Source organism: Pseudomonas fluorescens (assembly GCF_004683905.1).
GTDB lineage: Bacteria > Pseudomonadota > Gammaproteobacteria > Pseudomonadales > Pseudomonadaceae > Aquipseudomonas > Aquipseudomonas putida_A.
The window spans coordinates 2,237,784-2,350,644 of sequence record NZ_CP038438.1; the positions used below are offsets into that span (position 1 = coordinate 2,237,784).

General features: G+C 60.4%; 103 protein-coding genes, 4 tRNA genes and 1 pseudogene (2 of these 108 only partly in view). 60 read left to right on the forward strand and 48 right to left on the reverse strand.

Annotated elements, in window-relative coordinates; genetic code table 11:
- Positions 1-372, forward strand: the 3' end of a protein-coding gene (locus E4T63_RS09980) for a DNA polymerase II (protein WP_167797069.1). It extends 1,989 nt beyond the left edge of the window; 372 of the gene's 2,361 nt are visible here — the last part of the coding sequence; its start codon lies beyond the left edge, outside the window; it ends in the stop codon at positions 370-372.
- Here the strand turns inward: E4T63_RS09980 and E4T63_RS09985 are convergent.
- The 3 genes from E4T63_RS09985 to E4T63_RS09995 all read right to left on the reverse strand — a co-directional run bounded on the left by E4T63_RS09985 (position 337) and on the right by E4T63_RS09995 (position 2,984).
- Positions 337-807, reverse strand: coding sequence for a DUF1810 domain-containing protein (locus tag E4T63_RS09985; protein WP_135295379.1), 471 nt, complete (start codon positions 805-807; stop codon positions 337-339). The genes E4T63_RS09980 and E4T63_RS09985 overlap by 36 nt on opposite strands.
- A 28-nt stretch (positions 808-835) precedes the next feature.
- Positions 836-1,657, reverse strand: coding sequence for an aldo/keto reductase (locus E4T63_RS09990; RefSeq protein ID WP_135295380.1), 822 nt, complete (start codon positions 1,655-1,657; stop codon positions 836-838).
- A gap of 178 nt (positions 1,658-1,835) precedes the next feature.
- The gene (locus tag E4T63_RS09995) at positions 1,836-2,984 is read right to left on the reverse strand and encodes an aldose epimerase family protein (protein WP_135295381.1); all 1,149 of its coding nucleotides are present in this window, start codon (positions 2,982-2,984) and stop codon (positions 1,836-1,838) included.
- Positions 2,985-3,218: 234 nt separating this feature from the next.
- Here E4T63_RS09995 and E4T63_RS10000 point away from each other — a divergent pair, with 234 nt between their 5' ends.
- The 3 genes from E4T63_RS10000 (at position 3,219) to E4T63_RS10010 (ending at position 6,359) form a co-directional block, all read left to right on the forward strand.
- Positions 3,219-3,968, forward strand: a complete 750-nt coding sequence (locus E4T63_RS10000) for a hypothetical protein (protein ID WP_027613880.1) — start codon at positions 3,219-3,221, stop codon at positions 3,966-3,968.
- Positions 3,969-4,144: 176 nt separating this feature from the next.
- The gene (locus tag E4T63_RS10005; protein WP_135295382.1) at positions 4,145-5,362 is read left to right on the forward strand and encodes an MFS transporter; all 1,218 of its coding nucleotides are present in this window, start codon (positions 4,145-4,147) and stop codon (positions 5,360-5,362) included.
- Between the two features lie 211 nt (positions 5,363-5,573).
- Complete coding sequence (locus E4T63_RS10010; RefSeq protein ID WP_064586898.1) at positions 5,574-6,359, forward strand: sulfite exporter TauE/SafE family protein; 786 nt, start codon at positions 5,574-5,576, stop codon at positions 6,357-6,359.
- An 80-nt stretch (positions 6,360-6,439) separates the two neighbouring features.
- On the opposite strand, the gene E4T63_RS10020 is transcribed toward E4T63_RS10010, so the two are convergent.
- Positions 6,440-6,913, reverse strand: coding sequence for a GNAT family N-acetyltransferase (locus tag E4T63_RS10020; RefSeq protein ID WP_135295383.1), 474 nt, complete (start codon positions 6,911-6,913; stop codon positions 6,440-6,442).
- A gap of 209 nt (positions 6,914-7,122) precedes the next feature.
- Between E4T63_RS10020 and E4T63_RS10025 the strand changes: the two genes are divergently transcribed.
- Complete coding sequence (locus tag E4T63_RS10025; protein WP_047291537.1) at positions 7,123-7,695, forward strand: DUF4174 domain-containing protein; 573 nt, start codon at positions 7,123-7,125, stop codon at positions 7,693-7,695.
- Positions 7,696-7,782: 87 nt separating this feature from the next.
- Here the strand turns inward: E4T63_RS10025 and E4T63_RS10030 are convergent, their stop codons facing one another.
- From E4T63_RS10030 to E4T63_RS10040, 3 genes are all read right to left on the reverse strand, one after another.
- Positions 7,783-8,403: a retron system putative HNH endonuclease gene (locus E4T63_RS10030; protein ID WP_135295384.1), complete on the reverse strand. Its 621-nt coding sequence runs from the start codon at positions 8,401-8,403 to the stop codon at positions 7,783-7,785.
- Positions 8,396-9,763 (reverse strand): AAA family ATPase, encoded by a 1,368-nt coding sequence (locus E4T63_RS10035; protein WP_134785941.1) that lies wholly within the window; start codon positions 9,761-9,763, stop codon positions 8,396-8,398. Before E4T63_RS10035 ends, E4T63_RS10030 begins: the two co-directional genes overlap by 8 nt.
- 97 nt (positions 9,764-9,860) lie before the next feature.
- The gene (locus E4T63_RS10040; RefSeq protein ID WP_135295385.1) at positions 9,861-10,055 is read right to left on the reverse strand and encodes a hypothetical protein; all 195 of its coding nucleotides are present in this window, start codon (positions 10,053-10,055) and stop codon (positions 9,861-9,863) included.
- A gap of 196 nt (positions 10,056-10,251) precedes the next feature.
- Between E4T63_RS10040 and E4T63_RS10045 the strand changes: the two genes are divergently transcribed.
- On the forward strand, positions 10,252-10,560 hold the full coding sequence (locus tag E4T63_RS10045) for a hypothetical protein (RefSeq protein ID WP_135295386.1): 309 nt from the start codon (positions 10,252-10,254) through the stop codon (positions 10,558-10,560).
- 62 nt (positions 10,561-10,622) lie between these two features.
- On the opposite strand, the gene ampC is transcribed toward E4T63_RS10045, so the two are convergent.
- Positions 10,623-11,789, reverse strand: coding sequence for a class C beta-lactamase (gene ampC / locus E4T63_RS10050; protein WP_135295387.1), 1,167 nt, complete (start codon positions 11,787-11,789; stop codon positions 10,623-10,625).
- 160 nt (positions 11,790-11,949) lie between these two features.
- Between ampC and E4T63_RS10055 the strand changes: the two genes are divergently transcribed.
- The gene (locus E4T63_RS10055; protein ID WP_134785945.1) at positions 11,950-12,822 is read left to right on the forward strand and encodes a LysR family transcriptional regulator; all 873 of its coding nucleotides are present in this window, start codon (positions 11,950-11,952) and stop codon (positions 12,820-12,822) included.
- A 132-nt stretch (positions 12,823-12,954) separates the two neighbouring features.
- Here the strand turns inward: E4T63_RS10055 and gudD are convergent, their stop codons facing one another.
- Together gudD and E4T63_RS10065 are read right to left on the reverse strand one after the other, a co-directional pair.
- Positions 12,955-14,298 (reverse strand): glucarate dehydratase, encoded by a 1,344-nt coding sequence (gene gudD / locus E4T63_RS10060; protein ID WP_135295388.1) that lies wholly within the window; start codon positions 14,296-14,298, stop codon positions 12,955-12,957.
- Between the two features lie 34 nt (positions 14,299-14,332).
- Entirely contained in the window at positions 14,333-15,679 is a 1,347-nt protein-coding gene (locus E4T63_RS10065) for an MFS transporter (RefSeq protein ID WP_134785947.1), read from the reverse strand.
- Positions 15,680-16,045: 366 nt separating this feature from the next.
- On the opposite strand from E4T63_RS10065, the gene E4T63_RS10070 reads away from it, so the two are divergent.
- Positions 16,046-16,759, forward strand: coding sequence for a FadR/GntR family transcriptional regulator (locus E4T63_RS10070; protein ID WP_134785948.1), 714 nt, complete (start codon positions 16,046-16,048; stop codon positions 16,757-16,759).
- 92 nt (positions 16,760-16,851) lie between these two features.
- A complete protein-coding gene (locus E4T63_RS10075) occupies positions 16,852-17,082 on the forward strand; it encodes a hypothetical protein (RefSeq protein WP_007965409.1) in 231 nt (76 codons plus the stop codon).
- A 135-nt stretch (positions 17,083-17,217) separates the two neighbouring features.
- Here the strand turns inward: E4T63_RS10075 and E4T63_RS10080 are convergent, their stop codons facing one another.
- On the reverse strand, positions 17,218-18,111 hold the full coding sequence (locus E4T63_RS10080) for a DMT family transporter (RefSeq protein WP_135295389.1): 894 nt from the start codon (positions 18,109-18,111) through the stop codon (positions 17,218-17,220).
- Between the two features lie 101 nt (positions 18,112-18,212).
- Here E4T63_RS10080 and E4T63_RS10085 point away from each other — a divergent pair, with 101 nt between their 5' ends.
- Complete coding sequence (locus tag E4T63_RS10085) at positions 18,213-19,076, forward strand: LysR family transcriptional regulator (protein ID WP_135296914.1); 864 nt, start codon at positions 18,213-18,215, stop codon at positions 19,074-19,076.
- 121 nt (positions 19,077-19,197) lie between these two features.
- Here the strand turns inward: E4T63_RS10085 and yegQ are convergent, their stop codons facing one another.
- A complete protein-coding gene (gene yegQ, locus E4T63_RS10095) occupies positions 19,198-20,532 on the reverse strand; it encodes a tRNA 5-hydroxyuridine modification protein YegQ (protein WP_135295390.1) in 1,335 nt (444 codons plus the stop codon).
- A 192-nt stretch (positions 20,533-20,724) separates the two neighbouring features.
- Between yegQ and E4T63_RS10100 the strand changes: the two genes are divergently transcribed.
- Together E4T63_RS10100 and E4T63_RS10105 are read left to right on the forward strand one after the other, a co-directional pair.
- A complete protein-coding gene (locus E4T63_RS10100; protein WP_135295391.1) occupies positions 20,725-21,411 on the forward strand; it encodes a cysteine hydrolase family protein in 687 nt (228 codons plus the stop codon).
- A gap of 117 nt (positions 21,412-21,528) precedes the next feature.
- Positions 21,529-22,590, forward strand: coding sequence for an AI-2E family transporter (locus E4T63_RS10105; protein ID WP_135295392.1), 1,062 nt, complete (start codon positions 21,529-21,531; stop codon positions 22,588-22,590).
- On the opposite strand, the gene E4T63_RS10110 is transcribed toward E4T63_RS10105, so the two are convergent.
- The 3 genes from E4T63_RS10110 to E4T63_RS10120 all read right to left on the reverse strand — a co-directional run bounded on the left by E4T63_RS10110 (position 22,587) and on the right by E4T63_RS10120 (position 23,646).
- Positions 22,587-22,769, reverse strand: coding sequence for a hypothetical protein (locus E4T63_RS10110; protein WP_135295393.1), 183 nt, complete (start codon positions 22,767-22,769; stop codon positions 22,587-22,589). The genes E4T63_RS10105 and E4T63_RS10110 overlap by 4 nt on opposite strands.
- 102 nt (positions 22,770-22,871) lie before the next feature.
- Entirely contained in the window at positions 22,872-23,066 is a 195-nt protein-coding gene (locus E4T63_RS10115; RefSeq protein WP_025108897.1) for a hypothetical protein, read from the reverse strand.
- A gap of 229 nt (positions 23,067-23,295) precedes the next feature.
- A complete protein-coding gene (locus E4T63_RS10120) occupies positions 23,296-23,646 on the reverse strand; it encodes a hypothetical protein (RefSeq protein WP_007965394.1) in 351 nt (116 codons plus the stop codon).
- A 257-nt stretch (positions 23,647-23,903) separates the two neighbouring features.
- Between E4T63_RS10120 and E4T63_RS10125 the strand changes: the two genes are divergently transcribed.
- A complete protein-coding gene (locus tag E4T63_RS10125) occupies positions 23,904-24,722 on the forward strand; it encodes a shikimate 5-dehydrogenase (protein ID WP_135295394.1) in 819 nt (272 codons plus the stop codon).
- Between the two features lie 212 nt (positions 24,723-24,934).
- On the forward strand, positions 24,935-25,453 hold the full coding sequence (locus E4T63_RS10130; RefSeq protein ID WP_134785952.1) for a cupin domain-containing protein: 519 nt from the start codon (positions 24,935-24,937) through the stop codon (positions 25,451-25,453).
- Positions 25,454-25,569: 116 nt separating this feature from the next.
- Here the strand turns inward: E4T63_RS10130 and E4T63_RS10135 are convergent, their stop codons facing one another.
- Positions 25,570-26,214 carry a YceH family protein gene (locus tag E4T63_RS10135; protein WP_135295395.1) on the reverse strand — a complete coding sequence of 215 codons (645 nt, stop codon included), beginning with the start codon at positions 26,212-26,214 and terminating at the stop codon, positions 25,570-25,572.
- A gap of 125 nt (positions 26,215-26,339) precedes the next feature.
- On the opposite strand from E4T63_RS10135, the gene E4T63_RS10140 reads away from it, so the two are divergent.
- Positions 26,340-26,849: a DUF1993 domain-containing protein gene (locus E4T63_RS10140; protein ID WP_007965386.1), complete on the forward strand. Its 510-nt coding sequence runs from the start codon at positions 26,340-26,342 to the stop codon at positions 26,847-26,849.
- Between the two features lie 240 nt (positions 26,850-27,089).
- On the opposite strand, the gene sstT is transcribed toward E4T63_RS10140, so the two are convergent.
- Positions 27,090-28,322 carry a serine/threonine transporter SstT gene (sstT, locus tag E4T63_RS10145; protein ID WP_135295396.1) on the reverse strand — a complete coding sequence of 411 codons (1,233 nt, stop codon included), beginning with the start codon at positions 28,320-28,322 and terminating at the stop codon, positions 27,090-27,092.
- Between the two features lie 337 nt (positions 28,323-28,659).
- Here sstT and E4T63_RS10150 point away from each other — a divergent pair, with 337 nt between their 5' ends.
- On the forward strand, positions 28,660-29,823 hold the full coding sequence (locus E4T63_RS10150; protein WP_135295397.1) for an MFS transporter: 1,164 nt from the start codon (positions 28,660-28,662) through the stop codon (positions 29,821-29,823).
- On the opposite strand, the gene nhaR is transcribed toward E4T63_RS10150, so the two are convergent.
- The gene (gene nhaR / locus E4T63_RS10155; RefSeq protein ID WP_134785956.1) at positions 29,818-30,717 is read right to left on the reverse strand and encodes a transcriptional activator NhaR; all 900 of its coding nucleotides are present in this window, start codon (positions 30,715-30,717) and stop codon (positions 29,818-29,820) included. The genes E4T63_RS10150 and nhaR overlap by 6 nt on opposite strands.
- Positions 30,718-30,870: 153 nt before the next feature.
- Between nhaR and E4T63_RS10160 the strand changes: the two genes are divergently transcribed.
- Entirely contained in the window at positions 30,871-31,113 is a 243-nt protein-coding gene (locus E4T63_RS10160) for a hypothetical protein (protein WP_007965379.1), read from the forward strand.
- A gap of 29 nt (positions 31,114-31,142) precedes the next feature.
- Positions 31,143-31,892, forward strand: coding sequence for a TerC family protein (locus E4T63_RS10165; protein ID WP_027613902.1), 750 nt, complete (start codon positions 31,143-31,145; stop codon positions 31,890-31,892).
- A 73-nt stretch (positions 31,893-31,965) separates the two neighbouring features.
- Here the strand turns inward: E4T63_RS10165 and E4T63_RS28505 are convergent, their stop codons facing one another.
- Positions 31,966-32,121 (reverse strand): hypothetical protein, encoded by a 156-nt coding sequence (locus E4T63_RS28505; protein WP_167797053.1) that lies wholly within the window; start codon positions 32,119-32,121, stop codon positions 31,966-31,968.
- A 244-nt stretch (positions 32,122-32,365) separates the two neighbouring features.
- On the opposite strand from E4T63_RS28505, the gene E4T63_RS10170 reads away from it, so the two are divergent.
- The 3 genes from E4T63_RS10170 (at position 32,366) to E4T63_RS10180 (ending at position 33,540) form a co-directional block, all read left to right on the forward strand.
- Positions 32,366-33,037, forward strand: a complete 672-nt coding sequence (locus E4T63_RS10170) for a peptidase C39 family protein (RefSeq protein ID WP_135295398.1) — start codon at positions 32,366-32,368, stop codon at positions 33,035-33,037.
- An 89-nt stretch (positions 33,038-33,126) separates the two neighbouring features.
- Positions 33,127-33,333: a DUF6021 family protein gene (locus E4T63_RS10175; protein WP_047597456.1), complete on the forward strand. Its 207-nt coding sequence runs from the start codon at positions 33,127-33,129 to the stop codon at positions 33,331-33,333.
- 12 nt (positions 33,334-33,345) lie between these two features.
- The gene (locus tag E4T63_RS10180) at positions 33,346-33,540 is read left to right on the forward strand and encodes a hypothetical protein (protein ID WP_047291581.1); all 195 of its coding nucleotides are present in this window, start codon (positions 33,346-33,348) and stop codon (positions 33,538-33,540) included.
- Positions 33,541-33,690: 150 nt separating this feature from the next.
- Here the strand turns inward: E4T63_RS10180 and pbpG are convergent, their stop codons facing one another.
- From pbpG to folD, 5 genes and pseudogenes are all read right to left on the reverse strand, one after another.
- Positions 33,691-34,629, reverse strand: a complete 939-nt coding sequence (gene pbpG / locus E4T63_RS10185) for a D-alanyl-D-alanine endopeptidase (RefSeq protein WP_047597458.1) — start codon at positions 34,627-34,629, stop codon at positions 33,691-33,693.
- Positions 34,630-34,858: 229 nt separating this feature from the next.
- Positions 34,859-34,957, reverse strand: a pseudogene (locus E4T63_RS10190) (bifunctional methylenetetrahydrofolate dehydrogenase/methenyltetrahydrofolate cyclohydrolase); the annotation flags it as partial.
- A 113-nt stretch (positions 34,958-35,070) separates the two neighbouring features.
- Positions 35,071-35,973: a hypothetical protein gene (locus E4T63_RS10195; RefSeq protein ID WP_098968092.1), complete on the reverse strand. Its 903-nt coding sequence runs from the start codon at positions 35,971-35,973 to the stop codon at positions 35,071-35,073.
- Complete coding sequence (locus E4T63_RS28935) at positions 35,960-36,628, reverse strand: DUF6932 family protein (RefSeq protein ID WP_415752804.1); 669 nt, start codon at positions 36,626-36,628, stop codon at positions 35,960-35,962. Before E4T63_RS28935 ends, E4T63_RS10195 begins: the two co-directional genes overlap by 14 nt.
- A 164-nt stretch (positions 36,629-36,792) precedes the next feature.
- Positions 36,793-37,647: a bifunctional methylenetetrahydrofolate dehydrogenase/methenyltetrahydrofolate cyclohydrolase FolD gene (folD, locus tag E4T63_RS10205; RefSeq protein ID WP_003223627.1), complete on the reverse strand. Its 855-nt coding sequence runs from the start codon at positions 37,645-37,647 to the stop codon at positions 36,793-36,795.
- Between the two features lie 275 nt (positions 37,648-37,922).
- Between folD and E4T63_RS10210 the strand changes: the two genes are divergently transcribed.
- From E4T63_RS10210 to E4T63_RS10255, 10 genes are all read left to right on the forward strand, one after another.
- Positions 37,923-37,999: transfer RNA gene (locus E4T63_RS10210), tRNA-Arg, on the forward strand.
- A gap of 32 nt (positions 38,000-38,031) precedes the next feature.
- Positions 38,032-38,107, forward strand: a tRNA-His gene (locus E4T63_RS10215).
- A 58-nt stretch (positions 38,108-38,165) separates the two neighbouring features.
- Positions 38,166-38,250 (forward strand) — tRNA-Leu (locus E4T63_RS10220).
- Positions 38,251-38,326: 76 nt separating this feature from the next.
- Positions 38,327-38,402 (forward strand) — tRNA-His (locus E4T63_RS10225).
- A 398-nt stretch (positions 38,403-38,800) separates the two neighbouring features.
- Positions 38,801-40,111 (forward strand): trigger factor, encoded by a 1,311-nt coding sequence (gene tig / locus E4T63_RS10230; protein WP_027614582.1) that lies wholly within the window; start codon positions 38,801-38,803, stop codon positions 40,109-40,111.
- A 92-nt stretch (positions 40,112-40,203) separates the two neighbouring features.
- Positions 40,204-40,839, forward strand: coding sequence for an ATP-dependent Clp endopeptidase proteolytic subunit ClpP (gene clpP, locus E4T63_RS10235; protein WP_007951559.1), 636 nt, complete (start codon positions 40,204-40,206; stop codon positions 40,837-40,839).
- A gap of 112 nt (positions 40,840-40,951) precedes the next feature.
- Positions 40,952-42,235: an ATP-dependent Clp protease ATP-binding subunit ClpX gene (clpX, locus tag E4T63_RS10240; protein WP_003223632.1), complete on the forward strand. Its 1,284-nt coding sequence runs from the start codon at positions 40,952-40,954 to the stop codon at positions 42,233-42,235.
- Between the two features lie 163 nt (positions 42,236-42,398).
- Complete coding sequence (gene lon, locus E4T63_RS10245; RefSeq protein WP_003223634.1) at positions 42,399-44,795, forward strand: endopeptidase La; 2,397 nt, start codon at positions 42,399-42,401, stop codon at positions 44,793-44,795.
- Between the two features lie 148 nt (positions 44,796-44,943).
- Entirely contained in the window at positions 44,944-45,216 is a 273-nt protein-coding gene (locus E4T63_RS10250) for an HU family DNA-binding protein (RefSeq protein WP_008077714.1), read from the forward strand.
- A 236-nt stretch (positions 45,217-45,452) separates the two neighbouring features.
- Positions 45,453-47,324: a SurA N-terminal domain-containing protein gene (locus E4T63_RS10255; protein ID WP_098968094.1), complete on the forward strand. Its 1,872-nt coding sequence runs from the start codon at positions 45,453-45,455 to the stop codon at positions 47,322-47,324.
- 558 nt (positions 47,325-47,882) lie between these two features.
- Here E4T63_RS10255 and E4T63_RS10260 read toward each other — a convergent pair.
- Entirely contained in the window at positions 47,883-49,076 is a 1,194-nt protein-coding gene (locus E4T63_RS10260; protein WP_135295399.1) for an MFS transporter, read from the reverse strand.
- 120 nt (positions 49,077-49,196) lie between these two features.
- On the opposite strand from E4T63_RS10260, the gene E4T63_RS10265 reads away from it, so the two are divergent.
- From E4T63_RS10265 to E4T63_RS28815, 3 genes are all read left to right on the forward strand, one after another.
- The gene (locus tag E4T63_RS10265) at positions 49,197-50,096 is read left to right on the forward strand and encodes a LysR family transcriptional regulator (RefSeq protein WP_134785960.1); all 900 of its coding nucleotides are present in this window, start codon (positions 49,197-49,199) and stop codon (positions 50,094-50,096) included.
- Between the two features lie 91 nt (positions 50,097-50,187).
- On the forward strand, positions 50,188-51,075 hold the full coding sequence (locus E4T63_RS10270) for a DUF2242 domain-containing protein (RefSeq protein WP_098968097.1): 888 nt from the start codon (positions 50,188-50,190) through the stop codon (positions 51,073-51,075).
- Between the two features lie 251 nt (positions 51,076-51,326).
- Positions 51,327-51,455: a hypothetical protein gene (locus E4T63_RS28815; protein ID WP_256662080.1), complete on the forward strand. Its 129-nt coding sequence runs from the start codon at positions 51,327-51,329 to the stop codon at positions 51,453-51,455.
- A gap of 4 nt (positions 51,456-51,459) precedes the next feature.
- On the opposite strand, the gene E4T63_RS10275 is transcribed toward E4T63_RS28815, so the two are convergent.
- Positions 51,460-52,500: an AraC family transcriptional regulator gene (locus E4T63_RS10275; RefSeq protein WP_134785962.1), complete on the reverse strand. Its 1,041-nt coding sequence runs from the start codon at positions 52,498-52,500 to the stop codon at positions 51,460-51,462.
- A 3-nt stretch (positions 52,501-52,503) separates the two neighbouring features.
- Positions 52,504-53,634, reverse strand: coding sequence for a carbon-nitrogen hydrolase family protein (locus tag E4T63_RS10280; protein WP_103369259.1), 1,131 nt, complete (start codon positions 53,632-53,634; stop codon positions 52,504-52,506).
- A gap of 206 nt (positions 53,635-53,840) precedes the next feature.
- Between E4T63_RS10280 and E4T63_RS10285 the strand changes: the two genes are divergently transcribed.
- Both E4T63_RS10285 and E4T63_RS10295 read left to right on the forward strand, forming a co-directional pair.
- Positions 53,841-55,880 carry an FAD-dependent oxidoreductase gene (locus E4T63_RS10285; RefSeq protein ID WP_098968100.1) on the forward strand — a complete coding sequence of 680 codons (2,040 nt, stop codon included), beginning with the start codon at positions 53,841-53,843 and terminating at the stop codon, positions 55,878-55,880.
- A 227-nt stretch (positions 55,881-56,107) separates the two neighbouring features.
- Positions 56,108-57,031, forward strand: a complete 924-nt coding sequence (locus E4T63_RS10295; RefSeq protein ID WP_135295400.1) for a 1-aminocyclopropane-1-carboxylate deaminase/D-cysteine desulfhydrase — start codon at positions 56,108-56,110, stop codon at positions 57,029-57,031.
- Positions 57,032-57,157: 126 nt separating this feature from the next.
- Here the strand turns inward: E4T63_RS10295 and E4T63_RS10300 are convergent, their stop codons facing one another.
- The 3 genes from E4T63_RS10300 to E4T63_RS10315 all read right to left on the reverse strand — a co-directional run bounded on the left by E4T63_RS10300 (position 57,158) and on the right by E4T63_RS10315 (position 59,987).
- Positions 57,158-57,712 carry a cytochrome b gene (locus tag E4T63_RS10300; RefSeq protein ID WP_098968102.1) on the reverse strand — a complete coding sequence of 185 codons (555 nt, stop codon included), beginning with the start codon at positions 57,710-57,712 and terminating at the stop codon, positions 57,158-57,160.
- A gap of 194 nt (positions 57,713-57,906) precedes the next feature.
- A complete protein-coding gene (gene phnX / locus E4T63_RS10305; RefSeq protein WP_007961173.1) occupies positions 57,907-58,734 on the reverse strand; it encodes a phosphonoacetaldehyde hydrolase in 828 nt (275 codons plus the stop codon).
- Between the two features lie 143 nt (positions 58,735-58,877).
- Positions 58,878-59,987: a 2-aminoethylphosphonate--pyruvate transaminase gene (locus E4T63_RS10315; RefSeq protein ID WP_135295401.1), complete on the reverse strand. Its 1,110-nt coding sequence runs from the start codon at positions 59,985-59,987 to the stop codon at positions 58,878-58,880.
- 113 nt (positions 59,988-60,100) lie between these two features.
- On the opposite strand from E4T63_RS10315, the gene E4T63_RS10320 reads away from it, so the two are divergent.
- Positions 60,101-60,961, forward strand: coding sequence for a LysR substrate-binding domain-containing protein (locus tag E4T63_RS10320; RefSeq protein ID WP_135295402.1), 861 nt, complete (start codon positions 60,101-60,103; stop codon positions 60,959-60,961).
- Positions 60,962-61,083: 122 nt separating this feature from the next.
- On the opposite strand, the gene E4T63_RS10325 is transcribed toward E4T63_RS10320, so the two are convergent.
- Positions 61,084-61,956: a LysR family transcriptional regulator gene (locus E4T63_RS10325; protein WP_135295403.1), complete on the reverse strand. Its 873-nt coding sequence runs from the start codon at positions 61,954-61,956 to the stop codon at positions 61,084-61,086.
- A 269-nt stretch (positions 61,957-62,225) separates the two neighbouring features.
- Between E4T63_RS10325 and E4T63_RS10330 the strand changes: the two genes are divergently transcribed.
- Together E4T63_RS10330 and E4T63_RS10335 are read left to right on the forward strand one after the other, a co-directional pair.
- Positions 62,226-63,551 carry an MFS transporter gene (locus tag E4T63_RS10330; protein WP_027614598.1) on the forward strand — a complete coding sequence of 442 codons (1,326 nt, stop codon included), beginning with the start codon at positions 62,226-62,228 and terminating at the stop codon, positions 63,549-63,551.
- Positions 63,552-63,622: 71 nt separating this feature from the next.
- Complete coding sequence (locus E4T63_RS10335; protein WP_098968105.1) at positions 63,623-65,014, forward strand: FAD-dependent oxidoreductase; 1,392 nt, start codon at positions 63,623-63,625, stop codon at positions 65,012-65,014.
- Between the two features lie 1,023 nt (positions 65,015-66,037).
- Here E4T63_RS10335 and E4T63_RS10340 read toward each other — a convergent pair.
- On the reverse strand, positions 66,038-67,423 hold the full coding sequence (locus E4T63_RS10340) for a type VI secretion system Vgr family protein (protein WP_135295404.1): 1,386 nt from the start codon (positions 67,421-67,423) through the stop codon (positions 66,038-66,040).
- Positions 67,424-67,642: 219 nt separating this feature from the next.
- Between E4T63_RS10340 and E4T63_RS10345 the strand changes: the two genes are divergently transcribed.
- Positions 67,643-68,347, forward strand: a complete 705-nt coding sequence (locus E4T63_RS10345) for a YebC/PmpR family DNA-binding transcriptional regulator (RefSeq protein WP_027614601.1) — start codon at positions 67,643-67,645, stop codon at positions 68,345-68,347.
- A 124-nt stretch (positions 68,348-68,471) separates the two neighbouring features.
- Here the strand turns inward: E4T63_RS10345 and E4T63_RS10355 are convergent, their stop codons facing one another.
- A complete protein-coding gene (locus tag E4T63_RS10355) occupies positions 68,472-69,785 on the reverse strand; it encodes a leucine-rich repeat-containing protein kinase family protein (RefSeq protein ID WP_135295405.1) in 1,314 nt (437 codons plus the stop codon).
- A 202-nt stretch (positions 69,786-69,987) separates the two neighbouring features.
- Positions 69,988-71,109 (reverse strand): cell division protein ZapE, encoded by a 1,122-nt coding sequence (gene zapE, locus E4T63_RS10360; RefSeq protein ID WP_135295406.1) that lies wholly within the window; start codon positions 71,107-71,109, stop codon positions 69,988-69,990.
- Between the two features lie 287 nt (positions 71,110-71,396).
- Here zapE and E4T63_RS10365 point away from each other — a divergent pair, with 287 nt between their 5' ends.
- From E4T63_RS10365 to E4T63_RS10395, 7 genes are all read left to right on the forward strand, one after another.
- Positions 71,397-71,918 (forward strand): Csu type fimbrial protein, encoded by a 522-nt coding sequence (locus tag E4T63_RS10365; protein ID WP_097088184.1) that lies wholly within the window; start codon positions 71,397-71,399, stop codon positions 71,916-71,918.
- Positions 71,919-72,022: 104 nt separating this feature from the next.
- Positions 72,023-72,556, forward strand: a complete 534-nt coding sequence (locus tag E4T63_RS10370; RefSeq protein ID WP_096795681.1) for a Csu type fimbrial protein — start codon at positions 72,023-72,025, stop codon at positions 72,554-72,556.
- A 20-nt stretch (positions 72,557-72,576) separates the two neighbouring features.
- On the forward strand, positions 72,577-73,113 hold the full coding sequence (locus E4T63_RS10375) for a Csu type fimbrial protein (protein ID WP_098968110.1): 537 nt from the start codon (positions 72,577-72,579) through the stop codon (positions 73,111-73,113).
- A 4-nt stretch (positions 73,114-73,117) separates the two neighbouring features.
- Positions 73,118-73,618, forward strand: a complete 501-nt coding sequence (locus E4T63_RS10380; RefSeq protein WP_095138831.1) for a Csu type fimbrial protein — start codon at positions 73,118-73,120, stop codon at positions 73,616-73,618.
- A gap of 34 nt (positions 73,619-73,652) precedes the next feature.
- On the forward strand, positions 73,653-74,441 hold the full coding sequence (locus tag E4T63_RS10385; protein WP_135295407.1) for a fimbrial biogenesis chaperone: 789 nt from the start codon (positions 73,653-73,655) through the stop codon (positions 74,439-74,441).
- A gap of 244 nt (positions 74,442-74,685) precedes the next feature.
- A complete protein-coding gene (locus E4T63_RS10390; protein WP_135295408.1) occupies positions 74,686-77,043 on the forward strand; it encodes a fimbria/pilus outer membrane usher protein in 2,358 nt (785 codons plus the stop codon).
- Positions 77,040-78,011 (forward strand): Csu type fimbrial protein, encoded by a 972-nt coding sequence (locus tag E4T63_RS10395; protein ID WP_098968113.1) that lies wholly within the window; start codon positions 77,040-77,042, stop codon positions 78,009-78,011. The genes E4T63_RS10390 and E4T63_RS10395 overlap by 4 nt, the downstream gene beginning before the upstream one ends.
- A gap of 124 nt (positions 78,012-78,135) precedes the next feature.
- Here the strand turns inward: E4T63_RS10395 and E4T63_RS10405 are convergent, their stop codons facing one another.
- Positions 78,136-78,891: an anti-sigma factor family protein gene (locus tag E4T63_RS10405; protein WP_135295409.1), complete on the reverse strand. Its 756-nt coding sequence runs from the start codon at positions 78,889-78,891 to the stop codon at positions 78,136-78,138.
- Positions 78,888-79,394, reverse strand: coding sequence for an RNA polymerase sigma factor (locus E4T63_RS10410; protein WP_135295410.1), 507 nt, complete (start codon positions 79,392-79,394; stop codon positions 78,888-78,890). The genes E4T63_RS10405 and E4T63_RS10410 overlap by 4 nt, the downstream gene beginning before the upstream one ends.
- 157 nt (positions 79,395-79,551) lie before the next feature.
- On the opposite strand from E4T63_RS10410, the gene E4T63_RS10415 reads away from it, so the two are divergent.
- Together E4T63_RS10415 and E4T63_RS10420 are read left to right on the forward strand one after the other, a co-directional pair.
- The gene (locus E4T63_RS10415) at positions 79,552-80,646 is read left to right on the forward strand and encodes a catalase family peroxidase (RefSeq protein ID WP_096795675.1); all 1,095 of its coding nucleotides are present in this window, start codon (positions 79,552-79,554) and stop codon (positions 80,644-80,646) included.
- The gene (locus tag E4T63_RS10420; protein WP_135295411.1) at positions 80,643-81,188 is read left to right on the forward strand and encodes a cytochrome b; all 546 of its coding nucleotides are present in this window, start codon (positions 80,643-80,645) and stop codon (positions 81,186-81,188) included. The genes E4T63_RS10415 and E4T63_RS10420 overlap by 4 nt, the downstream gene beginning before the upstream one ends.
- On the opposite strand, the gene E4T63_RS10425 is transcribed toward E4T63_RS10420, so the two are convergent.
- The 3 genes from E4T63_RS10425 to E4T63_RS10435 form a co-directional block, all read right to left on the reverse strand.
- Positions 81,185-82,384, reverse strand: coding sequence for an MFS transporter (locus E4T63_RS10425; protein ID WP_135295412.1), 1,200 nt, complete (start codon positions 82,382-82,384; stop codon positions 81,185-81,187). The two genes, E4T63_RS10420 and E4T63_RS10425, sit on opposite strands and share 4 nt — an antisense overlap.
- Before the next feature lie 149 nt (positions 82,385-82,533).
- The gene (locus E4T63_RS10430; protein ID WP_134785978.1) at positions 82,534-83,685 is read right to left on the reverse strand and encodes a M14 family metallopeptidase; all 1,152 of its coding nucleotides are present in this window, start codon (positions 83,683-83,685) and stop codon (positions 82,534-82,536) included.
- 481 nt (positions 83,686-84,166) lie between these two features.
- Complete coding sequence (locus tag E4T63_RS10435) at positions 84,167-84,505, reverse strand: DUF6124 family protein (protein WP_003223691.1); 339 nt, start codon at positions 84,503-84,505, stop codon at positions 84,167-84,169.
- Between the two features lie 131 nt (positions 84,506-84,636).
- On the opposite strand from E4T63_RS10435, the gene E4T63_RS10440 reads away from it, so the two are divergent.
- The gene (locus tag E4T63_RS10440) at positions 84,637-85,296 is read left to right on the forward strand and encodes a LexA family protein (RefSeq protein WP_027614618.1); all 660 of its coding nucleotides are present in this window, start codon (positions 84,637-84,639) and stop codon (positions 85,294-85,296) included.
- 39 nt (positions 85,297-85,335) lie between these two features.
- On the opposite strand, the gene E4T63_RS10445 is transcribed toward E4T63_RS10440, so the two are convergent.
- From E4T63_RS10445 to E4T63_RS10460, 4 genes are all read right to left on the reverse strand, one after another.
- Entirely contained in the window at positions 85,336-87,285 is a 1,950-nt protein-coding gene (locus E4T63_RS10445) for an acetyl/propionyl/methylcrotonyl-CoA carboxylase subunit alpha (protein WP_135295413.1), read from the reverse strand.
- Positions 87,285-88,100 carry a gamma-carboxygeranoyl-CoA hydratase gene (locus E4T63_RS10450; RefSeq protein WP_135295414.1) on the reverse strand — a complete coding sequence of 272 codons (816 nt, stop codon included), beginning with the start codon at positions 88,098-88,100 and terminating at the stop codon, positions 87,285-87,287. The genes E4T63_RS10445 and E4T63_RS10450 overlap by 1 nt, the downstream gene beginning before the upstream one ends.
- Positions 88,101-88,219: 119 nt before the next feature.
- Entirely contained in the window at positions 88,220-89,827 is a 1,608-nt protein-coding gene (locus E4T63_RS10455) for a carboxyl transferase domain-containing protein (protein ID WP_135295415.1), read from the reverse strand.
- Positions 89,828-89,839: 12 nt separating this feature from the next.
- Positions 89,840-91,003, reverse strand: a complete 1,164-nt coding sequence (locus E4T63_RS10460; RefSeq protein ID WP_007961115.1) for an isovaleryl-CoA dehydrogenase — start codon at positions 91,001-91,003, stop codon at positions 89,840-89,842.
- Positions 91,004-91,362: 359 nt separating this feature from the next.
- Here E4T63_RS10460 and E4T63_RS10465 point away from each other — a divergent pair, with 359 nt between their 5' ends.
- On the forward strand, positions 91,363-93,057 hold the full coding sequence (locus tag E4T63_RS10465; RefSeq protein WP_135295416.1) for an AMP-binding protein: 1,695 nt from the start codon (positions 91,363-91,365) through the stop codon (positions 93,055-93,057).
- 629 nt (positions 93,058-93,686) lie between these two features.
- Here the strand turns inward: E4T63_RS10465 and E4T63_RS10470 are convergent.
- From E4T63_RS10470 to E4T63_RS10485, 3 genes are all read right to left on the reverse strand, one after another.
- Positions 93,687-94,586 (reverse strand): hydroxymethylglutaryl-CoA lyase, encoded by a 900-nt coding sequence (locus E4T63_RS10470; RefSeq protein ID WP_135295417.1) that lies wholly within the window; start codon positions 94,584-94,586, stop codon positions 93,687-93,689.
- Between the two features lie 143 nt (positions 94,587-94,729).
- Positions 94,730-95,128: a MerR family transcriptional regulator gene (locus E4T63_RS10480; protein ID WP_098968123.1), complete on the reverse strand. Its 399-nt coding sequence runs from the start codon at positions 95,126-95,128 to the stop codon at positions 94,730-94,732.
- Positions 95,129-95,325: 197 nt separating this feature from the next.
- A complete protein-coding gene (locus E4T63_RS10485) occupies positions 95,326-96,255 on the reverse strand; it encodes a LysR family transcriptional regulator (RefSeq protein WP_135295418.1) in 930 nt (309 codons plus the stop codon).
- A 157-nt stretch (positions 96,256-96,412) separates the two neighbouring features.
- Between E4T63_RS10485 and E4T63_RS10490 the strand changes: the two genes are divergently transcribed.
- On the forward strand, positions 96,413-97,642 hold the full coding sequence (locus E4T63_RS10490; protein ID WP_135295419.1) for an acyl-CoA dehydrogenase: 1,230 nt from the start codon (positions 96,413-96,415) through the stop codon (positions 97,640-97,642).
- Between the two features lie 131 nt (positions 97,643-97,773).
- On the opposite strand, the gene E4T63_RS10495 is transcribed toward E4T63_RS10490, so the two are convergent.
- Positions 97,774-99,108, reverse strand: coding sequence for a substrate-binding domain-containing protein (locus tag E4T63_RS10495; RefSeq protein WP_135295420.1), 1,335 nt, complete (start codon positions 99,106-99,108; stop codon positions 97,774-97,776).
- Between the two features lie 240 nt (positions 99,109-99,348).
- Positions 99,349-100,161, reverse strand: coding sequence for an exodeoxyribonuclease III (gene xthA, locus E4T63_RS10500; protein ID WP_135295421.1), 813 nt, complete (start codon positions 100,159-100,161; stop codon positions 99,349-99,351).
- A gap of 305 nt (positions 100,162-100,466) precedes the next feature.
- On the opposite strand from xthA, the gene E4T63_RS10505 reads away from it, so the two are divergent.
- The 8 genes from E4T63_RS10505 to E4T63_RS10540 all read left to right on the forward strand — a co-directional run.
- Positions 100,467-101,117 carry a GNAT family N-acetyltransferase gene (locus E4T63_RS10505; protein WP_135295422.1) on the forward strand — a complete coding sequence of 217 codons (651 nt, stop codon included), beginning with the start codon at positions 100,467-100,469 and terminating at the stop codon, positions 101,115-101,117.
- 66 nt (positions 101,118-101,183) lie between these two features.
- Complete coding sequence (locus E4T63_RS10510; RefSeq protein WP_135295423.1) at positions 101,184-102,911, forward strand: autotransporter assembly complex protein TamA; 1,728 nt, start codon at positions 101,184-101,186, stop codon at positions 102,909-102,911.
- On the forward strand, positions 102,908-106,582 hold the full coding sequence (locus E4T63_RS10515; RefSeq protein ID WP_135295424.1) for a translocation/assembly module TamB domain-containing protein: 3,675 nt from the start codon (positions 102,908-102,910) through the stop codon (positions 106,580-106,582). The genes E4T63_RS10510 and E4T63_RS10515 overlap by 4 nt, the downstream gene beginning before the upstream one ends.
- Positions 106,583-106,676: 94 nt before the next feature.
- The gene (locus E4T63_RS10520; RefSeq protein ID WP_135295425.1) at positions 106,677-107,996 is read left to right on the forward strand and encodes a DUF308 domain-containing protein; all 1,320 of its coding nucleotides are present in this window, start codon (positions 106,677-106,679) and stop codon (positions 107,994-107,996) included.
- A gap of 237 nt (positions 107,997-108,233) precedes the next feature.
- The gene (locus tag E4T63_RS10525) at positions 108,234-108,716 is read left to right on the forward strand and encodes a MarR family winged helix-turn-helix transcriptional regulator (protein ID WP_135295426.1); all 483 of its coding nucleotides are present in this window, start codon (positions 108,234-108,236) and stop codon (positions 108,714-108,716) included.
- Positions 108,706-110,175, forward strand: a complete 1,470-nt coding sequence (locus E4T63_RS10530; protein WP_135295427.1) for an efflux transporter outer membrane subunit — start codon at positions 108,706-108,708, stop codon at positions 110,173-110,175. Before E4T63_RS10525 ends, E4T63_RS10530 begins: the two co-directional genes overlap by 11 nt.
- A gap of 14 nt (positions 110,176-110,189) precedes the next feature.
- On the forward strand, positions 110,190-111,392 hold the full coding sequence (locus tag E4T63_RS10535) for an efflux RND transporter periplasmic adaptor subunit (RefSeq protein WP_134785989.1): 1,203 nt from the start codon (positions 110,190-110,192) through the stop codon (positions 111,390-111,392).
- Positions 111,393-111,631: 239 nt separating this feature from the next.
- Positions 111,632-112,861 carry the 5' portion of a DHA2 family efflux MFS transporter permease subunit gene (locus E4T63_RS10540; RefSeq protein WP_047597558.1) on the forward strand. 300 nt of this gene lie beyond the right edge of the window, so 1,230 of the gene's 1,530 nt are visible here — the first part of the coding sequence; the start codon lies at positions 111,632-111,634; its stop codon lies off the right edge, out of view.

Sequence of the window (112,861 nt, forward strand, 5' to 3'; positions counted from 1 at the left end):
CCGTATCAGGATTACGTGCGCGATTACGTACGCAAGACCCTGGCCGGCGAATTCGATGAACGACTGGTCTACCGCAAACGCCTGCGCCGCACCCTCGATGACTACGAACGCAACGTGCCGCCGCATGTGCGTGCAGCGCGGCTGGCCGACGATTACAACGCGCAGCAGGGTCGCCCGCGGCAGTACCAGAACGGCGGCTGGATCAGTTACGTGATCACCCTGGCCGGGCCGGAACCGCTGGAAGTACGCCGCGCCGCGATCGACTACGACCACTACATCACCCGCCAGCTGCAACCGGTGGCGGACGCGATTCTGCCGTTTGTCGACGACGATTTCTCAACCCTGATCGGGGGGCAACTGGGCCTTTTTTGAGTCCAGCAGTTGCAGGGTCCATTCATCGAGGATGCCGTGGAAGTAGCGCTCCAGCGCCTGAGCGAACGGGCAATCTTCGGCGCTGAACTGCGCAAACAGCGTCATTGAGGAGTGAAACTTCAGGTCATCGGGGTGGCCGAAAATCTCGGCAATCGAGCGCTGGCGGATGTTCAGTACCAACTGCGTGCAGATGCGCAGCCGCGCACCGAGCAGGTCGTGGGTCAGATAGGCCCGCGCTTCTTCGGCGGATTGAATGGCGTAACGCCGGGACATCTCGCTGCCGCCCAGCCCGGCGAACTGCGGGAACACAAACCACATCCAGTGGCTGCGCTTGCGCCCCTCACCGAGTTCACGCTGAACCCGTTCGAACACCGGGTCCTGCGCCTGGACGAAACGCTGCAGGTTGAACGGGTCATGCTGATCAGTGCTTCTCATGACGAAGCCCTCGCCAGCGCCCAGCGACTCAGACCATCGCCAGCCGCTGCTTGCGTTGTGGCGCTTTGAATACTTGGTCCAGCGCCGCCAGATCCCCGGCATCCAGTTGCAACTGCGCCGCTTGTGCATTGAGTTGCACATGTTCCGGTCGCACAGCCTTGGGAATCGCAATTACCCCATCCTGACGCAGAATCCACGCCAGCGAAACCTGCGCCGGGGTCACGTTGTGACGAGCGGCAATCTGCTGTAGCGCTGGTTCGGCGAGCATCGCGCCGCCCTGGCCGATCGGGCAGTACGCCATCAACGGCATGCGCTGTTGCTGGCACCAGGGCAGCAAGTCGAATTCGACGCCGCGCTCTTCCAGGTTGTACAGCACCTGATTGGTCGCGCAGGCCGGATTGGCCAGTTCTTCGAGATCATCGACGTCGAAATTCGACACGCCCCAACGGCCGATCTTGCCGTCCTCGCGCAGGCGTTCGAAGGCTTCGACGGTTTCTTCCAGCGGATACTGGCCGCGCCAATGCAGCAGATAGAGGTCGATGTAATCGGTGTCGAGCCGGCGCAGACTGCGCTCGCAGGCTTGCGGGATGCCTGTGCGGCTGGCGTTGTGCGGGTAGACCTTGCTCACCAGAAACACTTGGTCGCGCAGACCGGCGATGGCTTCGCCGACCACGCTTTCGGCACCGCCCTCGGCGTACATTTCTGCGGTGTCGATAAGGGACATGCCCAACTCGATACCTTGTCGCAGCGCGGACACTTCACGCTTGTGCGCCGAGCGATCTTCGCCCATGCGCCAGGTGCCCTGGCCGATCACTGGAACCTGCACGCCTGCCAGTTCAAGGGTACGCATTCAAACCTCCTGTGCTGATGGTCATACCTTAGTGGGCAGCAGGATAGCGCAGGGGTTCCAATGGAGGTCGATGAACCTGTGGCGAGGGGATTTATCCCCGATGGGCACGCAGCGCCCCCAAGAAGCAGGGTTGCTGCGCAACCCATCGGGGATAAATCCCCTCACCACAAGGCAAGTGTTATTTCGCAGAGAACTTCAACAACACGCTGTGGCTGTAAGTCTGCCCCGGATCGAGACGCGTGCTCGGGAAGTCCGGCTGATTCGGCGCATCCGGATAGTGCTGCGTTTCCAGGGTAAACGCACCCCAGTGCGGATAGACCTTGCCACCCTTGCCCTTGACCGTGCCGTCGAGGAAGTTACTGGTATAGAACTGCACACCCGGCTCGCTGGTGAACAGCTGCAAATGCCGCCCTGACTGCGGATCGCTGACCTCGGCGGCGACTTTGTTCACATCACCTTTGCTATCCAGCACCCAGTTGAAATCGAAGCCACCCTGTTTCGGCTCGGCGAATTTCAGCTGTGGGTGATCGGCCTTGATGTGCGTACCAATGGCGGTGGGTTTGGTGAAGTCCATTGGTGTGCCGGCCACTGGCGCCAGTTCGCCGGTCGGGATCAGTTTGCCGGTGACCGGGGTGTAATGGCTGGCGTGCAAGGTGGCCACCTGCTTGAGAATGTCGCCATTGCCGGCGCCGGCGAGGTTGAAGTAGCTGTGGTTGGTCAGGTTGAGCACCGTCGGTTTATCGGTGCTGGCCTTATAGTCGATGCGCAACTCGTTGCTGTCGGTCAGGCGATAGGTCACTTGCGTGGTGAGATTGCCGGGGAAACCCATTTCACCGTCTGCCGACAGATAGGTGAGGGTCACGCCGACGGAATCCTTGTCCTTGGTTTCCTGCGCTTTCCAGACCTTCTTGTCGAAACCCTGAGTACCGCCATGCAAGGCGTTGGACTTGTCGTTCTGCGGCACCTGATAGCGCTTGCCGTCGAGTTCGAACGCGCCGTCCGCGAGGCGATTGCCGAAACGGCCGATGGTCGCACCGAAATACGCCGTGCCTTTCTGGTAGCCCTGGACATCGTCGAAACCCAGCACCACGTCAGCGGCTTTGCCGTGTTTGTCCGGCACCAGCAGTGATTGCAGGGTGGCGCCGTAGGTGATGACGGTCGCCTGCATGCCGTGGCTGTTGCGCAGGATGTATTGCTCGACAGGCGTGCCGTCATTGGTTTTGCCAAAGGCTTTGTGCTCGGCGCTGAGGCCGGCCGCGTTGGCGGAGAGGGTGGCGATCATCAGGGACAGTCCGAGGCCGGAGAGCAGGTGACGTGATTGAAGCATGGTTGACCTTCCTTTTTGTTGTTGTTTTCAAAACAGGGTAATAGTCATGCTAATTGTGGGTTGAGTCAGAATTTATAGCCGGTTAAAGGTTTAGTGCAAATATAAAGTCATACTAAATAGTTGCCGAAGGTCGGGAAATCGTGCCAGCGCTGCACTTTTCCGGATTCGGCGGCTCTATCCATGGCCAGGATGCGGCGACGCCCGCCGCACAGGAATGTGCCCGTTCGAGAATTCATGCCGAGAGTTTTTCACCCGATCGCCCGATTTTTTCGCCGCCCGTGCCTGTTGCTGGCCTGTCTGTCATCGCTGTTTGTCAGCGGTTGCACGCACCAGACGGGCAACGGTTTCATCGCTCAGATGCGTGACGGTCAACCGCAGGAATTCCTGCAGACCAGCGTCGACCGTATGGCCACGTTGGCGATGCGCGACAACCTCAACAGTCTTTATCGGTTGATGGGCAAGCTGTATTTGCGCAACCCGGAAGAGCTGCGCAAATCGGGATTCCTCGACATCAACACCGCGGTGAAACAGGTGCGCCTGGCCGTCGAGCAGCAGCAACCGTTACCGGTGTTGGGCGGGCGCAAAGATCTGGCGGCGCTCAGCTATGCGATGAGTCCGGAGTTTCTCGGGGATCGGGTCGGCGCCTTCATCTATGCCATCGGCAGCATGCTGGTCACCGCCCACGGCAATCGCATCGAGTTCTACATGACCGATGCAATCAACCCGACCTTCGTCCACAACGCCGCGCGCAATATCGAGAAAGCCACGTGGATTCTGGCCCAGCGCCAGAACAAGGAAGGCCAGCCGCTGCTGTTCTCCAATGAAATCTCGGAGGAGGGCAGCAACCTGAGTTTCGCCACCGAGTTCGGCAAGATCGTCGCGCGGCTCGACCTGCTGGCGCAGATGCTTGATGAGCGCTACCGGCGCATCGGCCTGAACTACGCGCAGAGCCTGCTGTTCCTGAATTTCCTTCCGGTGCAGTAAGTGCGGAGATCCAATGTGGGAGCGAGCCTGCTCGCGAAAGCGATCTACCAGGCGCTGAATCTCTGATAGATCCACCGCATTCGCGAGCAGGCTCGCTCCCACATTGATCAAATTGTGCGTGGGATTTTTGTATACAATCCATCGCTACTATTGATCCAAAGGGAGCTGCACCTGTCATGACCGACTCCGCAAGCACCGACTTCAACCGTATCGACCGCGCTACCCGCACAGAAAAACTGCCCTATGCCGCGTTACTGGCGTTCGCCATGACCGGCTTCATCGCCATCCTCACCGAGACCCTGCCGGCCGGGCTGCTGCCGCAGATCGGCGCCGGGCTTGGGGTCAGCGAAGTGCTCGCCGGGCAACTGGTGACGCTGTATGCGCTGGGCTCGATTGTCGCGGCGATTCCGCTGACCGTCGCCACCCGGGGCTGGCCACGGCGGCGGGTACTGCTGATGACGGTCGGTGGCTTCCTGGTGTTCAACACCGTGACTACGTTTTCCAGCCATTACGGCTTGACCTTGGCGTCGCGGTTCCTGGCCGGGATGGCGGCAGGCCTGTCGTGGGGAATCATGGCCGGCTACGCCCGTGGCATCGTGCCGGTGCACCAGCAGGGACGGGCGTTGGCAATCGCCATGCTCGGCACCCCGGTGGCGCTGTCGCTGGGCACCCCGGCGGGAACCTGGCTGGGCAACCTGATCGGTTGGCGCGCTTCGTTCGGGATCATGTCGGCGCTGGCGTTGGTGCTGGCGGCGTGGATTGTGCTGGCGGTGCCGGACCGTCCGGGCCAGGCCAGCGCCGAACGCCTGCCGTTGCTGCAATCGCTGCGTCTGCCGGGCGTACGGCCGGTGCTGTTCGTGGTGCTGACCTGGATGCTTGGGCACAACATTCTCTACACCTACATCGCGCCATTCCTGATGCAGGCCGGGCTGGCCGAGCGCGTCGATCTGGTGCTGCTGGTGTTCGGCCTGTGTTCGCTGATCGGGATCTGGATCATCGGCCTGCTGGTGGACCGCTGGTTGCGCTGGCTGACGCTGATCAGCCTCGTGCTGTTTGCCGTGACCGCACTGGTGCTGGCGCTGATATCCCCGTCGCCGTGGCTGATCTACACCTGCATGGCCGTGTGGGGCCTGTCGTTTGGTGGCTCGGCGACGTTGCTGCTGACCGCTGCGGCGGATTCGGCCGGCGAGCATGTGGACGTGGTGCAAGCGATGCTCACCACCTCCTGGAATGTGGCGATTGCCGGCGGCGGCCTGTTTGGCGGGTTGCTGCTGGATCGGGCGGGGGCGATGTCGTTTCCATGGGCATTGTTGATCCTGTCGCTGATCGCGCTGGCGACGGTGTGGATCAACCGGCATCACAGTTTCAAACCGGGCCGGCGCGTCACCGCATGACTTTGTAGGAGTGAGCCTGCTCGCGATAGCGTTTTATCAGACACGAATGATTTGTCTGCGGAGGCGCTATCGCGAGCAGGCTCACTCCTACAGTAGAGATGATGTGGATTTGAACAAAGGCATAACGATAGACCGCATCGATATATGTGGTTATATGAAAAATCGCTATGCTGCGGGCCAGATTTTTCCTGTCGTTTTTCTGGACGTCTTAATGGAATTGGCAAATTTCGGCCTGGTGATTGCCGGGCTGGTGGTGGGTTTTATTGTCGGCATGACCGGTGTCGGCGGCGGTTCGTTGATGACGCCGATCCTGCTGTGGTTCGGCATCAACCCGGCAACAGCGGTGGGCACCGACCTGTTGTACGCGGCCATTACCAAATCCAGTGGCGTGCTGGTGCACAAGAAGAACAACAACATCGACTGGGCGATCACTGGCTGGCTGACTCTCGGCAGCGTGCCGGCAGTCGCCATGACCCTGTGGTTTCTCAGCACCCTGCACACCGCGCCCGAGGCGATGAACGCGATCATCAAACAGGCCTTGGGCTTCGTGCTGTTCGCCACGGCGCTGGCGATTCTGTTCAAGAAGCGCCTGCTCGAATTCGCCCACAAACGCGCGGGCGGCAACTACAACCCGAGCGGCGCGCGCCTGAATGTGATGACAGTGATCACCGGGCTGATCCTCGGCACCATGGTCGCCCTGACCTCGATCGGCGCCGGCGCCCTCGGCACGGTCGCGTTGTTCATCCTCTATCCGCTGCTGCCGACCCGGCGTCTGGTCGGCACCGAAATCGCCCACGCCGTGCCGCTGACCCTGGTTGCCGGTCTGGGCCACGCGAGCATGGGCAACATGGACTGGGGCGTGCTGGGCTTTCTGCTGATGGGTTCGTTGCCAGGCATCTGGCTCGGCAGCCACCTGACCGGGCGCATTTCCGATGAATTGCTGCGCCCGTGCCTGGCGACCATGCTGCTGCTGATTGGCTACAAACTGGCGTTCTGATGTAGGAGCTGCCGCAGGCTGCGATCTTTTGATCTTCGTTTTTACAATCAAGATCAAAAGATCGCAGCCTGCGGCAGCTCCTACGCTGCGGTATGAAGGATGTTGAATTTCATGACGGTCACCGGCAAATCCTCGTAGACCAGATCCTCGACCACCTCCCAACCCAACCCCGCATACAGCGATTGCGCAGCGTCGGTGTACAGATACAACTCAGTCACTCCCAGCGTCGCCGCCTCGGCGACGATCCTGTTGACCAGTTGCGAAGCAATTCCGCGTCCGCGTTCTTCGGCTTTCACGTAGACGCCCGCCAGCCACGGCGTCAGTTGCGGGCGGATCTTCATGTCGCTGTCGATCAGCAGCGCGCCACCGAGCAATCTGTCGTCTTCAATGGCCACCACCACGCTGGGAACCGCACCCTTGCCGCAGGCCGCGCGCATCCGCTCGGTGCGGGCTTCAAGGGTATCGCCGTCACGGAATTCGCCCCATTCCTTGAAATTGAGTTCGGCGAGTTCCTCAATCAAATGCGGGTGATCGCACAGGTAGTCGATGTGCATGGGTTGAACTCCATTTCGTGGGCAGAATGACCACCCTAATGCGCTCACAAAAGGTAATCAAATCCGCGTTACGATTACGCCGATGCAGTTGCGCAATGACGCGGCTGACCTAAGCTTCTGACAAGGCGAAACATATTTGCCGGGCACGACCCCGGAACAATCGCCGCGATGCGCAATCATTAGAGCGTGGATATCAAAAGGAGATGCGCATGCTCATCAGGTCACTGACCCTGACACTCTTGCTGGCGATTGCCGGCCCCTTGTTCGCCGCTGACAATGACTCGCCCATAGCCGGGGATATGGGACGGGCCCGACCGTTGATCGTGATCGCCCAAAGCACCGTCGACCCGGTGTGGGTGGGGTTGAAAAAGTCGCTGGAAGATCCGGCGAACAAGAAGGGCGTCACCGACCGCAACATCAAGGTCTACACCATCCTCAATATGGCCGGACAACTCGATGGCAAGGATCTCGGCCAGCAAGACACCATGGCTTTGCTGCGGTCGCTGAAACTCGGTGCCGGCGCGTATCCTAAAGTGTTCCTGCTGGGCAAGGACGGCGAGACCAAACTGTCGGCCTCGGGCGATGAAGCGAAATCGGTGGACCTGAAGAAAATCTTCGACACGGTTGACGCGCTGCCGGCGAGCGAGAAAGAAATCAGCGCACCAACGGTCGCCGAAACCAAGGCCACCGCCGCCGAACCGGCAGCCAAGAAAGGCGAGAAGGGCGCCAAGGCGAGCAAACCGGCGAAACCGAGCAAGCCACCGGAAATGCCGGATGATTGATTGAGGCAGGCTCTGAATAAAAAATGGCGAACGTCTTAAACGATCGCCATTTTTTTGTCCGCGGGAATGGCCACGATACTTTGAACATCAGGGCAGGAGCTGACGGATGACATTGACCAGAATCGGAGAAAAAGCCGCAAGCTGGCCATTCTTGGAAGTCAGCATGTCATCAAGGAGAATGCCCAGAAGCTCTTCATCTTCAAGGTCACCGGGTTGCATGCCTCCTGTAAAGATCAACTGATCAACCAGTTGTTTCCGTGCCCCTATGAGTCCGCGATTGCTTTCTTCGGTATGACCGAGATTCAAAATTTCCAGAGCCGAATTTGCGCGTTCAGTTTTGCCGGTCACTCTACCGGACAGATAAAACTTCAATTCCGACTCGCATTCCTCCATCAAGGGCGTCAGATCTAGTGGGCGCGTGCCTCGATGATGTCCACATTGATTCTGGCGCTGGCAACTGGCGACGATGTTGGTGAACTCCAAGGTGCGATTGGGAGCTTTATCCTGGGCCTCAACGTGCTCGTTATGTGAGTTGTCGCCTGCAATGGACTGGCAGCAATAGGCGCAAAGGCTGAACTGTTCCGCTATACAGGCCGTGCGCACGCTCACGCGTTCTTCGCCGGGCAGGTCCCGGTAACGTAATGTTGTGTTGGCGCGTTTCCATCTGATGAGTTGTTCCGGCTCGGCTCCCTTGGTGATCTTACGCACGGCGCAACTCCAGTTTGCGCAGCAACAGCGCGGCTTTCGCCAGTTCGATATGACCGTCCGGAAGTTCTTCTGCCAGTTCGGCGAATAGCTTCTGGGCAGTTTCCAGATCACCGTCCTGCAGGCGTTCGAGCAGCGCGTTCAAGCGTTTTTGAACGTCACTGTTGCGGATATCGGTGTCCATGACTTCCAGCAGCACCTGATTGGCATCAAGTCCGTACAGGCCGTTGTGTTCGTGGAGTTCACCGTCATTGAGCACGTAAACCAGCACATCCTTGGCGTCGCTGATGACCAGTGGCGAGTGGGTGGTCAGTACGAACTGGCAGTTGGGAAAGGTTTCGCTCAGTTGGCGGATCAGACTGCGTTGCCATTTCGGGTGCAGGTGCAGATCCACTTCGTCGATCAGCACGATGCCGTCCCCGTGGAGCGGGTTGTCCAGCGACTGGTTCATCATTGCCAGGCGGCGGGCGATATCACCGACCAGCGCCATCATCGACTTCTCGCCTTGCGAGAGTTGGGCGACGTTGAGGGTGACGCCGTCCTTGTCGATAGCCATGTGTAGACGCGGCTTGCGTTGCACGCGCAGGTTGGTGAAGCCGGGCATGAAAGCGGCGATGGCGGAGCGGACGGCGGTCAGTTGGCGGTCGCGGGAAGAAGCTTTCAGTTTGGATAGAGTTTTCCAAACGTCGCTGTCAGTACCGAACTTTTTGGAGATTTCCAACAATGCGCTTGTGGATACTCCAGTCTCGTTTTCACTATCTTCACGTTCACGAAACCATTCGAAAAAGCGCCGGAAGTCGACGCCTCGATTCAAAGAGTTGTCGTACCCATCCAACTGATCAAAGGTGTGTTTGGTTTTTATTTTAAGTGGTATTTCCAAAACCGAACGCTCGACGGGGTAGTAAGCGATCAGTGGAAGAGACGCCTTATCATTGGCAGTCAGTTGATTGCGATAGTGGTCTGCCAAGCGAGTTGCATCCGCTAACGTGCTGTGCATGGAGTGTTTTCTACCCTGCCTCCCGCGGCCAATACCCCAAACAAAAAGGCTATTGTCACCATCGGAGTCCGAAGGGAGGGGCGTTGTAGACGATTCGTCAATTACAGAGACCAACACTAATGCTGCGTTAGCTCCATTCTGAATGTCTTCCTCAGCCAGATGATTGCCATTGCCTTTCTCGTTACGAACTCTTGCGACCAGCCAACTCAGCGAGTTTGCTAAGGATTTAAGAAGAGTGGTTTTCCCGGCGCCATTGTTCCCAACCAGTACGGTTACGTTAGAAGGGTGTTCTTGGGTAGGCGCCAGTCGAACGTTAACATCGGCGAACCGACCGACATTCGTGAGCCTCAATCTGTAGATTTCCATTACAACGCCCTTCGAGGGTCAGTCGGTTAAAAAGCTTTGGCGCGCATTATGTCATCCCCGGCCACGGATTGATTCGATGGAGTGTAGATACTCCATTTCACCCGGTCACCCATGAAAATAGTTGCCGCATATTCCCACCAGAATGAGCTGCGCAACACCCTTCAAATTCCTCGGATATTTCCTTCAACGCGCGGCGGCGTTGGTGAACTGGTGGCTTGGGTCGAACGCCGATAACCTCTTCGGGCCGCTGCAAAATCAGCGGCCGGATGTGGAAGTCCGTTTGCAGACTCATTCACCAAGCTCCGTTATGCGCATGGCGACATCTTTTATGTCAACATCGCGACCTTACGGTGGCTGTACGCGGGAGCGCTTTTGAGTGCGCCGGGTTAGGGTGATTGGCTCGGTCTTCCACACCTGCGTGCAGCTGCCACCCTCATGTGGAAGTGAGATGGGTAGCGTTTTCAGCAATCCCCATTGGAGTTTCACCCATGAAGAAAACGGATGTCGAATCACCTGAAATTTCCACCAGTTCAAGCAAACCCCGCTATATCCCCATCACCGGCATCGACTGCCCGATCCCCTGTCTCCTGATCGACCGCGAAGCCCCGGTAGACGTACTCCACGGCACCGCCGCCTACCGATTACGAAGCGTGACTCAACTGCTGGAAACCCTCTCGCTCGGCGACGGCATCGGCCACGATGCCTTGTTGCTGCAGGATTTCGCCCGGGTGCTGGCAATCCCTCTGCGCGACAGCTGCGACCTGATGGATGTATTGGGCTGGAAGCTACAGGCGTAGTTTTCAATCCCCTCAAATAAAAATGGGCGACCTTCACAGGTCGCCCATTTTTCATGGTCCGATTACCGGGTGAGCTCACCCAGAATCTTGTGCGCAATCTTCACCCGCTCCGCATTCGGGTAGTTCCGGTTCGCCAGAATCACGATCCCGACTTTCTTCGACGGCACGAACGCGACGTAGGCGCCGTAGCCTGCAGTGGATCCGGTCTTGTTCAGCAACACGTTCGCCGGCTCAGGTTGTGGCGGATTCAGCCATTTGACCTTGTGCGCTTCCATGGCCATCGGCGTCGAGTTGCCGTCCAGCAGGCGGTCGAGGCTGATCGGGTAGGTGTAGCGTTCCCAGCCCAGGCCCTGGGTCATGTCGCCGACGGTGTAGTAGCCGGTGTGGGTGAGGGCGATGGCTTTTTGCAGGGGTGTTTCGAGTTTGGCGGTGTCGAGGTTGGCCTGGACGAATTGCAGCAGATCAGCGGCGCTGGTTTTTACGCCGTAGGCTTCGGAGTCGAGGGCGCCGGGGCTGACTCGAATCGGTTTGTTGTTCTTGTCATAGCCTTGGGCGTAGAGCTTTTGTTCAGACGCCGGCACCGACAGGAAGGTGTGCTTGAGCCCGAGTTTCGGCAGCAGGGTTTCAGTCATGACCTGATTGAACGGTTGGCCAAGGCTTTTCGCCGCCAGATAGCCGAACAGGCCGATGCTCGGGTTGGAATACAGGCGATGGCTGCCGACCGGAAAAGTCGATTTCCACTGTTGGTAATAGCCGAGCATCTTGTCGGAAGAATCCGCAGCATCCGGGAATTGCAATGGCAGGCCGCCGGCGCTGTAAGTGCCCAGTTGCAGCAGGCTGATGTGGTCAAAAGCGCTGCCTTTCAGCTCGGGCCAGTGCTGGCTGGCCTTGTCGGAGAATTCCAGTTTGCCGCTGGCCTGGGCGTAGGCGGCGAGGGTTGCGGTGAAGGTTTTGCTCACCGAGCCGATTTCGAACAGGGTGTTTTCACTCACCGGTTGCCCGGTGCTTTTGTCGGCGATGCCGTAGTTAAAGTAATGCGCCTTGCCATCGACGGTCACGGCCACGGCCAGCCCCGCGATGTTCTGTTGCTGCATGACCGGGGTCACGGTGGTCTTGACCAGCGCCTGCAACTGGTCGTCGGTTTGCTGGGCGGCCATGCACGCGGTGGCGCCGAAAAACAGGCCGAAAGCGCTGCAGGAAATGAATTTGCTCGGGGTGATGAAGGACATGAGTGAACCACTCTCCATGAGTGTTGAGGGTGATATCCCGCTACACTGCGGGCAATTGCAATGTTGGGCAGCTGATCAGCGCCGACAATTTAGGCAGTCTGGCACTCGTCGACAAACGATGATATTTCGGATGAGCCATTAGAAAAATTTGGGACTTGGCATGATTCGACCTCTACTGCCGCTCAATGCACTGCGCGCGTTCGAAGCCTCGGCGCGTCATCTGAGCTTTACCCGTGCCGCCGTGGAGTTATGCGTGACTCAGGCGGCGGTGAGCCATCAGGTGAAAAGCCTCGAAGCGCAACTCAACGTCACCCTGTTCAAACGCCTGCCCCGCGGGCTGATGCTGACCAGTGAAGGCGAGACCCTGTTGCCGGTTTTGACCACGTCGTTCGATCATATCGCGCAGATGCTCGAGCGGCTGGCCGGCGGTCAGTATCGGGAAATGTTGACCGTGGGTGCCGTCGGAACCTTTGCGGTCGGTTGGTTGCTGCCACGGCTGCCAGACTTCCAGGCGAAACATCCGCTCATAGATTTGCGGCTGTCGACTCACAACAACCGGGTCGACGTCGCCGCCGAGGGGCTGGATTACGCGATTCGTTTTGGCGCCGGAGCGTGGCACGGCATCGAGGCAACGCGTCTGCTGGATGCGCCACTGTCGGTGTTGTGCGTGCCGGAAATTGCCCGGCAGTTGCATACCCCGGGCGATCTGCTGCAACAGCGCTTGCTGCGTTCCTATCGCACCGATGAATGGCCGGAGTGGTTTCACGCCGCCGGCCTGGCGACCCACGCGGCGCCGCCGCAAAGCATTGTGTTCGATTCGTCTCTGGCGATGATGGAAGCGGCGCTGCAGGGCAGCGGGGTGGCCTTGGCGCCACCGCTGATGTTCGCCCGGCAACTGGCGGCGGACGTGATTCGTCAGCCGTTTGCGATTGAAATCACCACCGGCAGTTATTGGCTGACGCGCTTGCAGTCAAGGCCGGAGACGGCGGCGATGACGGCGTTCAAGCAGTGGCTGGTACAAAACTCTGCCTGACACAAATCCCCTCCTGTGGGAGCGGGCTTGCTCGCGAAGGCGGTGTGTCAGTCAACTCAAATATTGACTGATGCACCGCCTTCGCGAGCAAGCCCGCTCCCACAGGGACGGCAGTGGACTGCAGATCAGAATTCAGCGCACCAGACACGGCCGCTTGTTATCGAACGTCCACCCCGGTATCAAAAACTGCATCGCCACGCTGTCATCCCGCGCGCCGAGACCCATGCCTTTGTACAGTTCGTGGGCCTTGGCCAGCTGATCCATGTCCAGCTCCACCCCCAGCCCAGGTTTCTGCGGCACTTGCACGCAACCGTCGACAATTTGCAGCGGTGCCTTGGTCAGGCGCTGGCCGTCCTGCCAGATCCAGTGCGTGTCGATGGCGGTGATGTCGCCCGGTGCCGCCGCCGCGACATGGGTGAACATCGCCAGCGAGATATCGAAGTGATTGTTGGAGTGTGAGCCCCAGGTCAGGCCCCACTCATGGCACAACTGCGCGACACGTACCGAGCCTTGCATGGTCCAGAAGTGCGGGTCGGCCAACGGAATGTCCACCGACTGCAGCTGAATGGCGTGGCCCATCTCGCGCCAGTCGGTGGCGATCATGTTGGTCGCCGTCTTCAGTCCGGTTGCGCGGCGGAACTCGGCCATGACTTCGCGCCCCGAGTAACCGTTTTCCGCACCGCACGGGTCTTCGGCGTAAGCCAGCACCTTATGTTGATCGCGGCACAGGCGGATCGCTTCTTTCAGTGACCAGGCGCCGTTCGGATCAAGCGTGATACGCGCCTCGGGAAAGCGTTCGGCCAGTGCCGTCACGGCTTCGATTTCCGCGTCGCCGCTAAGCACGCCGCCTTTGAGTTTGAAGTCCTGGAAACCGTATTTCGCCTGGGCCGCTTCAGCCAGGCGCACCACCGCTTCGGCGCTCATGGCCTTCTCGTGACGCACGCGGAACCAGTCGTTATCGGCGTCCGGTTCGCTGCGGTAGGCGAGGTTGGTCTCGCGTTGATCGCCGACATAAAACAGATAACCGAGCATCTTCACTTGATCGCGTTGCTGGCCTTCGCCGAGCAGCGCCGCGACCGGTACGTCGAGGTGTTGCCCGAGCAAGTCGAGGAGGGCAGCTTCGAGTCCGGTGACCGCGTGGATGGTGATGCGCAGGTCGAACGTCTGCAGGCCACGGCCGCCGGCATCACGCTCGGCGAAGGTCTGGCGCACCTGATTGAGGATCTTCTGATAGTTGCCGATTGTGCTGCCGAGCACCAGGCTGCGGGCGTCCTCCAGCGTCTGCCGGATGCGCTCGCCACCGGGCACTTCACCGACGCCAGTGTGGCCGGCGTTGTCCTTGAGAATGACGATATTGCGGGTGAAAAACGGCCCGTGGGCGCCGCTCAGGTTGAGCAGCATGCCGTCGTGGCCGGCCACGGGAATCACCTGCATGTCAGTGATGATTGGCGCTTTGGCAGTGTCGTGTGCGGTCATGTTTTTATCCTTGTCAGCATCTTTAAAAAGGAAGTCATGCGTGCTTTGGCGCGGCCTCGGCCACGGCGAGGTCAGCAGCGGGTTTCGGGGTGGTACGTGCAGCGAAGACGATGATCGCGGCGATGATCGAAGTCGCGGCCAGGCCATAGAGGCCGCCCTGAATCGAACCAGTGTGTTCTTCGAGCAGGCCGAAGGTGGTCGGCGCGACGAAGCCGCCGAGGTTGCCCACCGAGTTGATCAGTGCGATCACTGCCGCGGCGATCCGTGCATCCAGATAGGCCTGCGGAATCGGCCAAAACAACGATGAGGCGGACTTGAAGCCCAGCGCGGCAAAACAGATCGCGACAAAGGCGAAGATCGGCCCGCCGGTGGTGGACATGAACATCCCCGCCGCGGCGATCAACAACGCGGTGGCGACCCAGGCCTGCTGGTGCTTCCACTTGGCCGAGAAGGCGGCGAAGGCGTACATGCCGACGATCGACAGCAACCATGGAATCGAGTTGAACAGCCCGACCTGGAAGTCACTCATCTCGCCCATTTTCTTGATGATGCTCGGCAGCCAGAACGTCGCGGCGTAGATCGTCAGCTGGATAAAAAAGTAGATCAGGCAAAACAGGATGATCTGCCGGTCCTTGAGCAGTTTGCCCATCGACGGGCGGATCGGCGTCGCGGCTTCGCGGGCCTTCTGTTCATCATCGATGGCGCTGACCAGTGCGTCCTGTTCGGCGCGGGTCAGCCATTTTGCGTCGTGGGGTTTGGCGTCGAGCCAGAACCACACGAACACACACAGCCCCACGGAAAACATCCCCTCGATGAAGTACATCCATTGCCAGCCGTGCAGGCCCAGGCCATTGATCTGCAAAAGCAGGCCGGACAACGGGCCGGAGATCAGCGAGGCGACCGCTGAGCCGCTGAGGAAAATCGCGATTGCCTTGCCGCGTTCGGCGCCGGGTAGCCAGCGCGTGAAGTAGTAGATCACCCCGGGAAAGAACCCGGCTTCGGCCACGCCGAGCAGAAAGCGCAGGATGTAAAAGTGCGTTTCGTTCTGGATGAACGCCATGCCGGCGGCGACCAGGCCCCAGGTGAGCATGATGCGGGTGAGCCAGATACGCGCGCCGACTTTCTGCAAAAGCATGTTGGATGGCACTTCGAACAGCGCGTAACCGATGAAGAACAGCCCGGCGCCGAAGCCGTAGGCGGCAGCCCCGATGCCCAGATCCTGTTCCATGTGAGTGCGGACGAAACCGATGTTCACCCGGTCAATGTAATTGACAATGAACATGATCACGAAGAGCGGCAGGACGTGGCGTTTCACTTTCGAGATGGCGGACGCGAGTGTCGAATCGACGCCCTCGTTCATCCCGGAGACGGAGGTTTTCACTTGGTTTTCTCCCACTGATTATTTTTATGCGGGGTAGGGCTGGATGCTGCGTTGTTGATAGACATCATACAACTGGGATTTTTTGTCCTACAAGTGGGGTGGAGCGATTAAATTTGTCTGGTGAACAGATTTTTTATTTCTTTTTGGGATTTGTCCCCGTTTTCATTGGTTCAAATCGCACCCATCAGACGTGCATTTCGGTTCGCGATCCAAATTTTCAAACAGGGCGTAGGGCTTGGTTGTTGCGGTTTTTTTCGTTTTATTGAATGTTGTCATACAAGTTGCTGGCTGTTTCAGCGCTAAAATCGATCTCGTCAGCCACCGCGCAGTGCTACGATCGACAAGCCCCGATGACCGGAACCGATCATGCAAGAAGACCTCGACGCCCCTGCGCCCAAACGTGCACACAACCTCGCACACGATCTGGTGGAGAAACTCACCCAGAGCATCCTGCTTGGCCAGTTGTCGCCCGGCGACAAGCTGCCGTCGGAGAACGCCATCGTTCAGGAGCACGGCGTCAGTCGCACGGTGGTGCGCGAAGCGATTTCCAAGTTGCAGGCCTCGGGCCTGGTCGAGACGCGGCACGGCATCGGCAGTTTTGTCATCGAGCGCGCTGCCGAGCAGGGCTTGCGCCTGAATGTCGACACCGCTCTCGGGGTGCGCAGCATTCTGGAATTGCGCATGGGCCTGGAGACGCAGGCTGCGGCGTTGGCCGCGTCACGTCGCAGCGAGCAGCAATTGCTGCAAATGCGTCAGGCGCTGGATGACTATCAGCGTTTGCTGGACAGCAATGACAGTTGTGTCGAGGCTGATCGACGTTTTCATCTGCTTATTGCCGAAGCCACCGGCAACGTCTGCTTCAGCGAAATCATGCAGCACCTGGGCAGCGCGATGATTCCACGTCAGCGGCTCAATGCCGCCGAGCGTGGCGCGGCGGATCTGAGCAAGCTGGGGCAGTTGGCCCATCTGGAGCACGAAGCGATCCTGAATGCGATCAAGCGGCAGGATCCGGACGCGGCGCGCGCGGCCATGTGGCTGCACCTGACCAACAGCCGCGACCGTTTCAGTTCTCAAGGCTGATTGCCGTTGGTCTGCTCGATAGCACCGCCTGCAGATGCACGCTTCCAAGCTGTATGGCCCGGGTTCTCCGGACCTCCTTGGTGAGGTGTGTCATGGCTAATGATTTGCTGTTTCAGGGTGGTGTGCTGCCGACCGATCCAACCCGTCCGGTGCCCGGCACGGATGAGCCGACACTGGCCGATCACGATGCGCCGCCGGGCATGAGCCCGGGACGTGATCCGTTGAGTGATGCTGATCGGCCGGAAGACTGGAAGGACCCGGCGGCTGACGATGATGTGCCGCCAGCGGATGAGCCGACGCCGTTGTCGGATGACAGGCGCTGAGGCTAACCCGGCACGAGATATTTATAGTCTGCGCCGGCCCGTTCGCGAGCAAGCTCGCTCCCACAGGTAGAACGCATCCCCCTGTAGGAGTGAGCCTGCTCGCGATGGGGTCATCAGCCTCAGTAAAAACCTCGATCAGACCTCAATCGGTCGACCCTCCACCCGCCGCTCCAGATTCAACGCCAGCACACTGATCAGCACCACCGCCGACCCCACCAGCACCATCAGCGTCGGTCGCTCGCCCAATCCCAGTGAAGCAATCCCCATCGCCGTCGGTGGTATCAGGTACAACGTCATCGTCGCCCGGCTCAAGTCCACATGCTTGAGCACAAAGCCCCAGGCCAGATAGGCCAGTGCACTGGGAAACACCCCCAACGCCAGAACTGCCCACTGCACTTGCAGCGGCGCTTTCACCACCGCCGCACCCAGCCCCGGCAGATAAATCAGCAACAGCAGTGTCCCCGACCACACCGCGTAACAAGCCAGACTGAAGCCGTCATAACGCCGGGCGTGATGTTTTTGCAGGGCGAAGTAAATGCTCCATGACAGCGCTGCCAGCAGGATCAGCAAGCCATGCGCGTCGATCTGCCCCAGGCCCCGATCGGCGCTGACCACGATCACCACGCCGACCAGTCCCAGCAAGACGCAGCCCCATCGCCAGACACTGACCTGATCCTTGAACACGTAACGCGCCAGCAGCGTACTGAACAGCGGGCTCGACTGCGCCAGTACGCTGGAGGCGCCGGCACTGACGCTTTGCTGGCCGATGTTCAGCGCCACGTGATGCAGGCTGACGGCAAAAAATCCCAGGGCGAACAACAGCGGCACATCGCGCGGTTGCGGCAGGCGAATGCCCTTGAACGCCGCGATCACGGCCATGAACAACGACGCCAGCAGAAACCGCAGCAACGCCAGATGCCCGGGGTCGTAGGCTTGCAGGCCGATGTGAATGCCGGTCGGCGAATAGGCCCAGCAACCGACCACGAAGGCCGTGGCCAGAATGATTTTCAAGGGAGAAGGAGACGGCATGATCGGCGCACCGCAAGGGTTGATGCGCCGAGTATCCGGGCGGCGAACAAGTCTCCACAACTGACTTATACTGCGCTGAATGTTCACTTTGAGTGATGAGTATGGAGCTGGCGCAGGTCCGCATGTTCAAGACCGTGGCTGACGAGGGCAGCATTGCCCGGGCCGCTGAAAAGCTGTTTTGTGTACCGTCGAACATCACCGCACGGATCAAGGCGTTGGAAGCGGAACTCGGTGTGGCGCTGTTTCTGCGCGAGGGGCGCGGGCTGCGGATCAGCCCGGCGGGGCAGACGTTCCTGGCGTATGCCGAGCGGATTCTGGCGCTGACCGCCGAAGCCAAGCGCGCGGTGGATCCCGCCGCCGAACCGTCCGGCCCGCTGCGTATCGGCGCGATCGAGTCCTCGGCCACCGGGCGTTTGCCCCGACTGTTGGCCAAGTTTCACCAGCGCTATCCGCAGGTGGCGCTGGAGTTGACCACTGGCACCTGGGGTCAGTTGCTCGACGACACCGTCAGCCATCGCCTCGACGGTGCGATCGTCGCGGTGGACGTCGAGCGCTCGCAACTGAAACGCACGCCGATGTACCGCGAAGAATTGCTACTGATTGCCTCGACGTCATTCGGCCCCGTGCGCGACATCCACGATCTGCAGGACAAAACCGTGTTCATGTGGCCGCAGGGTTGCCCGTATCGGGCGGCGCTGGAGCATTGGCTGTTGCGTCAGGGGCAGGCGCTGCCGATTGTCAGTCTGGCGAGTTACGGGGCGATTGTCGGTTGCGTGAGTGCTGGCGCCGGGGTGGCATTAGTACCTAAAGGCGTGTTCGAGCAATACGCCAAGGGCGCTGGATGCGTGGGGTATGAGTTTCCCGAGCTGACGGCGATCGACAACCTGTTTTACTGGCACGAAAACGCCGGCGTGCACCCGGCGCGTGAGGCGTTCGTGGCGATGTTGCGTGAAGAATTCCTCTGATCACATCCAACGCGCACCTGTAGGAGCTGCCGCAGGCTGCGATCTTTTGATCTGGTTTTTCAAAAATAAAGTCAAAAGATCGCAGCCTGCGGCAGCTCCTACAGGGGAGGAATTCAGGGGGTCAAGGAGTCAGGTCGCGCATCAGCAGGCCAAAGCGCAAGTCCACCGCATCCGGAATCGGCAGGTACACCGTGTGCCCATCCCCCGGCGCAACCTCGATCGCCTCACCCTTGGCACTCTGCAACTGGTGCAGATCGAAGTGGAAATTGCCCTTGGGCGTCATCAATTCCAGATGATCGCCCAAGGCAAAACGGTTCTTCACTTTAACCTCGGCCAACCGGTCGCGGCGCTCGCCGGTCAGTTCGCCGACGAACTGCTGACGCTCTGACACCGAGCTGCCGTTCTGATAATTCTGGTATTCGTCGTGCACATGGCGGCGCAGGAAACCTTCGGTGTAGCCGCGCTGGGCCAGTGATTCCAGATCGGTCATCAGACTGCGGTCGAACTCGCGCCCGGCCATCGCATCGTCGATTGCCCGGCGATAGACCTGAGTGGTGCGCGCGCAATAGAAGTGCGATTTGGTCCGGCCCTCGATCTTCAACGAATGCACGCCCATGCGCGTCAGGCGTTCGACGTGTTGCACCGCGCGCAGATCCTTGGCGTTCATGATGTAGGTGCCGTGCTCGTCTTCAAAAGCGGGCATCAACTCCTCGGGGCGATTGGCTTCCTGCAGCAGAAACACCTGATCGGTCGGCGCGCCGATGCCCAGGGTCGGCTCCGGCTGGAAGGTCTGCACGATCTCGCCGAGCTGGTTTTCCGTGGCTTGCTGCGCCGAATACTTCCAGCGGCAGGCGTTGGTGCAGGTGCCCTGATTCGCGTCGCGCTTGTTCATGTAGCCCGACAGCAGGCAGCGCCCGGAGTAGGCCATGCACAGTGCGCCATGGACGAACACTTCCAGTTCCATGCCTGGTACCTGTTCACGGATTTCACCGATTTCTTCCAGCGACAGCTCCCGCGACAGGATGATCCGGCTCAGGCCTTGTTGCTGCCAGAATTCGACGCTCGCCCAGTTCACCGTGTTGGCCTGCACCGAAAGGTGGATCGGCATCTGCGGGAAATGCCGGCGCACCAGCATGATCAGGCCCGGGTCGGACATGATCAGCGCGTCCGGCGCCATCTCGATCACTGGCGCCAGATCCTTGAGGAAGGTCTTCAGTTTGGCGTTGTGCGGGGCGATGTTGACCACCACGTAGAAGCGCTTGCCCTGTGCCTGCGCTTCGCGAATGCCGAGGGCGAGGTTGGCGTGGTCGAACTCGTTATTGCGCACCCGCAGGCTGTAACGCGGCTGGCCGGCGTAGACCGCATCGGCACCGTAGGCGAAGGCATAGCGCATGTTCTTCAGGGTGCCGGCAGGGGCGAGCAATTCCGGGGCGGTGAGGGGGAGGTCTGGCTTCATGGCGGCATCGGTCGCAAAAGCGCGGCAGGGTAGTGCAGTGGCAAGTGCGGTTTATTGATCTGGATCTACGTTTGAGTGCGTGGACTTTATCTGTGCAGAAAGGGCACAGATCATGTGTCGGTTTCACTGTGTTCGGTTTGACGTTGGCTTCGTAACCTTGGCGCATCCACTCAACCGCAAGAGAAACTTCCCATGCAGAACTTTACTCGTCGTTTTCTCACCGCTTGTGCATTTTCCGGTGTAATGGCCAGCAGCGCAGCGATGGCCGACAACCACCCGACCATTCGGGCAATGTCCGGCGCGACACCGGCTGATCATTTGCCAGCGGGCAAATCCGCACTGGTGGTGATCGATTTCCAGAATGAATATTTCAGCGGCCGGATGCCGATCCCGGACGGTGCCGCTGCCCTGGCGAAAACCCGTGAGCTGATCACCTTTGCCGACAGTCACAAGATCCCGGTGTATCACGTGCAGCACGTTGCCCCGGCCGCCTCGCCAGTGTTTGCCATCGATGGCCAGACCGTCAAATTTCACCCGGACATGCAGCCGCGCCCGCAAGACGTGGTGCTGCAAAAGAGCACCGTCAGCGTGTTCGCCAGCACCGACCTTGACCAGCAATTGAAAAAGGCCGGCATCCAGACCCTGATCATTTCCGGCCTGATGACCCACGCCTGCGTGGCGGGTGCCGCACGGGACGCCGCGCCTTTGGGCTACAACGTGATTGTCGCGTCCGATGCCTCAGCGACCCGCGCCATCACCCGCGCCAACGGCGTGTCTATCGACAAGGATTCGCTGCACAAGGCCGCGCTGGCGGAAGTCGAAGACACCTTCGGCGATGTGTTGAGCACTGCGCAGATCGTTAAACTGCCGGTGCGCTGATTAGCCGGGCTGCATCGTCCAGGCAATCTATGCTCCATGAACAAAGATGGCACTCGCGCGCGCCCCGGCTGACTAAGGTTCGGGGCGTGCGAGACGCCTGACTGACATGGATCGGACATGAACGAAAAAACCCTGCAATTCAAATCCCTCACCGTGCTGTTGCTGTTGGTGACGGTCGCTTTCATCTGGATTCTGCTGCCGTTCTACGGCGCGGTGTTCTGGGCGGTGATTCTCGGCATTCTGTTTGCGCCGATGCAGCGCAAGTTACAGCTCAAATTCGGCTGGCGGCGCAACCTGACAGCGCTTTGTACTCTGGGCATCTGCCTGGTGATCGCGATCTTGCCGGTGATCATCCTCAGCATCCTGTTGGTCCAGGAAGGCGCGACGGTTTACAACAGCATCGAAAGCGGCCAACTGGACATCGGTGCCTATCTGGCGCAGTTCAAACACAGTTTGCCCCCGTATTTTCAGCATTTGCTCGATCGCTTCGGCATGGGCGAGTTGAACGGTTTGCGCGAGAAAATCGTCAAGGCGTCGATGCAGGGCAGTCAGGTGCTGGCCAGTCAGGCGTTCAGTTTCGGTCAAGGCACATTCGAGTTCGTGGTCAGCTTCGGCATCATGCTGTACCTGCTGTTTTTCTTTCTGCGCGATGGCGCCGAGCTGGTGCGCAAGGTACGAACCGCGGTGCCGTTGGAAGAGAGCCACAAACGCCGTTTGCAGTTGAAGTTCAATCGGGTGGTACGCGCGACGGTCAAGGGCAACCTGGTGGTGGCGGTCACTCAAGGGGCATTGGGTGGGGCGATTTTCTGGTTTCTCGACATTCCCAGCGCGTTGCTGTGGGCGGTGCTGATGGGCTTTCTGTCGCTGTTGCCGGCGGTGGGTGCGGGGATCGTCTGGGCGCCGGTGGCGGTGTACTTCCTGCTCAGCGGGATGATCTGGCAGGGCGTGGTGCTGGGGCTGTTCGGGGTGTTTGTGATTGGCTTGGTGGACAACGTGCTGCGCCCGATCCTGGTCGGCAAGGACACGCGCATGCCCGATTACATGATCCTCATCTCGACCCTCGGCGGCCTCGCGGTGTTTGGCCTCAACGGTTTCGTGATCGGGCCGCTGATCGCAGCGCTGTTCATGTCCAGTTGGGCGCTGTTCATCGAGACCAAACCGAAAGTCCAGTTGCCTTAAGCGTGGAATGGGCCGCTGACGATTTTCTGTGACAGGGCCTGCGCCGCGGGCAGCGAAGTGAGCGGGCCGCTGATCGGCTCGCCATCGCGCACCAGATACCAGCAGGCGAGCAATCCCGACGCTCTGAGCGATGCGGGAACAGCGCTGCCGATTACCGACATGATTTGAACCTGAGCCATGACAAGTACCTCCATCAATCTGTGGAGCTACCTTAGGGATTCGCTGCGCTCAGGGACAATCAACGCTTTCGATAGTGGTCATTGATAACAGTGAGGGCTGTTTCAATCGACAACCTGGTCGAGCATGTGCACCACTTCGCGCTCATTGAGCAGGCCCTTGTGCACGAGATTCTCCGCCAGCAGCGAAAGAAACTTGGCGCAGCGGTGGCCTTCCAGGTGTTTCAGTTCAGTCAGCGCGCTGTACACCTTGCTTGAAGTGCACAGGCCGACGATGCGGTGCGGATTTTGAGTAGGCATGGGTCGTCCTTGTTTTTATCAACCTGTTGTTTACGGACGGATTCAGATTGCGGTTCCGTCATGACAAATAGATGACCGTTCTGTGTTTTGCCCCCGACGGTCAAGTCCATCATGCCGACTTTAGCTGCCGGGACTGTCCTCACAGCGACCTTGGCGAGATTTTTTCAGACTTGGCCCGACCGACGGTCATAAAAAAGCCCCGCTATAAAGCGGGGCTTGTTGGTTGCGATTACCAGCGCGGGCCACCGTAGTAGCCGTGTGGCCGGCCGTAATAGCCGCGTGGTGGGCCGTAGTAGACCGGGCCAGGCACGTAGACCGGTTGTTGCACATAGACCGGGGCCGGCTGGTAGTAGACCGGTGGCGGCGGCTGTTGCACATAAACCGGTGCCGGTTGAGCGTAAACAGGCTGTTGCACGTAGACCGGCCGGTCCTGGTTGATCAAGGCGGAGCCGATGATGGCCGAGCCGACGATCGCACCAAACACTGCCGGACCCTGCCAGCCACCGCCGTGGGCTTCTGCCTGACCTGTGATAGCGAATGCACCAATCAACAAGGCCACGATGGGGAGTTTACGAATCATGATAATTCCTCGGTTCTTCGACCCGGCGTCCGGGCCTGCACCAGGCCCAAAGTTGTCGCGGGGATACTTCTATGACAGCGAAATTCTGAAAATCAGCACAGCCGCTGGGTAAATTTTGTGTAAGGTCTGTACCGGCTTCTTTACCGGTCGGTCAAAGGGGCTCGCAGCCCGTTGCAGACAGGCGCCTATGATCGTCCAGAACCCGATGGAATGGCTAACTCCGTCCATCCGAAAGTCCGTTTTCAAGGAGAAGTTTCATGCAGATGAATCCCAACAAAGACACCCAGCTGTGCATGTCCCTGTCAGGGCGCCCCGGGAACTTCGGTCTGCGGTTTCATAACCATTTGTATGAGCAGTTGGGCCTGAACTTCTATTACAAGGCGTTCAGCAGTCAGGACCTGCCGGGGGCCGTCGGCGGCATTCGTGCGCTGGGGATTCGTGGTTGCGGGGTGTCGATGCCGTTCAAGGAAGCCTGCATCGCGCTGGTCGATGAGCTGGATGCGTCGGCAGCGGCGATCCAGTCGATCAACACCATCGTCAACACCCACGGCCATCTCAAGGCTTACAACACCGATTACATCGCCATCGCGCAATTGCTGGAAACCCACGCGGTACCGCAAGACACGACGTTCGCCCTGCGCGGCAGCGGCGGCATGGCCAAAGCGGTGGCCAGTGCCTTGCGCGATGGTGGCTACAAGAATGGCTTGATCGTTGCGCGTAACGAGCGCGCCGGACGGGCACTGGCGGACTCGCTGGGCTATCGCTGGCAGGCGGATTTGGGCGAAGAGCGGCCGCAGATGCTGATCAACGTCACCCCGGTGGGCATGGACGGCGGGCCGGAGGCCGGGCAACTGGCGTTCGAGCCTGAAGTGATCCAGGCCGCCGACACGGTATTCGATGTGGTAGCGATTCCGTCCGAGACGCCGCTGATCGTGCGTGGGCGGGCTGAGGGCAAGAAGGTGATTACCGGGCTGGAAGTGATTGCGATCCAGGCGCTGGAGCAGTTTGTGCTGTACACCGGGGTGCGGCCGAGTGAGGAGCAGTTTGCGGCGGCGGTGGCATTTGCTCGCAGCTGATCATTGAGTTTTGCGCTGATCCATCGGGCCTCTTCGCGAGCAAGCCCGCTCCCACAGGTATCAGGTTGCAACACAACCAGGTGAGCAACCACAAATCCTGTGGGAGCGGGCTTGCTCGCGAAGGCCGCGACTCGGTTGTTAGTCGGTTGCCTATACTGCGGCCTCAGCAAGCCCAGACTTGCCCCTCATAAAAAACCTGATCGAGGCTCCCCATGCATCCGCCCATCCTCAACCTGCACCAGGTCGAACTCGAATCCCTGCCCGAAGCCCTTGCTCCGGAGGGCGAAACCGCTGGTCGCTATCAACAACGCATGGCGCGCATCGGCCAGCAGCTCGGCGCGCAGAAACTCGGCTATCGGTTGTACGCCTTGCCGCCAGGCATGCGCGGCAGTCCGTTTCACAGCCATCGGGTCAATGAAGAGATGTTCTATGTGGTGGCCGGGAAGGGCGAAGTGCGGCTGGGGGCCGAACGCTTTCCGATTCGCGCGGGCGACGTGATCGCCTGCCCGCCGGGCGGCCCGGAAACGGCGCATCAGATCATCAACACCAGCGACGCGGAACTGCGTTACCTGGCGGTCAGCACCCAGCAGCAACCGGATATCTGTGAATACCCGGACTCCAACAAATACGCGGTGATGGACAACTTCAAAGTCGATGACCAAGGCAATGCGTCAGGCTTCGTTGCCGTGGCGCGGCAGGCGGATGGTGTGGATTACTGGGATGGTGAATAACCCGTAGATCTCATGTAGGAGTGAGCCTGCTCGCGATGGCGGTCTGTCAGGCAATGAAATTCTGAATGAACCAGCGCAATCGCGAGCAGGCTCACTCCTACAAGGTATTGTGGTGATTATTCGAGACGCGCCAGGCGCTCTTCCAGTGCGGCAATCCGTGCTTCCAGCTCTTCGATTCTCTCCACGGAAACGCCGCTGGTCGCGCGTTCCCCAGGATTCTGCCGCGCCGCCAGGATCGCCTCGATATCTACCGGATCGCCCAGCGCATGGGTGTAGCGGTCTTCGCGCTGACCGGCCTGACGCGGAATCAACACCGCCAGTCCGCGCGCGATCAGGCGCTCGAGCTGATGCAACACTTGCTCGGCATCTTCGAAATCGTGCATCCGGCCGCTGCGGGTCAGCAGCTCATTCACTGTCTGCGGGCCACGCAGGAACATCAAGCCAGTGAGAATCACTTGGGCCGGCACCAGCTCCAGCGCCTTGTCGAGCTTGTGCTCCCAGCGATCGGCGCGACTGCCCATGACCAGTTTGGCGTAACCGTGGCTTTCCAGCGCACGCAGGCTCTGGCCGACCTGGCCCTGGGTCAGGTTCATCACCGGCTCGCGGCTGGTTTTCTGGTTGCAGGCCAGCACCAGTGCGTTGAGCGTCAGCGGGTAGGTTTCCGGGCTAGTGGCCTGTTTCTCGATCAAAGAACCCAGAATGCGGATTTCCGTGGCGTTGAGCCGTGGTTCGTCGGTGATGCTTTCAAGTTCGGTGGTCATCGCGCGTTCCCTCTGCAGTCGAAGGCGCCTAGCCTAATCCTTGGCTAACAAAAGGCAAGCCGTGTGGTCATCAACCATGGCTATAATCGCCTCCACGTTCCACCCAGCCACTACACGAGACTGCCATGACCATTTCCCTGTACGCCGCATCCGTCCCGGTTTTTCAACAAATGCTCAACGCCCTGAGCGATGTCCTGAAAAAGGCTGAAGCCCACGCCACCGAGAAAAACATCGACCCGAACGCCTTCCTGCAAGCGCGCCTGTACCCGGACATGTTCCCGCTGGTGCGTCAGGTGCAGATCGCCGTCGACTTCGCCAAGGGCGTTTCCTCGCGTCTGGCCGAAGTCGAAATCCCGAAATATGACGACACCGAAACCACCTTCGCCGAGCTGCAGGCGCTGATCGCCAAGGTTCTGGCCTACATCGGCGAGATCAAGCCGGAGCAGATCAACGGCAAGGAAGGCATCGAGATCGTGACCCGTCCGGGCACGCCGAAGGAGAAGCGCTTCAGCGGCCAGGCTTACCTGCTGAGCTACGGTCTGCCGCAGTTCTTCTTCCACGTCACCACCACCTACGCGCTGCTGCGCCACAACGGTGTTGAAGTGGGTAAACGCGATTACATGGGCGCGTACTAAATCGTTAGAAGCCCTCACCCTAGCCCTCTCCCAGTGGGAGAGGGGACTGATCGCGTTGTTTGTTCGAGATACGCCGACTTGATCTATCGAGTCGAACTCAAGACTTGAATCCGACAAAGATCGGCTCCCTTTCCCCCTCACCCCTTGGGGGGAGAGGGTTGGGGTGAGGGGGGAAAGATCTCGGCCACAAAAAAGCCCGCCTGGGTTCACACCTTGGCGGGCTTTTCATTGCAGCAATTGTTACGCAGTGCGCTGGGCTTTCGCCTCTTCACCCAGGCACGCCGCGGCGGTAAACAGCACATCGGTGGACGAATTCAACGCCGTCTCCGCCGAGTCCTGCAACACCCCAATGATGAAACCGACTGCCACCACCTGCATGGCAATCTCGCTCGGGATACCGAACAGGCTGCACGCCAGCGGAATCAGCAGCAGCGAGCCGCCGGCCACGCCCGAGGCGCCACAGGCGCAGATCGCCGCGACGACGCTGAGCAGAATCGCGGTTGGAATGTCCACGGCAATCCCCAGCGTGTGCACCGCGGCCAGGGTCAATACGGTGATGGTGATCGCCGCGCCGGCCATGTTGATGGTTGCCCCCAGCGGGATCGATACCGAGTAGGTGTCTTCGTGCAGGCCCAGGCGCTTGCTCAGTTCCAGGTTGACCGGAATGTTCGCCGCCGAGCTGCGGGTGAAGAACGCGGTGATGCCGCTTTCGCGCAGGCACTTGAGGGTCAGCGGGTACGGGTTGCGACGGAGTTTCCCGAACACGATCAGCGGGTTCATCACCAGCGCGACGAACAGCATGCAGCCCAGCAGCACGCCCAGTAGATGCGCGTAACCGATCAGTGCGCCGAAGCCCGAGGTCGCGAGCGTCGAGGCCACCAGACCGAAAATGCCCAGGGGGGCGAAACGAATCACCACGCGCACGATCAGCGTCACGCCGTTGGACAGATCGCCGAGCACTTCGCGGGTGGTGTCACCGGCGTGGCGAATGGCAACGCCCATGCCGATCGCCCAGGCGAGAATGCCGATGAAGTTGGCGTTCATCAGGGCGCTGACCGGATTATCGACCACGCTCAACAGCAGACTTTGCAGCACCTCGGCGATGCCGCCTGGCGCGGTGACTGACACGTTGTCGGTGGATAACACCAGATGCGAGGGAAACGCCATGCTGGCGACAACCGCCACCACCGCCGCAGCGAATGTGCCGAGCAGATAAAGAAACAGGATCGGCCGGATATGGGTTTCCTGACCGTGCTTGTGGTTGGCGATCGACGCCATCACCAGCACGAACACCAGAATCGGGGCCACGGCTTTCAGTGCCGAGACGAACACTTTGCCGATGAACGCCGAGCCTTTCGCCGCTTCCGGGGCGAACAGCGCCAGAGCGATACCGGCAATCAGGCCGATCAGGATCTGCGTGACCAGGCTGAGGTTTTTCAGGCGTTGCAATAGAGAAGGGGATGAAGCGGTCATAACGGCATCTCTGATTTTTTATAGGGTGCAAGGTTGCGTGAAACCGGTGATACATCGGGGGGCAGGTCACCGGCACGAACCGAAAGGGCTGACGCGCCATCAACGCTGTTAAACAGGCCGCTGAATAGGGTGTACGTTTTTCAGGGCGCGGACTTTATCACAGCGTAGGCGTTATCCTTCAGGCCTGTGACGATCTGCCACCGGATTGATCGGCAAGTCGGCAGGTTTGTGCAAGTCAGCCCGGAAACACTCTGTTAAGATTCGCCATCCTCATTTTCATAGTCTGCCAGCGGGCCTCTTGGTCATCGCTGGTGTCGTCGTTTTGCTGGAGTTGCTCATGCTGTTGCCCATTCTTCTGTTGTCCGCCGCCGGATTCACGGTGCTGACCACGGAATTCGTCATCGTCGGCCTGTTGCCGGCCATTGCCCGCGACCTGGCGGTAACCATTCCGCAGGCCGGTTTGCTGGTGACTCTATTCGCTTTCACGGTGGCGATGTTCGGTCCATTTTTGACCGCGTATTTCGCCCGGTTCGAGCGGCGCAAGTTGTTCATCACGATTTTGATCATGTTCGGCCTGGCCAACACCGTTGCGGCGCTGGCGCCGAACATCTGGGTCATGGCCATCGCCCGGTTGATCCCGGCGCTCGGCCTGCCGGTGTTCTGGGCCTTGGCCAGTGAGACGGCGGTGGACATCGTCGGCCCGGATCATGCCGGCCGCGCGATTGCCAAGATCGGCTTCGGCATTGTTTGCGCGACGGTGTTCGGCATTCCGGTGGGCACGTTGATTTCCGATGCGTTCGGCTGGCGCAGTGCGTTTGCGATTCTGGCGGTGATCGCTTTCGCCAAGGCCTTGCTGCTGTTTGTTTACCTGCCGAAAACCAGTCTGCACCAGCATCAGGTCAGCTTCGCCTCGCAGTTCAAGATCCTGCGCAACCCGCTGATGATCGGCCATGTGCTGTTGTCGATTCTGGTATTCAGCGGCATGTTCACCGCTTATACCTATCTGGCCGACATTCTTGAGCGTCTGGCCGGGTTCAACGGCACGGTGGTTGGCTGGTGCCTGATGGGCTTCGGTGCGGTCGGGCTGATCGGCAACTCACTGGGCGGTCGCGCGGTGGATCGTCATCCACTGGGCGCCTCGGTGTTGTTCTGCGCGTTCATGATTGCCGGCATGGTCTCGCTGGTGCCGAACATTCACTCGACGGTGGGTCTGGCGGTAGCCATGGGCATCTGGGGCATCACCCAGGCTGCGTTGTTCCTGGTCAGCCATGTACGCCTGATGAAGGCCGCACCGGAAGCGCCAGCCTTTGCCGCCTCGCTGAATATCGCCGGGGCCAACCTCGGGATCGGCCTCGGAGCGATGATCGGCGGGCGGGTGATCGACAGTGCCGGCCTGGGTTTTCTGGGGTTCGCCGCTGCCGGGTTCATTCTGTTGTCGGTGTTCCTCGCCATGGTGCTGATGACGCTCAAACCGCGCGAAGCGTGCGCCCAGGCGTCATAACGCGGTAAACAGCTCGCGTCGGGCACCTTCGGTAATCGCAACGATGCCGGGGTGCTTGACCTTGCGCTCCACCGAAATGGCATAGAACGACTCGGTCACCGCATCGGTCTGGCCAATCACTTCGACGCCGTACTGGCGTTTGACTTCATCGGCAATCACGCTCGGACCGATGAAGATCCCGCTGCCCGATTGGCCGAAGGCCTGCATCAGGGCGCTGTCATCGAACTCCCCGACGATTCGCGGCTGGATCTGTTGCTCGGCAAACCAGCGCTGCAAACGGCTGCGCACCACGGTTTCCGCGCCGGGGATCAACAGCGGTGCGCCGTTGAGGCTGCGCGGGAAATCCTGCCCGTATTGCGCTGCCAACTTCGTGGTGGCGAAGAAACTGATCCCGCATTCGCCAAGCTTCTGGCTATAGCCCTTGATGTCGAGGTGCGACGGCATCGGGCTGTCGGAAATCACCAGGTCCAGGCGCTGGATCGCCAGATCCGCCAGCAGGCGTTCGAGTTTGTCTTCGCGGCAGGTGATGCGTAGCGGCTCGTGCAACTCCATGGTCGGCGCAATCAGGCGATAGACGATGGACTTGGGCACCACGTCCGCCACGCCGACGCGGAACAGTATCTGCTGCTCGTTGGGCTGGGCGCGCAGCATCAGCTCCAGTTCGCCGCCTAACTGAAACATCTGCTCGGCGTAGGGCAGGGCCTGACGTCCAGCTTCGGTCAGCTCCAGCTGACGGCCGACCCGTTGAAACAGTTCGATGCCGTATGTTTGTTCGAGCAGCGAAATCTGCCCGCTGATGGTTTGTGGCGTGAGGTTCAGCTGTTCGCAGGCACGCACGATGCTGCCGGTCTTGGCGACCACCCAGAAGTAATGCAGTTGTCGGTAGTTGAGCATCGAGCAATGGCCTCTGACTGGATTGCGCAGTGTTCGTTAAAACCGAAGTATAGCCGCTAAAAATACGAATTTTCCTGAAGTGTTTGTCTCCTTAGAATGCCCAGCCATCGACGGGCGGTCTGAGACCCTGTCTGTTCATTCGAAGGAAGTCCCATGAAATACACAATTCCAGCGTTGATGTTTACGTCTTTACTGCTTATGGCCGGTTGCGATCAGGCCGAGAAAAGCGCCCAGCAGTTGATGGGCAAGGCCGCCGAAAGCGCCAAACAGGCGATCGACGACACGCACAAGGCTGCTGAACAAGCACTCAGCGACGCCACCGGCGGCCTGATCGAGAAAAAAGAAACACCGGAAAAAGACGCGGAAAAATCCGAATCTTCCTCCAAGACCATCTAAACCGTCTTACACAGAGTCAGGACTGACCCATGGAATATCTGTTAGAACTCGCCGCCAGCCCCGCCGCCTGGGTTGCTTTGGCCACACTGGTGGTGATGGAGATCGTACTCGGCATCGATAACCTGATCTTTATTTCGATCCTGACCAACAAACTGCCCGTGCAGCATCGTCAGAAGGCGCGTCGAATCGGTATCGGCATGGCGCTGATTCTGCGTCTGGCTCTGTTGAGCACCATCGCCTTCATCGTGCAGTTGACTGCCCCTGTGATCGAAATCATGGGCCAGGCGTTCTCTTGGAAGGACATGATCCTGATTGCCGGTGGTCTGTTCCTGGTGTGGAAAGCCACAACCGAGATCCATCACAGCATGGACCCGGCGCCGGAAGACCCGAAAAGCGCAACATCGACCGTGACCCTGGGCTTCGCTGCCGCGATCGGTCAGATCCTGATGCTGGACATGGTGTTCTCCATCGACAGCATCATTACTGCGGTGGGCATGACTGAGCACTTGCCGATCATGGTGATCGCAGTGGTGGTCTCGGTAATGGTGATGCTGTTTGCGGCTGAACCGCTGGCCAAGTTCATCAACGACAACCCGACGGTGGTGATGCTGGCGCTGGGCTTCCTGATCATGATCGGCATGACGCTGATCGCCGAAGGCTTCGGCGCCCACGTACCGAAAGGTTATGTGTACGCGGCCATGGCGTTCTCGGCAGCGATTGAGGTGCTGAACATGATGTCGCGTCGGGCTAAGCAGAAGAAGCTGGCTCAGCAGGCGTAAGCGCTGACCAGCCAAAAGCCCCCTGAGCGCCAAGCGTTCAGGGGGCTTTTTTATGGGCGGAACGTTTACAGAATCAATGTGCGGTCGCGTGCCGTGCGTTGTGCTTTTGCGGTTTTTCGACCGCCACAGGTGGCTGCAGGTGATGGTGGCGCCGCGAAATCCGCAGCACGCCCCACAACATGGCAGTGGCCACGGCCAGCCAGCCGGCGATCAGCATTACGATAGTCATGGTCAGGCTCATCAGTGCCTCCTCTTTGCCCTGCGTCGGGCACTCACTTTTTCAATTCGCTCTGTTTCAGTGACAGTCTAGACAATGGGGTGTTTCAGACTATTGACCAAAGGTCGGTAATGACCAATCAGTTCGCTCTATGCAAACGATCAGTCTGCGGTTTAAGGCTATACCGCAGGCGTGCGTCGCCCTATGATCGCAGGCGTTGCCGGAACACGATGACCGGCGTCTGACGAGAGTGATGATGGTGCAGGTATTTTCTCGATTGCGAGGGGCGTTGCTGGTGGCCGGTTGCGCGGCGGCGTTGGCAGGGTGTGCGGGCAGTGTCGCGCCGCAGGTCAAGCGTCTGCCGGAACGGGTCGAACTCAGCGGCACGTTCTATCGCGGCGAAGCCAATCAAAGTGGTCCGCAAGTGCTGGCCAGCCTGTTGTCGCAGCAGGGCATCATGATCACCCCGGGCCTGCTGGAAAAACCGTTGCATCTGCCGGGGGCACAGGATCAGTTGCAGCAGAATCTGCAGAACCTGGCCCGTGATTACGGCATGGTGGTCTACCCGCTGGACAAGAACCTGCCTGCCTTGTTGACTCAGGTGGCGGCCGGTTATCCGGTGATGGTGCGCTTTAGTGAAGGCTCGGCGTTCTGGGCTGAACCGCGTTACGCGATCCTTTCCGGTTATGACCGGCTGAAACAGAAGGTGCTGTTGCGCGCCGGGATGAATCGCCGCGAACTGATGAGTTTCAGTTCCTTTGAATCCGCCTTCGAAAAATCCGGCGGCTGGGCAGTACTGATCCAGAAACCGTCGCAGATTCCTGCCGAAGTCGACCGCCAGCGCTGGCTCAAGGCCGCGGACGAGCTGGCGCAGGCCGGCCAGGAACGTGAAGCGGCGCAAGCCAGAAAGGCCTTGGCCGCACATTAAGGCTCCGTTCGTCATTTGCCGGGCACCCTCACGCCCGGCAGGCCTCTCACTGATAGAGCCCGAATGTGCGGGTGAATCAGGAGGCGAGCATGGCAGATTCCCCATCCCCGAAAGGCCCACACTCAAGCGAGCATTCTTCCGGTCATGATCTGGGTTTCGATCCGGATTCGCCGGATCTCGACGATCCGCAGGTTGATCCGGTCGGCCCCGCCAAGGCGCCGCGAGACGTGCAACCCGACGACGACAGCCAGCGACCGGCCAAGCCCTATGATCCGTTGGCCGATCTGAAACCATGAAGTGAGGTGCGTATGAGTACCGATTCCAGCTTCGACGATAAAAAACCGGACAGCGTGCCGACCACGCCTGAGGACGACGTGGATCCTGTGCTGGATCCGGACAGCCCGCTGCGCGATCCGCTGGCGCGACCTAATGTGCTGACGCCAGATCCGAGCGCTGGTGACGGCATTCCGGACGACGACAAAATGCCGTTACCCAATGATTGAATAACGGGTATTTAACCGCTGGCTGAATACCTCTGTGGCGAGGGAGCTTGCTCCCGCTGGACTGCGCAGCAGGCCTTTTCTGTTAAAAAAGAAGGTCCTCTACGTGCCCCAGCGGGAGCAAGCTCCCTCGCCACAGTTGGATATTTCTAATTACTTGGAGGCTTCGACCACGCCGCTCTGGCGCGACTTGAGGTTTTTCTCGGCCTTGTATTGCTGCGCAACTGCCGGGACGCTGGCGCTACGACCGGTTTCCATCCAGCTGCGGATACGGCTGGCATCGGCAAAATGCGTGTACTTGCCGAACGCATCGAGAATCACCAGGGCAACCGGGCGGTTGCTCATTCGCGTCACCAGCACCAGGCAATGACCCGCCGGGTTGGTGAAGCCGGTTTTGGTGATCTTGATGTCCCAGTCAGCCTTGTTCACCAGGTGATCGGTGTTGCGGAAACCCAGGGTGTAATTGGGCTTGCGGAACGCTACGGTTTTTTCCTTGGTGGTGGTCAGCTCGCTGAGGATCGGATGCTTGCTCGCGGCGACCAGCAGTTTGCTCAGGTCGCGGGCGGTGGACACGTTGCGTTCCGACAACCCGGTCGGCTCGACATAGTGCGTATTGGTCATTCCCAGCGCTTTGGCCTTGGCGTTCATTGCGGCGATGAACGCGGCGTAACCGCCTGGATAGTGATGCGCGAGGCTGGCGGCAGCACGGTTCTCCGAGGACATCAGGGCAATCAGCAGCATCTCGCGACGCGGCAGTTCGCTCTTCAGTTTGACTCGGGAGAACACGCCTTTCATTTCCGGCGTATGGCTGATGTCGACGTCGATCCATTCGTCCATGTTCTGGTGCGCTTCAACCACCACCAGTCCGGTCATCAGTTTGCTCACCGAAGCGATCGGCACGATCACATCCGGGTTGCTCGAATAGATGACTTTATTGGTCTGCAAATCCATAAGCAGGGCGCTGCCGGAGGCGATCTTCAGTTGTGAAGCGTCGCGTGGCGCGGCGGTGGTTTCTGCGGCGTTGACCGTTGGCGTGACGAATGTGCCTGAAAAAGCAAAAACCAGGCTCAGGATCGAAAGACGAATTTTCACGCGGGCGAACTCATAAAGGTTGGATATTCCGTTAGTTTGTAACGGGTTATTTCTTCAAAGCGTCGCATTCTAGGAGTATGGCTGAAGATCTGTCGATGGTTGTTTGAATGACCTGAAAATCTCGTGAAAAGGCCTGTAAAAAGAGGGGTTTCCGGCGAACGGTTAGTGTTTTTTCTCAGATACGAAAAACCCCGCACAAGGCGGGGTTCTTTTACTGCGCAAAAACGTCTCAGGCGTGCAGGGTTTCTGCCGCGTAGAGGGTGTTTTCCAGCAGGCAGGCACGGGTCATCGGGCCAACGCCGCCGGGGACCGTGATCCAGCCGGTGCGGGGCAAAAGATCCAGTGTGATCGTTTGATGTTGGTATGTTAGACGCGAATCCAGTCCATTTTTGCATGAAGAAGGCAGGCAGGCCCGGCGCTAGGCCGGGCTTGTATCCAGGCTTAAGTCCAAGGTAGCGCTTTGAGCATGTACCTAGGATTGCTCGAGCCTATTCTTCTCGCGGTAACCTGGATGGTCACTTGAGTATAGAGATGCCCATTTATGTCATTGGGGCTGGCTATTTCGCTAGCAATTCTCCCGTAAATCACTTCGCCTCCAACAGTTTTGAATTCGAAAACCCTTTTATCGGGCAGTACTCCTACGAATGTACCAGTAAAGGTTTCATCATCCTCTTTAATGTTGTCCCGGCTTAGACGCGCCTTACTGCGGCGAACCTGTTCAACGTCAGAGAATTGGAACCTGCGTGTGTTCGTTGTCAGTGCGCAAGACGCATCATTCTCCGAAAGCTCACTGAGGAAATCTGAAACGGCGGCTATCGCTCTATCGGCCAAACGAGAGACTGGCTCAGACAGTTCTTCATCGCTTTTTGTTGTGGCCTCAAGCAGTTCGGTAAGAATATCGATTGCTTGTGATACAGGCGTAGTGCCCTCTATATCAAGCTGTTTATCAGCAGGTATTTCTTCAAGCTCAAACCCGAAGGAACCCCGGGCTGGTCCAGTAATCAAGAGCTGGTTGCTTAGCCGGTTAGGTATAGGCCCTTTGTCCGCGAGTGATCCTGAAACCGAAGCTGCGATCGCTGTTATCGCGACGCTGAAAGCTTTAGTCGCTGTGGCGCCGAACTCAGCGAGCACGCCATGCGTGCCCCAAACAGGGACGCCACGATAGGTTAATCGGACCTTCGCTGGTCGATAAGCATGCTTGCCGTTGTCCTCAAGAAAGGCTCGAGCCTGTTCGATTCTTGCTTGTATCGACATAAGGGTAAGCTTACTTATGCCTGGCGCTGTCGCTTGCTTTTCAAGGAAGTCGAGTTCCGCGGCCTTGTGGGTGTATTCAGATCTGTTCATGTTCAAGCTCCTGCCGACGTACCGCTAGCAAGCTTTCTGCATCTATATCCTGAGCAGGAGAAAGGTCAACTTTCAAAAACCCTTTCCACTGTCCGGTACGTCTGTGAGACCACATGCTGTACCAATAGGTGGTCATGGCTACCAACGACTCGGCTGGATCAGCCAGTGATTGGATATAGAAGTCGATCTTGAACTCTTGCTTTAGATTAGCCCGGTCGCCACCAAGAAGGTTGATATCGTAATCTCCAAGCGAATCGAAAAACGCATCGCTAACCGGTGCGAAGGTCACGACGTCAATATCTCGCGGAGGGCGATGTTCCAACATCTCAATGTCTTCAGTAAAGCTGCCATCCAGCCACTGAAAGCCGCTATGTATGCCCATCCTATGCAACTCTGCTCGATGAGCGAGATATCCAGCCAAAATATCACACCGTTCCGGACTGGTAGCGAACCTATCGACCACCTGCCCAAGGCTCACCTCGTAAGGTGCTCGGTCAAACCCTGTTGGGTCATCCTCGTTAATGGGAGGTAACACCCCCTCAGCGTTCCATTCTGGTATCAATCCAGCCTCCGTGCATTTCGTAGGTCCAGTAAGCCATCTCGCAATGAAAAAACCTGACACGCCACGATACGCCCAATTGCTATGTTCTCGCATTGCAGAAGTGCTTCAGCACATTAAATCCAGCGCGACGATGCCGCTTTTTCAGTCATCGAGGTAGCAATTAGGTAGCAGACCTTTGATGTAAAAAGAAGCGTAGCGATTTGAAGTATTAAAAAACCCCGCACAAGGCGGGGTTTTTTTCTTGCTGAAATTACGCCTCAGGCGTGCAGGGTTTCTGCCGCGTAGAGGGTGTTTTCCAGCAGGCAGGCACGGGTCATCGGGCCAACGCCGCCGGGAACCGGAGTGATCCAGCCGGCGCGGGGCAGGGCGGTTTCATACACCACGTCACCGACCAGCTTGCCGTCGTCCTGACGGTTGATGCCGACGTCGATCACGATCGCGCCTTCCTTGATCCACTCACCCTTGACCAGTCCCGGCTTGCCGGCGGCGACCACCACCAGGTCAGCGCGACCGACGTGGCCGGCCAGGTCCTTGGTGAAGCGGTGGGTGACGGTCACGGTGCAACCGGCCAGCAGCAGTTCCATCGCCATCGGACGACCGACGATGTTCGACGCACCCACCACCACCGCATCCAGACCATAAAGGTCCACGCCGGTGCTTTCCAGCAAGGTCATGATGCCTTTTGGGGTGCACGGACGCAGCAACGGAATGCGCTGGGCCAGGCGACCGACGTTATAAGGATGGAAGCCATCGACGTCTTTGTCCGGGCGAATGCGCTCCAGCAGTTTGGAGGCGTCCAGGTGCTCGGGCAGCGGCAGTTGCAGCAGCACGCCGTCGATGGCCGGGTCGTCGTTGAGGCGATCGATCAGATCGGTCAGCGCTTCTTGAGTGGTTTCGGAAGGCAGGTCGTAGGCTTGAGAGAGGAAGCCGACCTCTTCACAGTCTTTACGCTTGTGCGAGACATAAACCTGAGAGGCAGGATCGCTGCCGACCAGGATCACCGCGAGGCCGGGAGTGCGCAGGCCTTGCTGGCGACGCTCGGCAACTCGTTGGGCGATCTGCTGGCGCAGGCTGGCGGCGATCGATTTGCCGTCGATTAGTTGTGCAGTCATTGCGCGTGATTAACCATCGAGAGGGGAAAAAAAGAGAACGCATTCTCGCATGTCAGGCGGTGAGGGCAAAGGCGCTTGGTCAGCAAATTCCCCTAACTCCTTTAATTAAATGAATTTTTTTCAAAAAGGATTTGACGACCTTGGGAGCGCTCTATACTATTCGTCGCACTTGTCGGGCACAGCCTAGCACTGGTTAAGAAGGTTGAGCGGAATTAGCGTTCTGCGAAGCTGGAAAGCATTTAGTTTGTAGTCCTCCAAGAGTACAGATTAATAAGGCGCCCGTAGCTCAGCTGGATAGAGCATCCGCCTTCTAAGCGGATGGTCGCAGGTTCGAGTCCTGCCGGGTGCGCCATTAGGCAGCTTTGGCACAAGTAGCGCGATATGGTGGGCGTAGCTCAGTTGGTAGAGCACGGGATTGTGACTCCCGTTGTCGTGGGTTCGATCCCCATCGTCCACCCCATATTTCGAAAGGCGTCAGATGTAACAGTCTGGCGCCTTTGCTTTAAAAAGCTTCATCTGCGGATGTGGTGGAATTGGTAGACACACTGGATTTAGGTTCCAGCGCCGCGAGGCGTAAGAGTTCGAGTCTCTTCATCCGCACCAATTAAAGCTTCATTCATGCCGCAGGTCTGATGAAGTTCAGCAAAGAAGTTGAATGGCTTTTTTGTGACGCAATATGGTGGGCGTAGCTCAGTTGGTAGAGCACGGGATTGTGACTCCCGTTGTCGTGGGTTCGATCCCCATCGTCCACCCCATATTTCGAAAGGCGCCAGATTTAACAGTCTGGCGCCTTTTTTGTTTTACGGCTGGTGGTTTGTCGCGCAGCGTTTCGGGTCGAAGGGCAGGGCGTTTCGTCGTGTTCAGGGGCTTGCTGTCAGTGTGCCGACCGCCGGCCATGTTCGCGGGATCAGCCGTCAGGGAGATGGCTCGCAGTCTCTTCTATATATAGAAGCGGTTGAAGCAGAGCCTTGGCGTGATGGTCTTTATTCGTCTTCGAGGTGGAGTGCATTGCTGCATTCACACCTATAAATGGCCTGCTGTTTTTTTACCCGTTTTCAGTAGGGTGACTTCTTGAGTTTGACCCACTAGAATGCATGCCCTTGATTCTGGGGTCGGAAACGGCCGGCTAACGTCTGTGCAACGAGGAATATCCATGCAAGTTTCTGTTGAAAATACTACTGCTCTTGAGCGCCGCATGAGCGTCACCGTGCCGGCTGAGCGCATTGAGAGCCAGGTCAACAAGCGTCTGCAGCAGACTGCCCAAAAGGCCAAGATTGCTGGCTTCCGTCCAGGCAAAGTGCCAATGAGCGAAATCAAGCGCCGTTTCGGTGCTGACGCTCGTCAGGAAGCTGTTGGTGATGTCATCCAGTCCTCCTTCTACGAAGCCGTGGTTGAGCAGAAGCTGAACCCTGCCGGTTCGCCTTCGATCGAGCCGAAGTCGCTGGAAGCTGGCAAAGACCTGGAATACGTTGCCGTATTCGAAGTGTTCCCTGAGTTCACCGTTGCCGGTTTCGACGGCATCACTGTCGAGCGCCTGAGCGCTGAAGTGGCTGACGCCGATCTGGACAAGATGCTGGACATCCTGCGCAAGCAGAACACCCGTTTTGAAGTGGCCGATCGTGCCGCTCAGAACGAAGACCAGCTGAACATTGATTTCGTTGGCAAGGTTGACGGCGAAGCCTTCGCTGGCGGCTCGGCCAAAGGCACTCAACTGGTGCTGGGTTCCGGTCGCATGATCCCGGGCTTCGAAGAAGGCCTGGTGGGCGCTAAAGCGGGCGAAGAGCGCGTTCTGAACCTGACCTTCCCTGAGGACTATCAGAACCTGGACCTGGCCGGCAAAACCGCCGAGTTCACCGTGACTGTAAACACCGTGTCCGAGCCGAAGCTGCCAGAGCTGAACGAAGAGTTCTTCGCTCAATTCGGCATCAAGGAAAGCGGCATCGACGGTTTCCGCACCGAAGTTCGCAAGAACATGGAGCGTGAGCTGCGTCAGGCCATCAAGTCCAAGGTAAAAAATCAGGTAATGGACGGTCTGCTGGCCACCAACCCGATCGAAGTGCCGAAGGCTCTGCTGTCCAACGAAGTTGACCGTCTGCGTGTGCAGGCTGTTCAGCAGTTCGGTGGCAACATCAAGCCTGACCAACTGCCGGCCGAGCTGTTCGAAGAGCAAGCCAAGCGCCGTGTAGTGCTGGGTCTGATCGTGGCCGAAGTGGTCAAGCAATTCGACCTGAAGCCTGACGAAGCCCGCGTTCGCGAAATGATTCAGGAAATGGCTTCGGCTTACCAGGAACCTGAGCAGGTCGTGTCCTGGTACTACAAGAACGAGCAGCAACTGAACGAAGTTCGTTCGGTTGTGCTGGAAGAACAAGTTGTGGATACTGTTCTGCAGAAAGCTAGCGTGACCGACAAATCGGTCTCTTACGAAGAAGCGGTCAAGCCGGTAGAAGCTCCAAAAGCCGACTGATTGTTTTTGCGTTAAGAAGTACACACATAAGCCAGCCTTCGAGCTGGCTTATGCGTATTCAAGACATAACTATTTGGGAGTGACTGCAGAGCATGTTCCGTAATTCGTATATTCAGCAGAACTCTGATATCCAGGCCGCTGGCGGCCTGGTCCCGATGGTTGTCGAGCAATCTGCTCGTGGCGAGCGCGCCTATGACATCTACTCGCGCCTTCTGAAGGAGCGCGTCATTTTTCTGGTGGGTCCTGTAGAGGACTACATGGCCAACCTGATCTGTGCGCAATTGCTGTTCCTTGAAGCGGAAAACCCGGACAAGGACATCCATCTCTATATCAACTCCCCGGGCGGTTCGGTGACAGCGGGCATGTCGATCTACGACACCATGCAGTTCATCAAGCCAAACGTCTCGACGACGTGCATTGGTCAGGCGTGCAGCATGGGTGCATTCCTGCTGACGGCCGGTGCTCCTGGCAAGCGTTTCTGCCTGCCGAACTCGCGTGTGATGATTCACCAGCCACTGGGCGGTTTCCAGGGCCAGGCCTCGGATATCGAAATCCATGCCAAGGAAATCCTCTTCATTCGCGAGCGTCTGAACACGCTGATGGCCAAGCACAGCGGTCGTACGCTTGAAGAAATCGAGCGTGACACCAACCGCGACAACTTCATGAGTGCAGAAGCTGCGAAGGAATACGGCCTGATCGACGAAGTCATCAACCAGCGTCCTGCGTAAAATAAGCAGCTCAAAATAAGGTGGGTCGGCAGGTCCGACCACCAGCGGGCTTGAAAAAGCCCGCAATAGCCTTCATCTTGTGTTGCAAGCCTATCGGATTTGGATCGAACGAATGACTGACACCCGCAACGGCGAGGACAACGGCAAGCTGCTCTATTGCTCCTTCTGTGGCAAAAGCCAGCATGAAGTGCGCAAATTGATTGCCGGCCCCTCGGTCTTTATCTGCGACGAGTGCGTCGACCTGTGCAATGACATCATCCGCGAGGAGGTGCAGGAAGCACAGGCCGAAAGCAGCGCGCATAAATTGCCTTCGCCTAAAGAAATCAGCGGCATCCTTGACCAGTATGTAATCGGTCAGGAGCGTGCGAAAAAGGTTCTGGCCGTAGCGGTGTACAACCACTACAAGCGCCTGAACCAGCGTGACAAGAAGGCTGACGACGTCGAACTCGGCAAGAGCAACATCCTGCTGATCGGCCCGACAGGCTCCGGTAAAACCCTGCTGGCCGAAACACTGGCCCGCCTGCTGAACGTTCCGTTCACCATCGCTGACGCAACCACCCTCACCGAGGCCGGTTACGTAGGTGAAGATGTCGAGAACATCATTCAGAAATTGCTGCAAAAGTGCGATTACGACGTGGAAAAGGCCCAGATGGGCATTGTCTATATCGACGAAATCGACAAGATTTCCCGCAAGTCCGACAACCCGTCGATCACCCGCGATGTTTCCGGTGAAGGCGTGCAGCAGGCCTTGCTCAAGTTGATCGAAGGCACGGTCGCTTCCGTTCCACCGCAAGGTGGTCGCAAGCATCCGCAGCAGGAATTCCTGCAGGTCGACACCCGTAACATCCTGTTCATCTGCGGTGGTGCGTTCTCTGGTCTGGAAAAGGTTATCCAAAACCGTTCCACCAAAGGCGGCATCGGTTTCAACGCAGAAGTGCGCAGCAAGGAAGAAGGCAAGAAAGTCGGTGAATCCCTGCGTGAAGTCGAGCCTGACGATCTGGTCAAGTTCGGTCTGATCCCGGAATTTGTCGGTCGTCTGCCGGTTCTTGCGACGCTGGACGAGCTCGACGAGGCTGCGTTGATGCAGATCCTCACCGAGCCGAAAAATGCTCTGACCAAACAGTATGCCAAGCTGTTCGAGATGGAAGGCGTGGATCTGGAGTTCCGGACCGACGCACTGAAATCGGTCGCCAAACGTGCTCTGGAACGTAAAACCGGTGCCCGTGGCCTGCGTTCGATTCTCGAAGGTGTGCTGCTCGACACGATGTACGAAATCCCTTCGCAGTCCGAGGTGAGCAAAGTCGTCATCGATGAAAGCGTGATTGAAGGCAAGTCCAAGCCACTGTATATCTACGAAAACAGTGAGCCGACGGCCAAGGCAGCGCCGGACGCGTAAGCGTCCACACTGCCGGAACAAAGAAGGGGCCTTCGGGCCTCTTTTTTTTTATGTCGTTTTTTACATCCGCTTTGCGCTTGTTTTTTTTCAAGGCAGCCCCCATCTTGGTTTCAAGTTTAATTCCATCTGATTACGGCCATATGGCCGCCGTAGAGGCGAAATCATGAAGACAACCATCGAATTGCCTCTCCTGCCATTGCGTGATGTCGTGGTTTATCCGCACATGGTTATCCCGCTGTTCGTGGGGCGCGAGAAATCCATCGAAGCCCTCGAGGCCGCGATGACGGGCGACAAGCAGATCCTGCTGCTGGCCCAGAGAAACCCGGCTGACGATGATCCCGGTGAAGACGCTCTCTATCGCGTAGGTACTATCGCCACTGTGTTGCAGCTGCTGAAGCTGCCGGACGGCACCGTCAAGGTTCTGGTCGAAGGTGAGCAGCGCGGTGCTGTAGAGCGCTTCAGCGAAGTCGACGGGCATTGCCGCGCCGAAGTCTCGCTGATCGACGAAGTCGACGCCGCCGAGCGCGAATCCGAAGTGTTCGTGCGCAGCCTGCTGTCGCAGTTCGAACAATACGTGCAGTTGGGCAAGAAGGTCCCGGCTGAGGTCCTGTCGTCGCTCAACAGCATTGATGAGCCTGGTCGCCTGGTTGACACCATGGCCGCGCACATGGCGCTGAAGATCGAGCAGAAGCAGGAAATCCTCGAAATCATCGATCTGTCGGCCCGGGTCGAGCACGTGCTCGCCTTGCTGGATGCCGAAATCGATCTGCTGCAAGTTGAAAAACGCATTCGCGGCCGCGTCAAAAAGCAAATGGAGCGCAGCCAGCGCGAGTACTACTTGAATGAGCAGATGAAGGCCATTCAGAAAGAGCTGGGCGACGGTGACGAAGGTCACAATGAAATCGAAGAGCTGAAAAAGCGCATCGATGCTGCCGGCCTGCCGAAAGATGCCTTGGCCAAAGCCACCGCCGAGCTGAACAAGCTCAAGCAAATGTCGCCGATGTCCGCTGAAGCCACCGTGGTGCGCTCCTACATCGACTGGCTGGTGCAGGTGCCGTGGAAGGCGCAAAGCAAGGTACGCCTCGACCTGGCGCGTGCTGAAGACATTCTCGACGCCGATCACTACGGTCTCGAAGAGGTCAAGGAGCGCATCCTTGAATACCTCGCCGTGCAGAAGCGCGTGAAGAAGATCCGTGGTCCGGTGTTGTGCCTGGTAGGTCCGCCTGGCGTGGGTAAGACCTCGCTGGCAGAGTCGATTGCCCACGCCACCAACCGTAAATTTGTGCGTATGGCCCTCGGTGGCGTGCGTGATGAAGCGGAAATTCGTGGTCATCGTCGGACTTACATTGGTTCGATGCCAGGAAGATTGATTCAAAAGATGACAAAGGTGGGCGTACGCAACCCGCTGTTCCTGCTCGATGAAATCGACAAAATGGGCAGCGACATGCGTGGCGACCCGGCGTCGGCGTTGCTGGAAGTGCTCGATCCGGAGCAGAACCACAACTTCAACGATCACTATCTGGAAGTCGATTACGACCTGTCCGATGTGATGTTCCTGTGCACCTCGAACTCGATGAACATCCCGCCGGCATTGCTGGACCGGATGGAAGTCATTCGTCTGCCGGGCTACACCGAAGACGAAAAGATCAACATCGCCGTAAAGTACCTGTCGCCCAAGCAGATTGCCGCTAATGGTCTGAAGAAGGGTGAGCTGGAATTCGACGAGGAAGCGATCCGCGACATCATCCGTTACTACACCCGTGAAGCCGGTGTGCGTGGCCTCGAACGTCAGATCGCCAAAGTCTGCCGCAAGGCCGTGAAAGAACATGCGCTGGAAAAACGTTTCTCGGTAAAAGTGACAGCTGACCTGCTGGAGCATTTCCTCGGCGTGCGTAAATTCCGCTACGGTCTGGCAGAGCAACAGGATCAGATCGGTCAGGTGACTGGCTTGGCGTGGACGCAGGTGGGCGGTGAATTGCTGACCATCGAAGCGGCTGTGGTGCCGGGTAAAGGTCAGCTGATCAAGACCGGTTCGCTGGGCGATGTAATGGTCGAATCGATCACTGCGGCGCTGACCGTTGTGCGCAGCCGTGCCAAAAGCCTGGGCATTCCGCTGGACTTCCATGAGAAGCGCGACACGCACATTCACATGCCGGAGGGGGCGACCCCGAAGGACGGTCCTAGCGCGGGTGTGGGCATGTGCACGGCACTGGTGTCAGCCTTGACCGGGATTCCGGTGCGCGCCGATGTCGCCATGACCGGCGAAATTACCCTGCGTGGCCAAGTGTTGGCGATTGGTGGTCTGAAGGAAAAACTGCTCGCGGCTCACCGTGGCGGAATCAAGATTGTGATTATTCCGGAAGAGAACGTGCGCGATCTGAAGGAGATTCCTGACAATATCAAGCAGGATCTGCAGATTAAACCGGTTAAATGGATTGACGAGGTCCTGCAAATTGCGCTGCAATACGCGCCGGAGCCCTTGCCGGATGTGGCTCCGGAGATAGTTTCCAAGGACGAAAAACGTGAGTCTGATTCAAAGGAAAGAATTAGCACGCATTAATACGTTTTTGCCTGGGGGGCTTCCTTGACAGCTTTTTAGAGCCCTTGTTATAAAGCGGCTCTTAAGTGTCTGTAGGCCATTCAGCACTCGTTTTTGCTTTCACCAAAAAACTTAGAATCATCTCAAAATAGATATAAGGGGACTTAGAGTGAACAAGTCGGAACTGATTGATGCTATCGCTGCATCCGCTGATATCCCGAAAGCTGCTGCTGGCCGTGCGCTGGACGCTGTAATCGAATCCGTCACTGGCGCTCTCAAGGCTGGCGACTCCGTTGTTCTGGTTGGTTTCGGCACTTTCTCCGTGACTGATCGTCCAGCTCGCGTTGGTCGTAACCCACAGACCGGCAAGACGCTGCAAATCGCTGCTGCTAAAAAGCCAGGTTTCAAAGCCGGTAAAGCACTGAAAGAAGCTGTTAACTAAGTTAGTTTGTTTCAGGTTTTTACCCATCCGGGTCGGGGTCATGCCTGACTTGGCAGCGGAGCGGTAGAGCAGGTCGCTGGAACAGCCGCCTGTAACGCCGGGATCGAGGGTTCGAGCCCTGTCCGCTCCGCCAGTTACGAGAAGGCGCATCCTCGGATGCGCCTTTCTTCTATCCGGATTCTACCCACGCTCCACGGTTGCCTAATTTTTGAAGTTCAACCGTTTCTGGGGGACGCATGCTGCAGAATATCAGGGACAATTCACAAGGCTGGATTGCCAAGACCATTATCGGGGTCATCGTTGCACTGATGGCTCTGACCGGTTTCGATGCCATTTTCAAGGCCACGACGCACACCAACGATGCGGCCAAGGTCAATGGTGAAGAAATCAGCCAGAACGAGCTGAGCCAGGCCGTTGACATGCAACGCCGTCAGCTGATGCAACAACTGGGCAAGGACTTCGATGCTTCCTTGCTTGACGAAAAAATGCTCCGCGAATCGGCCCTCAAGGGCCTGATCGATCGCAAGCTGCTGCTGCAAGGCGCAGAACAATCGAAATTCGCTTTCTCCGAAGGTGCACTGGATCAGGTGATCCTGCAGACCCCTGAATTCCAGGTGGACGGCAAGTTCAGCTCCGAGCGCTTCGACCAGGTGATTCGTCAACTGGGCTACACCCGCATGCAATTCCGCCAGATGCTGGCTCAGGAAATGCTGATCGGTCAGTTGCGCGCCGGTGTTGCCGGTAGCGGCTTCGTCACCGACGCCGAAGTGCTGGCATTTGCCCGTCTGGAAAAACAGACCCGCGATTTTGCTTCGCTGAACGTCAAGGCCGACCCGGCCGCGGTCAAGCTGACCGACGATGAGGTCAAGGCTTACTACGACGAGCACGCCAAGGAGTTCATGACCCCTGAGCAAGTGGTCGTCGATTATGTCGAGCTGAAGAAGTCTTCGTTCTTCGACCAGGTTGCGGTCAAGGATGAAGACCTGCAGGCGGCGTATCAGAAAGAGATCGCCAACCTGTCGGAACAGCGTCGTGCGGCGCACATCCTGATCGAAGTCAACGACAAGACCACCGACGCTCAGGCCAAGGCGAAGATCGAAGAAGTCCAGGCGCGTCTGGCCAAGGGCGAGAAATTCGAAGCGCTGGCCAAGGAGTTCTCGCAGGATCCGGGCTCGGCCAACAATGGCGGTGACCTCGGTTTTGCCGGTCCTGGCGTCTATGATCCAGCTTTCGAAAAAGCCCTGTACTCGCTGAACAAGGACCAGGTGTCCGAGCCGGTGCGTACCGACTTCGGTTACCACCTGATCAAGCTGCTGGGTGTTGAAGCGCCGGAAGTTCCGACCCTGGCCAGCCTGAAAGACAAGTTGACCCGCGAGCTGAAGACTCAACAGGTCGAGCAGCGTTTTGTCGAGGCGACCAAGCAACTGGAAGACTCGGCGTTCGAAGCGTCTGACCTGGCCCAGCCTGCGGCAGATCTGAAACTGACTGTGCACACCTCCAAGCCGTTCGGCCGTGAAGGTGGCGAAGGCATCGCCGCCAACCGCGCGGTGGTGACGGCTGCGTTCAGTCAGGAAGTGCTGGAAGAAAACGCCAACAGCACCGGTATCGAGCTGGACCCGGAAACCGTGGTCGTGCTGCGCGCCAAGGAACATCTGAAGCCTGAGCAGTTGCCACTCGAAGCGGTGAACACGGCGATCCGTGCCCAACTGACCAAAGAGCACGCCAGCGCTGCGGCCAAGACCAAGGCTGACCAGTTGATTGCTGGTCTGCGCGATGGCAAGACTGCACTGGACAAGGCGGTTGACGGCCAGAACTGGAAGGTTGTGACGGCGGCGACCCGTGCTCAGGAAGGGGTTGACCCGACTGTGCTGCAGGCGTTGTTCCGCATGCCGAAACCGGCAGCCAAGGGCAAGCCGACGTTCAGCAGCGTGACCTTGCAGGACGGTAGTCTGATGATTGTGCGTCTGGACGGTGTGAATGAAGCAGTAGCGCCGACTGATGAAGAGAAGGCGCAGTACCGTCGTTTCCTGGCTTCGCGTGAAGGTCAGCAGGATTTTGCGGCGTTCCGTAAGCAGTTGGAGAGTCAGGCGGACATCAAGCGGTATTGATGGTTGACTGAGTGGTAACAGGAAAGCCCCGATCTTATGGTCGGGGCTTTTTTATGGTTGAGATTTGGGTGTATATCCGTTGCTTCGGGTGCTGCCGCTGGCGGTTTCGCTCTTACAGCGAGTCACCTTTTCCAGACGCCGAAAAGGTAACCCAAAAGGCTTGGCCCCGGCGTTCGGCCCTCGCCGTGGCTCGGGTTCCTTCGTTACGGGATTCATCCGGGGGCATCGCCTCCGGTTTGCTTCGCTGCACCTCCTCTCGATGTGTTTGGCTTCGCCAAACGTCGCTGCGCTCCTTCCCCCGGATAAACCCCTTCACTCAGCCTGCCGATGGGGCCGGCACGGCAAGATCAAGAGCTTTCGGCGAGCTGACACTCCGCCATTTGAGTGGTGAAGAGCATGCGTTCGGCTTTTGCGCTACTGTGGGAGCTGGCCTGCCGGCGATGGCGGCCTACGAGCCGGCCTGTCTCTAACTGACTATCCGCAGATCAATTGTGGGAGCTGGCTTGCCAGCGAAGACGGCCGACTAGCCGCCCGGCCCCTCACAGACAAACATCCCAATCACACAAACCCATAGCCCCTCGCCCTCAGCACCGCACTCAAGGTCAAAACCAGCAACCCCACAACAATCCACGGAAAACCCCCAACCCCCAGACTCCCCAGCAGCAAACCACCCGCCAAACCACCCCCGGCAATTCCGACATTCCACAGGGTCACCAGCATCGATTGCGCCGTATCGGCAGCCTCTCCAGCGGTTTTCGCCGAGGCAGTCTGCAGCAGCGAAGGCATCGCACCAAACGCCAGTCCCCACACGGCGACGGCGAGGTAGACCACGGTCGCCGATTCTCGCCACAGGCCCAAGGCGATGGCGGAGAGCATGAACAGCAGCGTGCTGATCAGCATCAGTTCGCGCAGCCAGTGATCGATCAGGCTGCCGACGATCCACAGGCTCAGCACTGAGGCCAGGCCGAACACCAGCAGCACCCGGTCGATATCGCTGGCCAGTCCCGACGGTTGCAGGAATGGCGCGATGTAGGTGTACAGCAGGTTGTGGGCGATCACGTAGGTCAAGGTCACGAACAACACCGAGCGTACGCCGGGCAGGGTGAAGACCTGATGTAGGGGCAGGCGTTTTCCTGCGTGTTCTCCGGCAAAGTCCGGCACTTGCCAGCGCACCCAGATCACCAGCAACAGCGTCAGCGCAGTCATGATGGCGAAGCTCAGGCGCCAGCCGACCAGCGTGCCGAGCAGTGTTCCCGCCGGGATGCCCAGCGAGAGTGCCAGTGGCGCGCCAAGCATGGCGACGGTGATTGCCCGGCCTTGCAGGTGTGGGGCAACCATGCGGCTGGCGTAGCCTGCCAGCAACGCCCACAGCAGCCCGGCAAATATCCCGGCGAGCAAGCGTGCGGTCAAAGTCAGCCAGTACCATTCCGACAGGGCGGTGATGCTGTTGGCGATGGCGAAGCCGCCGATGGCTGACAGCAGCAATGGCCGACGACGCCAGCTGCGGGTGACGATGGTCAGCGGGATGGCGGCGAGCATCGAGCCAATCGCGTACAGGGTGACCAGTTGCCCGATCAGTGCCTGGGAGACATTCAGCCCCGCGCTCATTTGTGGCAGCAGGCCGGCGGGCATGGCTTCGGTCAGCACCGTGATGAAGCCGGCGGTAGCCAGCGCCAGCAGGGCGCCGAGGGGTAATCGGTCGCGGGTGTCGACTGGCTGGGTGAGGACCGAGGTCAGTTGTGCGTCGTTCATGAGTCAGCGTCCATGTGCCGAAGTGGGTGAAGGCCATAGGCTAGGGCGCTGCGCATTGGAAAAAAATGGGTTACGGTTCCGAACATATCGGACATGGATGTCGTGAATCGGAGGTGTGGAATGGACAGTCTGGGCAGTATTTCGGTGTTTGTTCAAGTCGCCGAGACCCGCAGTTTTACCGAGGCTGGGCGGCTGCAGGGCGTGTCGTCTTCAGCGGTGGGCAAAAGTATCGCCCGGCTGGAGGCGCGATTGGGCGTGCGGCTGTTTCATCGCACTACCCGCAGCATCACCCTGACCAGCGAGGGCGCGCTGTTCCTCGCACGCTGTCGCAAAATTCTTGCCGAGGTGGAAGCCGCCGAGTTCGAACTTTGCGATTCCGCCTCCCAGCCCCATGGCAAACTGCGCATCAGCCTGCCGCAGGTGCACGGCCTGGTAATGCCGGTGATGAATGAGTTCATGGCGCTGTACCCGCAGATCGAGCTGGATCTGGACCTGACTGATCGCATGGTCGACGTGGTTGAGGAGGGCTTTGATGCGGTGATTCGTACCGGTCAACCACGTGATTCACGGCTGATGGCGCGGCCCTTGGGCGAGTTTCACATGGTGCTGGTGGCGAGCCCGTTGTATCTGCGGGAGCACGGCGTGCCGCAAATTCCCGCCGATCTGGCGGAGCACGCCTGCTTGCGGCACACCTTTCATGCCACTGGCAAGCTGGAGCCATGGCCATTGATTGGCGAGGAGGGCGCGCCGGAGCCGAGCTTGCCGACGCGGCTGGTCACTACCTCCATCGAAGCCGTCCATCATGCGGCGCTGGCAGGGATGGGTATCGCCTGCCTGCCGGATTTCATGACCCATGAGGATGTGGCGCAGGGGCGCTTGCAGCGAGTGCTGGATGCCTATATGCAGCACACCGGTCAGTTCTGGGTATTGTGGCCCTCCAGTCGCCATGCCACCGCCAAATTGCGCGTCTTCATCGATCACTTGTCGCTGCGACTTTTTCCGGCAATCAAGGGTCAATAGGGTTGTAACGGCTTTAAGACACAATCCATGCGCCGCAGGGCCACGTTCTGTTGCACAATACGCCCCGGACTGTTTTTCCTCAGGATGTTCAATGTTGATTTCAACTCCCATGCGTGTCGTTGGGTTGGCGCTGTTGTTGACCGCTGTTGCTGGCTGTTCGAAGGACAAGCCGATCTATGAGCATGAGAACTTCGATGATTCCGGCACGTTCTCGCGCAATTATCCGGTGGCCGACACCGCGAGTTGCGAGGCGGCCCGTCGTGCGTTGCTCAGCCAGGGCTACATCATCACCAGCAGTGACCCGAAACTGATCAGTGGCCACAAAAGCTTCCAGCAAACCGGTGAAACCCACATGGAGATCAGCTTCAATGTGGTGTGTACCGAAGATGGCAGCTCCAAGCACCATGCCACGGTGTTCGCCAATGCCCTGCAGGATCGCTATGCGCTGAAGAAGACCAACAACTCCGCCAGTCTCGGGGTTGGCGTATTGGGTTCGGTGTCGATGCCGATCGGCTCATCCGACGATTCGATGGTCAAGGTGGCCAGTGAGACCGTGACCTCGCAGAAGTTCTACGAGCGGTTCTTCACGCTGGTTGAGTTGTTCCTGCCAGCCGATGCGAAGAAAGCCGCGCACATCGAAGAAAAACCCAAGACCGATCTCGGTGTGCCTGAGCCCAAGCCTGCCGCTGTAGCGCCGGTTACACCTGCACCGGCGGTAGAGGCAACGCCTGCACCGCCGCCAGCCGGGATTGTCGAGCCTGCCCAAAACATGACGCCGGCAGCCCCGGCAGCGACCCCGGCCCCCGCTCCGGTTGCGCCGACGCCAACGGGTTCTGAGCCAGTGGTGCCGCCGGCCGAGTCAGCGCCGATCACCCCGGCACCGAGTGCAGAGCCTGCACCGGCTACCGAAACGATCACGCCGCCGGCCAACCCGACCAATATCCCGCCGCCATCGGAGCCGATTCCGGCGATGCAGTAACACACACACATCCCATGTGGGAGCGGGCTTGCTCGCGAAAGCGGAGTATCAGTCAATGTATATGTTGATTGACACTGCGCTTTCGCGAGCAAGCCCGCTCCCACATTTGTTTTGTGGTGTACTCAAATCTCGTTACATTCCCCCGACAAAAATCCTGCGATAAATTCCTGACCACCTGCTACGTTTTATTCATGAAGGCGGGATGTCACTTTTCCTTCATACGGGCACGATAGGCTCGAGGCACTGGTCAGTTGATCGGGCTATTTTCAAACGGGCAGCAGGGGGATCACACGATGGACGACTATCAAGAAGAACTGCTCGAATACCAGGCGTATGAACTGGATCAGCCAGAGCCGGCCGAAGACGCCACCGAGTTGTAAGGTGTCAGGCGGTTTTGCGGTGACTGCGGCGAAACTCGCCGGGGGTCTGGCCGCTCCAGCGCTTGAAGGCGCGTTGAAACGCCTCGGCTGAAGCAAAGCCCAGCAGGTAGGCGATCTCGCCGAACGCCAGTTCGGTGTCGCGGATGTAGGTCATCGCCAGATCACGGCGGGTGTCATTGAGGATCGCGCGAAACTGCGTGCCTTCCTCGGCCAGTTTGCGCCGCAAGGTCCAGGTCGGCAGCTTCAGGCGCGCCGCCACTTCTTCCAGGTCGGGTTCCCGGCCACCATTGAGCAACGGCCCCAGCAGTTGAGTGATGCGTTCACGCAGGCTGCGGGTGCGGGTCAATTGCTCCAGTTCCCGTTCACACAATTGCAGCAGATGCCGCCAGGTACTCGGACAGTGCTCGGGATTACGCTGTGCGAGGCTGTTCAGGTTCAGGCGCAATTGATTGCGCTCAGCGCCGAACTGGATCGGGCAGTCGCCCAGCGCGTTGTAGGCGTCGCGGTAGTCCGGCGCGTCAAATTCGATCTCGATGCGCTCGGCGCGCAGTGGCTCGCGACCGACGCTGGACAGTTGATGCAACCAGCCGGCGATAATCGAATCCACTACAAAACGGTTATAGGCGTTGTACGGGCTGATCGAATAGAAGCGCAGCCACGCGCCATGAGCGTCTTCGTGAAAACTCGACTGCCCGCGATAGTTGGAGCCGTACAGCGGCTCGAAGCGGATCAGACAACGGGCGGCCTCGCGCACGGTCGGCGCCTGCGCGGCAGTGACCCCGGCGAGTCCGGCCTGACTCAAGCGGCTGAGCTGACCCATGCGCAAGCCCAGTGCCGGATCGCCGGTCAACTGAATCGCGCTGTGCCCCAGACGCATGTAGCGCGGAATCGACAACCGCGCGCCGGCCTCGGCCAGTCGCGCAGCATCCAGCCCATATTGTTCGAGCAGCGGTTGCGGATCGGCACCTTGGCTGCGCACGGCATCAGCGAGGCTGTGCACGAAACCTACCGACAGATCCCCCAGACGCATCGGCAGCGGCTTCATGGCTTACAACCAGATGTTCAGCAGACGCGCGCCACGGGCTTCGCCATCGGCGAATTGCTGGCCGTTGCTGCTGAGGAAGCTTTGCCCCGAACCGGGCTTGTCCCAGAACTGGCCGCGCAGGAACACGCTCATGCCGGCGATCGCACGGCTGCTCGGTGGCTGTGCGGTCAGTGTCAGGCGATGCCAGGCCTGACCTTCACTGATTTCTCCGGGCTTGAGGCTGACCGACCCCGGTGTACTCGAACCCTTATAGCCGGCCCACGGCTGATTCCAGGCGTCGTGGCCGACGACGAAGGCCGGCACCGCCACCAGTTGCGCGCCTTGCTCGTCGAGTCGGCGATAGTTGTCGGGGTACCAGCTGTCGCTGCCGATCAGCACACCCAGACGCCCGGCCGGGGTCTCGATCACGTTGATTGCATGCTCGTCTTCGCTATTGATCACGTCGCGCTGTTCGAAGATCGGGTGCATCTGCCGCTGGGGCTGGCCCAACGGCACACCATCACGGCCGAACACCACGCTGCTGTTGAACAGCGCGCCGCTGCCGGGCTTGAGCTGGCCGTCGCGGATGCTCGGTTCGGGCAGGACGATGGAACCGGCCACCAGTGTGACGTGGAATTCCTTGGCCAGACCACCGAATAACGTCTGGTAATCCTTGGCCATGGCTTTGGACTTCATGCGCAGGTGCGCGTCGTCGAGGCGATTTTCGCCCTTGGCAGTGAGCCAGGCGCGGGCGAACAGCAACGGATTGCTCGCCGCCAGCCAGTTCATCGCTTCGACGAGGGTCGGCGCCTGGTAGAGCTCGTCTTTCTCGCCGCTGATCATCAGCCAGGTGCCGACATGCTCGGGCAGTACCACCACGGTTTTTTCGTTGAGCAGCCCCTGATCCTGTGCCTGCTGCAGATAGGCCGCGAGTTTGCGGTGCAGGCGCTCGGGGCTTTGGTAGTCGGTGGGAAACAGTTCCGGCTGGATGCCCAGCAGATTGCCACGGTCGGCGGGCGTGCCCTGATCGACCGCCAGTTTGATGCGCAGGTCCGACAGGTAATGCCCCGCCGGCCGGTCCGCCGCCCACATGGCGTAGGTGGTCAGGGCGGCAACGATGGCCATGGAGAAAAACAGATACAGAAGTTTGCGCATGAAAACCAACAACAGCCGGGTACAGGGTGTGGCGACTAGGGTAGGGCGCATACCTGCGCTTGCCAAGGGGCGCTGCGCATTTGGATCAATAAGTTGTCAGTTTCGGTCATTGAGTGACAGCAGTGCGACTCTTAGTCTGTCGAACATGACTGACGGGGGACGCAGAGCTCCCGCAATTTCCGTGATCGCACGTTGTGGAGTTACCGATGACCGCCGCTCATTACCCGCACCTGTTGGCCCCGCTGGACCTGGGATTCACCACGCTGCGCAACCGCACCCTGATGGGCTCGATGCACACCGGCCTTGAAGAGAAACCGGGTGGCTTCGAACGCATGGCGGCGTACTTCGCCGAGCGTGCCCGTGGCGGTGTCGGCCTGATGGTCACTGGCGGTATCGGCCCGAACGACGAGGGCGGCGTGTACTCCGGCGCAGCCAAACTGACCACCGAGGAAGAAGCGCTCAAGCACCGCATCGTCACTCGCGCAGTGCATGAGGCGGGCGGCAAGATCTGCATGCAGATCCTCCACGCCGGGCGTTATGCCTACAGCCCGAAACAGGTCGCGCCGAGTGCGATTCAGGCGCCGATCAACCCGTTCAAGCCCAAAGAGCTGGACGAGGAGGGCATCGAGAAACAGATCAGCGATTTCGTCACCTGCTCGGTACTGGCGCAGAGCGCCGAGTATGACGGTGTGGAAATCATGGGCTCTGAAGGTTATTTCATTAACCAGTTCCTCGCTGCGCACACCAACCACCGCACCGACCGCTGGGGCGGCAGCTATGAAAACCGTATGCGCCTGCCGGTGGAAATCGTCCGCCGCGTGCGCGAAGCAGTCGGCCCGAACTTCATCATCATTTTCCGTTTGTCGATGCTTGATCTGGTCGAGGGCGGCAGCAGCTGGGAAGAGATCGTGACCCTGGCCAAAGCCATCGAGCAGGCCGGCGCGACCATCATCAACACTGGCATCGGCTGGCACGAAGCGCGGATCCCGACCATCGCCACCAAGGTGCCGCGCGCGGCGTTCAGCAAGGTCACCGCCAAATTGCGTGGTTCGGTGAACATTCCGCTGATCACCACCAACCGCATCAACACCCCGGAAATCGCCGAGCAGATTCTCGCTGAAGGCGATGCCGACATGGTCTCGATGGCACGGCCGTTCCTCGCCGATCCGGACTTCGTCAACAAAGCTGCAGAAGGCCGCGCTGACGAAATCAACACCTGCATCGGTTGCAACCAGGCGTGCCTCGATCACACCTTCGGCGGCAAGCTCACCAGTTGCCTGGTCAACCCGCGTGCCTGCCATGAAACCGAGCTCAACTATCTGCCGGTGCAACAGATCAAGAAGATCGCCGTGGTCGGTGCCGGCCCTGCCGGTCTGTCCGCTGCGACCGTGGCCGCCGAGCGCGGGCATCAGGTGACCTTGTTCGATTCCGCCAGCGAAATTGGCGGCCAGTTCAACATCGCCAAGCGTGTGCCGGGCAAGGAAGAATTCTTCGAAACCCTGCGCTACTTCAAGCGCAAGCTGCAGACCACGAATGTCGAGGTGTGCCTGAACACCCGTGTCGACGTGGCGAAGCTGGTCGAGGGCGGTTACGACGAAATCATCCTCGCCACCGGCATCGCGCCGCGTGTGCCGGCGATTCCGGGCGTGGAGAATGCCAAGGTGCTGAGCTACCTGGACGTGATCCTCGAGCGCAAACCGGTGGGCAAGCGCGTCGCGGTGATTGGCGCGGGCGGCATCGGTTTCGATGTCTCGGAATTCCTTGTGCACGAAGGCGTGGCCACCAGTCTGGATCGCACCGCGTTCTGGAAAGAGTGGGGCATCGACACCCATCTGGAAGCCCGTGGTGGCGTGGCCGGGATCAAAGCAGCGCCGCACGCGCCGGCTCGCGAAGTGTTCCTGTTGCAGCGCAAGAAAACCAAGGTCGGTGATGGTCTGGGCAAGACCACTGGCTGGATTCACCGCACCGGTCTGAAGAACAAGCAGGTACAGATGCTCAACAGCGTCGAATACCTGAAAATCGACGACGAAGGCCTGCACATCCGCATCGGCGAAACCGGCGAGCCGCAAGTGCTGGCGGTGGACAACATCGTGATCTGCGCCGGCCAGGATCCACTGCGCGATCTGCAGGAAGGTCTGGTCGCGGCGGGGCAGAATGTGCACTTGATCGGCGGCGCCGATGTGGCGGCGGAGCTGGATGCCAAGCGCGCGATCAACCAGGGTTCGCGTCTGGCTGCTGAACTCTAAGCCCCACAAATCTCCAATGTGGGAGCGGGCTTGCTCGCGAAGGCGTCGTGTCAGTTGACCTATGCAATGACTGACAGACCGCATTCGCGAGCAAGCCCGCTCCCACAGTAGATTTGTGGTGTTCGCAGAATTTATGCATGCCGCGGATCCTGTAGGAGTGAGCCTGCTCGCGATGGCGTCCTGTGAGCGACTAGAATGCCGGCTCTGCCTCGAATGATCAGTCGCCCATGCTTCTTCCTCCCGCCAACTGGCTACCCCAAGCCCCCCTCGAATTGCTTCAACTCGACTGGCTCACCAACGCCGGAATCGAGGTCGCCATCCTGCGTCTGGACCAGATCGACCCGCTGATCAGTGGCAACAAGTGGTTCAAACTCGTTGAGCACCTCAAGGCCGCCGATCGCGCCGGGGCGCGAGGCATCATCAGCCTTGGTGGCGCGCATTCCAATCATCTGCATGCGCTGGCGGCGGCTGGCAAGCGTCTGGGTTTCGAAACCGTTGGGCTGTTGCGTGGCCATCCACAGCAGACGCCCACGGTTGAGGACCTGCAGGCGTTCGGCATGCAACTGCACTGGCTCGGTTACGGTGGCTATCGGGCGCGGCATGAGCCCGGATTCTGGGAGCCTTGGCAGGCGCAGTTCCCGAATCTGCACGCAGTGCCAGAGGGTGGCGGCGGATTGGCCGGTGCCTTGGGCTGCAAAGCGCTCAAGGAGCAGGTGATCACGCAACTGAACAATCTGGGCTGGAGCGATTTCCACGGCTGGTGGCTGGCCTGCGGCACCGGGACGACCCTGGCAGGGCTGGTGCTCGCCGAGGCGGGTGCACATCCGGTGTACGGTGCGCTGGCGGTGCCGGAGGATCATGGCGTGGCACCGCAGGTTGAGGCGATTGTTCGGGAGTCGGGGCTTGCTGTGGCGGACTACGCGTTGTTCGACGCGAGCCGCGGTGGGTTCGCCAAGGTCGATCCGGTGTTGCTTGAGTTCATCGAGAGCACTGAGCGCAGTAGCGGCGTTCCGCTGGAGCCGCTGTACACCGGCAAGGCGTTATTGGCGCTGAAGCAGCAGGTTGAAGCGGGCAGGTTCGAGCACGGCACGCGGCTGATCTTCTTGCATACCGGAGGCTTGCAGGGGCGCCGCGGATTCACCAGGATTTAGCGTGAATGGTTTTGTAGCGAGGGGATTCATCCCCGATGGGCGGCGCAGCAGCCCTTTCTTTCAGGGCCGCTACGCGCCCCATCGGGGATGAATCCCCTCACCACAAGGCATGGACAAAACTGGGCCTCAGCGTTCCGCGCGCTTGGGCATCATCCGCAGCAAGGTGTTATCGCCCACCACATAATGGTGATAAAGCCCCGCCAGCGCATGCAGGCCGATCAGCCAGTAGCCGATATTGCCGATCAACACGTGCCAGTGCTCAACCTGCTTGGCGAAGGCCTTGTCTTCATGAACCAGCAATGGCAGATCGAAACCGTAGAACATCACCTGATGCCCCTCGGCGCTGGTAATCAGCCAGCCAAGAATCGGCATGCTGATCATGAACAGGTACAACAACCAGTGCATCACCCGCGCCAGCAGGGTTTGCCACTGCGGCGAGGCCGGGAAGATTTTCGGTGCCGGGCCGATGCTGCGCGCTACGAGGCGAAACCACACCAGCACGAACACGGTCAGGCCGAGCATGTAGTGCACTTCGCGGATCAGCGTGCGACCGCCACTGCCTTTGGGAAAGATCCCGCGTAGCTCCATGCTGGCGTATACCAGCACCAACAGGACCAGCATCAGCCAGTGCAACAGCACGGACACGGTGCTGTAGCGGGATTCGGAACTTGTCCACGGCATACGGTGTTTCCTCACAGATCAGGGTCGCCACGTGCCGTTCTTGTGCGACGGCATGCTTTAACTGTAATCCGCTTTGGCGGATTTGCCTGAGGCTGATCGGAGTTTCACTGCGCTGACTCAAGGCTTCAGCCATAAAAAAAACGCCAGCGTCGCGAAGACCCTGGCGTTTTTTGTTGTTTTGACAAAAGAAGCAATCAGCTCGATTGCGGCATCTCACCGTTGGCCAGACGCTTGTTGATGTCGGCAATCACTTCCGGCAGGTCGCTGATGGTGTCGATCATGTAATGCGGGCGCGAATCGGCGAACAGCGCGTGGATGCGTTTACGTTCGCTGGCCAGTTCGTCGCTGCCCAGCGCCCGGTAGCCGGCGTAATCCAGGCCCAGCGCGTTGCCCGAGCAGATCAGCGCCACGGTCCACATCCCGGCGCGACGGCCTTCGAGGATGCCCGGCACGGTGTCGTCGATCTTCACGCAGGCCGCGACATCATCGATGCCCAACGCAATCACGTTGGCCAGAGCCTGGGCCGGCCATGGGCGACCGTTCGGCACTTCGTCGGTGGCGACCACGTGGTCGGCAACGTAGCCGTTAGTGGCAGCGAGGGCCACAACCTTGTCCATCACCTGTTTCGGGTAGCCGGAGCAGGAACCGATCTTGATCCCTTGCTGACGCAGGTTGGCAATGGTTTCCAGCGCGCCGGGAATCAGCGCCGAGTGCTCGGCGATCTTCTCGATCTGCAGCGGCATGAAGCGGTTGTAGATCGCGGTCACGTCGTCGTCGGTCGGGGTGCGGCCGAACGCTTTGCGATAACGCTCGGCGACCTGCGGCTGATCGCACAGGGTACGAATGTGATCCCACTTGCCCATGCCCATCGGGCCACGGGCTTCTTCGATGGACACCTGAACGTCGAACTCGGCGAAGGCTTCGACGAAGATCTGCGTCGGTGCGAACGAGCCGAAATCGACCACGGTGCCGGCCCAGTCGAGGATCGCGGCTTGCAGCTTGCTTGGGTTGGTGTAGTTCATGGCAATCAATTCCTGAGTTGGCAATACGGTTCAAAACTGTGGGAGCGGGCTTGCTCGCGAATGCGGCGGCACATTCAACATTGATGGCGGCTGACACTCCGCCTTCGCGAGCAAGCCCGCTCCCACAGGGGATTAGTGGTGTTTCAGATATCGAGGACTTCCATCTCGCGCAGCACTTCACCCACTGCTGCCACGGCCTGGCGCATTTCGTCCGGGTTGACGTGGCCGATGCAGCCGACGCGGAAGGTTTCGACCTGGGTCAGTTTGCCGGGGTAGAGGATGTAACCCTTGGCCTTGACCCGTTCGTAGAAGTCCTTGAACTGGTAACGCGGGTCTTGCGGGGCATGGAAGGTGGCGATGATCGGGGCCTGGATCGCTGCCGGCAGGAAGCTGCGCAGGCCGAGCTTGCCCATCTCTTCCATCAGCGCCTGACAGTTGGCGGCGTAGCGCGCATGGCGAGCGGGCAGGCCACCTTCTTCGTTGTATTGCAACAACGCTTCGTGCAGCGCCGCGACCACGTGGGTCGGCGGGGTGAAGCGCCACTGGCCGGTCTTCTGCATATACGTGTGCTGGTCATACAGGTCCATCGCCAGCGAATGCGAGTTGCCGGCCGCTGCTGCCAGTGATTCCTTGCGAGCGAAGACAAAACCCATCCCCGGCACGCCTTCCAGACACTTGCCCGAGGCGGCGATCAGCGCATCGAACGGGACTTTTTGCGCGTCCACTGGCAACGCGCCGAACGAGCTCATGGCATCGATGATCAGGCGCTTGCCGTGTTGCGCGACGACCTCGGCGATTTCCGGCAACGGGTTGAGGATGCCGGTGCTGGTTTCGCAGTGGATCAGCGCGACATGGGTGATGTCGCCATCGGCGCGCAGCAGGCGGTCGACGTCGGCAGCGGTGGTCGGTTCGTCTTCGGCGGTTTCGAAGGTGCTGAACGAGCGGCCGAGCACTTCGCAGATCTTCGCCAGACGCTTGCCGTAGGCACCGTTGATCAGCACCAGCACCTTGCCGTCACGCGGCACCAGCGTGCCGATGGCCGCTTCGACAGCGAAGGTGCCGCTGCCCTGCAATGGCACGCAGTGGTGAGTGGCGGCGCCATTGAGGATCGCCAGCAATTGCTCGCAGAGGCTGGCGGTCAGTTGGTTGAAGCGGTCATCCCATGACCCCCAGTCGATCATCATTGCCTGGCGGGTGCGGGCCGACGTGGTCAACGGGCCGGGAGTGAGCAGGATGGGTGCGGCAGTACTCATTCGTGTGTCCTCGCGATAGCGCTGTGGGATGAAGCTACGGGGCATACGTTGCAATTCGGCGGTCTATCAATCAAATTGTTTGTTGTTATGCCAGCCATCAGTGAGGGTTATCCATGAATCTGTTCCAGCTGCGCGCCTTCGACGCCGTGGCCCGGGAAGGCAGCTTTACCCGCGCCGCGGCGCGCCTGTTCATCAGTCAGCCGGCGGTCACCGGACACATCAAGGCGCTGGAGGAGCACTACCAGATCACCTTGTTGCGTCGCACCGCACGCCGGGTGGAACTGACCGAGGAGGGCACCAAACTGGCGGCGATTACCCGCGCGATGTTCGGTTTGGCCGAAGAAGCGCAAACCCTGCTCGAAGCCAATCGTCAGTTGCTCACCGGGCGCCTCGAAGTGGCGGCGGACGGTCCGCACATGGTCATGCCGATGCTCGCCAGCCTGCGTGCGCGCTATCCTGGAATCACGGTGAACCTGCGTCTGGGCAATGCGCAGGAAACCCTCGCCGCGCTGTTGTCCGAGCATGCCGACGTGGCGGTGCTGACCGAGGTCGAACCGCGCAAGGGCCTGCATCTGCAAGCGTTGAGCGAATCGCGGATCTGCGCGCTGGTGCCGGCGGCGCATGCGTGGGCGCAGCGTGCCGGCGAAGTGAAGCTCAAGGAGCTGGATCAGGTGATCATGGTGCTGCGCGAGCCGAGTTCGATCACCCGGCGCACCTTTGATCAGGCCTGCAATCAGGCGGCGGTGCATCCGCGAGTGTTGCTGGAGCTGGACAGCCGTGAGGCGGTGACCGAAGCGGTGGCGGCGGAGCTGGGGGTGGGTGTGGTGTCGTCGGTGGAGGTCAGCCATGACCCGAGGGTGGTGGCGATTCCGATTGTCGGCGACGGGTTGGTCAATCGGCACATGATTGGCTGCATGGAGCGGCGGCGGGAGTTGCGCTTGATTCAGGCGTTCTTTGGTCTGGCGCCGGCCTGATACACCGTGTTGCTCCAATCGCGAGCAGGCTCACTCCTACAAGTGTTGTGGGGAGCACACAATGTTTGACCGACATAGATCCTCTGTAGGAGTGAGCCTGCTCGCGATGAGGCTAGGCCTGTTTACACCAGGCTCTCGCGCACCATATCGAGAAATGTCGCCACCACCCGCCGCGAACTCTGCTCGCGCAAGCACACCAGCGTCTCGGTCAATCGTCGGGTGCAATCGGTAATCGGCAACGCGCAGACTCGCGAATCCGCGCCAAACTCCGCCGCCGACACCACCCCCACACCGATCCCCACCACCACCGCCTCGCGCGCGGCTTCCCGGCCCTCGACCTGGATTGCCGGACGAATGCGAAAACCGGCGCGGGCCATTTCTTCTTCCAGAGTCTGGCGGGTTACCGAGCCGTGCTCGCGCAGCACCAGCGGCGTGTCATCGAGATCGGCCAGACAGATCGACTCGCGCTCGGCCCACGGGTGATGGCGCGAGACGAACGCCACCATCGGGTCGTTGCGTAGCGGCACGCACAGCAGACGTTCATCAGTGACATCGCGCCCGAGCAGCGCCAGATCGGCCTGATAGTTGAACAGGCGAAACAGCGATTCATCGGTGTTACCGGTCTCGATCTTCACGCTGATCCCCGGATACCGCTCGCAGAACCGCGCGATCTGCGGCAGCACGTGTATCGGTGCGTCCACTGCGAGAATCAGGCTGCCAGTCTGCAACGCCTGGGATTCCTGCAGCAGTTCCTGGGCTTCAGCCTCGATCACAAACAGCCGCTGAGTAATCGCCAGCAGCCGCTCACCGAGATCGGTCAGGCGCACCGAACGCTTGTTGCGATGGAACAGCAACACACCAAAGCGCTCTTCGAGTTTGCGCACCTGGTCGGAAATTGCCGGTTGCGTGAGAAAAAGCCGTTCGGCGGCTTTGGTAAAGCTTCCATGGACGGCCACGGCGTGGAAGGCTTTGAGCTGGGCGTGGGACACCGACATGCAGCCTCCAGTAACAAGCTGAGCTTATGTGTGAAATACGATAAATCGATTTTATTTATTAAACAGTAATTGCTTTGATCCGCTCACGCCAGCGCTGACTGTCCGCTCGGACAGCAGCGTCGGCGATGAGCCTGTGCGTGCAACAACAGGACTCATCTGACCGCTATCGCCATCAGGGATGGGGCGCTGGCGCAGTGCTCAACAATAAAAACACAGGCGTTTACTAAACGATTCTGCCGGCACACTCACACCCTGAGGTCAGAACCACAATGAACAAGCACATCGGCACCATTGCGCGTTGGCGCATGCAGATTTTCGCTGTCACCTGGCTCGCGTACGCCGCTTTCTATTTCACCCGCAAAGCATTTTCGGTGGCCAAACTGGGCATCGCCGAAGACCCGACCTTCATGCTCGACAAGATGGCCATGGCCAACCTCGATGCGATCTATCTGGCGGCCTACGCCATCGGCCAATTCACTTGGGGCATGCTTGCCGACCGTTTCGGCCCGAGGGTCGTGGTGCTTGGCGGGCTGCTGATTTCCGCTGGTGCGGCATTGGTGATGGGCAGTTTCGCGACCTTGCCGATCTTCGCCACTTGCATGCTGATCCAGGGGCTGGCGCAGTCCACCGGCTGGTCGGGATTGTGTAAAAACCTTGGGAGTTTCTTCCCGGCGCAGCAGCGTGGGCGGGTGCTCGGATTGTGGAGCTCCTGCTATGCGTTTGGCGGTCTGGTGGCCTCGCCGTTCGCCGGCTGGTGGGCGTATACGCTGATGGGCACCTGGCACGCGGCGTTCATTTCCAGCGCGGCCGTGGTCGCGGTGGTGGCGCTGTTGTTCTTCATTTTTCAGCGCAACAAACCGGAAGACGTCGGCCTGCCGGCGGTGGAGCCGGAGCCGGAACTCAGTGCCGCGGAAACCGAAGCCAACAGCAAGCTCAGCGTCTGGGAGCCGTTGAAGGAAATCCTGCGCAACCGCACGGTGCTGGTGCTGGGCCTGGCGTATTTCATGTTGAAACCGGCGCGTTACGCGATTCTGTTGTGGGGCCCGGTGATCGTCTTTGAGCAGATGCCGAGTGTCGGCAAGGTCGGCGCGGCGATCATTCCCACCTCGTTCGAACTGGCCGGGTTGCTCGGGCCGATCATGATCGGTCTGGCCTCGGACAAACTGTTCGGCGCCCGGCGCATGCCGGCCTGCGTCCTCAGTCTGCTGGCACTGACCGTAACGTTGGCGCTGTTCATGGGCGCGTTGCACACCGGCAGCGTGATGCTGGTGGTGGCGTTGCTGTTTGTCATGGGCCTGACCCTGTACGGGCCGGATTCGATGATCAGCGGCGCGGCCGCCATTGACTTCGGCAAGGCCAAGGCCGGCGCCACGGCGGCCGGCTTCGTCAACGGCTGCGGCTCGGTCGGCGCAGTGCTCGGCGGATTGCTGCCAGGTTACTTCGATTCGGTGACGGTGTTCATCGTCTTCGCCGGCTGCGCATTGTTCTCGGCGCTGGTGCTGATTCCGCACTGGAACAGCCGCCCGGTCGGGGTGATGGAACCGCGCGCGGCCATTCCCAATTGCCCACTGACCATCAAACCCCTGCGTAACTGAAAACCCTTGCCCTGCGGCCTGCTGCGGCGCTCGCGGCAGGCTGTGTCGTGGCCATCTGACTGGAGAATCCCATGCGACCGTTTTGGCTCGAACAGGCCTTGCAGGCCGATCCATCCGCGACGTGTCCGTCGCTGCAAGGCGAAGTGCGCAGCGACGTGTGCATCGTCGGCGGCGGCTACACCGGGTTGTGGACGGCGATCATGCTCAAGCAGCAGAACCCGGAACTCGACGTATTGCTGATCGAAGCCGACATCTGCGGCGCCGGTGCCAGTGGGCGCAACGGTGGGTGTGCGTTGTCGTGGTCGGCCAAGTATTTCACCCTCGAGCGGCTGTTCGGCGTCGAGGAGGCGGTGCGCCTGGTCAAGGAATCCGAGCGCAGCATCCACGCCATCGGCGCGTTCTGCGAACAGTTCGGCGTCGATGCCGATTACCGCCTCGACGGCACGCTGTACACCGCCACCAACCAGGCGCAGGTCGGTTCGACCGACGCCGTGATCACGGCGCTTGAGCGCAACGGCATCAACTCGTTCACCCAGCGTCCGCTGGCCGATGTGCAGCGCATGGCCGGTTCCAGCAAGCATCTGGAAGGCTGGTTCTCGCCAGCGGCAGCCAGTGTGCAGCCGGGCAAACTGGTGCGCGGGCTGCGTCGGGTGGCGTTACAACTGGGCGTGAAGATCCACGAGAACACGGCGATGACCGGCCTGGAGGAGGGCCGTCCGGCGCGCATTCACACCGCTGGCGGCTGCGTGATAGCCGACCGTGTGGTACTGGCGATGAATGCGTGGATGGCCCGGGCGTTTCCACAGTTCGAACGTAGCGTGGCGATTGTCTCCAGTGACATGCTGATCACCGAGCCGCGCCCGGATCTGCTGCAGGACATCGGTTTGACCAGCGGTGTCACGGTGCTCGATTCGCGGATTTTCGTGCACTACTACCACAACACGCCGGACGGCCGGATCATGCTTGGCAAGGGTGGTAACACGTTTGCGTATGGTGGGCGAATGTTGCCGGTGTTCGATCAGCCATCGCCCTATGCGGATTTGCTCAAGCGCAGTCTCGGCGACTTCTTCCCGGCGTTTGCCGATGTAAAGATCGACGCGACGTGGAACGGGCCGTCGGATCGCTCGGTTACCGGGTTGCCGTTTTTCGGGCAGATGAGTGCCAGTGGCAATGTGTTTTATGGTTTTGGTTATTCCGGCAGTGGCGTCGGGCCGTGTCACATGGGCGGGCAGATTCTTGCCTCGTTGGTGCAGGGGCTCGATAACCCCTGGACTCGTTCGCCGTTGGTGAACGGGCCGCTGGGGTATTTTCCGCCGGAGCCGATTCGGTATCTGGGGTCGTTGATGGTGCGTAATGCGATTCGGCGCAAGGAGCGGGCTGAGGATCATGGGCGGCGGCCGCGGCATCTGGATGTGCGGTTGGCGAGGTTTGCGGCGGCGGCGGGGAAGGCTGACAAGGGGTGATTGGGGGCTTTGATTTATGGGGGCATATCCGTTGCTGCGGTAACGGCTGCTTAGGGTTCCGCCCTTACGGCGGGTCACTTTTGCAGACGCCCAAAAGTAACCAAAAGGCTGGGCCCCGGCGTACGGCCCTCGCTTAGGCTCGGGTTCCTTCGCTCCGGGGTTCATCCGGGGGCATCGCCTCCGGTTTGCTTCGCTGCACCTCCTCTCGCTGTGTTTGGCTGCGCCAAACGGTCGCTGCGCTCCCACCCCCGGATAAACCCCTCCACTCAGCCTGCCGATGGGGCCGGCACGGCAAGATCAAGAGCTTTCGGCGAGCTCACACTCGGCCATTTGAGTGGTGAAAAGCATGCGCTTGGCTTTAGCTCCCTGTGGGAGCTGGCCTGCCAGCGAAGGCGGCCTACGAGCCGACCAGCCTCCAACTGCCCGCACCCAATCCAACTGTGAGAGCTGGCTTGCCAGCGATAGCAATCTCCCAGCCGACCAATCTCCAACAGCCCACACCCAATCCAACTGTGGGAGCTGGCTTGCCAGCGATAGCAATCTCCCAGCCGACCAATCTCCAACAGCTCACACCCAATCCACTGTGGGAGCGGGCTTGCTCGCGAAGGCGGCCTGCGAGCCGACCCACCTCCAACAGCCCACACCCAATCCAACTGTGAGAGCTGGCTTGCCAGCGATAGCAATCTCCCAGCCGACCAATCTCCAACAACCCACACCCAATCCACTGTGGGAGCGAGCTTGCTCGCGAAGGCGGCCTCCCAGCCGACCCAGCTCCAACAGCCCGCACCCAATCCAACTGTGAGAGCTGGCTTGCCAGCGATAGCAATCTCCCAGCCGACCAATCTCCAACAGCTCACACCCAATCCACTGTGGGAGCGGGCTTGCTCGCGAAGGCGGCCTGCGAGCCGACCCACCTCCAACAGCCCGCACCCAATCCAACTGTGGGAGCTGGCTTGCCAGCGATAGCGACCTCACAACCACCCAGTTTCTTCCAGGTGTACTCAATGCCAATGTCTGCGGCGCTTAGGGATCGGCACCGTGCAGCAGCCAATCGAGCAACAGGCTGCTGTCGCGCGGTGGTGGTGTTTCACTCGGTGGCGCAGGGCGTGGGTTGGCGAGGCACAGAATCGGTCGATCCGGGTCGCTGTCGAGGAAGCTGACCCACACCTCACTGCCGGCGCGGGGCAACTGGTGGGTGGCGAGCCGGCCGGCGCCGGTCAGTGCGATTGGCAGCCACAGGCATGCAGACTCAGTTGTCTGCGCCGGCCAGAGGTTGACGCCGATGCGCCCGCGATCATCCAGTTGCGCGGGCTGGCCGGGCGATCCCAGCACTTGTGCCAGATGGTAGCCGCCGATGTTCGGGCGCGGCTGTGCCAATGGCGGGCGAAAATCGCTTGACCAGGGCAGGGCAGTGAAGTCGTTTCGATAGCGATGCACATCAGTGGTCGGGTCGAGGATCGAGGGGTGCTGGCCCTGGTGATGCAGTTCGGTGATCAGCCATTGTTCATTGAAGGTATTGATCGGATGCTCGCTGATCTGTAACAGATGCCCGCTGCGCAACGCGCTGCAATCGCAGTTGCCCCGGATCGAGCGCGACTGACAGCGCTGGCGCTGCAGATGGCGACGGCTGCGTTGTTCGGCGTGACGCTGTTCGCCCGACAGGTTCTGCGGTGCGAGTGCGGGCAAGGGATGGTTGGCCGCGTCGGTGGCGATGGCCTCCTGCCCGCGGTTGCGAATGCCGTGCGCAGCCATCACCGGTGGCGCGTCATGGCGCTGAAACAGCGTGCTGACGCGCGGTGATGGTGTGTCGACGGTGATGCCAAACGGCACCGGCAACGGTTCCTGCGGCAGGCTGAGGTTGTCATCGGCAAACACCAGCACATGCCCGTTCGGGTGATGCTCGAAGTGATAGTGGATGCCTTCCTCCTCACACAGCCGTTGCACGAAGGCCAGGTCACTTTCTTCGTACTGGATGCAAAAGGGCCGCGGCGGGTATTGGCCGACGCTCATTTCGATCCGGTAACTGTCCGCCGGCAACTCATGCTCGCCGAGCAATTGCGCGAGGATCGTCGGCACGCTCGTTTGCACGAAGACCCGGCGCCGGGGCGGCTGGTCCAGACTCAGCAGCAGCGGGACGAGGATCAGCCGGTAGCCGATGCGGTGGCTGGCGCGATGCTCGCAACTGACGCTGTGGATCAGACCGTGGATCCCGTGATCGGCGCCCAGGCGCAGGAACGCCGGTTGGCGCAGCAGACTGCCTGGGGGCAACGCCGGTGCCAGACCGATCATTTCAATCTCGAAGCGAAACGGCTGATTGAGTGCTTCCTTGCCACTGAAACGCAAGACCGGCAGGCACAGCGGGCCGTCGGTCAGGGTCAGGGTGAACGGGCTTTCCTTATCATTGAGCATTCGTACGGGCTCTGTGGGCAATACGGACGGCAGAGGGTACGAAAACGCGAGCACGAATGGTCATGGCTGGTGGGCTTTTCAGAATCGCCCTACAAGTCGTGGTGACGATGTCGATTCAACAATGATTTTTTTGGTCGATTGCCGACTTTAGGCCGTATAAACTTGGCGCCACGCGTCGGCCAATAGATGTCTCGGCGCCACAGATCAAGAGAGTGAGTAATGGGCGCACAGTGGAAGGTTAAACACAAAGAAGCGGCAGCCAACGCCAAGGGCAAGATCTTCGGCAAACTGGTGAAAGAAATCACCATCGCTGCCCGCAACGGTGCCGATACCGCCACCAACGCACACCTGCGTCTGGTGGTCGAGCAGGCCAAGAAAGCTTCGATGCCCAAGGAAACCCTGGACCGCGCCATCAAGAAAGGCGCCGGCCTGCTGGGCGAAACCGTGCAGTACCACCGCGTGACGTACGAAGGTTTCGCGCCGCATCAGGTTCCGTTGATCGTCGAGTGCGTCACCGACAACATCAACCGCACCGTCGCGGAAATCCGGGTGGCGTTCCGCAAGGGTCAACTGGGCGCTTCCGGTTCGGTGGCCTGGGACTTCAACCACGTCGGCATGATCGAAGCGTCGCCGGACACCCCGGACGCCGATCCGGAAATGGCCGCGATCGAGGCCGGAGCCCAGGACTTCGAGCCGGGCGAAGAGGGCGCGACCCTGTTCCTGACCGATCCGACCGACCTCGACGCCGTGCAGAAAGCCCTGCCTGAGCAAGGCTTCACGGTTCTGTCGGCCAAACTCGGCTACCAGCCGAAGAACCCGGTCAGCGGCCTGAGCGCCGAGCAGATGGCTGAAGTTGAAGCGTTCCTCGAAGGCCTGGACAACCACGACGACGTGCAGGACATGTTTGTCGGTCTGGCGGGCTGATTTGCTGCAAAGATAAACTGTGGCGAGGGAGCTTGCTCCCGCTCGGCTGCGCAGCAGTCGTTGTTTTTGGGACGGCTTTGCCGTCCAGCGGGAGCAAGCTCCCTCGCCACAGGATTTGCGTCAGTTAAAGCGTTTCCAGGACCTCGATCACTTCGCTGAACCCCGGCCGCGCCAGCACATCCGTCTGACAGCAACGCTGTTCCAGCGCCTCCAGCACCTCGCGTTGTTCATCGCTCAACCCCGAGTCGACGCGCGCCAGCAATTCCCCGAGCAGAACCCCGAACGCCCGCACTTCGATGCGTTGCAGTGCCCGGGTTTCCAGGTTGTCGGTGGTGGCATGGAACGACGCCGCGCCGAAATCCCCGAGCAAGCAATCGCCCTGATCGTTCAGCAGAATGTTGTGGCCGTAGAGGTCGCCGTGGGTGATGCCCTGTTGATGCAAGTGCTCGGCCGCCGAAGCGATGCCCTTGGCAATGTTCAGCGCCACTTCGGCACTGAAGCGGCAGTCCTCGGCATACACATCCCGCGAGCAGCTCGCCAGGCTCGGCAATGCCGCCAGGTTGCGAAAGCTTGGGTCGATCAGTTGCATCACCAGCCCCTGCTGGCCATCGGGATGCCCGTGAATACGGCCTTCCACGCGGATCAGGTTCGGGTGCAGGCCGGCGGTGATGCAGGCGTTCATCTCGTGCAGCGGCGAACCGTCGCTGGTCATTTCACCTTTATAGAGCTTCACCGCGACCGGCACCTGCGAGCCGTCGGCGCGCTGCCACTGCGCCCGGGAAATCACCCCCGAGGCGCCTTCGCCCAGGCGCTGTTCCAGACGCAGCGCCGACCAGTCGATCAGCGGCGTGGCTTCCAGCGCGGCGGCATCGGCTTCGGTTTCCAGCGGATTGCCGGCATACGCCAGCCAGGTCAGGCTCGGCAGGGTCAGCAGCCACTGCGGCAGTTCACGCATCTGGTTGGCGGCGATGCGGATCAGCTCCAGGCGATGGCACTGGCTCATTGAGGCGGGCAGCGCTTGCAGGCGATTGCCGGCCAGCAGCAGTTTTTGCAGATACGGGCGCTCACCCAGTTCGACGGGCAGGCTTTCGATGCAGTTGTCGGTCAGGATCAACCAGCGCAGCAGCGGCGGCAGTGCTGCGCCCGGCACGTGGCTGATGCGGTTGGCCTTGAAGCCGATCATCGTCAGCGCCGCGCATTTTCCGACGCATTCCGGCACCTCGGTGAAGTGGTTGTCCGAGCAAAACAGAATGCGCATCCTGGTCAGGCGATGCAGATCATCGGGCAGACTGCTCAAGGCGTTGCCGCTGAGGTTGAGCACCTCCAGCGTATCGGCCAGTTCGAAAATCTCCCGGGGGAACTCGGTCAGGCCGCAAGACAGATCCAGCCGGGTAATGCCCGACAACTCGCCGGCGCGCAATTGAGCAAGGGTGTGCATGGGGATGTTCACTATCAAAGGAAAGAAGCGCCGGGCGCTCGGAATGGGCGACATGATAACGGCAAAGCCGGGATTTGCACTGAAGAACACTCTGATCCACTGTGGGAGCGAGCTTGCTCGCGAAGGCGTTCTGTCAGTCAGCGATTCGTCACTGACACTCCGCTTTCGCGAGCAAGCCCGCTCCCACAGGGGATCCGAGTTGTCAGTGGGTTTCCTGCAACTGCCCCAGGCGACTGCGGGTGCGCGCCAGATCGATGGCATTCCCGCCAAGGGCCTCGCGCAGTGGCAAGCGGCTGAGCAGGGTCAGGTGCTTGTCCTGGTCGTAGAGCACGTCGATCAGGTTGATGAAGCGCTGTTGTGCGGCGATCGAGCACTCACCGAGTTCCGGCAGGTCGTCGATGATCCACTGGTCGAAACGCCGACACAGCTCCAGATAATCCATCACCGCTGTCGGTTGCTCGCACACGTCGCTGAAGGTGAAAGCGACCCGGCTGCCATCGCACAGGCGCGCCTGAACGTGTCGGCTGCCCACCGGCAACGCAATGGCCGGGGCACCTTCGGGCGGCAGGTTCAGCGCCTGGCGCTGGGTTGCGGTGGCTGGCCACACATAGTGGCCCTGCGTGAAAACCTGATGCGCATGGTTGCTCGCCTGGCTGCGGTAATCGTGCGGGCCGCCGACCTCCATCACTTGCATTCGGGCGTTGATCAATTCGATCACCGGTTTGAAGCGCGCGTGATAGAGCGGGTTGGGCAGCAAGCCTTCCGGCGGATAGTTGGAAGTCACCAGCAGCAGAATCCCGCGCTGGAACAAGGCCTTGAACAGGCGGGTGATGAGCATCGCATCGCCGATGTCATGCACATGAAATTCGTCGAAACACAGTACCTGGCAATCGGCTAACAGCTCGTCGAGGGTAACGCCGAGAGCGTCGTCCTGTTCGCGATGGTTGAACATGCCCTGATGCAACCGGGCAAAGAATTCATGGAAATGCACGCGCTGTTTCTGCGCGGTCGGCAGTGCCTGGAAAAAACCGTCGAGCAGCCAGCTCTTGCCGCGTCCGACCGCGCCATGCAGGTACAGGCTCGGCGGCATTTGCGGCTTGGCGCCGAACAACAGGCTGGCCTGCTGCGCCATGCAATCGATCACCCGCTGCTGGCTGTGGCTGAGGGTGTAACCCTGACTATGGGCCTTGTGCCGGAAATAGTCGCGGATCGACTGGGCATTCGCGTCATGCCCGGCATGCGCTGGCCGGCCCTTGGCGAACCAGCGGCGCAGCGCCGACCAGCGTAGGGTCAGTGGCGATCGTTTGGGCGCTCGAGAGGGCACAGTGCAGTCACTCCGTGTTCATCAGACCCGCGCCCGGGAGCGCGGCGCCGTAGTGTAACCAGAGGCTGCGCCCGGCTTCCATCGCGGCTCGTCGACTGTGGGCGATCACTGAACAGATTTGTGCGGGACGTACAGCTATTTTCAGCGATGTAATTCGCCGTGTTGCCAAACTTTCGAAACATATCCCGGCAGGACCATGGATCCAATCGACTGGCGGATTCGTCGTCCATTGCTACCCTGAAACACAGTAACGTCATCCAGGATGTTCCCTCACAAGGAATGGGACAGTGATTGTACGTGTGGTGATGGGCCTGCTCGGGGTGCTTGGGGCCTCGGTGCATGCGGCGGATCTTCAGGTCGAAGTCCGCGTTGACGTGCAGCGTGGCTGCCAGTTGATCGGCCAGCAGCGCGAGGCGGGTATCGAACAATTGGGCGTGCTGGATTTCGGCAGTATTGCGCGTCTCGACGACCCGGCCGGGCCACTGGGTGCGGCGCTGACCAACCAACGGTTGCCACGTCTGGAATGCAACCCTGACACGCCGTATCAACTGCGGGTCGACGGTGGCCTGCATGGTGGCGTTGGCGAGGTTCGCTACATGGCGGGGGCGGCGGGGAGCCAGCCGATTCCATATCGGCTGTATCAGGACGCGGCGCGCCGGGTGCCGCTGGTGGTGAACGTGCCAGTCAGCGGCCGGGTGCCGGACACCGGCACGGTGGAGTTGCCGCTTTACGCGCGGATCGAGCGTCTGGCGCAGGTGCCGCAGGTCAGCCGCTATTCGGATCTGGTGAAAGTCACCGTGACCTGGTGAGTGCAGGATTTCAGGCAATCCGCTGGAGGCGGATTGCGCAGGGAAGGGGCGTTCAATGCAGAACGCAAGGTACGCAGGCATCCTGAAGGAGTAGGACGGACGCTATGACAGGCAAGCACTGGATGGTTATCGCCACGGGTACGTTGCTGTTGCTCGCTGACGACGCACAGGCGGCGATCAGTGGGCAGATCAATGCGCGGCTGATCCTGATCGCCGGGTGCGAAGTCACCAACAGCGCCACCCCGGCGATCCCGGTGAGCAATCTGGGCACCCTCGATTTCGGTCAGCAGGGGCCGACCTGGAACGCGCCGATCAAGGCCAGTCTCGACGGCGACAGCAGCGGCAAGCTGAACGTCGCCTGCAATCCCTCGGTCACCGGTTTCACCGTCACCATCGACGGCGGCAGCCACGGCGACGGCACCACCCGCCGCCTGAGCAACGGGCGCCAGACCCTGCCTTATCAACTCTTTCTGGATGCCTCCGGTAGCCAGCGCTACAGCATCGGTCAACAACACAATTTCGCTGTCACCAGCGGTGCGCAGATACCGATTCCGGTGTTTGGCACGGTGGTGGCGAATACCCGCGCGGTTCCGGCAGGTGTCTACACCGACACGCTGACGGTGACGCTCGACTGGTAACCCCGTAGAGGACGGACACCATGCGCAAGTTTGCATCAAGGATAGGTTTGTCGTTGCTCGGCCTGACGCTGGTTTCCAGTGCCAACGCCGCCACCACGGTCACCGGCCAGATCACCGCCAGCCTGACCCTGATCAGCAGCTGTCAGGTCAACGGTGCCGGCGGCTCCACCGGGCTGAACTTCGGTGCCTTGAACTTCGGCACCGCCAACAGCCTGTTCACCACCGCCAGCGGGCAGGTTCTGGGCGGTGGCGGCGGGGCGCTGTCGATTCTCTGCTCCAGCGGCACGACCCCGGTGGTCAAAGTGCGCGCCGGTGCTCACGATGGGCAGTCGCCGGGCGGCGCTCGTGCGTTGTATGACGGTGTCGCCAACTACGTGCCGTACGACTTCTACACCGATGCCGGGCATTCGCAGCTGCTGCCGATCGACGGGACGATCAACCTGGCGACCAGCACTGGCGTGGCGCAGACGGTGAATATCTACGGTCAGGCGGTGGGCAAGGCCGGGTTACCGGCGGGGACGTACACCGACACCGTCGCTGTTGAACTGACGTTCTGATGCCATGCGCCGCCAAGGCTGTGCCGCGCTGCTCCTGCTCTGTGCGGGCAGTGTGCCGCTGCCGCTGGGGGCGGCGACCAGCCAGAGCTTTCAGGTCAGCGCGACCATCACGCCGGGATGCCTGGTGGTGGGCGGGGTGTCGAATTACGGCGGACTGAATTTCGGTTCGAGTTCGGCCCTCGCGACCGGCACGGTGCAAGTGGCATTGACCGGCGGCGTGCAGTTGCAATGCACGCCGGGGGTGGCACTGAACATGACGGTCGATGGCGGCCAGTACAACAGCAGCGGTCGCCACATGCAGATCAACAGCGGCAGTGCGCGGGTGGCGTATGCGCTGTTCCGCGATGCGGCTTACAGCCAGAGCCTGGGCATCGGCCAGAGCGTGGCGGTGGCCTATAGCGATGCGAACAACATCAGCCTGCCGATTTACGGTCAGGTGCAATTGCCGGGCAATCAGCCCGGGGGGACGTACAGCGACGTGTTGCAGGTGCAGCTGTCGTGGTAAAGCGACATTTGAATGGCCGACAAGGAGCAGGTTCATGGGGGCAGTTACGTCTGGGCATTCGTTGTTGCAGGGCGCGTTGCTGGCACTGGTCATGCTCGGGGCCGGCCATGCGCAGGCCACCAGCTCGGTGCTGATCTGGCCGATCGATCCGGTGCTGGAGGCCGATCAACAGGCCAGTGCGCTATGGCTGGAGAACCGTGGCACGGAAACCGCCAACCTGCAGATCCGTGTGTTCGGCTGGAGCCAGAGCGGCTTTGCAGAGCAATACCAGAACCAGCGCGACGTGATCGGCAGCCCGCCAGTGGCGAAGATCGAACCGGGGCAGAAGCAACTGGTGCGCCTGACCCGGACCAAGGATGTGCCACCGGGGCAGGAACTGGCCTACCGGATCATCATCGACGAAATCCCTTCCGCCCAGCCGCCGGCTGCCGAGGGCGGCAAAACCGCGGCCGCGATCCGCTTTCAGATGCGCTATTCGGTGCCGTTGTTTGCCTACGGCGCGGGGCTGTGGAGCAAGGAAGACAGCACCCGCCCGCGTGACCCCAAAGGTATCGGTGTGCCGCAGCTGAGCTGGCGCACGGTGGCGGTGGACGGTCGACCGTATATCGAAGTGCGCAATCAGGGCGCGGTGCATGCGCGGCTGACCGACGTGGCGATCAAACAGGGTGGACAGAGCAAGCCATTAGCCGAGGGGTTGCTGGGTTATGTGCTGCCGGGCGCGGTGATGCGCTGGCCGGCACCTGGGGCGTTGGCGAGTGAGTCGGCGTTGCAAGTGCGAGTCAATGGCGGGGTCCAGGTGCAGAGCATTGCGCCGGGACGCTGAAAAGGGAGCCATGCCGAGTGGACTTTTGTGGCGAGGGAGCTTGCTCCCGCTGGGTTGCGAAGCCGCCCCAAGCCATGTCAGGCAGTCCGCTTAAACAATTCTGACGACGGCTGCGCCGCCGAGCGGGAGCAAGCTCCCTCGCCACAATGAATGCATCGTGTCGTCAAAATTCCAGAGAAAGATAACTGGCTTTGGCAAGAGTGGCATCAGGAGGATCGAGTCCATTGACGGACGTAAAGCGTGTATGAGCCCGGGATGGGGTCGACGTATTCAGCGTCCGTTGTGGCTCATGACTGGCGCGTGTTGCCTGATGTTCGTGCAACCATCCGAGGCCGGCGAACTGCCGCCACCGCCCAGCGGCATGGAGGCCGTGAGTGATGCACAGTTGTTTCTGGAGTTGGTGGTCAATCAGATGAACACCGGGCGGGTGGTGGCGGTGCAGCAGCGTGACGGGCATCTGTTTTTGCCGGCCAGCGTATTGGCTGAAACCGGGATGAAACTGCCGGGCAATCCTGGTGCTGAAGTTGATCTCGACGGCCTGCCTGGACTGCACAGCGAATACGACAGTGTCGGCCAGCGCCTGCTGCTGGTGGTGCCACCGCAGTGGCTGCCGGATCAGTTCATCGGTAATCGCGAGAACTATTCGCGCACCCCGGCGCTGAGCAGTTTCGGCGCGTTGTTCAACTATGACCTGTACCTCAACGACACCGACGATGCCGGCACTTATCTGGCGGCGTGGAACGAGGTGCGGCTGTTCGATAGCTGGGGCACGTTGTCCAGCACCGGGCAGTACCGGCGCACCTTGTCCGGCGATTCGGTCAGCACACTGGACAACGGCTACCTGCGCTACGACACCACCTGGCGTTACTCCGACGACGAGCGAATGCTCACCTACGAGGGCGGGGACGTGATCAGTGGCGCCTTGCCGTGGAGCAACTCGGTGCGTCTGGGCGGTGTGCAGTTCTCACGGGACTTTGCCGTGCGTCCGGATCTGGTCACCTATCCGTTGCCGCAGTTCGCCGGTGAGGCCGCTGTGCCGTCGTCGGTGGATCTGTTCATCAACGGCTACAAGTCGAGCAGCACCGACCTGCAACCGGGTCCGTATACCCTGACCAACATTCCTTTCATCAACGGTGCCGGGGAGGCCGTGGTGGTGACCACCGATGCGCTGGGGCGGCAGGTATCGACCACGGTGCCGTTCTATGTCACCAGCAGTCTGCTGCAAAAAGGCCTGAGTGATTTTTCGGTGGCGGCCGGTACGTTGCGCCGCGATTACGGATTGAAGGACTTCAGCTATGGCCCTGGCGTGACTTCCGGCAGCCTGCGCTACGGTGTCAGCGACAGCTTCACCGTGGAAAGCCACGCCGAAGCGGCTGACTCGCTGACCCTCGGCGGCATCGGCGGCAATTGGCGTCTGGGAAATTTCGGCGTGCTCAACAGCGCCATCAGTCAGAGCCGATTCGACGGCGACGGCGGCGAGCAGTTGAGTCTTGGTTATCAGTACAGCAGCCAGCGCTACAGTTTTTCCTGGCAGCGCTTGCAACGCCGCGATCAGTACGCCGACCTCAGCGTGATCGACAGCCCTTATATCAGCCTCAGCCGGCGCAGCGAGCAGGCGACCCTGAGCGTCAACCTCGAGCGCTGGGGCAGCCTCGGTGCCGGTTATTTCGATGTGCGCGCGGCGGACGATTCGCGCACGCGTCTGCTCAACCTGAGCTGGAGCAAACCGCTGTGGCGCAACAGCAGCTTCTATCTGTCGGCCAACCGCGAGATCGGCGACAGCAACTGGGCGGTGCAGGCGCAACTGGTGATCCCGTTCGATCTGCGCGGTAGCCTGGCGATCAGCAGCGAGCGCAGCAAGACCGGGCAGAGTCAGCAGCGGGTCAATTACAGTCGTTCGGTGCCGACCGAGGGCGGGGTCGGTTTCAATCTGGGATATGCCAAGGGTGACGGTCCCGACTATCGCCAGGCCGACGTGACCTGGCGTCTGCAATCGGTGCAGTTGCAGGCCGGGGTCTACGGCACGTCCGACGCCGAGACCCGTTGGGCCGATGCCAGTGGCTCGCTGGTGTGGATGGACCGCCAGGTGTTCGCCGCCAATCGCATCGACGACGCGTTTGTGGTGGTCAGCACCGAGGGTTTCGCCGATATTCCGGTGCGCTACGAAAACCAGCAGGTCGGTCAGACCGATAAAAACGGCCACTTGCTGGTGCCGTGGAGCAGCGCGTACTACCGCGGCAAATACGAAATCGATCCGCTGAATCTGCCGGCCAACGTGCGCAGCCCCAACGTCGAACAACGCATCGCCGTGCGCCGTGGCAGCGGCTATTTGCTGGAGTTTCCTCTGACCCGGGTGATCGCCGCGAGCATCGTGCTGGTAGATGCGCAGCAACGCGAACTGCCATTGGGCGCCGGCGTGCTGCACGAGCAGAGTGGGGCGCGCACGGTGGTCGGCTGGGACGGGCTGGTCTATCTGGAAAACCTGCAGGCGCAGAACTCGTTGCAGGTGACGCTGGCCGACGGCAAAACCTGCAAGACGCAATTCGAAGTGGATATGCGGCAAAGCCAGGTGCCGCTGATCGGCCCGTTGGTGTGCCAATGAGCGCGGCGCGGATCTGCCTGTGTCTGGCGTTGCTGCTGCCGGGGATGGCGCAGGCCTTGTGTTCGGTGGTCAGCACCACGCCGGCGGCGTTCGGTTCGATCAGCTCGATTGCCGTGCGCACCACGACGCAGCCCAGTTCCACGCTCAATGCCGGGTTGAGTTGTACCGGTTCGCTGTTGTCATTGCTGACCAGCAACGACCATTTCTACGCCACCATTACCTCGACCCAGAGCGGCTTGCTCGGGCCGACCGGTGACGTCATCGGCTACACGATCTACGCCAACAACAGCACCAGCTACCCGGTCACCCGTGGCACCGCCTTCGACTTCGCCCGCAACGGCATCATCGATGCTTTGGGGCTGCTCAACGGCACCACCCCGAAAACCGTGCCGCTGTACTTGGGCACGACCATTGGCAGTAACGTCGCCGCCGGGGTTTATACGGAAACCCTGAGCATTTTCTGGAACTGGAATTACTGCTCCGGGATCGGTATCGGCAGTGTTTGTCTGGGGCGCGACATCAATAGCGGTACCGCGACGTTGACGGTGAACCTGACCGTGTCCAACGACTGCACGATTACTGCGCCGAACATTGCCTTTGGCAGTGCACCGGTAATCAGTGCCTTTACCCCGGTGACCGGGCAGACCATCAATCTGGCCTGCACCAAGGGCAGTGCTTACACCGTCGGTTTGAGCGACGGACAGAACCCGGTCAGTGTCGGCGGTCGGCGGCGGATGATTTCCGGAAGTAATTATCTGGCCTACGACATCTTCAAAAGCGCTGGCACCACTCGTTGGGGCAGTGTCGGCAGCGCACGCCGGTCGAGCACTGACGCCGAGGTCAATCCAGGAAATGGTCTGGGCACCGGGAGCCAGATCTTCAATTACAACGCGAAGATCTACACCGATCAGACCACACCGCCGGCGGGGACGTACCTGGACAATGTGGTGCTCGATGTAGGGTTCTGACTCATACGATGACCCCTGTGGGAGCGGGCTTGCTCGCGAATACGGTGTGTCATTCAGCAATGATGGTGGCTGATCTACCGCTTTCGCGAGCAAGCCCGCTCCCACAGGGGGATTGGCGCAGTTTTCACAATGGCAGTGACTGCCTCAATTGCTGCACCGCCGGCGAATCCGTCGGGCTGACCATCGCATAGTTGTACCCGCCACCGGACCAGTAATCGGCCTGCAGATCGCCGTCGCTGCGACTGCCGCGTGGCAGGAAGGTGTTCTTCGGCCCCGGTGGCCGCACGTAGAAACTGACCTTGTGGCCGCTGCGATCCTCATACACCACCATCGCCGCCGGGCCTTCATCGGTGCTGAGCAGGCGGCCACTGACCGGTTCGAAACCGGCGGATTTCAGATCCGGCAAGCGACTGGCCTGGGTGAAATAACGGTCGAGCCAACGCTGCATATCGCCGTCAGCGTCGACCTTGTAGTCCGCCGGTAATATCCCTTGCTGGGCGATCAAACGATAGGCCTGCAAGGCGTCGGTCATCGGTAGTGTGGTTGAGCGCACCAGGGTCATTTCCCGCGCCTGCCAGCCACTGAAACCGCCGATGCCGACCGCGATCAGCAACACCGCCGCGCTGGCCAGGTGACGACGCGACTGACGCTTGAGGCGCTGGCGAATCAGCGTGGGATCGAGTTCCGGATTGGCCGGTTGCTGCAAGGCACCGCCCAAGGCTGCGCGCAACAACTGGGCGTCGTGCTGCCAGGCGCGCACCTGCGCGGCGGCTTCCGGGTGAGTGGTCAGCCAGGTGTCGACCAGACGCCGGTCGGCCTCGTTGAGTTGATGGTCGACGTACGCGTGCAGGTCACGCTCACTGGGAGGCATGCTGATCATTTGAGTATCCGCAAAGAAGGGCTGCTGATTTCGCCGTCGCTGAGCTGGCGCAAGGCCTGGCGGGCGCGGGACAGGCGCGACATCACCGTGCCTGTGGGGATGTCGAGGATTTCGGCGACTTCCTTGTAGCTCAGGCCTTCGACCGAGACCATCAGCAACAGCGCGCGTTGTTCAGTGGGCAGGCGATCGAAGGCTTGCAGGGTCGATTGGGCGATCACGGTGCGCTCGACCGAGGGTTCGGCGTCGTCGCGACCGGTGAAGAATTCGAGCATCCGCGCATAACGACGCGAGCGCCGATGGGCGTCGAGAAATTGCCGATAGAGAATCGCGAACAGCCACGCGCGCACATCACCCTCGGCGCGTTTCGCGCCCCAGCCGGACAGGGCCCGCTCGAGGCTGGCCTGCACCAGATCGTCGGCGCTGCTGCTGTTGCGGGTCAGTGACACGGCAAAGCGGCGCAATCTGGGAATGATTTCTCTCAACTGTTCGTCGAATTCGCTCATGAATTTCTGCTAGTCACTACGCTGTGGACTAGGGAGACGTCTGCCGTTCGAGGTTATTCCACGTTCGGAAAAATAAATACCGGGCCATGGAATAAATCCCGCTGGGGCGCGTCTTGCTGATTCTTCCTACTTGTGGCCGATGGCCCTGGAGTTATTCATGGTTGATCGCACTTCACCGCCGGGCAGGCCGTCGCGCCCGCCCTTGAGTGCCGCGAGCACAGTGTTGCGCCTGACGGCGATTGCCGTGGTGGTTGCCGCAGTGGCCGGGGCGTTTGCCTACGTGCACGGTAACCTTGACCCACAACGTCTGACGCCCAAGGCGCTGGTCGATGTGCTGGAGAAAAACAACGGCGTGCATCCCGGGTTCCGGCGCAACCACGCCAAGGGCGTGTGCGTGATCGGGCATTTCGAGAGCAGTGGCGAGGCGCGGGCGTTTTCTTCGGCGCAGGTATTCAACGAGGCGCAAACCCCGGTGGTCGGGCGTTTCGCATTGCCGGCGGGGAATCCCTACGCCCCGGACAGCAGCGTGCCGATCCGCAGCCTGGCGCTGCGTTTCACCCAGGCCAACGGTCAGCAATGGCGCACCGGGATGAACAGCATGCCGGTGTTCCCGGTTGGCACCCCCGAGGCGTTCTATCAGTTGCAGCAGGCGCAGTCGCCGGATCCGGCCACGGGTAAACCGGATCCGTCGAAAGTGCCGGCATTCTTTGCCGCGCACCCGGAAGCCGTGCCGTTTCTGACGTGGGTGAAGACCGCCAAACCGTCGGCCAGCTATGCCACTGAAACCTACAACAGCGTGAATGCGTTCTATCTGGTCAACGCCAGTGGGCAGAAGCAGGCGGTGCGCTGGAGTGTCACGCCACTGGCGCGCGATGCCGCCGGAGCCTCGGCGCCGGAGGGGGCGGATTTTCTCGAGAAGGATCTGGTGCAGCGCCTGGCCGAGGGACCGTTGCGCTGGCAGTTGAATATCACCCTGGCCAACCCCGGTGATCCGGTGAACGATGCCAGCAAAACCTGGCCCGAGGGTCGCAAGGTGATCAACGCCGGCACGCTGGTGCTGGAGAAGACTCAGCCGCAGCTCAGCGGCGAATGCCGCGACATCAACTACGATCCGCTGGTGCTGCCAGCCGGGATCGAGGGCTCCGACGACCCGCTGCTCGCGGCGCGTTCCGCCGGTTACGCCGATTCTTATCTGCGGCGCACCAGTGAAGTCAGCCAATTGCCCGCCGCCCGTCAGGAGGCTCGCCCATGAGCACGCAACCGACTCATTTCGCGCTGTTGGCGCGGCTGCTGCACTGGCTGATGGCGCTGATGATCATCGCCATGTTGTTCATTGGCGCCGGCATGGTCACTTCGGTTTCACAGCGGCATGAATGGCTGATTCATCTGCACAAACCGCTGGGGATTGCGATTCTGCTGCTGGTGGTCGTGCGTCTGTTGGTGCGGTTTTCCACTCGACAGCCGCCGCTGCCGGCGGATCTGCCGGGCTGGCAGGTGATGGCGGCCAAGGCTTCGCATGTGTTGTTGTACGCCTTGATGCTGGTGCTGCCGCTGCTCGGTTGGGCGATGATCAGTGCCTCGGGGGAGCCGGTGATGCTCAGCAATACCTTGCAGTTGCCATCGATTTTGCCAGCCGACGCGCAAGTATTTGCCCTGCTGCGCAAGGCGCATGGCTATCTGGCGTACCTGTTGTTCCTGACTGTGCTGTTGCACCTGGCGGCGGCGCTGTACCACGGTTGGGTGCGCCGCGACGAGGTGCTCGACAGCATGTTGCGCGGTCGCGATCGCGATTAACCCGCTTGTGTGGCGCACCGCTGCGGTGCGCCACTTCTCAGGGTCAGCCACCAATAACCCAGCGCCACTGCGTTGATAACGGCGCCAAGCAGACACACGCCGGTCCAGCCGGCCCAGGCGTACATCGCCGTCGAGGTAATCGAACCCAATGCACTGCCGATCGAATAGAACAGCATGTAGCCGGCGGTGAGGCGGCTTTGCGCTTCAGGGCGCACGCTGTAGATCATGCTCTGGCTGGTGACGTGCACGGCCTGCAAGCCCAGATCGAGGGTGATCACGCCGAGCAACAGCGCCCACAGCGAGGACTGGGTGAGGGCGATCGGCAGCCACGAGGCGAGCATCAGCAGCAGCGACAGACCGCTGACCCATTGGCCCAGGCCGCGATCAGCCAGATGCCCGGCGCGCGCGGCGGCAAGTGCACCGGCGGCGCCGGCCAACCCGAACAGGCCGATTTCACTGTGCGACAGCGACAGTGGCGGGGCGGCCAGCGGCAGCACCATCGGCGTCCACAGCACCATGGCGCTGGCGAAGGTCAGCAACGCGAGGATTGCCCGTTGGCGCAGCACCGGCTCTTGCCGGAACAGACTGAACACCGAAGCGATCAGCGCGCCGTAACGGCTCGCCGGCTGCGAGACTTCATCCTTGGGCAATACGCGCAACAGCAGCAGCGCCATCAGCAGCGTCAGCCCCGCCGACAGCAGATAGATCGCCCGCCAACCGGCCAGATCAGCCATGGCCCCGGCAATGGTGCGCGCGAGCAGAATGCCGACGACGATGCCGCTGGTGACGACGCCGACCACCCGACCGCGTTGCGCCGGGACGGCTAATGTCGCGGCGTACGCCACCAGCACTTGCGTCACCACGGCGAGCAAACCGGTCAGCGTCATGCCGAGCAGCAACCACACACTGTTGGGCGCCAGCGCGATCATCAACAGTGTGGCGGCCGAGAGCAGGGTCTGGGTGACGATCAGTCGCCGTCGGTTGAGCAGGTCGCCGAGTGGCACCAGCAATACCAGACCGATGCCATAGCCGATCTGCGTCAGGGTAATGACGATGCCGATGGTTGCCGGTGACATGGCGAAGGCATCGGCCATGGCGTCCAGCAGCGGCTGCGCGTAATACACGTTGCCCACCGCCAGTCCACAGGCAATGGCGAACAGCAGCACCACACTGCTTTTGAGGGGTTGAGATTGCATGCCCTGATTCCTTTTTGGGTTTTAAATTAAAACCAGAATCAAAGTAGATAGTTTGGTTTTAATTTGCAACCTGATTGGAGGTGGCATTTTATTGCGCAAAAAAAAGATCGCAGCCACAGCTGCGATCTTTGGGTGGAGCGGGGGAGGGATCAACGCAGAGTGTCGACCATGTCTGCGATGGTGGTCAGCACGTCCTTGCCCAACTGTTTCGAGCGCTTGCCCGACCAGCCCGTTTTTTTGTCCGGATGGTCGTCGTGATCCTTGAACGGCATTTCCAGGGTCAGCGCCAGGCAGTCGTATTGCTGCCCGACCGCGTTGCAGGCCAAGGTCATGTTGGCCTGGCCCGGTTCGTCGCGGGTGTAGCCGTATTTGGTCTGGAAGTCTTTGGTGGTGTGCTTGAGGTGCGTGCGGAAATGCTCTTCGAGCTTCTCGATGCGCGGCGTGTAACCCGGGTTGCCTTCACAACCGGCGGTGAACACGTGGGGAATTTCTTCATCACCGTGTACGTCGAGGAACAGATCGACGCCGTACTTTTCCATCTGCTGCTGTACGAAAAGTACCTCGGGGCTGACTTCCTGACTGGCGCTCTGCCAGGCGCGGTTCAGGTCCTGGCCCATGGCGTTGGTACGCAGATGGCCGTGGAAGGCGCCGTCCGGGTTCATGTTCGGCACCAGATACAGATCCGCGCTGGCCAGCAGCTTGTTCAACACCGGGTCGTCGTGGCGTTCCAGGCGTTCGATCACACCCTCCATGAACCATTCGGCCATGTGCTCACCCGGGTGCTGTTGCGCGATGATCCAGATTTTGCGCTGGCCTTCGGCGCCCCTGCCCTTGCGCAGCAGTTGAATGTCACGACCTTCGACGCTTTTGCCGGTAGCCAGCAACTCGGTGCCGGCCTTGCTCAGCGCCTGCTCAATCAGCCAGTCGTGACGACCGCGGCTGTAGGGTTCGAAGTAGGCGAACCAAGCGTGAGTCTGCTCGGCTTCGAGGCAAAAGCGCAGGCTGTCGCCTTCGAAACTGGTAGGAATACGAAACCAATTCACATGGTCGTAGGACGCAACAGCCTGATAGCCAGTCCAGGCCTTGTTGTAAGAGGATTGACTGGCGTTGACCAGGCGAAACCAGTGTTCCTGATGAACATGCAGGCCGCTGGCCTTGAAGTGGAACCACTGGAAGTGAGCGCTCCGGGTATCCGGGCGAATGGCCAGAACCGGGTTGAGCGGATTGGAAATATCGATGACTTGAATGTTGCCGCTGTCGAAGTTGGCGCTGATGTCGAACGAAGATTTGGCCACGGTCATAATCGGTTCCTGAATATGATTTTTATGGCGGCTACTTTACACGCAAGACTGGGGTGAAACCGAGGGAAATTGCGGGTTGCGGTGGGGGGCGTCTTCCGTGACGCGCAAGCAGCTTAGAGACTGTGCGATTGATTCTCAAGTGCTAATTGTCATTAGTTTGCCCCAATCTGGCCGGGCTTTGCTTGCCAAGCGATATTCTTTTGATATTATCCGCGCCATCGAATTTGCAGCACCCAAAGACTTCATTAGCCTGAAGCCATAAGCCCGAAAAGCGGGCAAAAAAAGACCCGGCAAAAAGCCGGGTCAAAAACCGTGATTAGCCTGATGAGGAGATAGTCCAGAAGACCGACCTAAGGTCTCTGGTCCATCGACTGATCTCGCGACCAGCTGCTTGCAATAATAATCATTATCATTTGCAAGTCAAATGTTTTTATCTGCGCGATTGGAAAACTCTTTCCTGTCCGTCCGCTTCCCGTGTCCGTCAGAGCTGTTCGCCATCAATTGAATGGTCGACCATCGCTCGCGCCATATCCACCATATGCACCACCGAAAATGCCAGGTCGCGGCTCGCGCCCTGCAGGTTTTCGGCTGCCTTGAAGGCGGTGGCGGCTGCGCAGCGCAACAGATCCGACGCGTGCACGAGGGCCTCTTCGCCGCTGAGATGGCGTTTCACATCAAAAAAACGTTCATCTACCTCGGGTTCTGACACAGCTGGTTTCAAGTAATAGTCCAGTGCTCGCTGCGCTGCTGCATTGCCTTGAGGGGAGGTGAACGTGGTGTCCATTTGCAGATCGGGCAAGTCTTTGCTGCTGATATTCATGGTGAAGGGTCACTCCTTGTTCGATTGAAAGTCCGTGCTTCCAGCATAGTACGATGCGTAGTTGTGACCAGAATTTAAATACTACAATATGTGTTTTGCCGGCCGAAGGCGGGGCAAGTAAGGTGCCGCACATGGATAAATGGATTGAGTTGGTCAAGGCCAAAATGAGTGAACTCAAAATCACTCAAACAGAGCTCGGAGAGCGCGTCGGCATGTCCCAGGGCGGGATCGGCCATTGGCTGAACAAACGTCGCGAGCCGGGGATTACGGAAATGAACCGCGTATTGCAAGCGCTGGGCATGGACTTCCTGGAAGTGGTGCTGGTGATTCGCGAGCCGCAGGAGACCGACGATGACGAGATGCCGCTGGCGCAGAAGTACAACCCGTATTTCCGCTATCCGGTCAGCGATTGGCACACGCCGTGCGAATCGCGTGAGAGTGCAACCGCCGCTTACGCCCCGTCACATGACAAGCAGCGCTTCGAACTGACGGACTATCACGCCCGTGGCGCAGCGTTCTGGCTGACCGTGACGGGAAACTCGATGACCGCACCTTCCGGCCAGAGCATCGCCGAAGGCATGCTGATCCTGGTGGATCCGGAGGTGGAGGCGCTGCCCGGCAAGCTGGTGATCGCCCAGTGGCAGGGCTGCGATGAAGCGATCTTTCGCAAGCTCGACGAAGAGGGCGGCCAGCGTTATCTGGTACCGCTCAATCCGACCTGGCCTAAAGCCCTGTTCACCGATGAGTGTCGAATCATCGGCGTGGTGGTTCAGGCCACGGCGCGTTTCTAGTCAGATCGATCCTCGCTCGGCGTAGGATCGATCTCCCATTTACTCGGCTTCCAGTTCCACCAAAGCGCTGCCTTCGCCGACCATTTCGCCTTCCTGGCAATACAGCGCTTTGATCACTCCCGCATGGGGCGCGCGAATGCTGTGCTCCATCTTCATCGCCTCCAGCACCACCAGTTGCGCACCGGCCTCGACCGATTGCCCGGCCTCCACCAACACCCGCACGATGCTGCCGTTCATGGGCGCAGTCAGACCGCCCTGATGGCTGTGGCTGGCGTCGACGGCGCTGATCGGGTCATACGCCTGAATGCGCCGCAACTCGCCGTCCCATTGCAGGTACAGCGAATCGCCCTGGCGAATTGCCCGCAGGACACGGCGTACGCCATCGTGCTCGACCACCAGTGCTTCACCGGACAGTGTGGCGTTGCCTGAGCTATTCAGCGTCAGCGCCCGATCCTGGCCCTCGCAGCTCAAATGCAAAGTGACTTCTGCCGGCAGACCGGCGCGCAAACCACTGTTCAAGGCCCACGGCGACTCCGGATCATCCGCCCGAACAGTACCCGGCAAACTCTGCGCGAAAGCCTGCGCTGCCGTATTCCAGAACCCATCACTCAGTTCACCCGGAGCCGGCAGCAGCGTTTCCTGATAACGCGGAATAAACCCGGTATCCAGCTCCGCAGCGGCGAACGCCGAATGCGCGATGATCCGCCGCAAAAAGTTGATGTTGGTCTTCAAGCCGCCAATCGCGAACTCATCAAGCATGCTCAACAGCCGTAGGCGCGCCTGTTCGCGATCTTCGCCCCAGGCGATCAGCTTGCCGAGCATCGGGTCATAGAACGGCGAAATTTCATCGTCTTCTGCAACCCCGCTATCCACCCGACGCCCCGGTCCGGCGGCCGATTCACGGTAAAGCTCCAGACGTCCGGTGGCGGGCAGGAAATCATTCGCCGGATCTTCGGCATACAGGCGCACTTCAATCGCATGGCCATTGAGCGGCACTTGTTCCTGTGTGATCGGCAACGCTTCACCGCGTGCCACACGAATCTGCCACGCCACCAGATCAAGACCGGTGATCGCTTCGGTGACCGGGTGTTCGACCTGCAGGCGCGTGTTCATCTCCATGAAGAAGAATTCGCCGCGCGCATCGAGCAGAAACTCCACGGTGCCGGCACCGACGTAACCGATCGCCTGCGCCGAACGCACCGCCGCTTCGCCCATGGCGCGGCGCAGTTCCGGGGTCAGGCCCGGGGCCGGGGCTTCTTCGACGACCTTCTGGTGCCGGCGCTGGATCGAGCAATCACGCTCGTTGAGGTACAGGCAGTTGCCATGCTGATCGGCGAACACCTGAATTTCCACATGGCGTGGTTTGAGCAGGTATTTCTCCACCAGCATCCGCGAATCGCCGAACGACGACTGCGCCTCACGCTGCGCCGAGGCCAGCGCTTCGGCCAGTTGGCTGACGTCCTCAACCACTTTCATACCTTTGCCGCCGCCACCGGCCGTGGCCTTGAGCAGCACCGGATAGCCAATGCGTGCGCAGGCATCGCGGAAGGTTTCGAGATCCTGCGCCTCGCCGTGATAGCCCGGCACCAGCGGCACACCGGCGGTTTCCATCAGCGCCTTGGCTGCGGATTTGCTGCCCATCGCGTCGATGGCCGAAGCGGGCGGACCGAGGAAAATCAGCCCGGCCTGTTCAATGGCACGGGCGAAACCGGCATTCTCCGACAGGAAACCGTACCCCGGGTGAATCGCCTGCGCGCCGCTGGCCTTGGCCGCCGCGATCAGCTTGTCGATTTGCAGATAACTGTCGGCGGCTTTGCTGCCCCCGAGATCAACGCGGATATCCGCTTCGCGGCTGTGCCGCGCTTCGCGGTCGGTGGCGCTGTGCACGGCGACGGTGGTCAGGCCCAGCGCCTTGGCGGTACGCATGACCCGGCAAGCGATCTCGCCGCGGTTGGCCACCAGCAGGGTGGTGAGAACAGGTGCGCTCATCAACGCGGCTCCTTGGGGGTGGTTGCGGCTTGCCAGCTAGGTGCACGTTTTTGCAGAAAGGCGCGCAAGCCTTCCTGGCCTTCAGGGCTGACGCGGATGCGCGCGATGGCGTTTTCGGTGTAGCGGCGCAGCGCCGGGGTCAGCGCGCCGTTACCGACTTCGCGCAACAGATCCTTGCTGGCGCGCATCGCGGCCGGACTGTTGAGCAGCAGGTTGTCGATCCATTGTTCGACGGCTTGATCAAGCTCGGCAGCCGGATAGCTCTCGGACAACAAACCGATTTCTCGCGCACGCTGCCCGCCGAAGCGCTCGGCAGTCAGCGCATAACGACGCGCGGCACGTTCGCCGATGGCCTGCACCACGAACGGACTGATCACCGCCGGTGCCAGGCCGATGCGCACTTCCGACAGACAGAATTGCGCGTCATCGGCGCCGATTGCCATGTCGCAGCAACTGATCAGCCCCAGCGCGCCGCCGAACGCCGCGCCCTGCACCACGGCCACGGTCGGGATTTTCAGCTTGGCGAGGTTGTACATCAGCTCCGCCAGTTCGCGGGCATCGTCCAGGTTGGTGTGGTAATCGAGTTCGGCCGATTGCTGCATCCACGCCAGATCGGCGCCGGCGCTGAAATGCTTGCCACGCCCGCGCACCAACAGGAAACGCAGGCTGGCGTCGCTGGCAACCTTGTCCAGTGCGAGGATCAGTTCGCGGATCATTTCGGCGTTGAACGCGTTGTTTTTCTCCGCGCGGTTGAGCCACAGGGTGGCGAAACCCCGTGAGTCGTTGTGCAGTTCGAGGGTGTTGAAGTCGCTCATATTCTTCCGTCTCCACGGTTTCTGTGGGAGCGGGCTTGCTCGCGAAGACGGTCTGTCAGTTGCGGATACGTCGACTGATACACCGCTTTCGCGAGCAAGCCCGCTCCCACAAAAAAGCATCACATCCGGAACACGCCGAAGCGGCTCGGTTCGATAGGCGCGTTCAACGACGCGGACAAGGCCAAGGCCAGCACATCGCGGGTCTGCGCCGGGTCGATGACGCCGTCGTCCCATAGGCGTGCGCTGGAGTAGTAGGGGTGACCCTGCTCTTCGTACTGGTCGAGGATCGGTTGCTTGATCTCGGCTTCCTGCGCGGCGCTGAAGGCTTGGCCGCTGCGTTCGGCCTGCTCGCGCTTGACCTGCTCCAGCACACCCGCAGCCTGCTCGGCGCCCATCACGCCGATGCGCGCATTCGGCCACATCCACAGGAAGCGCGGATCGTAAGCGCGCCCGCACATGCCGTAGTTGCCGGCGCCGAAACTGCCGCCGATGATCACGGTGAATTTCGGCACTTTGGCGCAAGCCACGGCGGTCACCAGTTTCGCGCCGTGCTTGGCGATGCCGCCGGCCTCGTATTTCTGGCCGACCATGAACCCGGTGATGTTCTGCAGGAACAGCAGCGGAATGCCGCGCTGGCAGGCCAGTTCGATGAAGTGCGCGCCTTTCTGCGCGGCTTCGGCGAAGAGGATGCCGTTGTTGGCGAGGATCGCGATCGGGTAGCCATGCAGGTGCGCAAAACCGCAGACCAGGGTGGTGCCGAACAGCGCCTTGAATTCATCGAACACCGAACCGTCGACCAGCCGCGCAATCACTTCGCGCACGTCGAATGGCTGTTTGGCGTCGGCCGAAACCACGCCATATAACTCGTCGCTGGCGTACAGCGGCGCAATCGGCGTGCGCTGCTGCACTTCGCCGAGCTTGCGCCAGTTGAGGTTGGCGACGCTGCGGCGGGCGAGGGCGAGGGCGTGTTCGTCGCTCTCGGCGTAATGGTCGGCCACGCCGGAAATCTTGCAGTGCACATCGGCACCGCCGAGGTCTTCAGCGCTGACCACTTCTCCGGTCGCGGCTTTCACTAAAGGTGGGCCGGCGAGGAAAATCGTCGCCTGATTGCGCACCATGATTGCTTCGTCCGCCATCGCCGGCACATAGGCGCCGCCTGCGGTGCAGGAGCCCATGACCACGGCGATCTGCGGAATGCCCATGGCGCTCATGTTGGCCTGGTTGAAGAAGATCCGGCCAAAGTGCTCGCGATCCGGGAACACTTCGTCCTGACGCGGCAGGTTGGCGCCGCCCGAGTCCACCAGATAGATGCACGGCAGGCGGTTCTGCTGGGCGATGGTCTGCGCGCGCAGGTGTTTTTTCACGGTCAGCGGGTAGTACGAGCCACCTTTCACCGTCGCGTCGTTGGCGACGATCATGCACTCGACGCCTTCGACCCGGCCGATCCCGGCAATCACCCCGGCGGCTGGCACGTCTTCGCCATACACGGCGTGGGCGGCGAGCTGGCTGATCTCGAGAAACGGCGAGCCCGGATCAAGCAGGCGGTTGATGCGTTCGCGCGGGAGCAACTTGCCTCGCGAGGTGTGACGTTCCTGGGCTTTCGCACCGCCGCCCTGCGCCACTTGGGCGAGCAGGGTGTGCAGCGCGTCGACCTGTTCAAGCATCGCCGCGCTGTTGGCGGCGAACTCCGCTGAACGGGGATTGAGCTGGGTATGCAGGATAGCCATGTGCAGCTCCGTTTAGCGGGTTTCGTTGAACAGTTCGCGGCCGATCAGCATGCGCCGGATCTCGCTGGTGCCGGCGCCGATTTCGTACAGCTTGGCGTCACGCAGCAGACGTCCGGCCGGGAATTCGTTGATGTAGCCGTTGCCGCCAAGAATCTGGATCGCGTCGAGGGCCATTTGCGTGGCGCGCTCGGCGGTGTAGAGGATCACCCCGGCGGCGTCCTTGCGCGTGGTTTCGCCACGCTCGCAGGCCTGAGCGACTGCATACAGGTAGGCGCGGCTGGCGTTGAGCTGGGTGTACATGTCGGCGACTTTGCCCTGGATCAGCTGGAATTCGCCGATGCTCTGGCCGAACTGCTTGCGATCGTGGATGTACGGCACGATCAGGTCCATGCACGACTGCATGATCCCGGTCGGGCCGCCGGACAGCACCACGCGCTCGTAATCGAGGCCGCTCATCAGCACTTTCACGCCGCCATTGAGCACGCCGAGGATATTTTCTTCTGGCACTTCGACGTCATCGAAGAACAGCTCGCAGGTGTTGGAACCGCGCATGCCGAGCTTGTCGAACTTGTTGCTGCGGCTGAAGCCTTTCCAGTCGCGCTCGACGATGAACGCGGTGATGCCGTGCGGGCCTTTTTCCAGGTCGGTCTTGGCGTAGATCACGTAGGTGTTGGCGTCAGGGCCGTTGGTGATCCAGGTCTTGCTGCCATTGAGCACGAAGCGGTCGCCGCGTTTGTCGGCGCGCAGTTTCATCGAGACCACGTCGGAACCGGCGTTCGGCTCGCTCATGGCGAGTGCACCAACGTGTTCGCCGCTGATCAGCTTCGGCAGGTATTTGGATTTCTGTTCGTGGTTGCCGTTGCGGTTGATCTGGTTGACGCAGAGATTGGAGTGCGCGCCGTAGGACAGCGCCACGGAAGCCGAGCCGCGGCTGATTTCTTCCATCGCCACCACGTGCGCCAGGTAACCCAGGCCCGCGCCGCCGTACTCTTCCGGCACGGTGATGCCGAGCAGGCCCATGTCACCGAATTTGCGCCACATGTCGGCCGGGAACAGGTTGTCGCGGTCGATCTGCGCGGCGCGTGGGGCGATCTGATCGGCGACGAAGGACTGAACCTGATCGCGCAGCATGTCGATGGTTTCACCGAGGGCGAAGTTCAGGGATGGGTAGCTCATGGGTCACCTTTTGGCTTTTTTGTAGGGTGGGGAGGGCGGTCGAACGGCTCTCACCTTTACGTTAACGTAAGCCTGTGACGAATGGCTGTCAATCACCCTTTACGTTAACGTCAACATAGGCGAGAGTAGGACCAGTTCAGGATTGAAAGCGGAGTGCTTTTGGTGGGAGCGGGCTTGTGTGGTGAGGGGATTCATCCCCGATGGTTGGCGAAGCCGACCCAAAACCTGTGAATGCGGTTCAACAGGAAAAACTGAGGGTGCGCTTCGCACACCATCGGGGATGAATCCCCTCGCCACAGTTGACTCCCGCCAAGAGCAAAATCCCGGTAAACCCACTAATAAAGACAATAGGGGTCATCATGGATCAACCCAGTGCAAACCCGCAGCGCAGCTACACCCGTGGCTCACAGGACAAAGCCTTGCTGACGATGACCATCGGGCAAAAGTTTGACCAGACGGTTGCGCAACACCCGCACGGCGAAGCGCTGGTCGTACGTCACCAGCAATTGCGTTACACCTGGCGACAACTGGCCGATAGCGTCGACCTGCACGCCAGAGCCTTGCTGGCGCTGGGTTTGCAGGCGGGAGATCGGCTCGGTATCTGGGCGCCGAACTGTGCACAGTGGTGCATCACGCAAATCGCCACGGCGAAGCTCGGCGTGATCCTGGTCAACATCAACCCGGCCTACCGCAGCTCCGAACTGGAATACGTGCTCAAGCAGTCCGGTTGCCAGTGGCTGGTGTGCGCCGGCGCTTTCAAGTCCTCCAACTACCACGCCATGCTGCAAGGGCTGGTACCGGAACTCGCAGAGCAATCCATCGGCCATTTGTGCAGCGAACGTCTGGCGGATTTGCGCGGGGTGATCAGCCTCGACGCACAGCCACCGTCGGGCTTCCTGCCGTGGTCGCAACTGGCCGATCTGGCGAGCAGAGTTTCGCCCGAACAACTGCGTGAGCGCAGCGACAGCCTGCACTTCGATCAACCGGTGAATATCCAGTACACCTCCGGCACCACCGGTTTCCCCAAGGGCGCGACCCTCAGTCACTACAACATCCTCAACAACGGTTACATGGTCGGCGAAAGCATCGGCCTGACCCCGAGCGACCGCCTGGTGATCCCCGTGCCGCTGTATCACTGCTTCGGCATGGTCATGGGCAACCTCGGCTGCATCACCCACGCCAGCACCATGATCTACCCCAACGACGCGTTCGACCCGTTACTGACCCTGCAAACCGTCGCCGAAGAACAAGCCACCGGCCTCTATGGCGTGCCGACCATGTTCATTGCCATGCTCGATCAGCCGCAGCGCGCCGTGTTCGATCTGTCGACCCTGCGCACCGGGATCATGGCCGGCGCCACTTGCCCGATCGAGGTAATGCGCCGGGTCATCAGCGAGATGCACATGAGCGAAGTGCAGATTGCCTACGGCATGACCGAGACCAGTCCGGTGTCGCTGCAGACCGGGCCGAACGATGAGCTGGAACTGCGCGTGACCACCGTCGGCCGCACCCAGCCACAACTGGAAAGCAAGATCATCGACGAGGCGGGCAACCTGGTGCCGCGCGGCACGATCGGTGAGCTGTGCACCCGCGGTTACAGTGTGATGCTCGGTTACTGGAGCAACCCGCAAGCCACGGCCGAAGCCATCGACGAGGCCGGCTGGATGCACACCGGCGACCTGGCGAGCATGAACGATGAGGGTTACGTGAACATCGCCGGGCGCAACAAGGACATGATCATCCGTGGGGGCGAAAACATTTATCCGCGTGAGCTGGAGGAGTTTTTCTTCACCCACCCGGCGGTGGCGGACGTGCAGGTGATCGGCATTCCGTGCGCGCGTTACGGTGAGGAGATTGTCGCCTGGATCAAATTCCACTCCGGCCACAATGCCTCCGAGCTGGAGCTGCAAACCTGGTGCAAGGAACGTATTGCGCACTTCAAGACGCCACGGCACTTCAAGTTCGTCGAAGAGTTTCCGATGACGGTGACGGGCAAGATCCAGAAATTTCGGATGCGTGAAATAAGCATCGAGGAGCTGAAGGCGCTGCATTGAAGATCAAAAGATCGCAGCCTGCGGCAGCTCCTACAGGGGATCGGTGTAGGAGCTGCCGCAGGCTGCGATCTTTTAAAAAACATAAATCAGAGAAAGCACAAAGGGGAGCCGAAGCTCCCCTTTAATTTTGTCGTCGCGTGCTCTTTTTTATTATTGAGGGGCGGTCTGTTGTTGTTTTTGGCAACCGTGGCCCTTTACCGCTGTTTTTGGCGACCCCCATCCGGGGTCAAGAGCAAACGTATTTTTTTGAGCGCTGATCTGCTTTCTCGTTAAACGATCCAACCGATTCGGGAGCTACCTGAAGGTAGTTTTATTGTTCTCTGCCCGGTTGCGGGTCACTCCTGAGAGCACCCTGAAAAGCACATCTTCTCCAAAAAAATCTGTTAGCTGCGTCTCTGCCGTGTTGTTTTTGTTATGTCAGAGTCGGTACGTCTTATTTTTATTGGTTTGCTGCTTTTTATTCTTGTTATGCCATAGAGATAGCAGAAGCCGTGCCAACTTTTTAAAACCCTTGTAAATCAAGGGTTTGAGGTTTTTGCAGGATTTTTCCTTCAGGGCAAACCAGACAATTTGTTTCCGTGTTACTCGACTACGCCCACGTTTCAGACACAGCGGTAACACCTTCGCCCTCATTGTGCGTTACGGGCCTTGGCCACACGCGAACCGCTCGGGCGACCGAGCACCGCGCTGATCTGCTGACCCGCCGCAATCAGGGCGTCGAGGTCGATACCGCTCTCGATGCCCAGACCATTGAGCAGGTACACCACGTCTTCGGTGGCGACGTTACCGCTCGCGCCTTTGGCATACGGGCAGCCGCCGAGGCCGGCGATAGAGCTGTCAAATACCGCGATGCCTTCCAGCAGGCTGGCGTAGATGTTGGCCATCGCCTGGCCGTAGGTGTCGTGGAAGTGGCCAGCGAGTTTTTCCCGTGGCACTTGCGCCGCCACCACGTCGAACAACCTCCGCGTGGCGCCTGCGGTGCCGGTGCCGATGGTGTCGCCGAGGGACACTTCGTAGCAGCCCATCGCGTACAACTCGCGGGCGACCATCGCCACTTGTTCCGGCGCGACTTGGCCTTCATACGGGCAGCCGAGCACGCAGGACACGTAACCGCGCACGGTAACGCCGTGCTGTTTCGCGGCTTCCATGATCGGTGCGAAGCGCGCCAGGCTTTCGCTGATCGAGCAATTGATGTTGCGCTGCGAGAACGCCTCGGACGCCGCAGCGAACACCGCGACTTCTTTCACGCCGGCGGCCAGCGCGTCTTCAAAACCGCGCAGGTTCGGCGCCAGTGCGCCATAGGTCACGCCGGGCTTGCGCTGGATCTGCGCGAATACCTCGGCGGAGCCGGCCATCTGCGGCACCCATTTCGGGGAGACGAAACTGCCAACTTCGATATAACCCAAACCAGCCGCGCTCAGAGCGTCGACCAGTTGCACCTTGTCAGCGACGCTGATCGGCTGGGCTTCGTTCTGCAGGCCATCGCGCGGGCCGACTTCGATCAGGCGTACTTGGGAGGGGAGGGACATGGGTTGACCTGCTCTTCTGGATTCGAGGAGATCCCCTGTAGGAGTGAGCCTGCTCGCGATAGCGGTGAGTCAGTTAATATTTGCTCGACTGACACACCGCTATCGCGAGCAGGCTCACTCCTACAAGGGATTTGTGTTGTTTACTAGCTCGCCTGCTGGCCCTTGAGCGTCTGCTCCAACGCCTGCACGCAGCGCTCTTCAGCGGTGTCGAGTTCCAGTTTCATCTGTTCGATGTCGAGCAACTGCTGCTCGAGTTGTTCGCGGCGCTCGCTGATTTTCGCCAGCATGCTGTTGAGCTGTTTGGTGTTACCGCTGGACGGGTCGTACAGCTCGATCAGCTCACGGCATTCGGCCAGCGAAAAACCGATGCGCTTGCCGCGCAGGATCAGCTTCAGGCTGACTTTGTCGCGGGGCGAGTAGATGCGTTCCTGGCCACGGCGCTCGGGGCTGAGCAGGCCTTGTTCTTCATAAAAGCGGATCGCCCGGGTGGTGATGTCCAGCTCGCGGGCGAGGTCGGAAATGCTGTAAGTCTGGCTGCTCATGAAAGCGCTCGAAAAAAGGTCTTGGCGCTAAGCTAATGGCAGGTTGACGTTTACGTCAAGGTTCAAAGTGTGTGGCGCGAGTGCTGGCCTCTTCGCGAGCAGGCTCGCTCCCACACTCGGTCGCGTTTCTTCAGATGGAACGCGATCAACTGTGGGAGCGAGCCTGCTCGCGAAGAACGATAACGCGGTTGCCAGCCTTACGCCTTATCGAGCTTCTTCTCATGCGCCGTCACCTGCTGGCACAACTCGATCATCTGCTCGCGCATCCAGCGGTTCGCCGGGTCCTGATCGGTGCTTTCGTGCCAGTAAAGGTGAGTCTCCACCGGGGGCACGTCGTTGACCGGCAGGTTGAACGCATGCAAGTCATTACGCCGGGCAAAACGCTCGGGCACCGTCATCACCATGTCGGTCTGCTGCATCACCTGCGACGCCATCAGGTAATGCTGCGAGCGCAGGGCGATCTTGCGCTGAATACCCATTTTGCCTAGCGCCAGATCCACGTAGCCCAGACCACTGCGGCGGCTGGAGATGTGGATATGGGTCAGCGACAGGTAATCATCGAGGCTGAGCTTTTCCTTGCCCGCCAGCGGATGACCCTTGCGCATCGCACAGACGTAACGGTCTTCCATCAGCTTGACGTGGCGCACCTGCGGGTCGGTGTTGAGCGGTGCATCCACGGCGAAATCCAGACGTCCGGCGGCCAGTTCCTTGGTGGTCTCGCGGCGTTTGGACAGAAAGCTCTCGATGATCACCGTCGGCGCCAGACGCCGCAAACGCTGGAACAGCGGCGGCAGAATCACTGCCTCAGTGAGGTCGGTCATGCTGATGCGATAAGTCTTCACCGCTTGGGCCGGGTTGAAAATCCGGCTCTCCTGCACCGACACCCGCAGCAACGACAGCGCGTTGCGCACCGGGCCGATGATGTTCTGTGCCATCGGCGTCGGCACCATGCCCTGGGCGGTGCGCACGAACAGCGGATCGTTGAAGGTCTCGCGCAACCGCGCCAACGCGTTGGACACCGCCGGCTGGGTAATCCCGACAATCTGCCCGGCGCGGGTCAGGTTGGCTTCGGTGTAGATCGCGTCGAAGACGATGAAAAGGTTGAGGTCGACCTTACTCAGATTCATAACGCGGCTTCTCTTGTTCTAGGGGCTGACGATCAGCGGATCATATATCGGTGATGAATGTTTATACACGCCGAGAATAGGCTAGGTAAATTATCAACGCTGTTCTAGCATCGAATGCATGATCTGAACAACCTCTGCCCATAGAAGGTAATTGCTCATGGATTTCGCTTATTCGCCCAAGGTGCAAGAACTGCGTGAGCGCGTGACCGCGTTCATGGACACCTACGTTTACCCGGCCGAAGCGGTGTTTGAACGCCAGGTTGCCGAGGGCGATCGCTGGCAGCCGACCGCGATCATGGAAGAGCTCAAGGCCAAGGCCAAGGCCGAAGGTTTGTGGAATCTGTTCCTGCCCGAGTCAGAACTCGGTGCGGGTCTGACCAACCTCGAATATGCACCGCTGGCGGAAATCATGGGCCGTTCGTTGCTCGGGCCAGAGCCGTTCAACTGCTCGGCACCGGACACCGGCAACATGGAAGTGCTGGTGCGCTACGCCAACGAAGAACAGAAACAGCGCTGGCTCGAACCGCTGCTGCGCGGCGAGATCCGCTCGGCGTTCGCCATGACCGAACCGGACGTGGCCTCGTCCGACGCCACCAACATGGCCGCCCGCGCCGTGCGTGATGGCGACGAGTGGGTGATCAACGGCAAAAAGTGGTGGACCTCCGGCGCCTGTGATCCGCGCTGCAAGATCCTGATCTTCATGGGCCTGAGCAACCCCGACGCACCGCGCCATGCCCAGCACTCGATGATCCTCGTGCCGGTCGACACCCCCGGGGTGAAAATCGTCCGTCCGCTGCCGGTGTTCGGCTACGACGATGCACCCCACGGTCACGCTGAAGTGCTGTTCGACAACGTGCGCGTGCCGTACGAAAACGTCCTGCTCGGTGAGGGCCGCGGCTTCGAAATCGCCCAAGGGCGCCTGGGCCCGGGGCGGATTCACCACTGCATGCGGTCGATCGGCATGGCCGAGCGTGCGCTGGAATTGATGTGCAAACGCTCGGTGAGCCGCACCGCGTTCGGCAAGCCACTGGCGCGTCTGGGCGGTAACGTCGACAAGATTGCCGACTCGCGGATGGAAATCGACATGGCGCGCCTGCTGACGCTGAAAGCGGCGTACATGATGGACACCGTCGGTAACAAAGTGGCGAAGAGCGAGATCGCGCAGATCAAGGTCGTCGCACCGAACGTGGCCTTGCGGGTGATCGACCGGGCGATCCAGATGCACGGCGGGGCCGGGGTTTCGAACGATTTCCCGCTGGCCTACATGTACGCCATGCAACGCACCCTGCGCCTGGCCGACGGCCCGGACGAAGTGCACCGCGCGGCGATCGGCAAGTTCGAGATCGGCAAATATGTGCCGAAGGAAATGCTGCGTAGCGGTCATTAAGACCGCGCCGCCGGCTTCGCGAGCAGGCTCGCTCCCACATTCGACCGCATCCCGACTGGAAGAATGCGATCAAAAGTGGGAGCGGGCTTGCTCGCGAAGGGGCCCATGCATCCAGCACACCTGCATCAGATTCAGTACACCCAAACCTCAACCCGCCGATTCTTGATCCTGCCTTCATCCGCACTGTTCGCCGCCACCGGCATCAACGCGCCAAACCCGCGCACTTCGCGCATCACCACGCCGTTCTTCACCAATTCACGGCGCACCGCCATCGCCCGCAGCTTTGACAGCAGGTCGGCGCGGGCCGGATCGTCTTTCTCGTCGCCAAACCCCACCAGCGTCACCGCGCGCTCGGTCTTGTCATGGCGCTGTATATAGTCGAGCACCCGCGCCAGATCCTGCCGCGCCTTGTTGTCGAGGCTGGCGCTGCCTTCTTCGAAACGGAAATTCACCGTCAGACGCTGGGCATGGCGGCTGAGGGATTGATAACCCTCGGGCATCAGCGCATTCGGTGTCACGGTCATCGCGTGCACGGTCTGGCTGATGAAGCCGTTGGCCGCAACAATCTTCTGGCCCTGTGGGCTTTGCGCAAACGCCACCAGTGCCGATGCCCACGGATTCTGGTTGCCCGGCGGCAGATAAAAGAACAGGCGCCGCGACAGCGGATAGTCCTCAGTGGCAATCAGGCTGTTGAGCGGCAACATCGATTGCGATGCGCCGTCGGCAATCGCCACGGCTTTGGCCTGACGCACATACGGCAGACCGATGAAACCGATACCCTGCGGATCACTGCTCACCGCGTCGGACAATTGCTCGCTGGATTCGAAGCGTTTCGCACTGGAACTCAGACTTTTCCCACGCCGACCCAGCACCAGTTCCTTGAAGGTGTCGTAAGTGCCGGACTGATCATCCCGCGCATATAAATGAATCGCGCCGCCGCGACCGCCGAGGTCTTCCCAGGTTTTCACCTCACCGCTGAAGACCCGCGCCAGTTGCTCGGTGTCCAGTTGCTGCAGTGGGTTGCCGGGGTGAAGGATGATCGCCAGGCCGTCGATGGCAATCACCTGCTCGGCGGCGGCGCTTTTCAGATCGCCGAGCGCTTGCAGGCTGAGCAGTTCGCTGTCCTTGATCGGTCGGGAGGAGGCGGCGAGGTCGGCACTGGCACTTTTCAGTGCAGTGAAGCCGGTGCTGGAACCGTGGGCGGCGACTTCAATCATCACCCGTTTGCCTTGGGCAGTCTGGCCAACGATGTGTTGTTCGTTGGCGGCGTCGGGGTTCTCGCGGTGAATTTTCAGCAGGCCCTGGTCCTGTAGAAAGCCTTCGACCAGCGCCGGGCCGAGATCGGCGCCGATGGTGTTGGAACCCTGAATGCGCAATGCCGGGCCGTTTTCAGGGATGGGCAGGGCGGCGGCACTGACCGTCAGCCATGCACTCGACAGAAAAGCGAACAGAACACGCAGGATCATGCCGGCACCGAATCAAGCCAAGGGGATTGCCGGGGAGATTAAGTCAGGCGCATGACCAAAACATGACAGGGATCCAATGTAGGAGTGAGCCTGTGGTGAGGGGATTTATCCCCGATGGTTGGCGAAGCCGACCCAAAATCTTCATTTCGATCTACTAGAGACGACTGGGGCCGCTTCGCAGCCCATCGGGGATAAATCCCCTCACCACAGGCTTACTCCTACAGGGAGACGCGTTGTAAATCAGCTCAACTCAAGCCAGATCGGCGCATGATCCGACGGCTTTTCCATCCCGCGCAGTTCATAGTCCACGCCCGCATCCTTGACCCTTGGCAGCAAACCATGGGAGGCGAGGATCACGTCGATGCGCAGCCCGCGCTTCGGTTCGTCTTCAAAACCACGGCTGCGATAGTCGAACCAGCTGAACATGTCGGTCACGTCCGGGTTCAAGTGGCGATAGCTGTCGGTCAGGCCCCAGTTTTTCAGGCGGGCCATCCACTCGCGCTCTTCCGGCAGGAAGCTGCATTTGCCGGTTTTCAACCAGCGCTTCATGTTGTCCGGGCCGATGCCGATGTCGCAGTCCTCCGGGGAAATGTTCACATCGCCCATCACCACCAGCGGCTGTTCGTTGTGGAACTGGCTTTCCAGCAGGGTTTGCAGGTCGCTGTAAAAGCGTTGTTTGGCCGGGAATTTGGTCGGGTGATCGCGGCTTTCGCCCTGCGGGAAGTAGCCGTTCATGATGGTCACCGGCACGCCATTGGCGTCGGCGAAGGTGCCCCAGATAAAGCGGCGCTGCGCGTCTTCTTCATCGGTGGCGAAACCTTTGTGAATGGCTATCGGCTCTTTGCGCGAAAGCAGGGCGACGCCGTAATGGCCTTTCTGACCGTGGAAATAAACGTGGTAGCCCAGCGCACGCACTTCTTCCAGCGGGAACTGGTCGTCGTGGACCTTGGTTTCCTGCAGGCCGATCACGTCCGGCTGATGCTTTTCGATCAGCGCTGCCAGCTGATGCGGACGGGCGCGCAGTCCGTTGATGTTGAAGGAAACAATCTTCATGGTCGGCAGTCCTGGCAAAAGGGCGATGCTAGCTGACATGTGGGATGGGGGCCAGTGTGGGGTGGGAGAAATCATTTTTGTCTGTGGGATGTGGGTTGCCCGAGCTGACGCCATCGCGAGCAGGCTCACTCCTACAATTTGGAATGCGTACCCCTGTAGGAGTGAGCCTGCTCGCGATTGACGGCCGCCCGGTCGATGAAGAGTCTGGCTTGGTCTATACCTGTGGGGAACTGCGCCACCCGCAAAAGGTTCGTACCATCAAGAGCGCAGTCATTTGAGCCGCGCCCCGGGGGAGAATCACCGTCATGCCTGAAACCCAGACCGCCATCGCCGACATCAACATGCTCGACCGCGGTTACTCGCGCGAAGCCCGATCGCTGCTGTATCAGGCCTATCGCCACGAGCCGACCTTCGGTTACCTGTTCGAGGCCGAGCGGCCGGGTTACGAGCAGCGCGTGCGGGCCACGGTGCGTGAACTGGTCAAACAGCACTTTCTGCAGGATCAGCCGGCCATCGGCCTGTTAGTCAACGACCGGCTGATCGGCATCGCCCTGATCGCGCCGCCGCAGCGTCGCCTGGGCATCACCGAAAGTTGGGCATGGCGCCTGCGCATGGTGCTCAGCACCGGATTCCGCTGCACCCGGCGCTATCTGGAATATCACGATGCGGTGGCCGCCTGCGTGCCCAGCGACTCCGTGCACATGCTGCCGCTGCTGGGGATTCATCCGCAGTTTCAGGGCAAACACTTCGGCGAGCAGTTGCTGACGGCGGTTCACAACTGGTGCGCAGTGGATGAAACCTCGCAAGGCGTGGTGCTCGACACCGGCAACCCGCGCTACCTGGAATTCTATAAACGTCAGGGTTATGAGGAGATTGGCGAAGTGGCCGTCGGCCCGGTGCGCGAGCACGTGTTTTTCCACGCCAATCCGCAGGTGTTACAAACTGCAACGGCTTAGCCATAGAACTTTTTCGGAAATTTCCTGTTCTATCACGCTCCCAAGCCCGTGATAGCATCCGCGCCTATGAAGTTTCCAGGAAGATTTACCAGTGGCGTGCTCATGCTGTTAACCAGCTGCGCGGCGCTGGCGCAAAGTGAATTGGACGTGCGGATCAAACCGTCCAACGATGAACTCAAGGCCAATATAGAAGGTTATATCGGCAGCCTTGGCGATCGTGACGAACAAGCCTTGCTGCGCTTCAGTCGCGGGGCCGAGGAGCAGGCGCGCAAAGCCGCGCAGGCCTTGGGTTATTACCAGCCGCAGATCGACAGTGACGTGAAGGGCGGCGAAAAACCGCGCCTGGTGCTGAACATCGATCCCGGCGAACCGATTCGTCTGCGCAACGTCACCATCCGCGTCGATGGGCCTGCCGCCTCCCTCAAATCCTTTCGTGTGCCGAGCAGTGACACGCTCAAGTCCGGCGCCGTGCTCAACCATGGGCGTTATGAAGACGCCAAACGCCTGATCCAGAACCAGGCCTCGCGCTTCGGCTTTTTCAGTGGCCATTTCACCAGCCAGAAACTTTTGGTCGACCCGCGTGCCGGGGTGGCCGACGTTGAATTGATCTACGACAGCGGCCCGCGTTATGCGCTGGGCAAGGTCAGTTTCGAGGGCGACACGCCGTTCGACGAAGACCTGCTGCAACGCATGGTGCCGTTCAAGGCCGGTGATCCCTACGACTCCGAACTGATCGCCGAACTCAACCGCGACCTGCAATCGAGCGGCTATTTCGAAGGCGTGCGCGTCGATGCGGCGCCGACGGCAGCGAAAAACGATGTGATTCCGGTAGACGTCAAACTCGACACCCGCAAGCCACGCACCATGGGCCTGGGTCTCGGTTATTCGACCGACGTCGGCCCACGGATCAAGGCCAACTGGACGCGCCACTGGGTCAACCCGCAGGGCGACAGTTACGGCTGGGAAGCCGAGTTGTCGGCGCCACGGCAGAACGTCGGATTGTTCTATGACATCCCGCTTGACCCGCCGCTGACCGACAAACTGCGCTGGGCCGGTGGTTATCAATACGAAGACATCGACGGCTCCGACACCCTGAGCAAGCTGCTGACGTTTGGCCCGGAATGGCACAGCAAGTTGCCCAGCGGCTGGCAGCGAGTGATCTCGCTGAAATGGCAGCGCGAAGAATATGAACTCGGCGACGACTCCGGCCTGAGTACCTTGCTGATGCCCGGCATCAGTTACTCGTACCTGAAAAGCGACAACCGCATCGACCCGCACAACGGCTATCGCCTGACCTTTGAAAGCAAGGTGGCGAAGGAGGGCCTCGGTTCGGACAACAACCTCTTATATGGCACGGCGTTGATCAAAGGCCTGACCACGGTGTTCGACAACCACCGCTTCCTCGGTCGGGTGCAGGTCGGCGGCAGCGCCACCAATGGTTACAACTCGGTACCGCCGTCCCTGCGTTTCTTCGCCGGTGGCGATCAGAGCGTGCGCGGTTACGACTACCAAAGTCTGTCCCCGGAGAACTCCAAGGGCGACCGTATTGGCGGACGCTACATGGTCGCCAGCAGCGTCGAGTACCAGTATTCGATTGCCGAGAAGTGGCGGGTCGCGACCTTCGTCGACCAGGGCAACTCCTTCAACAAACTCGAACTGCCGAACCTCAAGACCGGGGTCGGTATCGGTGTGCGCTGGGTCTCGCCGGTGGGGCCGATCCGCCTCGACCTGGCCCACGCGCTGGACGACGACGGCGGCATCCGGCTGCACTTTTCCATGGGGCCTGAGCTGTGAAGCGTGGTTTGAAAATATCGGCACTGGCGCTGTTGGCGCTGGTGCTGTTGGTTGTATTGAGCATCAGCGCGGTACTCGGGACGCAGGCCGGCAGCCGTTGGGCGCTGAGCCTGGTGCCGGGTTTGAGCGTGGAGAATTTCCAGGGCCGTCTCGGTGGCCAATGGAGCGCCGATCATCTGCTGTGGCAGCAGGACAGCAGTCGCGTCGAGCTGAACAAGGCAATCTTCGCCTGGTCACCGCTGTGCCTGACCCGCATGACTTTGTGCATCGAACAGCTCAAGGCGGATCAAGTGATCCTGCAATTCCCGCCGAGTGAAGAAACCACTGAAAGCGGCCCGATCAAACTGCCGGATCTGCAACTGCCGGTGGCCATCGAACTCGGCGACGTACAAGTCGGCAGCCTGCTGTTCAACGGCAGCGAGCAGCTCAAGGGCCTGCAACTGGCGGCGCACTGGACCGCCCAGGGCATGCAGATCGACAGCGTGAAACTGCAGCGCGACGACCTCAGCCTGAACCTCTCCGGCCTGCTGCAACCGACCGGCAACTGGCCGCTGAACATCGCCGGTGACCTGAGCCTGCCGTCCCCAGGCACTGGCCCATGGACGCTGGCGTTGAAAGTCGACGGCGATCTGCTGAAAACCCTCAACCTGCACGCCAACAGCCACGGTTACCTCGACGGCCAGTTGAGCGGCGAACTGCAACCGCTGGCGGAAAACCTGCCGGCCAAGGTGCGTATCACCTCTGAGGCATTCAAACCGAGCGCCGATCTGCCGGACACTCTGCAACTCAATCAACTGGTTTTGACCGGTGAAGGTGACCTGAAAAACGGTTATCAGCTCAACGGCAATGCCACGCTGCCCGCCGATAAAGGCCCGGTGGCGCTGCTGCTCAAAGGCAAGGTCGATGCCAGCGGCGCGCAGATCGCCGGCCTCGACCTGACGGCCAACGATAAGCAAAGCCTCAAGCTCACCGGCAGCGTTGACTGGAGCAAGGGCCTCACGGCTCAGGCCAACATCAACTGGCAGGATTTCCCGTGGCATCGGCTGTATAACGAAATCGACGAGCCGCAAGTCGCCTTGCGCACCTTCACCGGCGAAGTCTCCTACACCGACGGTCAGTACCTCGGTAACTTCGCCGCCGACCTCGATGGCCCGGCGGGGGCGTTCAGCCTGAGCAGTCCGTTCAGCGGCAGCCTGAAGCAAATCGCCTTGCCACAGCTGAAGATGGAAGCCGGGCAGGGCAAGGCCGAAGGTCATGTCAACGTGCAGTTCGCCGACGGCATCGCCTGGGACACCGCGCTGGATCTCTCTGCGCTGAACCCGGCGTACTGGGTTGCGGAGTTGCCGGGCACCCTGGCCGGGCCGCTGCGCAGCAAAGGCGAAATGAAGAGCGATCGCCTGAGCCTCAGCGCCGACCTCGACCTCAAAGGCAAATTGCGCGGGCAACCGGCAATCCTCCAGGCCAAGGCCGACGGTGCCGATGAGCAATGGAACCTCAACGCGCTGCAAATCCGCCTCGGCGACAACAGCATCAGCGGCAAGGGCAGCCTGCAACAGAAGCTCACCGGGCAGATCGACATCAAACTGACGCGTCTGGCCCAGCTCTGGCCGCAGTTGCGCGGGCAGGTCACGGGTCAGGTCAACGTTGCCGGTACGCTGAAAGCACCGCAAGGCAAGCTCGGCCTGCAAGGTTCGCAACTGGCGTTCCAGGACAATCGCCTGCAAAGCCTCAACCTCGACGCCACGCTCGACAGTGCGCAACGGGCGAAGATCGATCTCAAAGGCAGTGGCATTCAGGCCGGCGATACCAATCTTGGCGTATTGACCGCCAGCGCTCAGGGCGACATCAAGAGTCAGAAACTCAACCTCGACCTGCTCGGGCCGAAGTTGAAACTGGCCCTCGGCCTTGATGGCAATCTGGACAAGGGTAACTGGCGCGGTCGTTTGGCCAGCGGCGATATTCAGGCCGGCGGCCAGGACTGGAAACTGCAGAGCCCGGCCAAACTCGAACGCCTCGCCGACGGCAAGATCAACTTCGGCGCGCATTGCTGGATGTCCGGTAATGCCAGTCTGTGCGGTGAAGATCAGCGCCTGCTGCCGGAGCCGAAACTGCGTTACCACCTCAAGCAGTTCCCGATTGAAAGCCTCGCACAATGGCTACCGAAAGACTTCGCCTGGCAGGGCAAGCTCAACGCCGACCTGCAACTGGACCTGCCAGCCAGCGGCCCCAACGGCGTGGTCAGCGTCGACGCCAGCGGCGGCACCTTGCGCATGAAGGAAAAGGATCAGTGGCTGGACTTCCCGTACCAGACCCTGAAGCTCACCAGCAAACTCACACCGAAGCGCGTGGACACCGAACTCAACTTCGTCGGCGGCAAGCTCGGCGAATTGATGGTGCAGGCACAGCTCAATCCGCTGCCGAAAAACAAACCGCTGAGCGGTTCTTTCCGTCTCAGCGGGCTGGACCTGTCGGTGGCGCGGCCGTTTGTGCCGATGGTCGAGAAACTGACCGGGCGCCTCAACGGCAGCGGCACGATATCCGGCGGACTGCTGGCGCCGCTGGTCAACGGTACGGTGAAACTCAGTGACGGCGAAGTCTCCGGCGCCGAGCTGCCGACGGAACTCAAGGATCTGCAACTGCAAGCAGTGATTGCCGGTGAGTCGGTACGTCTGGACGGCGGCTGGAACAGCGGCAAGACCGGCCAGGGCAGCCTCAATGGCAACGTCGCGTGGGGGCAGGCGCTGATAGTCGATCTGGCGCTCAAGGGCACGCAATTGCCGGTCACCGTTGAACCGTACGCCAAGCTTGAAGTGGCGCCGGACCTGAAGATTTCCATGGCCGGCGATGAGCTGAAGATTGCCGGCAAGGTACAGGTGCCGCGAGGCGAAATCACCGTGCGTGAACTGCCGCCATCGACGGTAAAGGTTTCCGACGACACGATCATCGTCGGGGCGCAGACCGAAGAGGGTAAACCACCGATGGCGATGAAAATGGACATCGACGTGGTGGTCGGCGAAGACAAACTGAGCTTCGCCGGGTTCGGCCTGACCGCCAACCTGCAAGGTCACGTGCACATCGGCGACAACATGGACACCCGTGGCGAGCTGTGGCTCAACGACGGCCGTTACCGCGCCTATGGCCAGCGCCTGAACGTGCGTCGTGCGCGGCTGCTGTTTGCCGGCCCGATCGATCAGCCGTATCTGGACATCGAAGCGATCCGCCAGACCGACGACGTGATCGCCGGTATCCGCCTGAGCGGCAGCGCCGAGCAACCGACCACGCAAATTTTCTCTGAACCGGCGATGAGTCAGGAGCAGGCGTTGTCGTATCTGGTGCTCGGGCGACCGTTGAGCACCAACGGCGAAGACAACAACATGCTCGCGCAAGCGGCGTTGGGCCTGGGCTTGATGGGCAGTTCCGGGGTCACCAGCGGCCTGGCCAAAGACCTGGGGATTCAGGACTTCCAGCTCGACACCCAAGGCAGCGGCAACACCACCAGCGTGGTCGCCAGCGGTAATATTTCCGAGAAGCTCAGCTTGCGTTATGGCGTCGGCGTGTTCGAGCCAGCCAACACCATCGCGCTGCGCTACAAGCTGAGCAAGAAGGTATATGTCGAAGCCGCCAGCGGTGTCGCCAGTTCGCTGGATATCTTCTACAAGCGCGATTTCTGAGAACGTGGCCAATAGCCGGGTCGTGACGCTGCGATCCGGTTTTTCCAGGATGTATTAGACTCACCGAACCCTCAAAACCTTGCCGGTTGCGCCTATGGTCCGCTTGAGTATGGTCTTGCTCGGTAATGACTTTGTCCGTAACCGTTGGTCGACGCTGGCGCTGACCGGCATTGTCTGGGGCGCGGCCGGGGTGGCGATCTTCATCGATGCACTGGACGGCGTGCTGTATTTTCCGCTGCATGTCTTTGGCTATCTGCTGTTACTCGAGGCCCTGATTATCCTGCTGGTGCCAGCACCGCAGACCGGCACCGCCGCCGCTTTGCGCAAGGCGCGCGGTCTGGCGTTCCTGCTGCTTGGGCTGCTGATCGTCGACCGGCAACATGTCGCCAGCCTGATTCTGGCAGTGCTGTTCGGTGTGGCGTTTCTGCTCGATGGCGGCTTTCGGCTGGCGGCTGCGGTGGTGGTGCGCTTTGTCGGTTGGCGATTGTCGCTGCTCACCGGATTGTTCGAAATCACCTTTGGCCTGTTCATCCTCGAACCGTATCCGACGTTGTATAAGGGCACGGTGCCTTTCTGCATTGGCATGAGCATCTTTCTTTCGGGCTGCGCGTTGTTGCGCCAGTCACTGCGCTTCAAACACCAGCCACCGTTGGCGAGTCCGGCCTCGGTCGGTGGGCCGGCCCCCAGCACAGCGCTGGTGATCCATGTCTGGACCCCCAGCGGCACCGTCGATGACACTCTGGTGCGCAACCGTCTGCTCAACCGCTATATCGCAGCGGTCGACATCAACGGCGTGATCTCCGCCGGCCACGCGGCACTGGAATGTGGCCCGGACATTTACATCAGCCATTACCCGCTGGATGACATCGATCGTTCGGCGGGGGATTTCGTACGCTTGCTGCGGGCGACGCCGAACAACGATGTCGCCGGGCGGTTTCTGCCGGACTATGCGGGTGAGGTGGCGGACTGGTGTCCGTCTTCGGTTCAGGTCAGTTTTGCTCACTATGACGCCCGGCGGTTGCAGGCGTTCTGGGCTGAGTATCGACAGAACAGCACATACAACCTCACCAGCCGCAACTGCTCGAGTGCCGTCGCCCACAGCCTCGAAGCAGCCCTTGAAGGGGCGATGAATCGCGGGCATTCGAGCATGCTCGATTTCGCCAGAGTGATACTCAGCCCCGAGTTCTGGGTGGCGGCGCAGGTGCGTAAACGCGCCGAAGTGATGGCCTGGACGCCCGGTCTGGTGCTCGATTATGCACGGGCGTTGCATGCCGCCATCGAGCCGGCACCGCCGGGCTGGCACAGCATGTATGCGGTGATCAAACGCGCTTGCGGTTATGCGCTGACGGCCTTGCGCGGGCGCGAAGTGCATCCCCTCCAGCCGCCGGCTGTGCATCCTTCCGACAAATCCTGACCGACGTTACACCGAGTCGCTGCCTTCGCGAGCAAGCTCGCTCCCACATTGATCCATGTATGCATGAGATCCCTGTGGGAGCGAGCTTGCTCGCGAAAGCGTCAGTGCGGGCAACACAAAAACCCACTCCACTGGTCAACTAATTACAAAGCAACCTAACTATTACGTTGACATTCGCTGCCTAGGCAGTAACATCTCGACATACATTCACTGCCTAGGCAGTTATTAGGTGAGCACATGAAGCATTTCACCCCGGACGAATTCAAACATTGCCATCTCGGCCTGTTGCTCGGCCGTGCCGCGCTGCTCAAGGACCGGATCATCGATACCCACATGGAACCCCACGGCATCACAGCCGCGCAATTCAAGGTGTTGATCATCATTGCCCAGTTCGGCGTCGACACCCCGGCCGAGCTGTGCCGGCATTTGTCGCTGGACAGCGGTTCGATGACACGCATGCTCGATCGTCTGGAGCAGAAAGGTTTCCTGGCTCGCCAACGCAGCGAAGGCGATCGCCGTCAGGTGCAACTCAAGCTCACCGAGCAGGGCCAGCAACTGGCCGATCGCCTGCCGCACATCGGCGCCGATGCGATGAATGAACTGGCCGGTGCCGTCACTACGGACGAGTTGAAAACCCTGGAATACATCCTCAAGAAAATCCTGCTGGCAGCCGGTGACCCGATCACTATCCAGCGGTTAGGTGAACACAATGAGCGGTAAAACCTTGCGCACCAGCCTGACCCTGGTGCTGTCGGCGATGATCCTCGCCGGCTGCGCCAACTACAGCGGCCTCGACACACAGGGCAAAAACCTCGACGCGAAAAGCCTCAACGCCAGCCAGTCCCTCAACGGCGTGACCCTGTCGCCGGCGGCATGGCCGAAGAGCGACTGGTGGACCAGCCTTGGCGATCCGCAACTCGACGGGCTGATCCGCGAAGCCCTGCACGACAGCCCGGACATGCAGATCGCCGAAGCCCGCGCGCATCAGGCCAGCGCCGCCGCGTATGCCGCCGATGCCGAACGCTATCCGACCCTCGATGCCAGCGCCGGCATCAGCCGTTCGCGCTTGGCCAAGGATCAGGACCCGCGAGGGCAGGGCGATGCCTACGCGACCGTGCGTAACGTCAGCGCCGGTTTCAATTACAACTTCGACCTGTGGGGCGGCCAGCGTGATGCCTGGGAAGCTGCACTCGGTCAGGCTCGCGCTGCCGAAGTCGACCGTCAGGCCGCGCAATTGACCCTCGCCGCCGACGTGGCCCGGGCCTACAGCGATTTGGGTCAGGCGCACATCGTCTACGACCTGGCCAACGACGATCTGAAACGCACCAAACAGATGCTTGATCTGAGCCAGCGCCGCTTGAGTGCCGGGATCGACAGCCAGTACCAGTTCCAGCAAACCCAAAGCCTTGAGGCCAGTTCCGAAGCCAGCCTGATCGACGCTGAAAAACGTCTGAACAGCGCGAAAATCGCCCTGGCCGTACTGCTCGGTAAAGGCCCGGATCGCGGCAACGAAATTGCTCGACCGAAAGTTCTGCAAGCCAGCGCCGTGGCGGTGCCGTCGGTATTGCCGGCGGAACTGCTCGGCCGGCGTCCGGATCTGGTCGCTGCGCGCTGGCGCGTTGAGGCCGCGAGCAAGGACATCGACTCGGCGAAAACCCGCTTCTATCCCAACTTGAACCTCACGGCTTCGGCCGGTGCCGAATCCTTGTTGGGTGACGCGATGTTCGGGTCGGCCAGTCGTTTCTTCAGCATCGCCCCGACCATTTCGGTGCCGATCTTCGACGGCGGGCGCCTGCGCGCCAACCTCGATGCGCGCGACGCCGATTACGATCTGGCGGTGGCGCAGTACAACAAAAGTCTGGTGAAAGCCCTCGGTGATGTCAGCGATACGATCAATCAGTTGCGTGACATCGGCCGGCAGATCGGCGCGCAGCAACACGCCACCGAGATTGCTCAGGATTCTTACAACACCGTCGTCCAGCGTTACGGTTCCGGCATCGGCAACTACCTGGACGTGCTCAGCATCGAGCAGCAATTGCTGCAGGCCCAGCGTCAGCTGGCCAATCTCAATGCCGAGCAGATCGACCTGTCGATTCAACTGATGCAAGCGCTGGGCGGCGGCTTTCAGGGTGAAACCCTGACCGCAGCCAACGCCACCCCAGCCACGTCGCACAACTAATTCAGGTATTTGTCATGGCCACTGCCGAAAACACTCAAACTCAAGACAACACCCCCGACACCGGTAATCCACGCAAACGCAAATTCATGCTGCTGGTGCTGGCCGTCGTGGTCCTGCTCGCCGGGGCCGGCGTCTGGGCGTATCACGAATTCATCGGGCGCTTCAACGAAAGCACCGACGACGCCTACGTCAACGGCAACGTCGTGGAGATCACCCCGCTGGTCACTGGCACCGTGGTCAGCATTGGCGCTGACGATGGTGATCTGGTTCACGAAGGTCAGGTGCTGATCAACTTTGACCCGAACGACGCCGAAGTCGGCCTGCAAAGTGCCCAGGCGAAACTGGCGCGCACTGTACGTCAGGTGCGCGGCCTGTACAGCAACGTCGATGGCATGAAAGCCCAGGTCAACGCGCAACAGGCTGAGGTGCAGAAGGCTCAGGACAATTACAACCGCCGGAAAAACCTCGCTGCTGGCGGGGCGATTTCCCAGGAAGAACTGTCCCACGCCCGCGACGACCTGACCTCGGCGCAAAACGCCCTGGCCAACGCCAAGCAGCAACTGAAAACCACCAGCGCGCTGGTCGATGACACCGTGGTTTCGTCGCACCCGGACGTGATGTCCGCCGCTGCCGATCTGCGTCAGGCGTACCTGACCAACGCCCGTAGCACCCTGATCGCGCCAGTCACCGGTTACGTCGCCAAGCGCACCGTGCAACTCGGTCAGCGCGTACAGCCGGGCACCGCGCTGATGGCGGTGATTCCGCTGGATCAACTGTGGATCGATGCCAACTTCAAGGAAACCCAATTGCGTGACATGCGCATCGGCCAACCGGTGGACATCGAGTCCGACATCTACGGCAGCAGCGTGAAATACAGCGGCACCGTCGACAGCCTCGGCGCCGGTACCGGCAGCGCGTTCGCCCTGTTGCCGGCGCAGAACGCCACCGGTAACTGGATCAAGATCGTGCAGCGCGTGCCGGTGCGGATTCACATCAACGCCGAAGAACTGGCCAAGCACCCGCTGCGGGTCGGCCTGTCGACCAACGTAGAAGTGAACCTGCACGACCAGAGCGGCCCGGTACTGGCCCAGCAACCACCGCAAAAGGCCTCGTTCAGCACCAACGTCTACGACCGCCAACTGGCCGAAGCCGACGCGATGATTGCGCAACTGATTCACGACAACAGCGCTGCGGTGAGCAAGACCGCGCAACGCTGAATCTTCCCCCTGTGGGAACAGGTTCTCAAGGTGATGAGATTTACTGTGGTGAGGGGATTTATCCCCGATGGACTGCGCAGCAGACCCAGCTTTTCTGAATCAAAGGAGGGGCCGCTTCGCGACCCATCGGGGATAAACCCCCTCACCACAGATGAACTTCCTCATCACAAGGGCCTGTTCCTTATGGGCAACTGCTTCTTTAACAGACGCAGCGTCAACCCGGTTTCATAGGATTCACAATGAGCAATAACGCCTCTTTCACGCCGCCCAGCCTGTTGCTCAGCACCATCGGCCTGTCGCTGGCGACGTTCATGCAAGTGCTCGACACCACCATCGCCAACGTGGCGCTGCCGACCATCTCCGGCAACCTCGGGGTGAGTTCGGAGCAGGGCACCTGGGTGATCACCTCGTTTGCCGTGAGCAACGCCATCGCGCTGCCGCTGACCGGTTGGCTCAGTCGGCGTTTCGGCGAGGTGAAGCTGTTTCTCTGGGCCACCATTCTGTTCGTGCTGGCCTCGTTCCTCTGCGGTATCTCCACCTCAATGCCGGAATTGATAGGCTTCCGCGTGCTGCAAGGCCTGGTGGCCGGGCCGCTGTACCCGATGACGCAAACCCTGTTGATTGCCGTGTATCCCCCCGCGAGGCGCGGCATGGCCCTGGCGTTGCTGGCGATGGTCACAGTGGTCGCACCGATTGCAGGTCCGATTCTTGGTGGCTGGATCACTGACAGCTACAGCTGGCCGTGGATCTTCTTCATCAACGTACCGATCGGCATCTTTGCGGTGATGGTGGTGCGCTCGCAACTGGCCAAGCGCCCGGTGGAAACCAGTCGCCAACCGATGGACTACGTCGGGCTGATCACGTTGATCATCGGCGTCGGCGCGTTGCAGGTGATCCTCGACAAGGGCAATGACCTGGACTGGTTCGAGTCGAACTTCATCATCATCGGCGCGGCGATTTCGGTGATCGCGCTGGCGGTGTTCGTCATCTGGGAAATGACCGACCAGCATCCGGTGGTCAACCTGCGCCTGTTCGCTTACCGCAACTTCCGCATCGGCACGCTGGTGCTGGTCCTTGGATACGCCGGTTTCTTCGGCATCAACCTGATCCTGCCGCAGTGGCTGCAAACCCAGATGGGTTACACCGCGACCTGGGCCGGTCTGGCGGTGGCGCCGATCGGGATTCTGCCGGTGTTGCTGTCGCCGTTTGTCGGCAAGTACGCGAACAAGTTCGACCTGCGCCTGCTGGCCGGTCTGGCGTTCCTCGCGATTGGCCTGAGCTGCTTCATGCGCGCCGAGTTCACCAACGAGGTGGACTTCCAGCACATCGCCCTGGTGCAGCTGTTCATGGGGATCGGCGTGGCGCTGTTCTTCATGCCGACCCTGAGCATCCTGATGTCTGACCTGCCACCGAGCCAGATCGCCGACGGCGCAGGCCTGGCAACCTTCCTGCGCACCCTGGGCGGCAGC

What these genes read in the sequence shown, in the direction of transcription:
- E4T63_RS10045 (WP_135295386.1), top strand. Translation starts at nt 10,252, where the DNA reads ATGAAGAAAACGGATGTCGAATCACCTGAAATTTCCACCAGTTCAAGC.
- E4T63_RS10345 (WP_027614601.1), top strand. Translation starts at nt 67,643, where the DNA reads ATGGGCGCACAGTGGAAGGTTAAACACAAAGAAGCGGCAGCCAACGCC.
- E4T63_RS10175 (WP_047597456.1), top strand. Translation starts at nt 33,127, where the DNA reads ATGGCAGATTCCCCATCCCCGAAAGGCCCACACTCAAGCGAGCATTCT.
- E4T63_RS10010 (WP_064586898.1), top strand. Translation starts at nt 5,574, where the DNA reads ATGGAATTGGCAAATTTCGGCCTGGTGATTGCCGGGCTGGTGGTGGGT.
- ampC (WP_135295387.1), bottom strand. Translation starts at nt 11,789, where the DNA reads ATGTCCTTCATCACCCCGAGCAAATTCATTTCCTGCAGCGCTTTCGGC.
- E4T63_RS28935 (WP_415752804.1), bottom strand. Translation starts at nt 36,628, where the DNA reads ATGCGAGAACATAGCAATTGGGCGTATCGTGGCGTGTCAGGTTTTTTC.
- E4T63_RS10330 (WP_027614598.1), top strand. Translation starts at nt 62,226, where the DNA reads ATGAACAAGCACATCGGCACCATTGCGCGTTGGCGCATGCAGATTTTC.
- yegQ (WP_135295390.1), bottom strand. Translation starts at nt 20,532, where the DNA reads ATGAAGCCAGACCTCCCCCTCACCGCCCCGGAATTGCTCGCCCCTGCC.
- E4T63_RS28505 (WP_167797053.1), bottom strand. Translation starts at nt 32,121, where the DNA reads ATGACTATCGTAATGCTGATCGCCGGCTGGCTGGCCGTGGCCACTGCC.
- E4T63_RS10000 (WP_027613880.1), top strand. Translation starts at nt 3,219, where the DNA reads ATGCCGAGAGTTTTTCACCCGATCGCCCGATTTTTTCGCCGCCCGTGC.
- E4T63_RS10005 (WP_135295382.1), top strand. Translation starts at nt 4,145, where the DNA reads ATGACCGACTCCGCAAGCACCGACTTCAACCGTATCGACCGCGCTACC.
- E4T63_RS10070 (WP_134785948.1), top strand. Translation starts at nt 16,046, where the DNA reads ATGCAAGAAGACCTCGACGCCCCTGCGCCCAAACGTGCACACAACCTC.
- E4T63_RS10160 (WP_007965379.1), top strand. Translation starts at nt 30,871, where the DNA reads ATGAAATACACAATTCCAGCGTTGATGTTTACGTCTTTACTGCTTATG.
- E4T63_RS09990 (WP_135295380.1), bottom strand. Translation starts at nt 1,657, where the DNA reads ATGCGTACCCTTGAACTGGCAGGCGTGCAGGTTCCAGTGATCGGCCAG.
- E4T63_RS09995 (WP_135295381.1), bottom strand. Translation starts at nt 2,984, where the DNA reads ATGCTTCAATCACGTCACCTGCTCTCCGGCCTCGGACTGTCCCTGATG.
- E4T63_RS10105 (WP_135295392.1), top strand. Translation starts at nt 21,529, where the DNA reads ATGAACGAAAAAACCCTGCAATTCAAATCCCTCACCGTGCTGTTGCTG.
- E4T63_RS10125 (WP_135295394.1), top strand. Translation starts at nt 23,904, where the DNA reads ATGCAGATGAATCCCAACAAAGACACCCAGCTGTGCATGTCCCTGTCA.
- E4T63_RS10325 (WP_135295403.1), bottom strand. Translation starts at nt 61,956, where the DNA reads ATGTCGGTGTCCCACGCCCAGCTCAAAGCCTTCCACGCCGTGGCCGTC.
- E4T63_RS10075 (WP_007965409.1), top strand. Translation starts at nt 16,852, where the DNA reads ATGGCTAATGATTTGCTGTTTCAGGGTGGTGTGCTGCCGACCGATCCA.
- E4T63_RS10020 (WP_135295383.1), bottom strand. Translation starts at nt 6,913, where the DNA reads ATGCACATCGACTACCTGTGCGATCACCCGCATTTGATTGAGGAACTC.
- E4T63_RS10455 (WP_135295415.1), bottom strand. Translation starts at nt 89,827, where the DNA reads ATGGCTATCCTGCATACCCAGCTCAATCCCCGTTCAGCGGAGTTCGCC.
- E4T63_RS10055 (WP_134785945.1), top strand. Translation starts at nt 11,950, where the DNA reads ATGATTCGACCTCTACTGCCGCTCAATGCACTGCGCGCGTTCGAAGCC.
- E4T63_RS10280 (WP_103369259.1), bottom strand. Translation starts at nt 53,634, where the DNA reads ATGCGCAAACTTCTGTATCTGTTTTTCTCCATGGCCATCGTTGCCGCC.
- E4T63_RS10375 (WP_098968110.1), top strand. Translation starts at nt 72,577, where the DNA reads ATGCGCAAGTTTGCATCAAGGATAGGTTTGTCGTTGCTCGGCCTGACG.
- E4T63_RS10265 (WP_134785960.1), top strand. Translation starts at nt 49,197, where the DNA reads ATGGACAGTCTGGGCAGTATTTCGGTGTTTGTTCAAGTCGCCGAGACC.
- E4T63_RS10525 (WP_135295426.1), top strand. Translation starts at nt 108,234, where the DNA reads ATGAAGCATTTCACCCCGGACGAATTCAAACATTGCCATCTCGGCCTG.
- E4T63_RS10115 (WP_025108897.1), bottom strand. Translation starts at nt 23,066, where the DNA reads ATGCCTACTCAAAATCCGCACCGCATCGTCGGCCTGTGCACTTCAAGC.
- E4T63_RS10430 (WP_134785978.1), bottom strand. Translation starts at nt 83,685, where the DNA reads ATGACCGTGGCCAAATCTTCGTTCGACATCAGCGCCAACTTCGACAGC.
- E4T63_RS10485 (WP_135295418.1), bottom strand. Translation starts at nt 96,255, where the DNA reads ATGAATCTGAGTAAGGTCGACCTCAACCTTTTCATCGTCTTCGACGCG.
- E4T63_RS10165 (WP_027613902.1), top strand. Translation starts at nt 31,143, where the DNA reads ATGGAATATCTGTTAGAACTCGCCGCCAGCCCCGCCGCCTGGGTTGCT.
- E4T63_RS10300 (WP_098968102.1), bottom strand. Translation starts at nt 57,712, where the DNA reads ATGCCGTGGACAAGTTCCGAATCCCGCTACAGCACCGTGTCCGTGCTG.
- E4T63_RS10385 (WP_135295407.1), top strand. Translation starts at nt 73,653, where the DNA reads ATGGGGGCAGTTACGTCTGGGCATTCGTTGTTGCAGGGCGCGTTGCTG.
- E4T63_RS10370 (WP_096795681.1), top strand. Translation starts at nt 72,023, where the DNA reads ATGACAGGCAAGCACTGGATGGTTATCGCCACGGGTACGTTGCTGTTG.
- E4T63_RS10520 (WP_135295425.1), top strand. Translation starts at nt 106,677, where the DNA reads ATGGTCCGCTTGAGTATGGTCTTGCTCGGTAATGACTTTGTCCGTAAC.
- E4T63_RS10535 (WP_134785989.1), top strand. Translation starts at nt 110,190, where the DNA reads ATGGCCACTGCCGAAAACACTCAAACTCAAGACAACACCCCCGACACC.
- gudD (WP_135295388.1), bottom strand. Translation starts at nt 14,298, where the DNA reads ATGACCGCACACGACACTGCCAAAGCGCCAATCATCACTGACATGCAG.
- E4T63_RS10295 (WP_135295400.1), top strand. Translation starts at nt 56,108, where the DNA reads ATGCTTCTTCCTCCCGCCAACTGGCTACCCCAAGCCCCCCTCGAATTG.
- E4T63_RS10120 (WP_007965394.1), bottom strand. Translation starts at nt 23,646, where the DNA reads ATGATTCGTAAACTCCCCATCGTGGCCTTGTTGATTGGTGCATTCGCT.
- E4T63_RS10495 (WP_135295420.1), bottom strand. Translation starts at nt 99,108, where the DNA reads ATGATCCTGCGTGTTCTGTTCGCTTTTCTGTCGAGTGCATGGCTGACG.
- folD (WP_003223627.1), bottom strand. Translation starts at nt 37,647, where the DNA reads ATGACTGCACAACTAATCGACGGCAAATCGATCGCCGCCAGCCTGCGC.
- E4T63_RS10435 (WP_003223691.1), bottom strand. Translation starts at nt 84,505, where the DNA reads ATGAATATCAGCAGCAAAGACTTGCCCGATCTGCAAATGGACACCACG.
- E4T63_RS10450 (WP_135295414.1), bottom strand. Translation starts at nt 88,100, where the DNA reads ATGAGCGACTTCAACACCCTCGAACTGCACAACGACTCACGGGGTTTC.
- E4T63_RS10510 (WP_135295423.1), top strand. Translation starts at nt 101,184, where the DNA reads ATGAAGTTTCCAGGAAGATTTACCAGTGGCGTGCTCATGCTGTTAACC.
- E4T63_RS10275 (WP_134785962.1), bottom strand. Translation starts at nt 52,500, where the DNA reads ATGAAGCCGCTGCCGATGCGTCTGGGGGATCTGTCGGTAGGTTTCGTG.
- E4T63_RS10140 (WP_007965386.1), top strand. Translation starts at nt 26,340, where the DNA reads ATGACCATTTCCCTGTACGCCGCATCCGTCCCGGTTTTTCAACAAATG.
- sstT (WP_135295396.1), bottom strand. Translation starts at nt 28,322, where the DNA reads ATGACCGCTTCATCCCCTTCTCTATTGCAACGCCTGAAAAACCTCAGC.
- E4T63_RS10255 (WP_098968094.1), top strand. Translation starts at nt 45,453, where the DNA reads ATGCTGCAGAATATCAGGGACAATTCACAAGGCTGGATTGCCAAGACC.
- E4T63_RS10405 (WP_135295409.1), bottom strand. Translation starts at nt 78,891, where the DNA reads ATGATCAGCATGCCTCCCAGTGAGCGTGACCTGCACGCGTACGTCGAC.
- E4T63_RS10390 (WP_135295408.1), top strand. Translation starts at nt 74,686, where the DNA reads ATGAGCCCGGGATGGGGTCGACGTATTCAGCGTCCGTTGTGGCTCATG.
- E4T63_RS09985 (WP_135295379.1), bottom strand. Translation starts at nt 807, where the DNA reads ATGAGAAGCACTGATCAGCATGACCCGTTCAACCTGCAGCGTTTCGTC.
- E4T63_RS10505 (WP_135295422.1), top strand. Translation starts at nt 100,467, where the DNA reads ATGCCTGAAACCCAGACCGCCATCGCCGACATCAACATGCTCGACCGC.
- E4T63_RS10480 (WP_098968123.1), bottom strand. Translation starts at nt 95,128, where the DNA reads ATGAGCAGCCAGACTTACAGCATTTCCGACCTCGCCCGCGAGCTGGAC.
- E4T63_RS10040 (WP_135295385.1), bottom strand. Translation starts at nt 10,055, where the DNA reads ATGAGTCTGCAAACGGACTTCCACATCCGGCCGCTGATTTTGCAGCGG.
- E4T63_RS10100 (WP_135295391.1), top strand. Translation starts at nt 20,725, where the DNA reads ATGCAGAACTTTACTCGTCGTTTTCTCACCGCTTGTGCATTTTCCGGT.
- E4T63_RS10490 (WP_135295419.1), top strand. Translation starts at nt 96,413, where the DNA reads ATGGATTTCGCTTATTCGCCCAAGGTGCAAGAACTGCGTGAGCGCGTG.
- E4T63_RS10355 (WP_135295405.1), bottom strand. Translation starts at nt 69,785, where the DNA reads ATGCACACCCTTGCTCAATTGCGCGCCGGCGAGTTGTCGGGCATTACC.
- lon (WP_003223634.1), top strand. Translation starts at nt 42,399, where the DNA reads ATGAAGACAACCATCGAATTGCCTCTCCTGCCATTGCGTGATGTCGTG.
- clpP (WP_007951559.1), top strand. Translation starts at nt 40,204, where the DNA reads ATGTTCCGTAATTCGTATATTCAGCAGAACTCTGATATCCAGGCCGCT.
- xthA (WP_135295421.1), bottom strand. Translation starts at nt 100,161, where the DNA reads ATGAAGATTGTTTCCTTCAACATCAACGGACTGCGCGCCCGTCCGCAT.
- E4T63_RS10035 (WP_134785941.1), bottom strand. Translation starts at nt 9,763, where the DNA reads ATGGAAATCTACAGATTGAGGCTCACGAATGTCGGTCGGTTCGCCGAT.
- E4T63_RS10415 (WP_096795675.1), top strand. Translation starts at nt 79,552, where the DNA reads ATGGTTGATCGCACTTCACCGCCGGGCAGGCCGTCGCGCCCGCCCTTG.
- E4T63_RS10460 (WP_007961115.1), bottom strand. Translation starts at nt 91,003, where the DNA reads ATGAGCTACCCATCCCTGAACTTCGCCCTCGGTGAAACCATCGACATG.
- E4T63_RS10380 (WP_095138831.1), top strand. Translation starts at nt 73,118, where the DNA reads ATGCGCCGCCAAGGCTGTGCCGCGCTGCTCCTGCTCTGTGCGGGCAGT.
- E4T63_RS10530 (WP_135295427.1), top strand. Translation starts at nt 108,706, where the DNA reads ATGAGCGGTAAAACCTTGCGCACCAGCCTGACCCTGGTGCTGTCGGCG.
- E4T63_RS10425 (WP_135295412.1), bottom strand. Translation starts at nt 82,384, where the DNA reads ATGCAATCTCAACCCCTCAAAAGCAGTGTGGTGCTGCTGTTCGCCATT.
- E4T63_RS10270 (WP_098968097.1), top strand. Translation starts at nt 50,188, where the DNA reads ATGTTGATTTCAACTCCCATGCGTGTCGTTGGGTTGGCGCTGTTGTTG.
- E4T63_RS10080 (WP_135295389.1), bottom strand. Translation starts at nt 18,111, where the DNA reads ATGCCGTCTCCTTCTCCCTTGAAAATCATTCTGGCCACGGCCTTCGTG.
- E4T63_RS10410 (WP_135295410.1), bottom strand. Translation starts at nt 79,394, where the DNA reads ATGAGCGAATTCGACGAACAGTTGAGAGAAATCATTCCCAGATTGCGC.
- E4T63_RS10130 (WP_134785952.1), top strand. Translation starts at nt 24,935, where the DNA reads ATGCATCCGCCCATCCTCAACCTGCACCAGGTCGAACTCGAATCCCTG.
- clpX (WP_003223632.1), top strand. Translation starts at nt 40,952, where the DNA reads ATGACTGACACCCGCAACGGCGAGGACAACGGCAAGCTGCTCTATTGC.
- E4T63_RS10395 (WP_098968113.1), top strand. Translation starts at nt 77,040, where the DNA reads ATGAGCGCGGCGCGGATCTGCCTGTGTCTGGCGTTGCTGCTGCCGGGG.
- E4T63_RS10170 (WP_135295398.1), top strand. Translation starts at nt 32,366, where the DNA reads ATGGTGCAGGTATTTTCTCGATTGCGAGGGGCGTTGCTGGTGGCCGGT.
- tig (WP_027614582.1), top strand. Translation starts at nt 38,801, where the DNA reads ATGCAAGTTTCTGTTGAAAATACTACTGCTCTTGAGCGCCGCATGAGC.
- E4T63_RS10025 (WP_047291537.1), top strand. Translation starts at nt 7,123, where the DNA reads ATGCTCATCAGGTCACTGACCCTGACACTCTTGCTGGCGATTGCCGGC.
- E4T63_RS10315 (WP_135295401.1), bottom strand. Translation starts at nt 59,987, where the DNA reads ATGAGTACTGCCGCACCCATCCTGCTCACTCCCGGCCCGTTGACCACG.
- E4T63_RS10420 (WP_135295411.1), top strand. Translation starts at nt 80,643, where the DNA reads ATGAGCACGCAACCGACTCATTTCGCGCTGTTGGCGCGGCTGCTGCAC.
- E4T63_RS10440 (WP_027614618.1), top strand. Translation starts at nt 84,637, where the DNA reads ATGGATAAATGGATTGAGTTGGTCAAGGCCAAAATGAGTGAACTCAAA.
- E4T63_RS10195 (WP_098968092.1), bottom strand. Translation starts at nt 35,973, where the DNA reads ATGAACAGATCTGAATACACCCACAAGGCCGCGGAACTCGACTTCCTT.
- E4T63_RS10470 (WP_135295417.1), bottom strand. Translation starts at nt 94,586, where the DNA reads ATGTCCCTCCCCTCCCAAGTACGCCTGATCGAAGTCGGCCCGCGCGAT.
- phnX (WP_007961173.1), bottom strand. Translation starts at nt 58,734, where the DNA reads ATGAACTACACCAACCCAAGCAAGCTGCAAGCCGCGATCCTCGACTGG.
- E4T63_RS10180 (WP_047291581.1), top strand. Translation starts at nt 33,346, where the DNA reads ATGAGTACCGATTCCAGCTTCGACGATAAAAAACCGGACAGCGTGCCG.
- nhaR (WP_134785956.1), bottom strand. Translation starts at nt 30,717, where the DNA reads ATGCTCAACTACCGACAACTGCATTACTTCTGGGTGGTCGCCAAGACC.
- E4T63_RS10285 (WP_098968100.1), top strand. Translation starts at nt 53,841, where the DNA reads ATGACCGCCGCTCATTACCCGCACCTGTTGGCCCCGCTGGACCTGGGA.
- E4T63_RS10465 (WP_135295416.1), top strand. Translation starts at nt 91,363, where the DNA reads ATGGATCAACCCAGTGCAAACCCGCAGCGCAGCTACACCCGTGGCTCA.
- E4T63_RS10335 (WP_098968105.1), top strand. Translation starts at nt 63,623, where the DNA reads ATGCGACCGTTTTGGCTCGAACAGGCCTTGCAGGCCGATCCATCCGCG.
- E4T63_RS10445 (WP_135295413.1), bottom strand. Translation starts at nt 87,285, where the DNA reads ATGAGCGCACCTGTTCTCACCACCCTGCTGGTGGCCAACCGCGGCGAG.
- E4T63_RS10340 (WP_135295404.1), bottom strand. Translation starts at nt 67,423, where the DNA reads ATGCTCAATGATAAGGAAAGCCCGTTCACCCTGACCCTGACCGACGGC.
- E4T63_RS10085 (WP_135296914.1), top strand. Translation starts at nt 18,213, where the DNA reads ATGGAGCTGGCGCAGGTCCGCATGTTCAAGACCGTGGCTGACGAGGGC.
- E4T63_RS10135 (WP_135295395.1), bottom strand. Translation starts at nt 26,214, where the DNA reads ATGACCACCGAACTTGAAAGCATCACCGACGAACCACGGCTCAACGCC.
- E4T63_RS10260 (WP_135295399.1), bottom strand. Translation starts at nt 49,076, where the DNA reads ATGAACGACGCACAACTGACCTCGGTCCTCACCCAGCCAGTCGACACC.
- E4T63_RS10150 (WP_135295397.1), top strand. Translation starts at nt 28,660, where the DNA reads ATGCTGTTGCCCATTCTTCTGTTGTCCGCCGCCGGATTCACGGTGCTG.
- E4T63_RS10320 (WP_135295402.1), top strand. Translation starts at nt 60,101, where the DNA reads ATGAATCTGTTCCAGCTGCGCGCCTTCGACGCCGTGGCCCGGGAAGGC.
- E4T63_RS10110 (WP_135295393.1), bottom strand. Translation starts at nt 22,769, where the DNA reads ATGGCTCAGGTTCAAATCATGTCGGTAATCGGCAGCGCTGTTCCCGCA.